This window comes from Jeotgalibacillus sp. 10bf12 (assembly GCF_055597105.1).
On record NZ_CP200276.1, the window covers coordinates 3,165,784 to 3,281,126 of the forward strand.

At 42.9% G+C, this 115,343-nt stretch carries 114 protein-coding genes, 1 tRNA gene, 1 other RNA gene, 2 pseudogenes and 2 riboswitches (1 of these 120 running past the window's edge); of the genes and pseudogenes, 21 read left to right on the plus strand and 97 right to left on the minus strand.

Translation table 11 applies throughout. The annotated features are described in order from the left end of the window. Positions 1–20 precede the first annotated feature (20 nt). The gene (locus DH10bf12_RS16550; protein ID WP_471736321.1) at positions 21–710 is read left to right on the plus strand and encodes a DUF2225 domain-containing protein; all 690 of its coding nucleotides are present in this window, start codon (positions 21–23) and stop codon (positions 708–710) included. Positions 711–734: 24 nt separating this feature from the next. On the opposite strand, the gene DH10bf12_RS16555 is transcribed toward DH10bf12_RS16550, so the two are convergent. Further along, the gene (locus tag DH10bf12_RS16555) at positions 735–971 is read right to left on the minus strand and encodes a YuzB family protein (protein WP_471736322.1); all 237 of its coding nucleotides are present in this window, start codon (positions 969–971) and stop codon (positions 735–737) included. 234 nt (positions 972–1,205) lie between these two features. Between DH10bf12_RS16555 and DH10bf12_RS16560 the strand changes: the two genes are divergently transcribed. After that, on the plus strand, positions 1,206–2,273 hold the full coding sequence (locus DH10bf12_RS16560; RefSeq protein ID WP_471736323.1) for an NAD(P)/FAD-dependent oxidoreductase: 1,068 nt from the start codon (positions 1,206–1,208) through the stop codon (positions 2,271–2,273). A gap of 228 nt (positions 2,274–2,501) precedes the next feature. On the opposite strand, the gene DH10bf12_RS16565 is transcribed toward DH10bf12_RS16560, so the two are convergent. Then, the gene (locus tag DH10bf12_RS16565; RefSeq protein WP_471736324.1) at positions 2,502–3,176 is read right to left on the minus strand and encodes a peptidoglycan-binding protein; all 675 of its coding nucleotides are present in this window, start codon (positions 3,174–3,176) and stop codon (positions 2,502–2,504) included. A gap of 312 nt (positions 3,177–3,488) precedes the next feature. Between DH10bf12_RS16565 and DH10bf12_RS16570 the strand changes: the two genes are divergently transcribed. After that, entirely contained in the window at positions 3,489–3,656 is a 168-nt protein-coding gene (locus DH10bf12_RS16570; protein WP_471736325.1) for a hypothetical protein, read from the plus strand. A gap of 50 nt (positions 3,657–3,706) precedes the next feature. On the opposite strand, the gene DH10bf12_RS16575 is transcribed toward DH10bf12_RS16570, so the two are convergent. Next, positions 3,707–4,036 (minus strand): YuzD family protein, encoded by a 330-nt coding sequence (locus DH10bf12_RS16575; RefSeq protein WP_471736326.1) that lies wholly within the window; start codon positions 4,034–4,036, stop codon positions 3,707–3,709. 371 nt (positions 4,037–4,407) lie between these two features. On the opposite strand from DH10bf12_RS16575, the pseudogene DH10bf12_RS16580 reads away from it, so the two are divergent. Further along, positions 4,408–4,700 (plus strand): annotated as a pseudogene (locus DH10bf12_RS16580) (NifU family protein). Positions 4,701–4,769: 69 nt separating this feature from the next. Here DH10bf12_RS16580 and DH10bf12_RS16585 read toward each other — a convergent pair. From DH10bf12_RS16585 to DH10bf12_RS16595, 3 genes are all read right to left on the minus strand, one after another. Continuing rightward, positions 4,770–5,732 carry a 2-hydroxyacid dehydrogenase gene (locus tag DH10bf12_RS16585; protein WP_471736327.1) on the minus strand — a complete coding sequence of 321 codons (963 nt, stop codon included), beginning with the start codon at positions 5,730–5,732 and terminating at the stop codon, positions 4,770–4,772. 188 nt (positions 5,733–5,920) lie between these two features. After that, the gene (locus tag DH10bf12_RS16590) at positions 5,921–6,685 is read right to left on the minus strand and encodes a TIGR01457 family HAD-type hydrolase (protein ID WP_471736328.1); all 765 of its coding nucleotides are present in this window, start codon (positions 6,683–6,685) and stop codon (positions 5,921–5,923) included. 21 nt (positions 6,686–6,706) lie between these two features. Beyond that, positions 6,707–7,144, minus strand: a complete 438-nt coding sequence (locus tag DH10bf12_RS16595; protein ID WP_471736329.1) for a DUF86 domain-containing protein — start codon at positions 7,142–7,144, stop codon at positions 6,707–6,709. A gap of 112 nt (positions 7,145–7,256) precedes the next feature. Between DH10bf12_RS16595 and DH10bf12_RS16600 the strand changes: the two genes are divergently transcribed. Both DH10bf12_RS16600 and DH10bf12_RS16605 read left to right on the plus strand, forming a co-directional pair. After that, a complete protein-coding gene (locus DH10bf12_RS16600; RefSeq protein WP_471736330.1) occupies positions 7,257–7,526 on the plus strand; it encodes a DUF3055 domain-containing protein in 270 nt (89 codons plus the stop codon). A 48-nt stretch (positions 7,527–7,574) separates the two neighbouring features. Continuing rightward, a complete protein-coding gene (locus DH10bf12_RS16605) occupies positions 7,575–7,802 on the plus strand; it encodes a cytosolic protein (RefSeq protein WP_471736331.1) in 228 nt (75 codons plus the stop codon). Positions 7,803–8,080: 278 nt separating this feature from the next. On the opposite strand, the gene DH10bf12_RS16610 is transcribed toward DH10bf12_RS16605, so the two are convergent. Continuing rightward, positions 8,081–8,365 carry a YutD family protein gene (locus DH10bf12_RS16610; protein WP_404404593.1) on the minus strand — a complete coding sequence of 95 codons (285 nt, stop codon included), beginning with the start codon at positions 8,363–8,365 and terminating at the stop codon, positions 8,081–8,083. Positions 8,366–8,476: 111 nt separating this feature from the next. Between DH10bf12_RS16610 and DH10bf12_RS16615 the strand changes: the two genes are divergently transcribed. Beyond that, entirely contained in the window at positions 8,477–8,641 is a 165-nt protein-coding gene (locus DH10bf12_RS16615) for a hypothetical protein (protein ID WP_471736332.1), read from the plus strand. An 18-nt stretch (positions 8,642–8,659) separates the two neighbouring features. Here DH10bf12_RS16615 and DH10bf12_RS16620 read toward each other — a convergent pair whose 3' ends face one another. From DH10bf12_RS16620 to DH10bf12_RS16655, 8 genes are all read right to left on the minus strand, one after another. After that, entirely contained in the window at positions 8,660–8,770 is a 111-nt protein-coding gene (locus tag DH10bf12_RS16620) for a methionine/alanine import family NSS transporter small subunit (protein ID WP_471736333.1), read from the minus strand. A gap of 14 nt (positions 8,771–8,784) precedes the next feature. Next, positions 8,785–10,308 carry a sodium-dependent transporter gene (locus DH10bf12_RS16625; RefSeq protein ID WP_471736334.1) on the minus strand — a complete coding sequence of 508 codons (1,524 nt, stop codon included), beginning with the start codon at positions 10,306–10,308 and terminating at the stop codon, positions 8,785–8,787. Positions 10,309–10,608: 300 nt separating this feature from the next. Beyond that, positions 10,609–12,228: a Na+/H+ antiporter NhaC family protein gene (locus DH10bf12_RS16630; protein ID WP_471736335.1), complete on the minus strand. Its 1,620-nt coding sequence runs from the start codon at positions 12,226–12,228 to the stop codon at positions 10,609–10,611. A 120-nt stretch (positions 12,229–12,348) separates the two neighbouring features. Beyond that, positions 12,349–12,532: riboswitch (Lysine riboswitch) on the minus strand. Between the two features lie 66 nt (positions 12,533–12,598). After that, positions 12,599–13,354 (minus strand): sporulation protein YunB, encoded by a 756-nt coding sequence (gene yunB, locus DH10bf12_RS16635; protein ID WP_471736336.1) that lies wholly within the window; start codon positions 13,352–13,354, stop codon positions 12,599–12,601. Positions 13,355–13,409: 55 nt separating this feature from the next. Then, positions 13,410–14,507 (minus strand): HD-GYP domain-containing protein, encoded by a 1,098-nt coding sequence (locus DH10bf12_RS16640; RefSeq protein WP_471736337.1) that lies wholly within the window; start codon positions 14,505–14,507, stop codon positions 13,410–13,412. A gap of 32 nt (positions 14,508–14,539) precedes the next feature. Continuing rightward, positions 14,540–15,895 carry a bifunctional metallophosphatase/5'-nucleotidase gene (locus DH10bf12_RS16645; protein WP_471736338.1) on the minus strand — a complete coding sequence of 452 codons (1,356 nt, stop codon included), beginning with the start codon at positions 15,893–15,895 and terminating at the stop codon, positions 14,540–14,542. Positions 15,896–15,918: 23 nt separating this feature from the next. Continuing rightward, the gene (locus tag DH10bf12_RS16650; protein WP_471736339.1) at positions 15,919–16,740 is read right to left on the minus strand and encodes a sulfite exporter TauE/SafE family protein; all 822 of its coding nucleotides are present in this window, start codon (positions 16,738–16,740) and stop codon (positions 15,919–15,921) included. 17 nt (positions 16,741–16,757) lie between these two features. Then, positions 16,758–17,606: a DUF72 domain-containing protein gene (locus tag DH10bf12_RS16655; protein WP_471736340.1), complete on the minus strand. Its 849-nt coding sequence runs from the start codon at positions 17,604–17,606 to the stop codon at positions 16,758–16,760. Positions 17,607–17,860: 254 nt separating this feature from the next. Here DH10bf12_RS16655 and brnQ point away from each other — a divergent pair, with 254 nt between their 5' ends. Beyond that, the gene (brnQ, locus tag DH10bf12_RS16660; RefSeq protein WP_471736341.1) at positions 17,861–19,225 is read left to right on the plus strand and encodes a branched-chain amino acid transport system II carrier protein; all 1,365 of its coding nucleotides are present in this window, start codon (positions 17,861–17,863) and stop codon (positions 19,223–19,225) included. Between the two features lie 704 nt (positions 19,226–19,929). On the opposite strand, the gene DH10bf12_RS16665 is transcribed toward brnQ, so the two are convergent. From DH10bf12_RS16665 to DH10bf12_RS16765, 21 genes are all read right to left on the minus strand, one after another. Beyond that, positions 19,930–22,956 carry a type III restriction-modification system endonuclease gene (locus tag DH10bf12_RS16665; protein WP_471736342.1) on the minus strand — a complete coding sequence of 1,009 codons (3,027 nt, stop codon included), beginning with the start codon at positions 22,954–22,956 and terminating at the stop codon, positions 19,930–19,932. Between the two features lie 7 nt (positions 22,957–22,963). Next, positions 22,964–25,036 carry a DNA methyltransferase gene (locus tag DH10bf12_RS16670; protein ID WP_471736343.1) on the minus strand — a complete coding sequence of 691 codons (2,073 nt, stop codon included), beginning with the start codon at positions 25,034–25,036 and terminating at the stop codon, positions 22,964–22,966. 582 nt (positions 25,037–25,618) lie between these two features. Continuing rightward, entirely contained in the window at positions 25,619–27,016 is a 1,398-nt protein-coding gene (sufB, locus tag DH10bf12_RS16675) for a Fe-S cluster assembly protein SufB (protein WP_471736344.1), read from the minus strand. Positions 27,017–27,042: 26 nt separating this feature from the next. Beyond that, positions 27,043–27,477: a Fe-S cluster assembly sulfur transfer protein SufU gene (sufU, locus tag DH10bf12_RS16680; RefSeq protein WP_204730859.1), complete on the minus strand. Its 435-nt coding sequence runs from the start codon at positions 27,475–27,477 to the stop codon at positions 27,043–27,045. Beyond that, positions 27,467–28,696 (minus strand): cysteine desulfurase, encoded by a 1,230-nt coding sequence (locus tag DH10bf12_RS16685; protein WP_471736345.1) that lies wholly within the window; start codon positions 28,694–28,696, stop codon positions 27,467–27,469. The genes sufU and DH10bf12_RS16685 overlap by 11 nt, the downstream gene beginning before the upstream one ends. Next, positions 28,693–30,003 carry a Fe-S cluster assembly protein SufD gene (gene sufD / locus DH10bf12_RS16690; RefSeq protein ID WP_471736346.1) on the minus strand — a complete coding sequence of 437 codons (1,311 nt, stop codon included), beginning with the start codon at positions 30,001–30,003 and terminating at the stop codon, positions 28,693–28,695. Before sufD ends, DH10bf12_RS16685 begins: the two co-directional genes overlap by 4 nt. A gap of 17 nt (positions 30,004–30,020) precedes the next feature. After that, a complete protein-coding gene (sufC, locus tag DH10bf12_RS16695; RefSeq protein ID WP_404404623.1) occupies positions 30,021–30,803 on the minus strand; it encodes a Fe-S cluster assembly ATPase SufC in 783 nt (260 codons plus the stop codon). Positions 30,804–30,972: 169 nt separating this feature from the next. Then, positions 30,973–31,119, minus strand: coding sequence for a YuzK family famiily protein (locus DH10bf12_RS16700; protein WP_204730883.1), 147 nt, complete (start codon positions 31,117–31,119; stop codon positions 30,973–30,975). Between the two features lie 707 nt (positions 31,120–31,826). Then, positions 31,827–32,672, minus strand: a complete 846-nt coding sequence (locus DH10bf12_RS16705) for a MetQ/NlpA family ABC transporter substrate-binding protein (protein ID WP_471736347.1) — start codon at positions 32,670–32,672, stop codon at positions 31,827–31,829. 41 nt (positions 32,673–32,713) lie between these two features. After that, a complete protein-coding gene (locus tag DH10bf12_RS16710) occupies positions 32,714–33,382 on the minus strand; it encodes a methionine ABC transporter permease (protein ID WP_471736348.1) in 669 nt (222 codons plus the stop codon). Continuing rightward, a complete protein-coding gene (locus DH10bf12_RS16715; RefSeq protein ID WP_471736349.1) occupies positions 33,375–34,400 on the minus strand; it encodes a methionine ABC transporter ATP-binding protein in 1,026 nt (341 codons plus the stop codon). Before DH10bf12_RS16715 ends, DH10bf12_RS16710 begins: the two co-directional genes overlap by 8 nt. A gap of 139 nt (positions 34,401–34,539) precedes the next feature. Then, a riboswitch (SAM riboswitch) is annotated at positions 34,540–34,642 on the minus strand. Positions 34,643–34,737: 95 nt separating this feature from the next. Further along, entirely contained in the window at positions 34,738–35,067 is a 330-nt protein-coding gene (locus DH10bf12_RS16720) for a thioredoxin family protein (protein WP_471736350.1), read from the minus strand. Next, complete coding sequence (locus tag DH10bf12_RS16725) at positions 35,067–35,423, minus strand: toprim domain-containing protein (RefSeq protein WP_404404635.1); 357 nt, start codon at positions 35,421–35,423, stop codon at positions 35,067–35,069. Before DH10bf12_RS16725 ends, DH10bf12_RS16720 begins: the two co-directional genes overlap by 1 nt. Positions 35,424–35,923: 500 nt before the next feature. After that, positions 35,924–36,307 carry a glycine cleavage system protein GcvH gene (gcvH, locus tag DH10bf12_RS16730; RefSeq protein WP_039810781.1) on the minus strand — a complete coding sequence of 128 codons (384 nt, stop codon included), beginning with the start codon at positions 36,305–36,307 and terminating at the stop codon, positions 35,924–35,926. Positions 36,308–36,389: 82 nt separating this feature from the next. Next, positions 36,390–36,749 (minus strand): arsenate reductase family protein, encoded by a 360-nt coding sequence (locus DH10bf12_RS16735; RefSeq protein WP_471736351.1) that lies wholly within the window; start codon positions 36,747–36,749, stop codon positions 36,390–36,392. Positions 36,750–36,764: 15 nt separating this feature from the next. Next, the gene (locus DH10bf12_RS16740; protein WP_471736352.1) at positions 36,765–37,067 is read right to left on the minus strand and encodes an ArsR/SmtB family transcription factor; all 303 of its coding nucleotides are present in this window, start codon (positions 37,065–37,067) and stop codon (positions 36,765–36,767) included. A 13-nt stretch (positions 37,068–37,080) separates the two neighbouring features. After that, positions 37,081–37,851 (minus strand): SDR family NAD(P)-dependent oxidoreductase, encoded by a 771-nt coding sequence (locus DH10bf12_RS16745; protein WP_471736353.1) that lies wholly within the window; start codon positions 37,849–37,851, stop codon positions 37,081–37,083. A 231-nt stretch (positions 37,852–38,082) separates the two neighbouring features. Continuing rightward, positions 38,083–39,867: an acyl-CoA dehydrogenase family protein gene (locus DH10bf12_RS16750; RefSeq protein ID WP_471736354.1), complete on the minus strand. Its 1,785-nt coding sequence runs from the start codon at positions 39,865–39,867 to the stop codon at positions 38,083–38,085. A gap of 208 nt (positions 39,868–40,075) precedes the next feature. Next, entirely contained in the window at positions 40,076–41,254 is a 1,179-nt protein-coding gene (locus DH10bf12_RS16755; protein WP_471736355.1) for an acetyl-CoA C-acetyltransferase, read from the minus strand. A 341-nt stretch (positions 41,255–41,595) separates the two neighbouring features. Next, a complete protein-coding gene (locus DH10bf12_RS16760; RefSeq protein ID WP_471736356.1) occupies positions 41,596–43,974 on the minus strand; it encodes a 3-hydroxyacyl-CoA dehydrogenase/enoyl-CoA hydratase family protein in 2,379 nt (792 codons plus the stop codon). Positions 43,975–44,327: 353 nt separating this feature from the next. After that, positions 44,328–45,245: a proline dehydrogenase family protein gene (locus tag DH10bf12_RS16765; RefSeq protein ID WP_471736357.1), complete on the minus strand. Its 918-nt coding sequence runs from the start codon at positions 45,243–45,245 to the stop codon at positions 44,328–44,330. Positions 45,246–45,422: 177 nt separating this feature from the next. On the opposite strand from DH10bf12_RS16765, the gene DH10bf12_RS16770 reads away from it, so the two are divergent. Together DH10bf12_RS16770 and DH10bf12_RS16775 are read left to right on the plus strand one after the other, a co-directional pair. After that, positions 45,423–45,629 (plus strand): hypothetical protein, encoded by a 207-nt coding sequence (locus tag DH10bf12_RS16770; protein ID WP_471736358.1) that lies wholly within the window; start codon positions 45,423–45,425, stop codon positions 45,627–45,629. A 24-nt stretch (positions 45,630–45,653) separates the two neighbouring features. Continuing rightward, positions 45,654–45,947 carry a spore coat protein gene (locus tag DH10bf12_RS16775; RefSeq protein ID WP_471736359.1) on the plus strand — a complete coding sequence of 98 codons (294 nt, stop codon included), beginning with the start codon at positions 45,654–45,656 and terminating at the stop codon, positions 45,945–45,947. Positions 45,948–46,002: 55 nt separating this feature from the next. Here the strand turns inward: DH10bf12_RS16775 and DH10bf12_RS16780 are convergent, their stop codons facing one another. Continuing rightward, positions 46,003–46,254: a DUF2573 family protein gene (locus tag DH10bf12_RS16780; protein WP_471736360.1), complete on the minus strand. Its 252-nt coding sequence runs from the start codon at positions 46,252–46,254 to the stop codon at positions 46,003–46,005. Between the two features lie 234 nt (positions 46,255–46,488). Further along, positions 46,489–47,310, minus strand: a complete 822-nt coding sequence (locus tag DH10bf12_RS16785; RefSeq protein WP_471736361.1) for an ABC transporter ATP-binding protein — start codon at positions 47,308–47,310, stop codon at positions 46,489–46,491. 351 nt (positions 47,311–47,661) lie between these two features. On the opposite strand from DH10bf12_RS16785, the gene DH10bf12_RS16790 reads away from it, so the two are divergent. The 5 genes from DH10bf12_RS16790 (at position 47,662) to DH10bf12_RS16810 (ending at position 55,295) form a co-directional block, all read left to right on the plus strand. Beyond that, positions 47,662–47,979: a thioredoxin family protein gene (locus DH10bf12_RS16790; RefSeq protein ID WP_471736362.1), complete on the plus strand. Its 318-nt coding sequence runs from the start codon at positions 47,662–47,664 to the stop codon at positions 47,977–47,979. A gap of 18 nt (positions 47,980–47,997) precedes the next feature. Further along, complete coding sequence (locus tag DH10bf12_RS16795) at positions 47,998–48,747, plus strand: HAD family hydrolase (RefSeq protein WP_471736363.1); 750 nt, start codon at positions 47,998–48,000, stop codon at positions 48,745–48,747. Between the two features lie 538 nt (positions 48,748–49,285). Next, a complete protein-coding gene (locus DH10bf12_RS16800; protein WP_471736364.1) occupies positions 49,286–52,360 on the plus strand; it encodes an efflux RND transporter permease subunit in 3,075 nt (1,024 codons plus the stop codon). A gap of 122 nt (positions 52,361–52,482) precedes the next feature. Then, complete coding sequence (locus DH10bf12_RS16805; RefSeq protein ID WP_471736365.1) at positions 52,483–53,523, plus strand: SDR family NAD(P)-dependent oxidoreductase; 1,041 nt, start codon at positions 52,483–52,485, stop codon at positions 53,521–53,523. A gap of 344 nt (positions 53,524–53,867) precedes the next feature. Beyond that, positions 53,868–55,295, plus strand: a complete 1,428-nt coding sequence (locus tag DH10bf12_RS16810; RefSeq protein WP_471736366.1) for an alanine/glycine:cation symporter family protein — start codon at positions 53,868–53,870, stop codon at positions 55,293–55,295. Positions 55,296–55,369: 74 nt separating this feature from the next. Here the strand turns inward: DH10bf12_RS16810 and DH10bf12_RS16815 are convergent, their stop codons facing one another. Both DH10bf12_RS16815 and ilvD read right to left on the minus strand, forming a co-directional pair. Then, positions 55,370–56,071: a DsbA family oxidoreductase gene (locus tag DH10bf12_RS16815; protein WP_471736367.1), complete on the minus strand. Its 702-nt coding sequence runs from the start codon at positions 56,069–56,071 to the stop codon at positions 55,370–55,372. A 521-nt stretch (positions 56,072–56,592) separates the two neighbouring features. After that, complete coding sequence (gene ilvD, locus DH10bf12_RS16820) at positions 56,593–58,290, minus strand: dihydroxy-acid dehydratase (protein WP_471736368.1); 1,698 nt, start codon at positions 58,288–58,290, stop codon at positions 56,593–56,595. Between the two features lie 231 nt (positions 58,291–58,521). On the opposite strand from ilvD, the gene DH10bf12_RS16825 reads away from it, so the two are divergent. Continuing rightward, positions 58,522–58,923: a secondary thiamine-phosphate synthase enzyme YjbQ gene (locus tag DH10bf12_RS16825; protein WP_471736369.1), complete on the plus strand. Its 402-nt coding sequence runs from the start codon at positions 58,522–58,524 to the stop codon at positions 58,921–58,923. A gap of 12 nt (positions 58,924–58,935) precedes the next feature. Continuing rightward, positions 58,936–59,832 (plus strand): DMT family transporter, encoded by an 897-nt coding sequence (locus tag DH10bf12_RS16830; RefSeq protein WP_471736370.1) that lies wholly within the window; start codon positions 58,936–58,938, stop codon positions 59,830–59,832. 32 nt (positions 59,833–59,864) lie between these two features. On the opposite strand, the gene DH10bf12_RS16835 is transcribed toward DH10bf12_RS16830, so the two are convergent. The 4 genes from DH10bf12_RS16835 to DH10bf12_RS16850 all read right to left on the minus strand — a co-directional run bounded on the left by DH10bf12_RS16835 (position 59,865) and on the right by DH10bf12_RS16850 (position 66,782). After that, positions 59,865–60,230, minus strand: coding sequence for a PilZ domain-containing protein (locus tag DH10bf12_RS16835; protein WP_471736371.1), 366 nt, complete (start codon positions 60,228–60,230; stop codon positions 59,865–59,867). 705 nt (positions 60,231–60,935) lie between these two features. Further along, a complete protein-coding gene (locus DH10bf12_RS16840) occupies positions 60,936–61,952 on the minus strand; it encodes a CNNM domain-containing protein (protein ID WP_471736372.1) in 1,017 nt (338 codons plus the stop codon). Next, complete coding sequence (locus DH10bf12_RS16845; protein WP_471736373.1) at positions 61,945–63,339, minus strand: hemolysin family protein; 1,395 nt, start codon at positions 63,337–63,339, stop codon at positions 61,945–61,947. The genes DH10bf12_RS16840 and DH10bf12_RS16845 overlap by 8 nt, the downstream gene beginning before the upstream one ends. Before the next feature lie 341 nt (positions 63,340–63,680). Beyond that, positions 63,681–66,782, minus strand: coding sequence for an efflux RND transporter permease subunit (locus DH10bf12_RS16850; protein ID WP_471736374.1), 3,102 nt, complete (start codon positions 66,780–66,782; stop codon positions 63,681–63,683). Positions 66,783–66,879: 97 nt separating this feature from the next. Here DH10bf12_RS16850 and DH10bf12_RS16855 point away from each other — a divergent pair, with 97 nt between their 5' ends. Beyond that, positions 66,880–67,710 carry a TetR/AcrR family transcriptional regulator gene (locus DH10bf12_RS16855; protein ID WP_471736375.1) on the plus strand — a complete coding sequence of 277 codons (831 nt, stop codon included), beginning with the start codon at positions 66,880–66,882 and terminating at the stop codon, positions 67,708–67,710. Positions 67,711–68,147: 437 nt separating this feature from the next. On the opposite strand, the gene ssrA is transcribed toward DH10bf12_RS16855, so the two are convergent. From ssrA to secG, 5 genes are all read right to left on the minus strand, one after another. Continuing rightward, positions 68,148–68,505: a transfer-messenger RNA gene (ssrA, locus tag DH10bf12_RS16860) on the minus strand. Between the two features lie 126 nt (positions 68,506–68,631). Next, entirely contained in the window at positions 68,632–69,096 is a 465-nt protein-coding gene (gene smpB, locus DH10bf12_RS16865) for an SsrA-binding protein SmpB (protein ID WP_471736376.1), read from the minus strand. Positions 69,097–69,395: 299 nt separating this feature from the next. After that, entirely contained in the window at positions 69,396–71,705 is a 2,310-nt protein-coding gene (gene rnr, locus DH10bf12_RS16870) for a ribonuclease R (RefSeq protein ID WP_471736377.1), read from the minus strand. Between the two features lie 25 nt (positions 71,706–71,730). Continuing rightward, on the minus strand, positions 71,731–72,483 hold the full coding sequence (locus DH10bf12_RS16875) for an alpha/beta hydrolase (RefSeq protein ID WP_471736378.1): 753 nt from the start codon (positions 72,481–72,483) through the stop codon (positions 71,731–71,733). A 683-nt stretch (positions 72,484–73,166) separates the two neighbouring features. After that, on the minus strand, positions 73,167–73,400 hold the full coding sequence (secG, locus tag DH10bf12_RS16880) for a preprotein translocase subunit SecG (protein ID WP_471736379.1): 234 nt from the start codon (positions 73,398–73,400) through the stop codon (positions 73,167–73,169). A gap of 166 nt (positions 73,401–73,566) precedes the next feature. On the opposite strand from secG, the gene DH10bf12_RS16885 reads away from it, so the two are divergent. Together DH10bf12_RS16885 and DH10bf12_RS16890 are read left to right on the plus strand one after the other, a co-directional pair. Next, on the plus strand, positions 73,567–74,520 hold the full coding sequence (locus DH10bf12_RS16885; protein WP_471736380.1) for an ATP-binding cassette domain-containing protein: 954 nt from the start codon (positions 73,567–73,569) through the stop codon (positions 74,518–74,520). Further along, entirely contained in the window at positions 74,513–75,304 is a 792-nt protein-coding gene (locus tag DH10bf12_RS16890) for an ABC transporter permease (protein ID WP_471736381.1), read from the plus strand. Before DH10bf12_RS16885 ends, DH10bf12_RS16890 begins: the two co-directional genes overlap by 8 nt. A 41-nt stretch (positions 75,305–75,345) precedes the next feature. Here the strand turns inward: DH10bf12_RS16890 and DH10bf12_RS16895 are convergent, their stop codons facing one another. The 10 genes and pseudogenes from DH10bf12_RS16895 to clpP form a co-directional block, all read right to left on the minus strand. Beyond that, a complete protein-coding gene (locus DH10bf12_RS16895; RefSeq protein ID WP_471736382.1) occupies positions 75,346–75,495 on the minus strand; it encodes a DUF1540 domain-containing protein in 150 nt (49 codons plus the stop codon). Between the two features lie 353 nt (positions 75,496–75,848). Then, positions 75,849–76,286, minus strand: a complete 438-nt coding sequence (locus DH10bf12_RS16900; RefSeq protein ID WP_471736383.1) for a cell wall hydrolase — start codon at positions 76,284–76,286, stop codon at positions 75,849–75,851. A gap of 178 nt (positions 76,287–76,464) precedes the next feature. After that, positions 76,465–77,757, minus strand: a complete 1,293-nt coding sequence (gene eno, locus DH10bf12_RS16905) for a phosphopyruvate hydratase (protein WP_471736384.1) — start codon at positions 77,755–77,757, stop codon at positions 76,465–76,467. A 451-nt stretch (positions 77,758–78,208) separates the two neighbouring features. Further along, positions 78,209–79,741, minus strand: coding sequence for a 2,3-bisphosphoglycerate-independent phosphoglycerate mutase (gene gpmI / locus DH10bf12_RS16910; protein ID WP_471736385.1), 1,533 nt, complete (start codon positions 79,739–79,741; stop codon positions 78,209–78,211). Further along, positions 79,734–80,495, minus strand: coding sequence for a triose-phosphate isomerase (gene tpiA, locus DH10bf12_RS16915; protein ID WP_471736386.1), 762 nt, complete (start codon positions 80,493–80,495; stop codon positions 79,734–79,736). Before tpiA ends, gpmI begins: the two co-directional genes overlap by 8 nt. 21 nt (positions 80,496–80,516) lie before the next feature. Then, on the minus strand, positions 80,517–81,701 hold the full coding sequence (locus tag DH10bf12_RS16920) for a phosphoglycerate kinase (RefSeq protein ID WP_471736387.1): 1,185 nt from the start codon (positions 81,699–81,701) through the stop codon (positions 80,517–80,519). Positions 81,702–81,842: 141 nt separating this feature from the next. After that, positions 81,843–82,853, minus strand: coding sequence for a type I glyceraldehyde-3-phosphate dehydrogenase (gene gap, locus DH10bf12_RS16925; RefSeq protein ID WP_471736388.1), 1,011 nt, complete (start codon positions 82,851–82,853; stop codon positions 81,843–81,845). Positions 82,854–82,909: 56 nt separating this feature from the next. Beyond that, complete coding sequence (locus DH10bf12_RS16930) at positions 82,910–83,935, minus strand: sugar-binding transcriptional regulator (RefSeq protein WP_471736389.1); 1,026 nt, start codon at positions 83,933–83,935, stop codon at positions 82,910–82,912. Positions 83,936–84,112: 177 nt separating this feature from the next. Beyond that, positions 84,113–84,352 (minus strand): glutaredoxin family protein, encoded by a 240-nt coding sequence (locus DH10bf12_RS16935; RefSeq protein ID WP_471736390.1) that lies wholly within the window; start codon positions 84,350–84,352, stop codon positions 84,113–84,115. A 255-nt stretch (positions 84,353–84,607) separates the two neighbouring features. Beyond that, positions 84,608–85,213 (minus strand): annotated as a pseudogene (gene clpP, locus DH10bf12_RS16940) (ATP-dependent Clp endopeptidase proteolytic subunit ClpP); the annotation flags it as partial. A 220-nt stretch (positions 85,214–85,433) separates the two neighbouring features. Between clpP and DH10bf12_RS16945 the strand changes: the two are divergent. After that, positions 85,434–85,505, plus strand: a tRNA-Arg gene (locus DH10bf12_RS16945). Positions 85,506–85,642: 137 nt separating this feature from the next. Here the strand turns inward: DH10bf12_RS16945 and DH10bf12_RS16950 are convergent. The 38 genes from DH10bf12_RS16950 to DH10bf12_RS17135 all read right to left on the minus strand — a co-directional run. Further along, positions 85,643–85,900: an HPr family phosphocarrier protein gene (locus tag DH10bf12_RS16950; protein ID WP_471736391.1), complete on the minus strand. Its 258-nt coding sequence runs from the start codon at positions 85,898–85,900 to the stop codon at positions 85,643–85,645. Positions 85,901–85,917: 17 nt separating this feature from the next. Beyond that, positions 85,918–86,865: a DNA-binding protein WhiA gene (whiA, locus tag DH10bf12_RS16955; RefSeq protein ID WP_471736392.1), complete on the minus strand. Its 948-nt coding sequence runs from the start codon at positions 86,863–86,865 to the stop codon at positions 85,918–85,920. A gap of 29 nt (positions 86,866–86,894) precedes the next feature. Next, the gene (locus DH10bf12_RS16960; protein WP_471736393.1) at positions 86,895–87,866 is read right to left on the minus strand and encodes a gluconeogenesis factor YvcK family protein; all 972 of its coding nucleotides are present in this window, start codon (positions 87,864–87,866) and stop codon (positions 86,895–86,897) included. Then, a complete protein-coding gene (gene rapZ / locus DH10bf12_RS16965; protein ID WP_471736394.1) occupies positions 87,863–88,747 on the minus strand; it encodes an RNase adapter RapZ in 885 nt (294 codons plus the stop codon). Before rapZ ends, DH10bf12_RS16960 begins: the two co-directional genes overlap by 4 nt. 15 nt (positions 88,748–88,762) lie before the next feature. Further along, positions 88,763–89,221 (minus strand): NUDIX hydrolase, encoded by a 459-nt coding sequence (locus DH10bf12_RS16970; protein WP_471736395.1) that lies wholly within the window; start codon positions 89,219–89,221, stop codon positions 88,763–88,765. A gap of 692 nt (positions 89,222–89,913) precedes the next feature. Further along, positions 89,914–90,885, minus strand: a complete 972-nt coding sequence (gene trxB, locus DH10bf12_RS16975) for a thioredoxin-disulfide reductase (protein ID WP_471738261.1) — start codon at positions 90,883–90,885, stop codon at positions 89,914–89,916. Positions 90,886–90,947: 62 nt separating this feature from the next. Continuing rightward, positions 90,948–92,396: a tetratricopeptide repeat protein gene (locus DH10bf12_RS16980; protein WP_471736396.1), complete on the minus strand. Its 1,449-nt coding sequence runs from the start codon at positions 92,394–92,396 to the stop codon at positions 90,948–90,950. Positions 92,397–92,863: 467 nt separating this feature from the next. Beyond that, a complete protein-coding gene (locus DH10bf12_RS16985; RefSeq protein WP_471736397.1) occupies positions 92,864–94,114 on the minus strand; it encodes a LysM peptidoglycan-binding domain-containing protein in 1,251 nt (416 codons plus the stop codon). Then, positions 94,114–94,332, minus strand: a complete 219-nt coding sequence (locus tag DH10bf12_RS16990) for a phage holin (RefSeq protein WP_471736398.1) — start codon at positions 94,330–94,332, stop codon at positions 94,114–94,116. Before DH10bf12_RS16990 ends, DH10bf12_RS16985 begins: the two co-directional genes overlap by 1 nt. A 12-nt stretch (positions 94,333–94,344) precedes the next feature. Beyond that, a complete protein-coding gene (locus tag DH10bf12_RS16995) occupies positions 94,345–94,764 on the minus strand; it encodes a hypothetical protein (protein WP_471736399.1) in 420 nt (139 codons plus the stop codon). Continuing rightward, positions 94,716–95,144: a hypothetical protein gene (locus tag DH10bf12_RS17000; RefSeq protein WP_471736400.1), complete on the minus strand. Its 429-nt coding sequence runs from the start codon at positions 95,142–95,144 to the stop codon at positions 94,716–94,718. Before DH10bf12_RS17000 ends, DH10bf12_RS16995 begins: the two co-directional genes overlap by 49 nt. A gap of 120 nt (positions 95,145–95,264) precedes the next feature. Further along, positions 95,265–96,386: an acyltransferase family protein gene (locus tag DH10bf12_RS17005; protein WP_471736401.1), complete on the minus strand. Its 1,122-nt coding sequence runs from the start codon at positions 96,384–96,386 to the stop codon at positions 95,265–95,267. Positions 96,387–96,460: 74 nt separating this feature from the next. Then, the gene (locus DH10bf12_RS17010; protein WP_471736402.1) at positions 96,461–98,764 is read right to left on the minus strand and encodes a hypothetical protein; all 2,304 of its coding nucleotides are present in this window, start codon (positions 98,762–98,764) and stop codon (positions 96,461–96,463) included. Then, a complete protein-coding gene (locus DH10bf12_RS17015; protein WP_471736403.1) occupies positions 98,764–98,964 on the minus strand; it encodes a hypothetical protein in 201 nt (66 codons plus the stop codon). Before DH10bf12_RS17015 ends, DH10bf12_RS17010 begins: the two co-directional genes overlap by 1 nt. Before the next feature lies 1 nt (position 98,965). Beyond that, positions 98,966–100,834, minus strand: coding sequence for a phage tail spike protein (locus DH10bf12_RS17020; protein ID WP_471736404.1), 1,869 nt, complete (start codon positions 100,832–100,834; stop codon positions 98,966–98,968). A 12-nt stretch (positions 100,835–100,846) separates the two neighbouring features. Further along, entirely contained in the window at positions 100,847–101,665 is an 819-nt protein-coding gene (locus tag DH10bf12_RS17025) for a phage distal tail protein (RefSeq protein WP_471736405.1), read from the minus strand. Next, positions 101,662–103,824 (minus strand): phage tail protein, encoded by a 2,163-nt coding sequence (locus DH10bf12_RS17030; protein ID WP_471736406.1) that lies wholly within the window; start codon positions 103,822–103,824, stop codon positions 101,662–101,664. Before DH10bf12_RS17030 ends, DH10bf12_RS17025 begins: the two co-directional genes overlap by 4 nt. Before the next feature lie 323 nt (positions 103,825–104,147). Next, positions 104,148–104,453, minus strand: a complete 306-nt coding sequence (locus tag DH10bf12_RS17035; RefSeq protein ID WP_471736407.1) for a hypothetical protein — start codon at positions 104,451–104,453, stop codon at positions 104,148–104,150. 62 nt (positions 104,454–104,515) lie between these two features. Then, positions 104,516–105,112, minus strand: a complete 597-nt coding sequence (locus tag DH10bf12_RS17040) for a hypothetical protein (protein WP_471736408.1) — start codon at positions 105,110–105,112, stop codon at positions 104,516–104,518. Next, positions 105,112–105,486, minus strand: coding sequence for a hypothetical protein (locus DH10bf12_RS17045; RefSeq protein ID WP_471736409.1), 375 nt, complete (start codon positions 105,484–105,486; stop codon positions 105,112–105,114). The genes DH10bf12_RS17040 and DH10bf12_RS17045 overlap by 1 nt, the downstream gene beginning before the upstream one ends. Continuing rightward, entirely contained in the window at positions 105,483–105,812 is a 330-nt protein-coding gene (locus tag DH10bf12_RS17050; RefSeq protein ID WP_471736410.1) for an HK97-gp10 family putative phage morphogenesis protein, read from the minus strand. The genes DH10bf12_RS17045 and DH10bf12_RS17050 overlap by 4 nt, the downstream gene beginning before the upstream one ends. Then, complete coding sequence (locus DH10bf12_RS17055; RefSeq protein WP_471736411.1) at positions 105,805–106,116, minus strand: phage head closure protein; 312 nt, start codon at positions 106,114–106,116, stop codon at positions 105,805–105,807. The genes DH10bf12_RS17050 and DH10bf12_RS17055 overlap by 8 nt, the downstream gene beginning before the upstream one ends. Beyond that, positions 106,110–106,424: a head-tail connector protein gene (locus tag DH10bf12_RS17060; protein WP_471736412.1), complete on the minus strand. Its 315-nt coding sequence runs from the start codon at positions 106,422–106,424 to the stop codon at positions 106,110–106,112. The genes DH10bf12_RS17055 and DH10bf12_RS17060 overlap by 7 nt, the downstream gene beginning before the upstream one ends. 1 nt (position 106,425) lies before the next feature. Next, positions 106,426–106,686 carry a hypothetical protein gene (locus tag DH10bf12_RS17065; protein WP_471736413.1) on the minus strand — a complete coding sequence of 87 codons (261 nt, stop codon included), beginning with the start codon at positions 106,684–106,686 and terminating at the stop codon, positions 106,426–106,428. Positions 106,687–106,728: 42 nt separating this feature from the next. Next, positions 106,729–107,541: a N4-gp56 family major capsid protein gene (locus DH10bf12_RS17070; RefSeq protein WP_471736414.1), complete on the minus strand. Its 813-nt coding sequence runs from the start codon at positions 107,539–107,541 to the stop codon at positions 106,729–106,731. 17 nt (positions 107,542–107,558) lie between these two features. Continuing rightward, complete coding sequence (locus tag DH10bf12_RS17075; protein ID WP_471736415.1) at positions 107,559–108,179, minus strand: phage scaffolding protein; 621 nt, start codon at positions 108,177–108,179, stop codon at positions 107,559–107,561. Positions 108,180–108,462: 283 nt separating this feature from the next. After that, entirely contained in the window at positions 108,463–108,618 is a 156-nt protein-coding gene (locus DH10bf12_RS17080; RefSeq protein WP_471736416.1) for a hypothetical protein, read from the minus strand. After that, on the minus strand, positions 108,618–109,040 hold the full coding sequence (locus tag DH10bf12_RS17085) for a hypothetical protein (protein ID WP_471736417.1): 423 nt from the start codon (positions 109,038–109,040) through the stop codon (positions 108,618–108,620). Before DH10bf12_RS17085 ends, DH10bf12_RS17080 begins: the two co-directional genes overlap by 1 nt. Continuing rightward, positions 109,037–109,942 (minus strand): phage minor head protein, encoded by a 906-nt coding sequence (locus tag DH10bf12_RS17090; protein ID WP_471736418.1) that lies wholly within the window; start codon positions 109,940–109,942, stop codon positions 109,037–109,039. The genes DH10bf12_RS17085 and DH10bf12_RS17090 overlap by 4 nt, the downstream gene beginning before the upstream one ends. Next, on the minus strand, positions 109,920–111,326 hold the full coding sequence (locus DH10bf12_RS17095) for a phage portal protein (protein WP_471736419.1): 1,407 nt from the start codon (positions 111,324–111,326) through the stop codon (positions 109,920–109,922). The genes DH10bf12_RS17090 and DH10bf12_RS17095 overlap by 23 nt, the downstream gene beginning before the upstream one ends. A 13-nt stretch (positions 111,327–111,339) precedes the next feature. Then, positions 111,340–112,746 carry a DEAD/DEAH box helicase family protein gene (locus tag DH10bf12_RS17100; RefSeq protein ID WP_471738262.1) on the minus strand — a complete coding sequence of 469 codons (1,407 nt, stop codon included), beginning with the start codon at positions 112,744–112,746 and terminating at the stop codon, positions 111,340–111,342. Then, the gene (locus DH10bf12_RS17105) at positions 112,733–113,236 is read right to left on the minus strand and encodes a terminase small subunit (protein ID WP_471736420.1); all 504 of its coding nucleotides are present in this window, start codon (positions 113,234–113,236) and stop codon (positions 112,733–112,735) included. The genes DH10bf12_RS17100 and DH10bf12_RS17105 overlap by 14 nt, the downstream gene beginning before the upstream one ends. 200 nt (positions 113,237–113,436) lie before the next feature. Then, on the minus strand, positions 113,437–113,640 hold the full coding sequence (locus tag DH10bf12_RS17110; RefSeq protein WP_471736421.1) for a hypothetical protein: 204 nt from the start codon (positions 113,638–113,640) through the stop codon (positions 113,437–113,439). A 270-nt stretch (positions 113,641–113,910) separates the two neighbouring features. Further along, positions 113,911–114,339, minus strand: a complete 429-nt coding sequence (locus DH10bf12_RS17115) for a helix-turn-helix transcriptional regulator (protein WP_471736422.1) — start codon at positions 114,337–114,339, stop codon at positions 113,911–113,913. Between the two features lie 96 nt (positions 114,340–114,435). Further along, a complete protein-coding gene (locus DH10bf12_RS17120) occupies positions 114,436–114,594 on the minus strand; it encodes a hypothetical protein (protein WP_471736423.1) in 159 nt (52 codons plus the stop codon). Next, entirely contained in the window at positions 114,581–114,778 is a 198-nt protein-coding gene (locus DH10bf12_RS17125) for a hypothetical protein (protein ID WP_471736424.1), read from the minus strand. The genes DH10bf12_RS17120 and DH10bf12_RS17125 overlap by 14 nt, the downstream gene beginning before the upstream one ends. A gap of 4 nt (positions 114,779–114,782) precedes the next feature. Then, on the minus strand, positions 114,783–114,953 hold the full coding sequence (locus DH10bf12_RS17130) for an XtrA/YqaO family protein (protein ID WP_471736425.1): 171 nt from the start codon (positions 114,951–114,953) through the stop codon (positions 114,783–114,785). Between the two features lie 262 nt (positions 114,954–115,215). Then, on the minus strand, positions 115,216–115,343 hold the 3' portion of the coding sequence (locus tag DH10bf12_RS17135; RefSeq protein WP_471736426.1) for a hypothetical protein. Its footprint extends 124 nt past the window's final position; 128 of the gene's 252 nt are visible here — the last part of the coding sequence; its start codon lies beyond the right edge, outside the window; it ends in the stop codon at positions 115,216–115,218.

The following is a 115,343-nucleotide window of genomic DNA, read 5'->3' on the forward strand; positions in this document are numbered from 1 at the left end:
ACTATTTGGAGGTGTTTCAAATGGAGTTGACCCCTCTTTATCAGAAAAATATCACCTGCACGCTATGCAAACATTCATTTAAAACGACTAAAATCAGAGGACGTTTTGTCCGTGCAAAAGAACATAGCACAGATTTAATGCCGGTATATGAAGATATTTCTTTAAACCCGAACCTGTACCATGTACATGTCTGTCCGGAGTGCGGCTACTCTTTTACTGAGGATTTTGCGCCTTACTTCCCGCCCGGGGGTAAAGAAGAAATTGAAGAAAAGATTTCAAAGCACTGGCAGCACCTCGATTTCTCAGGTGAACGTACAACTGAGGATGCCATTAAAGTGTTTAAACTGGCGATTTATATTGCTGTGATGAAGCGCGAAAAGAGTATTACACTTGCAGGACTATACCTTAGACTTTCCTGGCTGTTCCGTGGAGTGGATGCCAAGCAGGAGCAGCGATTCCAGCGGCTTGCTGTCGAAGCTTATAAAGAAGCCTATTCCAAAGAGGACTATAAAGGCTCACAAATCACCACAGAGCGAGTACTGTATCTAATTGCAGAACTTTCACTGCGCCTTGGTGAGGACGATGAAGCGACAAGACATTTTTCAAAAATCATCGAAAGACAGCACAGCTCCACTGACCGGAAAATGGTTCATATGGCAAAAGAAAGATGGCAGCTGTACCGAGAAGAACGCCCAATAAAAAGAAGCTGAATCAGATCAGCTTCTTTTTTGTGATTAGAACATCGGGTTTTCTTCAAGAAACTCATAGACAGCTTCCACAAGCTCTTTCGGTGTATCTGCCTCTACAAGCTCCCCATTCACAATGGCAAACATGGCTGCTGCACAAACTCCACAGTGACTTGTACAGCCATATTCAATCACATCGAGGTTCGGGTCGCGCTCGAGCGTCTCAAATGCCTCCTGTGATCCACTTGCTATATTACTAATACAAAATTCTATAATTGGTTTCATTTTTATCACCTCATACTTACCTCAAATGTAACGTCTTGCAGAAATTTCGTCAATGATCCTGCTTTTGTTCATGACAAGTTTGTGAAAGAAATCTCTTATTATGATTGTACTAAGACCTTTATTCCGATATACTTTTTAATGAATGTAAACGTAATGATCAAACACATTGTGTATGTATGATCATATTGAAAGTGCTTACTTACTAATATGCTTACTGTAAAGAGAGGGCTATCCATGAAACACTTAGTATTATTAGGTGGAGGCTACGGCAATATGCGCGTATTACTGCGACTGCTGCCGGATAAGCTGCCTGAAGATGTAAAAATTACATTAATCGACCGTACGCCTTATCACTGTCTGAAAACAGAATATTATGCGCTTGCAGCAGGTACAGCTTCCGATCAGGAGGTCCGTGTAAGCTTTCCTGAACATGAGCGTCTGGAACTGAAATATGGCACAGTAGCAAAAATTGATACGGAACAGAGCCTTGTTATTCTTGAAGATAATACAGAAGTTCCTTACGACGACCTGGTTGTCGGTCTCGGCTGTGAGGATAAGTATCATAACGTTCCCGGTGCTGACGAACATACGTACAGCATCCAGTCGATTCAGCGCTCAAGAGCGACCTATGAACGCCTGTCGAATCTACCCTCCGGATCAGTTGTCGGAGTTGTAGGAGCCGGACTGAGCGGGATTGAACTGGCAAGTGAGCTGCGTGAAAGCCGCGAAGACCTTAACATTAAGCTATTTGACCGCGGAGAGCGTATTCTTCCAGCCTTCCCTCAGCGCCTGAGTAACTATGTACAAAAGTGGTTTGATGCTAACAATGTTGACGTTGTCAGCAACTCGAATATTACTAAAGTTGAACCTACGATGCTGTATAACCACGAAGAACAGATTCCTGTTGATGTATGCGTATGGACAGCAGGCATCCAGCCGGTTAAAGTCGTACGCGACCTGCCAGGCGAAAAGGATTCTTCAAACCGCGTTGTTCTTTCGCAGTATCATAATCTTCCGGATAACGAGCACGTCTATGTCGTTGGTGACTGCGCAAGTCTGCCGTTCGCACCAAGCGCGCAGCTTGCAGAGGAACAGGCCGAACAGATCGTCAAAGTACTGCTTGCACGTTGGAAAAATGAAGACCTGCCGGAGCAAATGCCTAAAATCAAGCTGAAAGGCTTTATGGGCTCTCTTGGAAAGAAACAGGGCTTCGCTTACCTTGCTGATCGTACAGTCACAGGCCGGATTGCACGACTCTTGAAGTCAGGTGTGCTTTGGATGTATAAATATCATAATGGATAAGGTATCCCAAACTTTGGTAAATTTTTTATCTCTTGTTTAAGACCTTCATTTCTATAACTTACTTCACGCCCAATTATCTGGGCGTGTTTTTTTATTTGGTTATTAAAAAATCTGATATCCAGTGTCGTTATAAAGATGATTAAGTCCATTCATAAGGCCGACAAGCTTAGCAGATAAGAAATTTGCCGATGACCCTGGTTTTAAATCAGCAACTGGCTTTAATGTATTCTATCCTTCCAGAGCAGCTTTAGACTTAACGCCATACACACCATCTACAATTAAGCCATTCTGATACTGGAAGCTTCTCAGGGCACGCTCGGTCTTCGGCCCAAAGATACCATCAATGGCAAGATCATATCCGTGTCCATTAAGCAGCTTCTGCATTGCCTTTACTCCCGCACCTTCATCACCAAATTCCAGCCATGTCTTTTCAACTGCAGGAACATGATGAAATGACGGTCGTCTTCCTGACTGTAGATCTTTCAAGGTTAATCCCTTTGTGTATTCAAGGTGAGAAGCATCCGGAAAGCTTGCCCAGTCTCCTCCCCATGTAAAACCCATTGACTTTGCAATGACTGCCACTCTTTTCCACTGAGCGTTAATAGCCCACACTGCTTCAGTGCCATTGTGATTCGTTAAAAAATAATCGACTGCCAGACCATAATTGTGCGCGGACTGCCCGGCTCTGGCATTGGTCACAATATTGCCTGGTGCCGTTCTCCCTTTGGCATATAATCGGTTTTGTTCATCATTTGTGCGGAGACCTGAACTGATCTGTACGTTAATACCTTCATGATAAGCACGCTTGATCATCTCTATCGTCATATCCCTGATTCGTGAGTCAATATCCCCCATGTTTCGGACGCTGCGATTAATTAATGTATCAAGTGCTACTCTGCTCATTTGGATCCATCCTTTCTAGGTGTTTTATAATCCATATCCTGGCACTTCCATTAAGACCCTTCGTTGTATTTTCTGAATCTGATATTAAAGAGATTCAATGTAAATGGTAACCACTTTCTGGATGTTACTAAAAAATCAATTCAATGAACTATTCTGAATGTTAATATAAAATGATTTTATATGTATTATAATGGAATATCCATAGGGATTGAGCAAATCAATACTATTTTACACATTGAAAACTTCCCAGAATGTTGATTTTATCCATAATCAATTATACTGAAAGAAATATTTCCAGGTGGTGAAAGCTGTATGTCACTATTACCATTCCATGAACGCTATAACCTTGTAGAAGTTCCTAAAGACTATGATAACAAGAATCCTGATTTCATTGTCATGAGAGATGAGCATGATAAGTGCTACCTCTGTGATAAATCAGATGCTGACGTGTTAAAAGGTCTTAACTTTACAGAAATCTGAATAAATGTAAAAGCGTCCAGAAGTGAAATCACTTCTGGACGCTTTTACATTTATTCAGCAGTTTGAAAACCATACTTTTCAAGTTCTTTATATACAGCCTTTAAACGCGGGTTACCTTCCCCCACGATCTCATCTTCAACAAGTACAACAGGATAAAACAGATCCTCTTCCCACACACGCTCTACAAATGCAGCCTTTTTCGGATCTTCCTGCTCAGTATTAATATCTACATAATCCATCACAAACGTACGATCCGGAAATTTACGGCCAATTGCTGCTTCAAGCCATTCATACGTCTCCTTTGAAGAAGGTGCCCCCACACAACTCGCACAAATCGTCTCAGCGCCATACACCGTAATCGTCACAGCCTCATTTGCCATATCAAACAACCCCTTTTTTAAGTCTTTTACAGGTTGGCAGATAATTTCCGCTTCAGGGGGACGCTTTCCGCGGCCGGGCGGTGAGCCCGCAGGAGTCGCCCCCCTTACGCTACAATCATCTGCTGTACAATTAACATTGTAGATCTAAATAAAAAATCTATCACTTCTTTAACCAAAAACACTCAGCTGGCACTTGGAGTGGAGGACGGAGACTCCCGCCCCGGGAAAGGGCCGGTGAGATCCCGCAAGGCCAAGCCTGAGGAAGCTCACTGCCCGGGGGCAGGAAAGCGCAGTCCTCCACGGAAAGTGACAGCGGTTACTAATGACTCATTTCACAAATACGTAAACAATAATAATTTCAAATAACATGGATGGATTTTTTTCGTTATACTCATTATAATAGAACACAGGAAGGGAGTCGATTCGAATGACAGAAGTAGAAATGAAAGATTCAGTTCAGGAAGTACTTGATAAACTTCGTCCATTCCTTCTTCGTGACGGCGGAGACTGCGAACTAGTTGACGTTGAAGATGGAATCGTAAAATTAAGACTTCTTGGCGCATGTGGTACATGCCCAAGTTCAACTATTACACTTAAAGCAGGTATTGAACGTGCACTACTTGAAGAAGTACCAGGCGTTGTGGAAGTTGAACAGGTATTTTAATTTACATCATCCTCTTGCTAAAATCAGCAAGAGGATTTTTTATTGAGAAATTTTTTATTTAAATGAGAATTAAACGGTAACCCCCGTTAATGGTTTTTCACCATTCAATACTGCTTTGATATTATCAGCAGCGAGCTTCATCATCGTAAAACGGGTTTCATTTGATGCACTGCCAATGTGAGGTACAGCCACCACATTTTTCATGGTCAGCAATGGATGATCTTTTGAGATCGGTTCCTTTTCAAACACATCAAGGCCCGCTCCAGCAATCTCACCATTTTTCAGTGCATCAACCAGTGCTTCCTCATCTACTACAGGACCTCTTCCGACATTAATAAAAATCGCTGACTCTTTCATTTTTTGGAACTGCTCCGCTCCAATCATTCCCCGCGTTTCATCTGTTAACGGTGCCAGCACCAATACGAAATCTGCTTTCTCAAGAAGATCATTTAAGTTCTTATACTGTGCACCAAACTGCTCTTCCGCTTCAGTTTTTCTGCTTCTTGTATGATACACGATATTCATATCAAACCCGGCAGCGCGTTTGGCGACAGCCTGTCCAATTTTCCCCATCCCAATGATACCGAGCGTTTTGTGATGAACATCACGGCCGGCAAGTAAATACGGAGACCATGACGTCCACTCTCCTTCTTTAATATACTCCGCCGCTTCAGGAATTCTTCTGGCTGCAGCAAGTATCAGTGAAAAGGCGAGATCAGCCGTTGTGTCTGTTAACACATCAGGCGTATTAGTCACGATGATCCCAGCCTTTTCAGCAGCCTGAGCATCAATGTTGTCATAACCCACAGCCATATTCGCAACGACTTTCAAATGAGGTGCGTCAGATAACAGTTCTTCATCAATCTGATCAGACAGCATTGTTAAGAGCGCATGGCTTTCCTTAGCCTGCTTTAGCAATACATCTCTCGGTACCGCCTGATCCTCAGAATCCCACACTTCAACGTCAAAACTCTTCTTGAGTTCATCAATCACAGCATCATCTATTTTACGGGTAATAAAAATTTTAGACACGACCAGCATCCCCCTTTGAAAGTGATAAAAACTTAATATGTATGTCTCAGCTGCCCCTTGTAGTGGAGGACGGAGACTCCCGCCCCAGGAAGCGACAGCTGAGACCATGGCGAAGCCTGCGGGCTCACCGTACGGGGGGCAGAAAAGTGCAGTCCCCCATAGAAAGGATTAGCGTTCTAAAAGATAATTTAAATCTCCCACTCAGCCAATGAATCAATCGAATAAGTCGGCTGCAGCTCTTTTTCAGCAAGCAGACTTTTCGGTGACACACCTGTATGCACCATTAACGTATCCATTCCTGTATTAAACCCTGCCTTAATATCTGTATCATAGTTATCGCCGACCATTACAACATCTTCTTTCGGCAATCCCAGCACATTTAATGCCTGCTCCATAATCACTGCTTCAGGCTTACCGATAAATAGTGGCTGTGTCTGCGTTGAGACAGTAATAACTGACGTTAGAGAACCATTTCCAGGCAGTAGCCCCCGCTCAGTTGGAATGGCAATATCACCGTTTGTGGAAATGAATTTCGCTCCGTTTCTTACAGCCAGACACCCAAGCGCAAGTTTTTCATACGTAATCTCCCGGTCAAGACCGACAATCACATAGTCAGGATTTTCATCTTTAATTGTGATTCCTTTTTCAGTCAAAGCCTGACGAATGCCGTCGCCTCCGATCACATAAGCGGATGCTTCAGGCATTTCCCGGGAAATAACTGCTGCTGTTGCAAGAGATGTCGTAAATACCTGTTCTGGTTCTGCAGGAACATCAAAGTTCTGCAGGTGTGCAGCGACCTGCTCCTGCGTTTTTGAAGAGTTGTTTGTCACAAATAAATACGGAGTACCTTTCGCCTTCAGCTTTTTAACAAATTCCACCGCTTCAGGAATCGGCTCGGTCCCTCTATACATTGTTCCATCTAAATCAATTAAATAACCTTTATAAGCTTTCATACTGAACGTCCTCTCTTTTCCTTACCGTCTGAATGCTGAAACCGGTCCCAGTTCGTCTTCAAGGTAGGTTCTTACTGCAGGTGCGAATGCTTTTAGTGCACCTTCTGATTTTGTGAAAGTATCAAGGCACACCTGGTGATTGACTTCAGTGAACTCCTGCACTAGGTGTTTTCTGAGTTTTACAACCTGAACCAGCTCATTATGCACGTCTTTCCCGATCACTTTTTCGTCCTCTAAAATATCGATAATATCTTCATAGCTGCCGGGATCGCGCATGATAAAACCATCAATCATTGAATTCCCCACATCAATCATTGATTCTATAATAGTGTGCAGGCTGCGTTCAAGCGCCAGCTGTTCAATTTTAGATTTCCATGAGGTGTGCTCATTTAAAAACTTGAGCTGCCCTTCCATAAACGTTAATGTCTTTTCAATTGTTTCTCTATCCACGAAGTACATGTCTTCACACTCCATCAAAATGTCTGCTTTTAGTGTACCATAAGCCTTCAGATTTTTTGGCATAGCGTGCGTTAATCGTTATAATTGAAATAGCGTAAGGAGGATTTTAATAATGAGTGAAAGATTTTTTCTTTATGATGATACAGAGGAAACAAAAACGAGGTTTGTCAGCTTTATGGGTGAGTATCAGCGCTTTGACCTGGCGATCATGTATTCAGACCGTTATTTCGGTAAAGCAATGGTGATGGATATTCAGGGAAGCCGATTTGCCATCATCGGACAGGATGACCTTGAAGAAGAAGGCTACATTGAACATGCATTCAAGTTGTCTGAACAGGATGCATCTGAACTGCGTGAATTTCTAAATGAAGTGATTTTGTGAATCAGCTGAAGTCTGTCTGCTCATACTAATTCAAAAAGGAGCAGTCTGATGGAACGATACAGTGATTTTTCAAACGTTGAAGTACAAAAGGAATACCTGATACCGGAAACCCTCCCCGAAGGTCCATACGGCTCACCAAGAGGGAAATATTCACTGGTCCGGAACAAATCCGGTCCGTGGCAGGAAGGCCAGCGTTACTACAGCGCATTCAATTATGAAAACAAAGGCGACCATGAAGACATCCCAAGACTCGATCCCGGTGCGCATAAGCCTTAGATGGGTTGATGACAAAATAAAAAAAGGATGTCTCATACTTAATCGAGACACCCTTTTTTTAATCAAGTGTATTTAAAGAAATGGTTATGATCTTTGAGCAGATTCATTCACACAAAATATAAGCCGCTATCTCAGTGCAGCGAAGCGTAAGGCGGCGACTCCGGGACGATTAGTTGGAAGCTGAGACCCCACAGCCGAAGGCGAGGAGGCTCAGCAACAACCGTCCGGAAAGCGTCCGCCTGAAGCGTAGCGAAACGTTTTCATGTGAAAAACAGGGTTTACTTCTTCGCCCCGGCAACCTTCTTCACAATAAAATAAGGACACCCAAAATTGCAGTGTTCGTATAAATAATCTTTCACCGTAGAAATTTTCGTATCAAACGAAGCCTTCTGATTCGTATCCTCAAAAAATCCCTTCAGTCTGAGCTGACCATATCCCCAGTCACCTACAATGTAATCATACTTATGCAGAATCTCACTGTATCTCGCTTCAAAAGCCTCTTCATTATAGCCTTCTCTAAATTCTTCTATGATTTCATATTGTTGATTGTGCATTGTAATCATCAGATTCTCACTCCTGCTTTGTGAACTACTTCCTATTATACATGACCACACACTTTTTTCTATGCATGATTACCATTCAAAACGGACAAACTTGCGAAAAGGAGTGTTGTTTTGATGAAGCTTATTCTCGCTGCTCTTCTGATCTTAATGATCGGCGGATGTACAAAAGAACCCGAACCCCCTGAAGTTTCCCCGGCAGTCGACTGGCTCCCATCTGTCATGAATGAGTATGACCTGGCTCCGGAGTATGAATTAAAAAAGCTGCCTGTACTTTAAGCACAGGCAGCCCTCATATTAAACTGTTTTATTCTTGGATTTTCTTACTGCGTTTGTAATACTTGCAGCAAGGCCGCCCCATAAAAGAACGATCCCAATTACCATCATCACAATTGCACTGGTTGTCATTGTGAATCCCTCCTTTAGTCCTTATCCGGAAGCTCAACCGGAGTTGAACGGCTCCATTTAAGTGTTGAAACTACAACTCCAATTACAAATGCTGCACCGGCTGAAGCAAGGAACATCGTCAATGCAAATCCATTTGAATATCCTTCATAGTTACCCGTATCATTATCAAACTGCTGTAACAGGTTATCTGTTACCAGTCCAAACATCATGTATCCAAGTACGATTGGTGTAATAATCGAAAGACAAACTTTCCACCAGCTGCCAAGGTGAATATCAGATGTAAGGTTTGCGTGGTTCTGAAGCATACCTGTCTTACGAAGAACCCATGCAATCATGATAACTTCAACAAGACCAATTGCTGCTACACCAAACTGGTTAATGTAGTAATCGGCTGCATCCAGGAAGAATAGTCCGCCCTGAGTAGCAAACAGAACTGAAATCAGCGCTGCAAGTCCTCCACCAAAAGCAACTGCTTTTCTGCGTGAGATTCCTAGCTTCTCAGTCAGACCGGCAACATACGTTTCAGTGATTGACATCAGTGAAGTTAATCCCGCCAGTGTTAATGAGAAGAAGAATAATGCACCAAAGATGCCATTTAAGCCTGGCAGCTGATTAATGATCTGAGGGAATACAACAAAGGCAAGCCCTACCCCTGCAGATGCAACTTCTGAAACCGGCACATCCAGCTGTGAAGCCATGAAGCCCAGCGCTGCGAATACACCGATACCAGCTAAAAGCTCGAAACCTGAGTTTGCAAAACCTGTAATAAACGCATTATTTGTGATATCTGATTTCTTCGGAAGATAACTTGAATAAGTAATCATAATTGCAAACGCAATAGATAAACTGAAGAAAATATGACCGTAGGCTGCTACCCAGACTGACGGTTCAAGTATGTTATCAAAATTCGGCTGGAAGAATGCATTCAGACCCTCAGCTGCCCCTTCAAGCGTTACTGCTCTGACTACAATAATAAGGAACAAAATAACAAGTGTTGGAATGAAGATACGGTTTGCATATTCAATCCCTTTCTTAACACCAGCAAGAAGGATACCAAGTGTAATGACCCATACAAGGACAAGTGGAATAAATATTCCCCACACAATACCACCTGTTTCGCCAGGTGCTACATCAAGCTGTAAAAACTCAGTGAATAAAAACCCTTCTGTGTCCTCTCCCCATGCCTGCCCAAATGAGAATATTGTATACCGCATTGCCCAGGCAATAATGACAGCATAATAGGTGGAAATAACAAATGACACAAATACTGCCCACCAGCCAAGCCACTCTGCTTTTCTACCGCTCATGCGGAAGAATGACAGCGGCGCTGATCCTCTGTACTTATGACCGATGGTGAATTCCATGATAAGAATTGGAATACCGGCTGTTAAGAGTGCAAATAAATATGGAATAAAGAATGCTCCCCCACCGTTTTCATAAGCGACATACGGAAAACGCCAAATGTTTCCGAGTCCGACTGCGGAACCGACTGCTGCAAGAATAAATCCGGCACGTGTTCCCCACTGTTGACGATTCATCTAATTACCCCCCTGTAAGTTCTTCCTGAATATATGGAAGTTTTTATATATTCAGATTATTTCACATAATCTAAAATCAGTATAGCACTTGCTTCCTAATTGTAAAAGTACTATTTTAAAAAATTCTGAAATTATATTAATATAATCTATACAAAAAAATAAACCCTGTCATATCAAGGTTTATTTTTGTAGTGTGCAAATTTTTTCACACTTTATATAATTCATACATTTTCTCAGTCATACAATAGTCCTTATAAAAAAGCGCCTGAATCGCAAACACGATTCAGGCGCTTTTTATCATTATTCGAGTCCTTCTTTAGCTGAAACGGTTCTCGCTTTCTCTGGATTCCTGCCCATTATTACTGCAAATAATAAAAGCAGTACAATGACAAGCCCAAGTGAAAGTAACGTACTTCCTGAGAATCCAAGAAGAATATATCCGGCTGATGCAATCGCAGCGCCAGTTACGGCATAAGGAATCTGCGTTGCAACGTGATCAATATGATTACTTCCGGCTCCCGTTGAAGAAAGGATCGTAGTATCAGAAATTGGTGAACAGTGGTCACCGAATACAGCTCCTGCAAGGACAGCTGCAAGTGATGGAAGCAGCAGTGAAATATCTGTGCTTGCTGCAATTTCCCCTGCGATTGGAAGCAGGATACCGAATGAACCCCATGATGTTCCTGTAGAAAATGCCATAACACCAGCTACAAGGAATAACAGAACCGGCAGCCAGCCAAGCGGCAGGTTAGATGATTCCACGATGCCTGCAAGGTATTCTCCAGTACCAAGATCCCCGATTAACCCAACAATCATCCATGCGAATACAAGAATATAGATTGCCGGAAGCATTGATTTCACGCCTTCTTTAAGTGCAAGGAAGAATTCAGCTCCACCGATTTTTTCAGAACGGCCAATCTGCCTGATAAAGAATGCAATGGCAACTGCAAGTCCTACAAGCGCACCATATACAAGTGATTTCGCAACATCTGTGTATTCAAACATTTGAAGAATCGTTGCAGATTCTCCTGTATCAGCTGTGTAAGCCTGGGCACCTGTCCACATCATCGACGCCACTGTACCAATGACAAGGGCGATAATCGGCCAGATCAGATCCCCAACTGTACCATGCTTAGATGTTGGAAGATCATTTTTTAACTCACCAGGGATATCTTTATTAGGGTCATATACTTCCCCTGTTTCAATTGCACGGTTTTCATGAATTCTCATTTGACCAAAGTCTACACCGCGCAGTGCAACGATGAAGACAATTCCAAGTGCTGCCCATACATAAAGATTCATCGGTACCATCTGCATAAATGCAGAGAAGGCTGTGTATTCAGTAATTGAATGTGTAGCCAGAATTCCGCCGATGACTGCAATGATATATGCTCCCCAGCTTGAGACCGGTGAAACAACACAAATCGGTGCTGCAGTTGAATCAATCAGATAAGCAAGCTTTGCACGCGATACGCGGTGGCGGTCAGTCAACGGACGCGCAACCTGTCCGACTGCAAGACTGTTAAAGTAATCATCAATAAAAATAATAACACCAAGGCATGCAGTTACTACCTGGGCACCTGCACGTGTCTTTACACGTTTCATTGCCCATTCACCAAATGCTCTTGCACCTCCGGATATATTGATGAACGCTGTAATAACGCCAAGAATAACCAGGAATAACATGATGAAAATATTCCATAAGTTCAGACCGCCAGGCTCTCCATCTGAACCGTACTCCCAGAATACGCCGCTAAATGACATCCAAAGTGTCTCAAGCGTCGCAACCGGTCCAAAGCTTGTAATTAAGAGTGCTGCTGTGACGATACCTGCTCCGAGTGAAAGCAGTACGCGTCTTGTAAGTAAAACCATCGCAATGGCAACGATAGGTGGTAAAAGTGATAACCATGTTCCTTCCATAATGTTCCCTCCTTTATTTGTATGATAGGGCAGTGAGGCATAATCGTAAAAAAACGCAAAAAAGGGCAATGATAGAGGACTCTACCATTACCCTTGTCGTTAGTAATGTTATGCTCCATCACGATCTGTAGCTCCTCAACCCGCAAAAATACTGCGGAAAGAGAGTGTTATCCTTATTAAAGATAACCCCAATGGTAATATCCTGACTGATGATTACCATTTCGGCAGTGATCCCCTTTCATCTGTGATCGCAGTTATCATCCTCACACAGATTACTCTTAAATCCTGCTCCTCTACCCCATCGGATTATGATGTGGTGATTATTCATTTTACTGAACTATTATAACAAGGGACTCTCTTCAATTCAAGACTAATTTGTCGGAATCGGGACTTCAAGAGAAGGTGACATACCATCACCAACATTGTAAATTTCAGGTACCTGCCCCTGGATGAGCCCCATTGCAACCGGGATGTCCTGTTCAATTGTAGTCACTTCTGTAGCAAAAGGTACAATAATCTGTACGTTGACCACCAGATGAATATTAATCACGACGAATGCGTTATTAATGCCAAACTCATCGATTTCCGATTTAATATTCGACGTGACATTACCGACTGCATGAAAGCGGATTGGCACTTTGGGACCCAAGTTCCCAAGAAGTGCATTCCCGGTTGCCTGACCAAGCGGAACTGTATAGACAATTCCTTCAAGATTTCCGGCGTCCTCCACTTCAAGATCCAGCTCAGTCAGTGATTTTAATATAGCTGTGTCTCCTCTTTCGATGGCCCGCAGCTGTTCCTGTACAAGTTCAGTCGTCTCTGCCAATACCCTGTTAATAATTTCTGTATTAAACTTCGTTGTGACCATTTCTGCTGAATCGGTCGGGACATTCTCAATAATTTCATTAATATCCATGACATTTGCAATCTCCCGGTTTACTGCCTTACTAATGACAAGTGCCCCAATTTTTTTCGTCTGAGATTCTGCGTACAGCATCAGCGTCGGTTTCACACCTGTATTGATCACAGCAAGTCCGAGGACTGTCATCAGTAGAAACAGAAGCAAAGACAACAGCCAGACAGAGCGGGCTGTGAGCGGCTTGATCATTAACCTTTTTCTGCGCATAAAAAGCCCTCCTATAACGCAGTGTATGCGTTCAGCAGAGCTTTTTTACAAAGAATTATTCAGTGACAAATGCAATATCAGTCTGAGCGATTGTACAGTTCAATTGAGTTGCGAGATCGATTTCATATGTAGCATGAACAATCGCGCCATTCTCTTCCACAATCCTGACAACAGGACGCATGGATACAGCTTTATTCTGTCTGGCTACAATCCCTTTTCTTCCATCGCTTAACTGTACTGTCAGCCCGTTAGGATAAATCGCAACGCCTCTCTGAAAAGCTTTAATCACGGTCGGGTCAAATAATGTGCCGGAGCCTGAGAGCAGAATTTCCACTGCATCAGCAGGCAGCATTTTATCCCGGTATATCCGGTTGGACGTACACGCATCAAACACATCCGCGACAGCAATAATTTTTGCGTATGGATGAATATTCTCAGCTGTTAAGCCTCTTGGGTACCCTGAGCCGTTAAGTCTTTCATGATGCTGAAAAGCACAGTGCGCAGTCAGTAGCGAGACATTGTGAAGGTTTTTGAGTACTTCAAAGCCATGAACCGTATGCGTTTTAATTTCTTCAAATTCCTCCTGCGTCAGTCGGCCTTCCTTCATTAAGACCGACTCATCAACCATGGTCTTCCCGATATCATGCAGCATGGCACCAATTCCAAGCTGCTCAAGCTGCTTAACCGGAAGCTTCAGTTCTTTCCCTATGGCTAGCGTATAAAGTGTGACGTTATAGGAATGATCAAAAATATAGGAATCATACAGGTGAGCATCAGATAAAATCATCAATAGATCCTGATTCGCATCCATCTCACTCATGATATTTTTCAGGATATGCTGAATTTTCGTTGCCTTCTGTTCCAGCATATTTGCCATATTTTTTTGCTTACAGCCTTCAATTGATGAGAAAGCCTGTCTGATTTCCCTGATTGATTCCTGCCTGACAAAAACCGGTACACTTTCCTTTACTTCGATACCTTTTGACTGCTCATCGGCAATATACACATACTGTACTTTCAGGTGACGCAACCGCTCAATCATTCCTTCTGTCAGTTTGACACCTGCCTGTAATAAAGGCTTTTCATTCACGTTATATATTGTATGGCCCAGCACCATGCCTGCGCGAACAACCTTTGTGGCTATTAATCTCATTGACTGATCACCCTTCTCTAACTGTTTCTTTTTTAACGGGCTGTATGACTCAGCTTATCTTTTAAAATATCACGCAGAAATTCAGGCATGAAATACTGTTTTTTTGCCCGCTGCATTTCCGGGAAAAAGAAACCGAACGTAAACATATCAACAGTAGCAATTTTATAGATCTGCTCTGCATGGACTATTTTCCCATTTATATAAAATTGATGATCTCTTTCTTCAAGTCCTTTATAGATAAACTCGCCAAGAATCGTTCCTCTGAACCCAAGGCCCCTGATGACAGTCGTTGGCCAGTTCTGGTGCCTGGACTCTCTAATCACTTCTTTCAGTTCACTCCCGGTCAGTTCAACAAGGCACGGGTTGATCGGATGAGGCAGGATTTTATGAAGGTCGTATTCTGTGACCGGACCTGCATCGAGCGGATGAAGCAGCAGTCCGCCGGTTACAATTGACAGATCAGCATCACACCACTCAAGAATCGCTTCGGCAAGTAACATCGACAGCGGTGACGCAGCCTGGAGCGGGTTGTGCAGGATTGGCTGATCAAGCACTGTGATTTCATTAGATAAAAGCTGCTTACCCTCTTCAAGCCAATGTTCATTCTGATCTTCAGCTTCAGGAAGTTCACTCGTTTCATAGAGTGTAGCTGTTTTACCTGATACTTCTCTGCTGACATGATCAAATTCAATTTCCACTTTACCTGTATACATTCCGTATTTTCCTGCGGCTGCTAACAGCACCTGATTATGCAGCCTGCCATTTTCAAGCACATGATGTGTGTGACCACCCATGATCACATCAATATCAGGACACTCCTCTGCCACCCACTCATCCTCTCTGATTCCAAGGTGTGATAGCAGAATCACAACATCCACTTTATCCTTCATCGCCCTGACCTGCGCCTTCAACTCGTCTTTTGCTGACGTAATATGCCATCCGAGCTTTTCATAAAAAACGGGGTATTCAGCTGTTACAGCGGTAATTCCGATTTTTATTCCACTTTTGGTGGTTTTGATCAGATATGGCCGTGCCCAGTCCGGACGATTCCCTTCTGTCGTAAAAAGATTAGCCAGGATGACTTCAAAATCTGCATGCTGGTACATCTCATTCAACTCGTCATATGAGAACGTAATCCCTTCATTATTTCCGATTGTCACCGCGTCATATCTGGCCTCATTCAGCAGATCAACATTCCGTTTACCGGCTGACCCCTCTGTTAATGGATGAAAACGGTCAGCGTGATCTCCTATATCAAATAGATATACATCTTCCCCATCCTGCCTGAGCATATTTCGCTCCTGGTCCAGGAACTGATGAATGCGGGGCCAATTCTCAAAATGACTATGTAAATCATTTGTATGAAAAATTGTAATTCTTTCTTTCACAATACATCACCTCTCAAATCCAATTAACCTAACCCCTCAATAATTGATCTGATCCCGATCAGTACGAGTATGATTCTAAGTACAAATACCAGCTTGTCTGATTGAAGCTTCTGATTCATCCAGGCACCAAGCTTCGCACCAAACCACGCGCCTGGTGCAAGCAGTGCCACATAAAGCCAGTTCACATTACCAAACGCAATATGTGAAGCAGAACCGAGTATTGCTGAAAGGAAGACCATCATCATCGAAGTGCCCACCGCTACATGAGGCGGGAATAAAAATGCTATGATCATAATCGGCACCATCACAGATCCGCCACCGATACCAAATAATCCTGAAGCAAATCCGACAGCAAATGCTGCAAGAACCCCTGCAACCGGTGGAAATCCGTATTTCCATTGTACGCCCTGCGGATCGGTAAAATGCCGCTGGTAGGAAGCCGACTTGAATTGTTCAATCGGTTTGATCTTATTTCTAATCAGTAGAATAAAAGATAAAAAGATCATAAACAGGCCAAAATACAGATGAAACGATCCTAATGTTAAATACTGATTTGTATAAGACCCTACGATTGCACCGGGACCGCTCCCTGCAAAAAAGATCAGTCCGCTTTTTACATCAACGGTTTTCGTTTTTAAATAGGCAAGTGTCGATGATAATCCTGTAAAAATCATCACGACTAAAGAAATCCCGACAGCAGTCTGCGGCGTTATGCCATCGATCCACATGAGTGCCGGCCCAAAGAAGAGCAGCGCAGGCACAACAATCACGCCGCCTCCAAGTCCGATCAGCGAGCCGATCGCACCGGCTGCAAGCCCGATTAAAGGCAGTAAAAACCATTCCATTCATCCTTCATTCCAATCTAAAATAAATCGAGCTGTCTAGGGGCAAGACCTCCATAATCCAGTCCAAGCAGATCGATCATTGTTTTCGCATTGGCAGCTGCATGGCCGCCTGAATTATTATTAAACAGTACATACACTTTATCGGACGAACGGTTCAGCTTTTGAAGAACCGGCACAAGATCTTTAAGTTCCGCCTCGTTATAGTCATAAAGATAGCGAACTTCCCGCCAGCTGTTTTCATTTCCCTTCTTCGTCCAGCCGGCTACATTCCTGCCGTGCAGTCTGAAAATCGTTACGCCTTTGTGCGTACTTTCAGCAATCAGCGGGATCGACCCTTCTCCTGCCTGAGGTTCATCACATACGCTGTGAATCAGCTCTTCATCCTTTAAAAATTGAAGTGTCCTGTCACGGAATTCATCTGTATACCAGGTCTGGTTTCTGAATTCAATCGCAAGCGGAAGTCCTTCGAGCTGCTGCTTGCAATATCTTATGTAATCAACATTCTGCTTTTGACAGTCAAACCAGGGTGGATACTGCAAAAGTACAACACCCAGCTTATCCGCTTCTATAAAGGAAGTAAGTGATAGTCGAAATGCTTTAAACATGTCCTCTTTCGTTTCAAAAGGAATCTCTCCCCGCTGGTGTCCGGTCATCCCCTGATAAGCTTTTACAATAAACTTGAATGAATCAGGCGTTTCAGTTATCCACTTTTTCATATTCCGTTCCGGCTGAACTGCATAAAAAGATGCATCCAGCTCAACAATTGGAAAATGACCCGAGTAATCCTTCAGCTTATCCTGCTTTGATGAATGCTCATCATATACATCCGGATGATCTCCCCATCCGGTTAAACCGATATAAATCACACAATCACCTTCTTACGGCCAATTTTATATGGTTATTGTATCATAGTTGAGCTGATACCGTAGCAAACAGATGATCTGATGTTGACTGGAATAAAATAGACTTTAAATCAGCTTTTGTAAAAAGGAAACGCTACCATAGAAAGTGTTTGTAAAAATAAGATTATTGCTATTGTAACCCCTGTGGATTCTTGTTAGGATTACCTTTATTACATCACAGCGTTGCACTTAAAAAGGCACAGGAAAGGAACAATATTATGCAACAAAAGATCCCATTTTCAACTTATCTCATTATCGGCACAATGTTATTCGGGCTATTCTTCGGAGCCGGAAATCTCATTTTCCCGATCCAGCTCGGCCAGCTTGCCGGTACATCATTCTGGCCTGCATTGGCAGGATTTCTCGTTACTGCCATTGGACTTCCGCTGCTGGGTATCCTTGCGATCGGATTATCAGGCAGTAAAGGGCTGCACGATTTAGCAAGCAGGGTTCATCCGCTATTCGGTACAGTCTTTGCACTTATCCTTTACTTAACAATCGGACCATTTTTCGCAATTCCGCGTACTGCAACTGTCCCGTTTACAGTCGGATTTGAACCGTTTGTCAGTCCCGCACAAAGTCAGCTATGGCTTGCAGTCTTCAGTTTTATTTTCTTTGCGATTGTCTATGTCTTTTCGCTAAAAGCTGAAAAAGTAATGGACATTGTCGGTAAATATTTAACACCTGTCTTTTTATTCTTTTTATCAATCTTAATTATTACGGCAATCGTCAAACCGATGGGCAGCTTCCAGTCACCAGCTCCGGGTTATGAGACACTTCCATTTATGAGCGGATTCCGTGAAGGCTACAATACAATGGATGCACTTGGCGCACTGGCGTTTGGCATTATTGTTATTCATGCAATTAAAAACCTTGGGATTACTGATAAAAAAGCCATTGCCAGCACGACATTGAAGTCAGGTCTCATTGCGACCGGCCTGATGATGCTGATCTACGGATTACTGACCTATATGGGCGCTTCAAGTCCTTCAGCTGTCGGCACATTTGAAAACGGCGGACTGACTTTCGCTGCCGTGGCCCAGCATTATTTCGGACCATTGGGCGCGATATTACTTGCACTGATTATTGTGCTTGCATGTGTGAAGACAAGTATCGGTCTGATTATCGCGTGTAGTGAATTTTTTCATCAGCTTTACCCTAAAGTCAGCTACAAAACGTTTGTATTAATCCTGACACTGATGTCACTGGTTATTGCAAACTTCGGCTTAACGAATATAATTCAGTATGCGATTCCTGTATTGATGTTCTTATATCCGCTTGCAATTGTACTGATTTTACTTGGCATGACTTCAAATCTGTTTGGTCATAAACGAAGCATCTATGCAGGTGCGATGTTCCTGACGTTCTTTGTCAGTCTGATTGACGGCTACAATGCGCTGGTTGGCACTTTGCCTGGTATTGCAAACGGGGCACTTGATGCTGTAACAGATTTTTATATGACTTACCTGCCTTTATATGAAATTGGACTCGGTTGGATGCTGCCTGCACTGGTTGGTGCAGCGATTGGGTTTATGTGGAGACCTGCTTCTACAGGGAAGGTTTCGGAGGATTTGTCTTACTAATATTGTGAGAGAGACTGCTGCGGCAGTCTTTTTTTTGGCTGCTGATAACGGCTTTGGTGAATGTTGCTGTTTCTGCTGGTGCTGTCGCAATTCGTGCTGGATTTGTAGCAGTATGTCTGGTGATTTGTCGCAATTGACGGCTGAGTTGTGGCATTCCACCTCTCTACATGTCGAGTTCCACCTATAACCTGTATACACCACACCCTCTTAATGGCCTTAAGAAATATAAGCCTGTTTCTTAAAGGCATGCAGGGCAGATGCTGCAGGATGTTGCTGTAATTGCCGGTGCTGTCGCAGTTTGTGCTGGATTTGTAACGATACGCCCGGGAACTTGTAGCAATCGCCGGCTGATTTGTCGCAATTAATTCAGAACTTGTCCCCATCCCAGTCCAATTAAAAAACCCGCACTCCAAAAAGTACGGGTTTTTGTCATATTAACCGATAGAACCTTCCATCTCGAACTTGATCAATGGTGCTTGAAATGCCAAGCCCTGATTTATAATAAATAGGGACAAACCTTTGATACAATGCCATTTCTTCAAGTTGTTTAAAATAGATTATAATTTGGCACGGATTTGGCAATGTTTTGGCAAAAAAATTTATGATCTATAAACCCATGTATAAAACGGTAAAACTCTATACCATCTAGTTTGTGCTGTGGGTTCTTATCATATATAACTAGCATTAATCCTCTATTCCACTTTCTATTCTTCCTCATTCCAAATGTTTTCTAAAACCCTTTGAATTTTATCATTATGAAGTTGAGATCTATAAGTGACCTTAAACTTTTCATCTTTTATTTCATTCTGTAATTCTTCAAAGAATTTCTGACTAGCTCTAATTTTAGATTTTTCGATTTCCCTTAAATCATACAAGTTTTTCACATCTTTAGTTTCTATGATTAGGTTCATTACTTCTGATCCATCCGTCTTCTTTGCAATGTAAATAAAGTCTGGGCTTGAAGTCCCACCAAAATACATTGGAACACGAATACTTCTTCTTGGAATTTTACCATAGACTTCAACTGCCTCAGTTTCTCCATCAATTATATTTGTTTCTTCAAAAGGACTATCAAAAGCAATTTTGTCATACAAGAAGGTCTCTGGTACTTTGTTTTCTTTACTACTTTTCATTAGTCCTATCATAGATTGGGGAATGCTTTTTTTAGGATTACCTTCATAGTCTGTTAATTGTGTTTCCTTTATTTGATTCGGAATTCTCCGGTAACTATATTTTCCTTCAAATTGGTTTATAAACCAGCCTTCAAAATTTGAAACAAAAGTTTCAACACTGTAATTTGTTGGATAAATATCCACATCAGGATATTTGTTGTGAAACTTCTTGATACCGTTGTGTATTAATCCCACTGGAATGTTAAGACGATTACACAATTTCTTTAAAAACTCACCATAGCCAACCTTATCGCCATCAAGGTAGTAACTTTCTTTAGTCTTTTCCCTTACAATTTCAACTCGGTTGCTTTCATCATCTTTTGTCATCGTATGAACGACAAAGCTAGATTTCTGACGGTCAAAAATATCTGAAGTCAAACTTTCTTCAATACCCTTTTCTAGTACTTCATCACTAATTGGCTCTAATTGAACGATGTAGTTTTGGTTTATTTTTTCCCATATTTTTTTTATTTTAATGTAGTTTTCCTTACGGATTCCTACTTTTTCAGGATTCCCCTTAAGTACTTTACCACTTTTAATACCTACACGGAAAAGAGGATAGTCTTTGTAGAACTGCTCTCGTTTTTCAAGATTTATATTCCCATCCATATCAATATAATTTTTACCACCTAATTCAAAGAACAAGGCATTCCGATCTTTATCCATCTTTTCAGCAATTTCATCAATTATTGATAAGATGTTAGTTACATTTGGTTCTCCTTCATTAATTTCATCTTGGAGCTTTTCTGCAAAATTATTTTCAGTATGGTCAATAAGATAATTAAGACGGAATTCTTCATCCCCGATTTCTGCTCGATTACCGTTTTCATCAACTGGTAATCGTAGCCCCCGCCCAACTTCCTGTATTTTAGAATTTTCGCTACCAGAAGATCGCAATTTCGCAATAGTAAATACATTCGGATTATCCCAACCCTCACGTAGAGTCCATTTGGAGAAAAGAAACCGACGAACATTCCAATTGCCATTCTTGTCTTTGAAAGAAAGCAGACTTTCTTTATCACGTAAAATTTCGTCTACTTCTTTTTGAATCGCTTCATCCGAAGTGTCATTATCCTTAGAGAAGTAACCTCCGTTTGTAAGTGAAATGTTATTACTACTTGCTTTTAAAAACTCAACATATTCTTTGTCTTTTTCGGTTAGTGTAGCCTTGGATTCTATATCCTCTATTTCCTTTTTAATACGTTTGTTTAATTTGTCCTCAAAATATAAACGTAACACTCCTGACTTATCACTTTCTGTACGATAGGAAAGCGGATTATCAATGAAAAATAAAGATAGTGTTTTATAACGTGGCGAACGATAGAAGTTCTCTTGTTCCTTTTGAAAATGTAGTTCTATTGCTTGCTCAATCATCATTTCTTGATAAGAATGACTGAATACGCCAGCATATAAACTATCACCAACAGCTAGCATTCTATCGTTAGAAAGTTTGATACCATTCATTCCATTTAGTTCATCAAATTTATTAATATCTACAATACTAATATTTGAGAAATCTTCACTCATTCTATTTAGACTATCACCAAGTACAAAGTCGTAATTAACTTTCGTATCTTCATTTCTAAAACGAATTTCTTTATTTGCTTTTACGCCTTTGTTTTCAATTCTAACTAAACGATAACGAGTACTTGAAACTCCTTCTACTTCAGGATTGAATATAGATACACCTTTTACTAAATCACGGTTAAAGGCTTGTGCTGATGTTAGGTTGTATACTAAATTGTTATAGTCCCTTGTATCATCATCTTTCTTTGATGTAATTTTAGGGAACGTAGCCCCAAAACGAATAATCGCAAGTGGGTTTAAATTTTCAGTAATGTACTGATATGTATTTTGTTCCCTAGGAAAACGGTGTGCTTCATCAAGTATAACTATGGGTCTTGTTTCTCCCATTCCCTCTATAGGACGTGTTGTACCAGTAAAGAGCGATTCGTCATAATCTTTACGGTCTAGCGTTGAGTTTTTCCCTTTTTTAAGCATTGCCATACCAGTTAAGAACATATAAACAGTATTCTTTGCAAATCTATCTCCCTCAGAAAAATTACGTACTTCTGTGGGTATATATCTACGTCCTTTTTTATTGCTTTTTTGTTTATTTAATACTTCCAAGGAAATGTCAAGGTCCTTATAGTCTTCATACAAGCTATAATGCCGTTTGAACATATCAGATTCTAAAAACGCCTTTGTACCTTCTTTAATTGGTGTAGTTGGCGTTACAACAATAAATTTATTGAAATTGTATTTTGCTTTTAATTCTAACATTAAACGTGAATACACATAAGTTTTACCTGTGCCTGTTTCCATCTTTACATCAATTCCCAAGATACCGTCATTAATTGATGTACGCAAATCGCTATTAATCCTATTTTTCTTTTGAATAGTAGTAATATTAGCTTTTAATTTCTCTTGAACAAACATGTCAGTAAGATTAAAAACAGGATTTGCTTTATTAGAAATATAATTTAATGGCACGCCATTAAATACATCTGTAACAGCTTCTATCGCTTCAACTTGATAATCAAGCTCCTTCAGTTCCATCGTCCTCTTAATACCTCCTTTCTAGGGTCAACCCATTTATAGTTTTCACAGCTAAATCTAACTCACGAAGTAAAACTGATGATAAAGAGTGGACATATACAGTAATGTTCGAAATATTGATTTCTTTCTCATGAATTTTTCTAAGTAATTCAACCATATCGTCAGTGGTCATGCCTTCATTTAAAATGTATAGCCTTGAACCAGATAAATAACCATTTGCTTGTCCGAATTCTATTTCCTCTACCTTTGCACTAAAACCAAACCCATCATTAATCAGCCAAGTTGTAAGTAGTGTGGACTCTCCACTAGCTTCTTTGTATTGGTAAATATCAATGTGGTTTTCAGTACCTATACCTAAAGTTTCCTGAACAACAGGATTGTCGGTGAATTCTTCGATACTTTCTATCGATGGAATAGGTCTTTCATGCACATAGTATGTCTTAAAACCATAATCTATACTTTCACCTGTTTCTTCATTAATCCTTTTAGCAGCACGTCTTATTCGCTCTCTCCCTACTTCGTCAATAGTTGAAAAACCAAACTTCTCTCGAGCTGGATTATTCTCTTTGAGTTCTTCAGGTAATTGAACTAATATATATTTATAATTTCCTTTATCACTTGTATTAAGCCTCATAACAGCATCAGCTGTTGTTGCTGAACCTGAAAAGAAATCTAAAACTAAAATCTCTTCTTTTTTGGGAATCAAACTTAACAAGTAATACAACAAATCAACATTTTTAGGATTAGTGAATATATCAGCTGAACCCATCAGCTCATTAAAATAAGTAGTACCATCATTAGTTGAAAAATCCAAAATGCTTCTTGAATTTGATGATACATCCCTTTCAATATAATACTTTCCATTTTCTTCAAAAACGGTTGAACTATCAACGAAAGTTCGCTTCTTTATATTGTAATTCGGCTCTGTACCTGTAACCATTACCTCTTTTTTATCCCTAACAAATTTATCAATTTCCCATGTCCAAACTCCAAATTGATTTCTAACTTTTGGAGGACGAATAGGGAAATATCCATTTAAAATTAAATCTTCATCATCTGTATACAATTCTTCATACGTTTTAGCGGTCCCAATCATTTCTTTGTCATAATCCATTTTGGGAATCATACAATTCGTCTCTTTGTTGTAATAAACGGTGTATCCAAGATTGTTCCTGTTGGCTAACGTACCACCTTCACCCCGAGTAGTAATGTAATCATTAAAGTAATAATATTCTTCATTTTCTTCATAGACCTCTTGTTTTTGATGTGAAATTACTCGAATATTTTCTTTCTCTTTTCCATTTTCAAAAACAGTACTTTTACGATATACCAAAACATATTCATGATTTTTTTGGATGTTTTTTGAATCGTTTTTCGAATTTTGTTTATTTTGTATAATTGGTCCTAATCTGTTACTTTCACCGAAGATTTCATCACATAAAAGTATCATATTAGATGCTTCGTTATCATCAAGGCTTACAAACATTACTCCCTCCTTTTTCAAGAGTTTATGTGCAATTGCAATTCTGGGCAGCATAAACGTCAACCAAGCGGAATGACTTGACTTACCTGATAGGTTATAAATTCGTTCAGCTTTTTCTTCATCACCAAATATTTCAGTAAGCCTTTCTACACTAAACTGAAATGTATCAGGATAAGTGAAGTCATCACTCCCCGTATTATATGGTGGATCAATGTAGATAACATCTACTGCATTCGTATATGACTTCCTTAGATGCTTTAAAACGTCAATATTATCACCGATTATGTAGATATTTTCACTATCTTTGTTTACACCATTATTGTTCTCTAATTCATCAGGAGAAACTAGAGTATCAGTTGGTGTATCAATCAATAATTTTGCATATTCTTTTCCAACAAAATTTAAAGAAAAACCTTCTGTGTTTACACCAATATCACTGTCTGTCAAATAGCCTTTGAACTTTTCAAATTCAAATTCTCCTTTTTTATTAAAGAATTGAGGGAAATATTCTCTTAGCTCTTCAAAACGTTTATTTCGAGCTTCTTCTTGAAGTTCCTCAAATGACTTTACATTTTGTTCTTCATTATGATCTAACACGTTATACCACCCCTGGAATTATATGTGTAAACTACTTTGTATTTATAGAATGAAAACTAATACACATTCTCTATTTTAAGGTCACTTCATAAACTTTAGATTTCTATTAATTTTATCCATAAGTTATTTTGATAATAATAGAAATAATTATATAGAATGATTCACCTTATGGATTGCAATTACTATTATACATTACGATTATTCGTGAGAAAATGAATTCAGCAAAATCAAAACCAAATGATGAGAATCATAGTACGCTGAATACTTGCTATTTCGTGCGATTAAAAACTTATAAAGAAGCTTCACCAACCTCCTGACACACGATTCATGCCCATATTATGAATTAAAACAACAGCGGTTATTTATCATGATGTACCTAAAATATAGAAAAGACGAACTAAAAATTTCGCCTCCCACACTTAAAGTTAATTTAAACTTGGCAGGGAATGAACGCTATCAAACATTTGATATAGGTTATTCAATAGAACCTTTCATCTCTACTGCATATTTCATAGGAATCTATTTCCCAGTCCCAGTCCAATTAAAAAACCCGCACTCCAAAAAGTACGGGTTTTAGTCATATTAACCGATAGAACCTTCCATCTCAAACTTGATCAGGCGGTTCATTTCTACTGCATATTCCATCGGAAGCTCTTTCGTGAATGGCTCGATGAAGCCCATTACGATCATTTCAGTTGCTTCCTCTTCAGAAATTCCGCGGCTCATCAGATAGAATAGCTGCTCTTCAGAAACCTTAGACACTTTCGCTTCGTGCTCAAGTGAAATGTTGTCATTCAGAATTTCGTTGTATGGAATTGTATCAGATGTTGATTCGTTATCCATAATCAACGTATCGCACTCAATGTTAGAACGTGCACCGTGTGCTTTACGTCCGAAGTGTACGATACCGCGGTAGGTTACTTTACCGCCCTGTTTAGAGATCGATTTAGATACGATTGTTGAAGATGTGTTAGGCGCTAAGTGGTGCATTTTAGCTCCTGCATCCTGGTGCTGACCCTTACCTGCAAGTGCGATTGACAGTGTCATACCACGTGCACCTTCACCGCGAAGGATAACTGCAGGATATTTCATTGTCAGCTTAGAGCCGATGTTTCCATCTACCCATTCCATTGTTGCATTTGCATCACATACTGCACGCTTCGTTACCAGGTTGAATACGTTGTTCGCCCAGTTCTGAATCGTTGTGTAACGGCAGTAAGCGTCTTTTTTGATAATGATTTCAACTACGGCACTATGAAGTGAGTTCGTTGTATAGACCGGTGCTGTACAACCCTCAACGTAGTGTACGCTTGAACCTTCATCCGCAATGATCAGTGTACGCTCGAACTGACCCATGTTTTCAGAGTTGATTCGGAAGTACGCCTGTAGTGGTGTATCAACTTTTATGCCTTTAGGGACATAGATGAATGATCCACCTGACCATACTGCTGAGTTCAGTGCAGAGAACTTGTTATCACTTGATGGAATAACAGTTCCCCAGTGCTTTTTGAAAAGCTCTTCATTTTCTTTAAGTGCTGAATCAGTGTCCTTGAAGACGATACCCATATCTTCAAGATCCTCTTTCATGTTGTGGTATACAACTTCTGATTCATACTGTGCAGATACACCTGCAAGGTACTTCTGCTCAGCTTCAGGAATACCGAGCTTGTCAAATGTACGCTTGATTTCCTCAGGAACCTCGTCCCAGCTGCGCTCGCTTCGCTCTGACGGCTTAACGTAATACGTAATTTCATCAAAGTTCAGTCCGCTTAAGTCGCCGCCCCACTGAGGCATTGGCATGTTGTAAAACTGTTCAAGAGCCTTCAGACGATAGTTCAGCATCCACTCCGGCTCTTCTTTCATACGTGAAATTTCTTCCACGATTTCACGCGTCAGACCACGCTTCGAACGGAAAATCGATACGTCTTTATCATGAAAGCCATATTTATAATCGCCAACATCGGGCATTTTTTTCGCCATGATGATTCCTCCTTCTTTTTTTGCAGTTATTCAGACTGCTGGTCAATCCCTTTCTCCATTGCTTTCCAGGAAAGTGTTGCACATTTGATACGGGCAGGGAATTTTGCCACACCCTGCAGTGCTTCAATATCACCAAGGTCTACTGAATCATCGTATTCTTTTCCAAGCATCATATCTGAAAAGATTTGAGAATATTTAAGTGCTTCATCAACGGGCTTTCCTTTGATCACCTGAGTCATCATAGAAGCAGACGCCATTGAGATTGAGCAACCTTCACCATCGAATTTTGCTTCTTTGACAATTCCATCCTGTACATCAAGTGTTAAATGGATTCTGTCACCACATGTAGGGTTATTCATATCAACAGTTACACTGTCTTCGATTTCCCCTTTGTTACGCGGGTTCTTATAGTGATCCATAATCACCTGACGATACAGCTGGTCTAAGTTATTAAAAGACATCGCTGAAATACTCCTTTGTTTTAACGAGTCCACTTACTAAGCGGTCAATATCTTCTTCTGTGTTATACAGATAGAAGCTTGCACGGGCTGTTGAAGAAACATTAAGCCATTTCATCAGCGGCTGTGCACAGTGATGACCTGCACGAATCGCAATACCGTCTGCATCAAGTACAGTGGCTAAATCATGTGGATGAACGTCATCAAGATTAAAAGTCACAAGGCCTGCGCGCTTAGATGGATCTTTAGGTCCGTAGATGGTAATGCCATCGATTTCAGACATTTTCTCCATCGCATATGCTGCGAGGTGGTGCTCATATTTCTCAATTTCATCGAGACCGATTTCATTTAAGAAATCTATCGCAGCCCCAAGACCGATTGCACCGGCGATGATTGGTGTGCCGCCTTCAAATTTCCACGGAAGCTCTTTCCATGTGGATTCCTGAAGACCGACAAAGTCAATCATTTCCCCGCCGAATTCTACAGGCTCCATTGCGTTCAAGTGTTTCTTCTTACCATATAGAACGCCAATACCAGTCGGGCCAGCCATCTTGTGGCCTGAGAATGCAAAGAAGTCACAGTCAAGATCCTGCACATCCACCTTCATATGAGGTGCAGACTGTGCACCGTCCACCACCATGACTGCGCCATTTTCATGTGCAATCTGTGTGATTTCTTTAATCGGGTTGATTGTGCCGAGTACGTTTGAAACCATCATAATCGAAACAATTTTCGTGTTTGATGTGATCGTTTCACGCACATCATCAAGTGACAGCGTGCCGTCTTCCTGAAGCGGTACATACTTCAGTGTTGCACCGGTTCTTTTCGCCAGCTGCTGCCAAGGGATGATGTTACTGTGGTGCTCCATGTGTGTAATGACGATTTCGTCGCCTTCTTTCACATTTTCCTGACCATAGCTTTGTGCGATGGTATTAATCGCTGTTGTTGTACCGCGCATGAAGATAACTTCTTCAGAAGATGCGGCATTAATGAATTTACGAACTTTTTCGCGAGCTCCTTCATACCCGTCTGTCGCCCGGGTTCCAAGCGTGTGTACACCGCGGTGCACGTTTGAGTTGTACCCTTTATAGTACTCGTCAATCGCCTGGATCACAGACAGCGGTTTTTGAGAAGTAGCTGCGCTGTCAAGATAGACAAGCGGCGAACCGTTTACTTCCTGGTCCAATATTGGAAACTGTCTGCGGATCTCTTCGACATTCATACATTCACTTTCCTTTCAATCACTTCTGTGAGCTGCTGCTTCACGCCTTCAATTGGAAGCTTAGTCACTACCGGTGCTAGGAAACCGTGGATAACAAGACGCTCTGCTTCTCTTTGAGAAATACCACGGCTCATCAGATAGAACAGCTGCATAGGATCTACGCGGCCTACTGAAGCTGCGTGACCTGCAGTTACATCATCTTCATCAATCAGAAGGATCGGGTTTGCATCACCGCGTGCTTTTTCGCTTAACATCAGTACGCGTGATTCCTGCTCAGCGTTCGCTTTTGTCGCGCCGTGCTCGATCTTACCGATTCCGTTAAAGATAGAAGAAGCTGCGTCCTTCATAACGCCGTGCTTCAGAATATATCCTTCTGAGTTTTTACCCCAGTGTCTGATATTCGTTGTAAAGTTCTGCTTTTGATTTCCACGTCCGACTACAACCATTTTCGTGTCACCGTGTGAATTATCGCCAATCAGGTGCGTGATGTTTTCTGAGATTGTATTCCCATCATTCATCATGCCAAGCGCCCACTCGATTTTTGCATCGCGTGAAGCTATTCCGCGGCGGTTTACGTAAGTTGTTGTACCTTCAGACAGGTTATCAACTGCTCCGTATACAACACGCGCATTGTCTTTTGCTACAACTTCAGTAATGATGTTCGCAAGCGACTCACCGGCACCTTCAGTTGCAAGATAAGATTCAACATAAGTGACTGCAGAATTTTCTTCAGCCACAACAAGTACGTGGTTGAAAAGAGCTGCATCAGCATTATCGTGTACGTATACAGCCTGGATTGGCTCTTCAAGTTCAACGTTTTTAGGAACATAAAGAAATGCTCCGCCATTTACAAGTGCTGCGTGAAGTGCAGTCAGCTTATGCTCGTCCATCTGCACTGCATCCTTCATGAAGTACTGCTCTACAAGCTCAGGGTGCTCCTTCGCTGCAGTTAAAATATCTGTGAAAATAACACCTTTACTCTTCAGGCTGTCAGACAGCTTCAGGTATGCTGGTGTATTGTTGCGCTGAATATACAGGTTTTCCTGCTTCTCAGCGTCTACTAGAGACTTCACTGATTCAGGAAGCTCTTCTAATGAAGCATAAGCTTCACTTTCTACAGTATGGCTAGCAAACTGTGTGAAATTCCATTTATCTATTTTCGTTTTATCCGGCTTCGGCAATGGCAGCTCTTCTGCTTTCGCAAGTGCGTCCAATCGAAGGGACGACAGCCAGCCAGGCTCGCCGTTCTTTTCTGAGAAAGCCTGCACCGCTTGCTGATCAACCGGCAATTTCATTTGTGTCGTCATATTCATCCTCCTATCAGTTACGCTTCTTGTCCTACAGTTTCGTCTTCAATACCAAGTTCCTGTTTGATCCAGTCATAACCTTCACTTTCAAGGCGCTGAGCCAGTTCAGGTCCACCCGATTTAACAACGCGGCCCTGCATCATAACGTGTACGAAATCAGGCTCGATGTAGTTAAGAAGACGCTGATAGTGAGTGATAATCAGGCAGCCGAAATCTTCACTGCGCATCTGGTTAATTCCTTTAGATACAACTTTCAGTGCATCAATATCAAGACCAGAGTCAATCTCGTCAAGGATACCGAATTCAGGTCTGATCATCATCAGCTGAAGAATTTCATTACGCTTCTTCTCTCCGCCTGAGAAACCTTCATTCAGGTAACGCTGTGCCATGTTCTGATCCATTTCGAGGAAGTCCATGTTTTTATCTAATTCTTTAATGAATTTCATTAAAGAGATTTCCTGGCCCTCTTCACGGCGTGCATTGATTGCAGAACGAAGGAAGTCTGCATTTGTTACGCCAGTGATTTCACTTGGATACTGCATTGCAAGGAATAATCCTGCAAGTGCACGCTCGTCCACTTCCATTTCAAGAACGTTTTCACCGTTCAGCAGTACTTCACCTTTTGTTACTTCGAACTTAGGGTGTCCCATAATTGCTGAAGCAAGCGTTGATTTACCTGTTCCGTTTGGTCCCATAATAACGTGAATCTTACCGCTATCCAATTCAAGGTTTACACCTTTTAAAATTTCTTTGCCTTCGATCTCCACATGAAGATCTTTAATTACTAAAGTTGAAGCCATTGTCTAATTACCTCCGTTTGTATATGAATTTGAAATGGAAGAACCATTCTCAATTTATTCTCATTCTAATCTTATAACAAATTAAAACTAGAATCAAATCACACTGACCCTTACCTTTACAATCAAAAAAGTCAGTGTAGGATACACTGACTTTTTCTCTTCTCTACTATTATAAATGATTGATGACTTTACCTTCAAGTTCCTGGACTAAGTCCTGTGACTTTTTATACTCTTCTTCACGTTTCATTTCCACATTCATACGCACATTGTGATCTCTCATATACGTTTCGTAACCAACTCCGTGCGAACTTAGCATTTGCTTCTCCATGTCAGTTGTAAAATCAACTTTAATAGGATGGATAATGAATCATTCCTTTTCGGTTTTTTTGTCCGTGACTTCGTTTCCATATTTTTTCTAAATCTGTTTGCTAGTGGTGTATTACCCGCTAGAAAACTTAATAAACACACTAGCATTATTTTTTGACTATTACAAATATTTATTCAATATATGTAAGGGTTTCCATTGTTTTTAAATCAATAGATGAAGGCGAAACAAAAATTTTTTTGCCACCTGTTGAAATTCCCTCGCGGCGGTTTTGTTACAAGCTGTGAATGAAAAGATGCAACTCGATCCGGGATCAATACAAATTCTCCACATAAAGGTACAACTTCCCGGGTGTATCGCGACAACCTGAGGAGAAATAGCAGCAACTCTGACTTAAATGACAACATTTCAGTTCGTGCACCCGCTCTGCTCTGAATGCCTTTAAGAAACAGGTCTTTAGTGTCTTAAGAGCATCAAGCGGGATCGGTGCAAAACAAGTATTCAGATGGGATACAGACATTTGAAGAGAAAATAGAAGCAATTCTGGCACGGATAGGAACAACTTCCCGGGTGTATCACGACAACCTGAGCAGGGATTGCAACAACTTCAGCACAAATTAATACAAACTCACCTTCCCTTGCCCCGCGCAAAAATATAAAAAAACTGCCCAGTCATAGACTGAGCAGTTACCAAACAATTATTCAGCGTCAACCGGTACGACTGCGCCGCCCCATTCTTCAAGAATGAAGTCCTGGATTTCTTCAGAAGTTAAAACTTCTACAAGCTTCTGAACTGCTTCGTTATCCTCTTCACCACTGTTAACTGCAATGACGTTAACATATGGTGAATCAGAATCCTCAAGGGCAATTGAATCTTCAAGCGGGTTGATTCCTGCATCAATTGCATAGTTAGAGTTGATTAGAACTGCGTCACCTTCTCCATTTTCATAAAGCTGTACAAGAAGTGCTGCTTCATAATCCGCTTCGAACTGAAGGTTTTTAGGGTTTTCTACAATATCAGATACTTCTGCTGCTGTTTTTTCAACTTCAGGATCCAGTGTGATCAGACCCTGTGCTTCAAGCATAGTAAGAATACGGCCGTGATCAGCTACAGAATTACTCATTAGAATTTCAGCACCATCCGGAAGCTCATCAAGTGATGCATAATCCTGAGAATATACGCCGATTGGCTCAATGTGAATGCCGCCAGCATTTGCAAAGTCATAATCATGTTCTGCAATTTGTGACTCAAGGTAAGGTACGTGCTGGAAGTAGTTTGCATCAATTTCACCTGAATCAAGATCCTGGTTAGGAAGAATGTAGTCCTGATACGTTTCGATCTGAAGGTCTACGCCTTCTTCTTCAAGTAAAGGCTGTGCCTGCTCAAGGATTACAGCGTGTGGTACGTTAGATGCGCCGACTCTCAGTTCAACCGGCTCACCATCTTCACTTGAGCCGATACCTTCCTCTGCGTTATCTGAACCGCAAGCGGCTAATGCAAAAATACTTGTTACTGCGAATGTTCCTGCTACGAATTTTTTCATGTGTGATTCTCTCCCTTAGTGTGTTTTTATAATAAGCTAAATTAGCGTTTATCCAGTTTGTTGGTGAAGAAGTCTCCAAAGAATTGAATGATGAAGACGATTGCTAAGATAATGATGGTTGCTGCGAGCACTACGTCATCCCTGCTTCGCTGGAATCCGTCAAGGAATGCAAGGTTACCAAGTCCGCCTGCTCCGATGACACCTGCCATCGCTGTATAACCGACCAGCGCAATGGCTGTAACGGTAATACCTGAGATGAGAGCTGGCATTGATTCCGGAATTAATACTTTAAAAATAATCGTACTGATTTTGGCTCCCATTGATCTTGCCGCTTCAATGACGCCCTTATCAATCTCACGCAATGCAATCTCAACCATACGTGCGTAGAATGGTGCGGCACCAATTATCAATGCCGGCAAGGCTGCATCTGCTCCCCTGATCGTCCCAAGCAGAAAACGAGTAAATGGGATGAGCAGAATAATCAGGATAATAAATGGAATTGACCTGAATATATTAACGAGTGCTGTCGTAATGCCATAAGCGATTTTATTTTCCAGTAAGTTTCCTTTTGAAGTAAGAAATAAAAGCAACCCGAGTGCCAGTCCTAAGATAAATGTAATGATGACTGAAATGACTGTCATATAAATCGTTTCGTAGGTCGCCTCCCACATGACCGGCCACTCAACGTTCGGAAAAATCTGCTCAATCATGTGTGATCACCTCCACTCCGACACTTGCCGCTTCTAGAAATTCAATCGCTCGCGCTAACTCATCCGGCTGCCCGTGTAAATGAATAAACAATGAGCCGTATGCGCCGTTTTGCGTCTGCGAAATTTTCCCCTGCAGAATATTGACCTGCAGCTCGAATGAACGGATCAGATTTGTAACGACCGGCTGCTCAGCTGATTCACCTACAAAAGTCAGCTTGATCACTTTGCCGTCCTGGTACTCTTTCAGCAGATGCTCAATCGTATCTTTTGTTTCTTCAGGTTCTGTTACCTGCTGAACGAAACGTTTTGTGATGTTTTCTTTCGGCTGCTTAAATACGTCAAGGACATCTCCAAGTTCAACTACTTTACCGCCTTCCATCACAGCAACACGGTGGCAGATTTTTCTGATGACGTGCATTTCATGTGTGATCAGCACGATTGTCAGACCGAGGCGCTTATTAATATCCACCAGCAGTTCAAGAATTGAATCGGTCGTCTGAGGGTCAAGCGCCGATGTTGCTTCATCACAAAGCAGTACTTCAGGGTCATTCGCAAGTGCCCGTGCAATCCCGACTCTCTGCTTTTGACCGCCACTCAGTTGAGAAGGATAGGCATCTCCACGGCCATCAAGTCCTACAAGTTCGATTAACTCATCCACTCTTTTTAATCGTTCCTGTTTAGGAACACCTGCTATTTCAAGCGGAAAAGAAATATTTTCTCTTACAGACCTTGACCATAGAAGATTGAAATGCTGGAAAATCATACTGATTTTTTGTCTTGCTTTCCGCAAGTCTCCTCCTTTGATAGAGGAAATCAGCTTACCATTTATATCAACCTTACCTTCTGACGGCTGTTCAAGACCGTTCAGCATACGGATTAATGTACTTTTACCGGCACCACTGTATCCAATGACGCCAAAGATTTCGCCTTCGTGAATGTTCAGGTTAACTTTGTCAACTGCAGTCAGTGAACCGCTTTTTGTTTTAAATACTTTTTTTACATCTGAGATGGTTATCATACCATCACCCACTTTCGTAAATTAACTTATTATCCCGTTAAAGCAGGAAATTAAAATACTGCCTTCAAATAGTCCTGTTATATATAAAAAACGCCTCTCTGCGTGATGAGCAGAAAGGCGTCAAAAATTAAACGGCTTTCTCTCATCTACCAGGTATAAACCTGTGTGACTTGGCACCTTTCCAGTAAACTGTCGGTTGCCGGGCTTCATAGGGCACTTCCCTCCGCCGCTCTTGATAAGAGTTACGCGTATTCAGTTAAGATTCATTAAGAGTACGAGACAAATCGTATCATGTTCTTAAATTTACTGTCAACGAATTTTTTTCAAAATTGCACATTTACTGATTTGCCGGCTGTCCGGACAGTTCTCTGAATGCCTCAAAGATCGTTGGCACTGATTCAAACTTATAGATTTTCTGCACCATCTGACCATCTTTAAATAACAGCAGGCATGGGACACTTTCAATCTGATAACGCTCAGCAAGCGGTTCAACATAGTTTAGATCTGCTTTTCCGACCTCAGTATCCTGAATCGCAGCGGCTGTCACTTCAAGCATTTTCCCCGCAAGCTTACACGTCCCGCACATTGGCGTGTATAAATACATCGCTGACTGCTTTTTTTCCTGCAAACGCTGGTCCAGCGCTTCTATTGTCCATTCTTTTATCATTAAAGATTCATCCTTTTTTCTAAAAACTCAGTGTAAATATCAATATTTGCACCGGCTAAAATAACAGCCAGATGCTGCTCAGGAGCTGTTGCAACCTCACGATAGGCTTTGTCGATATAAAGATGATCCGCTTCAGGCATCTCTCTTTTAAACTGTTTTCGCAGCTTCTCACCTGCATCATCCGCATCCACAAGCACATAGACATCTTTTTCATACAACTCATCAATCAGCTCATCCATTTTCGTCAGGCTGATTGTGCCATTTGTACAAATAATATCAACCGGCTCTCTGATAATCGGCTGAACCTTACGCTTATCAGACTTACCCTCAACAATAATAACCTTTTTGCACTGCATTTCCCATCACACCTTCACCTAAGGATCGCACGGCTTTCTAACATGGTATGCTGCTGATTTAATTGTCGCCTGTACTGTTGAGAAATGCAAGTAAATGAGATGGGTGAAAATCTCTTGAAGTTAGTGTTGCTATATAGTGGCAGGTGTTTTCCGCTTCAGGGGGACTTCACGGCCGGGCGGTGAACCAGCAGGCTTCACCATAAGCCTCACCTGTCCCTTCCTGACGAGCCCCTTACGCTCCAATCACCTGCTGCGCAAATATGGATTCTTTCCCCATAAACTAATAACTGAAAAATTAGATACCGTTTATATTTCACATAGACAGGATGAGGTGAACGGAGCAGAAGGCGGCGACTCCAGCGGGATGTGACGGACAGGTGAGACCCCGCAGGCAAAGCCGAGGAGGCTCAGCGCCGTCCCCGCGGAAAGCGTCCGCCTGGCGCGCAGTGAGCCGGTTTCATAAAAAAACCGCCCACCCAACCAGGTGAACGGCACATCAATTAGTCTTCGTCTGTCATTTTGTCATATGCTTCAGCATCCATCAGTGCGTCAACTTCTGAGTCATCAGAAAGTTCAACTACGACCATCCATGCTTTTTCATATGGAGATTCGTTAACGTATTCAGGGCTGTCTTCAAGGTCTTCGTTCACCTCAACGACTTTACCGCTGACTGGTGCGTAAAGTTCTGACACTGTTTTAACAGACTCAACGCTGCCAAATGGCTCGTCTGCCTGCAGCTCGTCGCCTACTTCCGGAAGCTCAACAAATACGATATCGCCAAGCTCTGACTGTGCGAATTCAGTAATACCGATTCGTGCTTTACCGTCTTCAACTTTTACCCATTCGTGTTCTTCTGAATAACGTAATTCTTTTGGTGAACTCATGTGTTTTCCCTCCGCATATGAATGATTTCTATACTACTTCATATTGGCATAACAGGTGCCCGAAAACAAGAATTGTTTCTGATTAACCCTGCCATTTTTCTTCAAATTCCGGTTCTTTAAATCCAACTGTTACCTGATTGCCGTCAGTCGTCAGCGGACGCTTGATCAGTTTGCCGTCTGAAGCAAGCAGTTCAAGCTTTTCCTCATCTGACATGTCGGCAAGCTTATCTTTTAAACCAAGCTCGCGATACTTTACACCGCTTGTATTGAAAAACTTCTTCAGCTCAAGCCCGCTTTTCTTATGTAGCTCAGAAAGTTCTTCTTTTGAAGGAGGTGAATCGATTAAATGAATTTCTTCGTATGACACCTCATTTTGATCCAGCCATTTTTTCGCTTTACGGCACGTGCCACATTTTGGGTAAGTGTAAAAAGTAATCGTCATGTTCATTCCTCCTTGTTAATAACACCGGTCTTCCACGGTAATAATCAGATGCTTTAACGTTTCCAGCGCTCCCTCAAGAGCAAGAGAGTAATTGCGCTGCGTTCCATGCTGTTTCATTTTTAAAATACCCTGTTCACGCAGAATTTTCAAATGATGAGAAACAGCAGGACGGGAAAGCGGAAGTCTATCTGTTAATTCATTCACTGTCATTGAGTCTGTATCTGAGAGCATTAATACAATATCCTGACGATAAGGATCACTCAATGCCTGAAATAATGGAATACAGTCCCGAAATGCTTTTTCTGCCTGCTCCCCCATTTATGTCACCTCACTACTCTCTTTCCTGTGTCTTTCTAACGATGCTTGCTGCAGCTGACCTGGAGATCAGACGGCTCGCTCTGGACTGAAGTTTGTTCATGCCTCCAGGTATAATCTGCTTTTTACCATTCATAAATTCGATAAACGTGATTTTCGCTACCGCCTGCGGTTTCATCGTGCCATTGTTAAATAGCTTTGAATCATTCAATTCTGCTGTGTCTTTGCACCCTGTACTTGTAGGTCCTGGATACAATCCTGACACCTGCACGCCATGCTCAGCCCATTCATTATCGAGTGCTTCAGTAAATGATTTCACATATGCTTTAGATGCATAATACACCGCCATTAACGGTCCAGGGAAAAACGCAGCTGTTGAAGCGACATTCAGAATTTTTCCTGACTTCGCATTCACCATCTCACGGCCAAACAACTTTGTCAGTTCAGTTAGTGAAGTAATATTCAGCTGAATCATTTCCTGTTCTTTTTGCAGATCAGTCTGATGGAATTCCCCAAATAGGCCGACGCCTGCGTTATTAATCAGAATATCGACTGTCAGTTTCTGTGACTGCACCTGATCAAATAAGGTTTGAGCAGCTCCGGCTTTTGATAAGTCACTTTGAAAAACATGCGTTTCGATCGTATATTTCTCTGCCAGTTCATTTGCCAATTCATTCAGCTTATCTACACTTCTTGCAGCAAGAATCAGCGTATGCCCCTTCTCCGCATAAAGCTTCGCAAGCTCTTTCCCAATCCCACCGGATGCACCCGTAATTAAAACATTCATCCAACCACTCTCCTTATGTCTATATGTTTAAAAGTTTAAACAAATCGTAAGGATTTATTCAGTGGAAGTCAATTAAAGATGCTTTCCATAAGAAAAACCGCCTAGTTGTATAGGCGGTTTCTCACTATTTGATCGGTATTAATCGTTTATTTCATCAACCAGCTACAGGTTAGAGGGGGACGCGGAAAGCGCAGTCGCCACGTAAATCATTAGCGGTTTATAAAGTTAAAATCATACTACAAATTTCTCAGCATCAATCAGCTTCGCAGCCGCTTCACGCTTTACCGGAATCAGGTTCACTGGTGTGAAACGCGTGAACTTGCGAAGTGCAGAAAGCATCATGCGAAGTGAATCTCCGCTTTCAGCAGCAATCAGTGTTTCCTTTGCGTGCTGTTCGATCTCATTGAACGCTTCCTGACAGAAGATCTGTGTATAAAGAACCTTCTGCTGGTTCTTTTCAAGACCGGACTTTTCAACAGCCTTCTGTGTACGAAGAAGTGAAGACTCCATTGCGTATGCAAGTGATACGATATCAGCAATATTCACTAGAACTTCCTGTTCTGCTTCAAGCGCTTTGCCGTACTTCTGTGCAGCAAGACCTGCAGCCAGCAGACCAATCTTCTTCGCATTTTTCACAAGATACTCTTCCTGCTTTAGCGGCTCATCGCTGATTTCTTCAGGCATCATGCTCATCAGTTCTTCCTGAAGCGCCTGTGCTTTTTGAAGTAATGGCAGTTCTCCCTTCATAGCTTTACGAAGGTATGTTCCTGGAACCAATAAGCGGTTAATTTCGTTTGTTCCTTCAAAGATACGGTTGATACGTGAGTCGCGGTAGATACGCTCTACTTCGTACTCCTGCATAAAGCCATAACCGCCGTGAAGCTGAACTGCTTCATCCGCAATATAATCAAGTGATTCAGTGCCAAATACTTTATTTAATGAACACTCAATTGCATATTCAGCGATTGATTTCGCTACTTCTTTACCGTCCTTGATTTCTTCATCAGACAGCTGGCTCATACGATCTTCAAACAGACCTACTGTACGGTATACTGAGCTCTCTGTTGCATAAAGCTTCGCACCCATTGTCGCAAGCTTTTCCTTCGTCAGGTTGAAGCTTGAGATCGGAGTATTGAACTGCTTACGCTCGTTTGTATATTTTACAGCAAGCTCAAGCGCACGCTTAGAAGCTCCCACTGTACCTACGCCAAGCTTATAACGGCCAATATTCAGGATGTTGAATGCAATCACGTGACCTTTTCCAGCTTCACCAAGAAGGTTTTCTACTGGTACTTGTGCATCTTCAAGGATCAGTGTACGAGTTGAAGAACTCTTGATCCCCATCTTCTTCTCTTCAGCACCAACTGATACGCCGGAGAAGTCGCGCTCTACGATAAATGTAGAGAAGTGCTCGCCATCGATTTTCGCATACACAACAAATACATCAGCAAATCCAGCGTTTGTGATCCACTGCTTTTCACCGTTCAATACGTAGTGAGTGCCTGCTTCATTCAGCTTAGCAGTTGTTTTTGCGCCCAGTGCATCAGAACCAGAACCTGGCTCAGTCAGTGCGTAAGCAGCAATTTTCTCACCTGTAGCAAGTAATGGCAGATACTTCTGCTTCTGATCTTCGTTACCGAAAAGAACGATTGGCAGTGAACCGATTCCTACGTGTGCACCGTGAGTGATTGAGAAACCGCCCGCGCGTGACATTTTTTCTGCGATTAAAGCTGAGCTGACCTTATCAAGTCCAAGACCGCCGTACTCTTCAGGTACATCAGCACCTAAAAGACCAAGGTCTCCTGCTTTTTTCAGAAGCTTTACTGAACGGTCGAACTCATGGTTTTCGATGTGCTCTACTTCAGGAACAACTTCATTGATCACATAATCCTCAGTTGTTTTAGCAATCATTTTCTGTTCGTCTGTGTAATCCTCAGGTGTGAATACGCTTGAAGCTTCAACATCCTCAATCAGAAAGCTGCCGCCTTTAACCAATGCTTTTGTTTCGTTTGTCATGAAAAATTCCTCCCTTGTTTTTATGCTTTATTAACGCTGCTCATTTCGCTTCAGGCGGACGCTTTCCAAGCGGCCGGCGGTGAGCCTCCTCAACACTTCGTGTCTGCGGGGTCTCACCTGTCCGGCTTCTCGCTTAGGAGTCGCCGCCTTACGCTCCAATCGCTGCTAAGTTTTCAGTTGAACATTTCAATTCTTATTAAAAGTATGTTTAGTTAATCATTTCAAAGACGCCTGCTGCGCCCATTCCGCCGCCGATACACATTGTGACGACGCCAAATTGCTGCTGTCTGCGCTTCAGTTCATGAAGCAGTGACAGTGTGAGCTTAGTTCCTGTACAGCCAAGCGGATGACCAAGTGCGATTGCACCGCCATTAACATTGACAATCTCTTCATTCAGCCCGAGCTGTCTGATGACCTGGATTGACTGAGAAGCAAAAGCTTCATTCAGCTCAAACAGGTCAATGTCAGATAGAGAAAGTCCTGCAAGCTTCAATGCTTTTGGAATTGCTTCAACCGGTCCGACACCCATGATTTCAGGTGGCACGCCGCCTACTGCGAATGAGCGGAACTTAGCGATTGGCTTCAGACCAAGTGATTCTGCTTTTTCACGATCCATGACCATCACGGCTGCTGCGCCGTCACTTGTCTGTGAAGCATTACCTGCTGTTACAGATCCGGTCATTGAGAATGCCGGACGAAGTTTACCCAGGGATTCTACTGAAGAGTCGGGGCGTACGCCTTCGTCTCTTGAGAATGTGAATGTTTCTTCTTTCAGCTTATGGTCTCTTCCAACTGTACGTCGCGTTACTTCCACAGGTACAATTTCTTCGTCAAATATGCCGCCATGAACAGCTTTTGCTGCTTTCTGATGACTTCTGACTGCAAATGCATCCTGGTCTTCACGGGAAATACCGAATTTTTTCGCTACTTCCTCTGCTGTATGACCCATGCTCATATAGTATTCAGGCATTTCTTCTGCGATTTTTGAATTCGGTCGAACCGTATGACCCATCATAGGCACAAGGCTCATTGACTCTGCCCCGCCTGCGATGATTGTATCTGCCTGCCCGATCATAATGCGCTCTGCGCCGTATGCGATTGACTGAAGGCCAGATGAGCAGTAGCGGTTAATTGTGATCGCAGGAACCGTGTAATTCAGTCCTGCCAGTGCACCGATATTCCGCGCCATGTTCATACCCTGTTCTGCTTCAGGCATTGCACAGCCGAAAATCAGATCATCAATTTCACCGTCATAGTTTCCTGCACGCTTCAATGTTTCTCTGACAGCAAGTGCGCCCAAATCATCCGGACGTACATGAGCCAGTGATCCCTTTTTTGCTTTACCGACCGGAGTTCTCGCTCCGGCAACGATTACTGCTTCACGCATAATGCTCCCCCTTAAATGCTGGTGTGGTATTCTGGAACCGTCGATTTCCGCTTCAGGGGGACGCTTTCCGCGGCCGGGCGATGAGGCAGCAGGCTGCGCCATGCTTTGTCTCACCTGTCCCTTCCTGCCGCAGGAGTCGCCCCCTTACGCTGCAATCGACTAAATGATTTATCCAAATAAGCTTGTTATTCGTAATCTGTATACTGAATCGTAAAGTTATTTCACTCTATAAGCTGTTGATCTTCGTTACGGACGGAGACTCCTGCGTCAGAAGGGGCTCACCGCGCGGACGCGGAAACCGTAGTCCTCCACGGAAATCAACAGCGGTTATTAAATGCAGATTAGTTACGCAGCGGCTTTCCTTTTACAAGCATGTGCTGCATGCGCTGTTGTGACTTTGGTTTTTCGATCAGGCTTAGGAATGCTTCTCGTTCAAGCTGAAGCAGATACTCTTCATCTACTTCCGTTCCATAAGGTACTTTTCCGCCTGCAATCACGTATGCCAGTTTCTTTGCGATTTTCAGGTCATGCTCTGAGATGAACCCTGACTGATACATAGATTGTGCGCCAAGGAGCAGAGTTGCATAGCCCGGCTCTCCGACCACAGGTACTTTCTTCTTCACTGGCGCTGTATAGTTTTCAGCTAAATGAAGGACTGCCTGCTTCGCGTCATAGATCAGATGATCACCGTTGACACTGATGCCATCTGACTGACTTAGGAAGTTGTAGTCTCTCGCTTCAGCAGCAGATGTGGATACTTTCGCCATAGCGATCATTTCAAACACTCTGTTTGCAACTTTCTGAAGGTCAAAGTCTACCCCTTTTGGCAGGCTGTTGTAGTAATTCAGGTAAAGTTCTTTGTTGCCTCCTCCACCTGGGATAAGTCCAACGCCAACTTCTACAAGACCCATATACGTTTCTGCAGATGCCTGAATGTGGTCAGCCGGCAGACAAACTTCTGTTCCGCCACCTAATGTCATACCAAATGGTGCTGCCACAACCGGGAATGAACTGTATTTCAGCTTCATCATCGCCTGCTGGAAGTGCTTAACGACCATATCGATTTCAAAAACATTATCGTCCTGTGCTTCCATCAGGATCATCGCAAGGTTAGCACCGACACAGAAATTTTTCCCCTGGTTACCGATGACAAGCCCTTTATAGTTTTTCGATACTTCATCTACTGCGTAATTGATCATCTGAGTGATATCCATACCAATCGCATTGTTAGGTGAAGTGAATTCAAGAAGTGCTACGCCATCTCCAAGGTCAATCAGGCTTGCACCTGAGTTTTTCTTAATAACACCATTCTTTTTCTTCAGACGCTTCAGGTTAATTACTTTTTCATTTTCTTCAACCGGAAGATAAGAACCATTATGATAGAAGAAAAGGTCTCCATTTTCTTCTTTATAGAATGACTCATGACCCTCTGCGATCATGTTTTCTACCCATTCAGGTACGTTCAGCCCTTCAGCCTTCATGCGCTCAACTGACTTTGCAACGCCGATTGCATCCCATGTTTCAAATGGTCCTTTATCCCAGCCAAAGCCCCATTTCATTGCCTGATCAATACCTGTAATATCGTCAGCAATTTCACCATTTAGCTCAGCTGAATAAACGAGCACCGGTGGAAGGATCGACCAGAGAAGTTCTGACGCACGGTCTTTTCCGTATACAAGGGTCTTCATTTTTCCTGAGAATCCTTTTTCCTGCTTAGCCATCTCAACTGAAGCTGCTTTTAGCTTACCTCGCGCTTCATATTCAAGTGTCTCAGGGTTTAACTGGAGAATCTCTTTTCCTTCTTTCTTGAAGAAGCCCTGACCTGATTTACTTCCCAGCCAGCCGTTATCACGCATTTTCAGCATAAAGTCCGGCACTTCGAATACTTCCTTTTCCTGACCTTCCACCTGATCGTAGACGTTTTTCGCTACGTGGATAAATGTATCAAGTCCAACAACATCAAGCGTTCTGAAAGTGGCACTCTTCGGACGGCCGATTAATGGGCCTGTTACTGAATCAACTTCACCGACGCTGTAACCGCCTTTCAGCATCTCTTTTACCGTCACCAGTAAGCCGTATGTTCCAATTCTGTTGGCAATAAAGTTAGGTGTATCCTTTGCAAATACAACCCCTTTACCAAGCGTGTCTTCTCCAAAAGTCTTCATAAACTGAACAACTTCCGGGTCTGTTGACTGAGCCGGAATCACTTCAAGAAGCTTCAGATAGCGCGGAGGGTTGAAAAAGTGTGTGCCAAGGAAATGCTTACTGAAATCCTCTGACCTTCCTTCAACCATTGCTTCTATTGAAATACCTGATGTATTTGAACTTACAATACTGCCAGGTTTTCTATACTGATCTACTTTTTCAAATACTTTCTTTTTCACGTCAAGATTTTCAACAACCACTTCAATGATCCAGTCGGCTTCACTAAGCTGCCCCATATGGTCTTCAAGGTTACCTGCTGTAATAAGTGCTGCATTTGACTTTGAAGCAAGTGGTGCAGGTTTTTGTTTAAATAGTTTCTGTACAGCTCCCTGACTCAGGCGGTTTCTGACCTGTGGACTTTCGAGCGTCAGCCCTTTTGCCTGTTCCGCTTCAGTTAATTCCTTTGGAACGATGTCCAGCAGAAGCGATGGAATACCGATATTTGCAAGGTGGGCAGCAATGCCTGACCCCATGACACCCGAGCCGATTACTACTGCTTTTTGAATGTGTCTCATCTGTTAAAGATCCCCCTTTGAACTGAATCCGCATTTTTTGAATGAATGCTCATTCATTTTACGGCAAAAAAATATAAGAAAATTCTCTACATTTCTATTTTAATCAAGTTTTCAGAATAAAGCAACAGGAAATTAGAAGCGCTTTCATTATGAAGTGGAAAATTTTTATAAGGTGCGTTTTAGCTCTTGTACGGTCCGAATTGTTGCAGTTATGGCCCAGGATGTAGCAGTCTGCTCAAAAGTTGCCTTGATACACCAGGGAAGTTGTCTCTTTTCGCTGCCAGGTTGCACAGAACGGCTATAAAGTCTGCACCATACGAAAAAAGACTGCCCAAAACTGGACAGTCTCACGTTTATTTACTAATAATCCCTTTCGCCACAAATGCCACGTTCTGCGGGCGTTCTGCCAGGCGGCGCATAAAGTAGCCATACCAGTCAGTACCAAATGGCGTGTACACGCGCATTTTATAGCCCTGCTGGTGAAGCTCTCTCTGACGTTCTTCACGGATGCCGTAAAGCATTTGGAATTCAAATTGATCCTTTGAGATCCCATGCTTTTCGACAAGCTCTAATGTATAGTCAATGATTGCATCATCATGAGTGGCAACCGCTGTATAGTTACCATTTAATAGATGCATGTTAATGATCTTTTTGAAATTCTCGTCCACATCTCTTTTTTCAGGAAATGCAACTTCAGGTGATTCTTTGTAAGCTCCTTTTACAAGTCGAAGGTTTGGAGAGAATTCATTTAGCATCTTCATATCCTCTTCCGTTCGATAAAGGTACGCCTGGATCACTGTGCCGATGTTATCATATTCTGATTTCAGCTGTGTGAATACGCCTAACGTTTTACCGCATCGCTCGTAGTCTTCCATATCAATTGTGACAAAAACGCCGTGCTCAGTTGCCGCATCAAGGATTCTTCTCATATTTTCAAGGACAATCTCCTCTGATAGATCAAGTCCTAAAGATGTCAGTTTCAGTGAAAGCTCTGAGCCAAGATTGTTTGTACCAATTGCACGGACGGCTTCAATACAAAGCTCTGTGATTTCTTCTGCCTCCTGCTCATTGTCTACAAATTCGCCGAGACAATCGAGGGTTACACATAGACCTTCTTCGTTCAGTTCTTTAATTGTTTTTACTGCCTGTTCAACTGTTTCTCCTGCAACGAATCTGTTAGCACCAAATTTTAAGCCGTATTGCTTAGCCGCCTTCGTCATCGGCTTGTTAGAAGATAAGAATAAAAAGAAATCACGCATCACTTTTTCCATGATGACAAACCCCCTGAATCATAAATTTTGCAACCGCTTTCTATTTTTCTAAAATAAAGAATCCTTTAGCGGACTAGCATAATCTTATCATGCCATTCAGCATTTGAATACAAAAATCGACGCATATATTTCCATTACCTGCACATCCTATTCATGATGAAAAAGGAGGCGAAAAATATGACGCAGCAACAACTGTCAACAAAAGATCTTCTGTACTTAAAAGATGTACTTGAATGGAATCTGCTGGCTTCAAAGAAAGCACATTTTGCCGCTTCACAGTGCACAACGCCACAGTTAAAAACAATGCTTGAAGCATGCTGCACGATGCATAAGAATCACTATGAGAAAACGTCTGCTTTTCTGTCCGGTCAGCCGCTTCAATAAACTAAGTACTCAGGAGGAATTTCAATGCAGGACATTCAACAGACTGCCACAATGTCTGAAAAAGACTGGGCAACTGATCTTCTTATTTTAGAAAAACATCTTGCTGTCAGTTACAGTGTCGCTTCTAATGAAGCAAGTACAAATCAGCTTTTTCAACATCTTCAGTCAATCCTGAACGAAACGTCAAAACAGCAGCACACGCTCTACAGTTATATGGAGCAGCAAAACTGGTACAACCCTGCTCAGGAAACACCGGTTAATATTCAGAATGCTGCCAGTCAGGCGCAGTCAGATAAAAGTCAGCTGCCAGTTCATTAAAAGTCTGAAAAGCCGAAAAGTGTGTGAGCACTTTCCGGCTTTTTTTTATGGAATTTTAATCTTCTTGATCTTTATTTTCAGCGCGCACAGCTTTATTCTTTTGTTGAATGTCTCTTACAATTCTTTTCATTTCTTCTTTTCCTTCAGGATAGAGGCTATTCCAGTGTCTTGCGAGTGCCGGCATGGTTTTTGCAATATGGTTGTAGAGCACATACATTTTAATTTCTTCTATTGATTGTTCAGATGTGTCACCTGTTAACAATTCAGCATATTTTTCTACCATTGCATCCATTTTTTCATTCATCATTGTACTTACATCCCTTCCCTGTTTAGGTTTTTTTAATCTTATTATGGTAAATTTATGTGTTTTCAAATCACCTTATATAAAAGGGCAGCTGATTTCCGTTTCAGGGGGACGCTTTCCGCGGCCGGGCGTGTGAGCCGCCCCCCTCCACTACAATCACCTGCTGTGCAATTAAATTGATGAATGATTTGTAATGATCATAAAACAAAAACCGTCTAAGGGTAGACGGTTTTCGGGTTATGAAACTGCACCTGCAGTAGTTTTTGTTTCCTGAACAATGCATCGGCCTCTGCCGTGCGGGATGCATAACGGTGTACCGAACAGCGGGTCTTTTGTGACCTGGCAGTTCATCTCAAATACGTGACTGACAAGATCACAGCTGATGACTTCTTCAGGTTTCCCCTGGCTGTATACTTTACGGTCTTTTACTGCGATCAGATTGTGTGCGTATCTGCACGCAAGATTCAGGTCATGAAGCACCATTACGATTGTGCGGTTTTCACGTTCATTTAATTCAAAAAGTAAATCCAGAATTTCGATCTGGTGGGTCATATCTAAGTAAGTTGTTGGTTCATCCAGCAGAATCAGATCTGTGTCCTGTGCAAGTGTCATAGCAATCCACGCACGCTGGCGCTGGCCGCCTGACAGTTCATCCACAAAGCGGTCCTGAAGCTCAGTCATACCGGTTGCTCCAAGTGCACTGTTCACAGCTTCTTCATCCTTTTTGGACCATTGCTGTAGAAACCCCTGATAAGGATATCTTCCCTGCTTCACAAGCTGCAGGACAGTCAGACCTTCAGGTGCAACAGGTGATTGTGGCAAGATCGCCATTTCCTGAGCTACTTTACGGGATGAATAGCGATTGATTTCTTTTCCATTCAGTAAGACGTCACCGTCCTGAGGCTTTAGCAGGCGTGCCATTGAACGCAGCAGCGTCGACTTGCCACAGCCATTTCCCCCGATCAAAACAGATATTTCTCCTTTTGGAATAGTCAGATCAAGCTCTTCTATTATAATGGAATCTCCGTAACCTAATGTTAACGACTGTGTCTTTAGCATCTCATCCGAACTCCTTTAGTTTCCTTCGCGGGCTTCAGCAATTTCTCTTCTATTCAGTCTAGCTTCTTTTAAAGATTCAGTCAATGAATTTGAGAATCATTATCAGTAAATTTATAGAGTTTTATAAATGACAATATTAGTTTTCCTTAGATGGTGATTGGAGTGGAAGGGGGCGACTCCGGGACGATTAGTTGGAAGCTGAGACCCCGCAGCCAAAGGCGAGGAGGCTCAGCAACAACCGTCCGGAAAGCGTCCCCCTGAAACGTAAATCACCAGCCAGCTTATATAAAACATATTATTTTTGCCTTTTCATTAAAAAACTCTTATGATTCCTTTATGGAGGGATGAACAATGCAAGGAATTAAAAATAACGATCAATTTAGAGAAACAGTAAATCAGGATGAACCTGTCATTGTAAAGTTTACAGCAGACTGGTGCCCTGACTGCCGCAGAATGGATATGTTCATTGATGAGATCATGGACACTTATAATGAATACGGCTGGTATGAGCTGAATCGTGATGAACTGCCTGAGATTGCAGATGAACAGGACGTCATGGGGATCCCAAGCCTGCTCCTATTCAAAAACGGTGAAAAGAAAGCACACCTACATTCAGCTAATGCGAAAAGTCCTGAACAGGTAAAAGAATTTCTGGACGCGCAAAAGTAATCAGAGGAGAGATCAGCTATGACATCCAGAACGATTCAGGTCGGTGACACCCCTGTTTCAGCTTCAGTCGTCGCTTTCGACAAGGATGGCACGCTGTTCCAGGCAGAACCTTTTTGGAAAGCTTTAAATAAAGAACGAAAAAAGCGGTTCGTCTCCATGACTGGTCTTCACCACGGTGAAGAGTGGGACCGGATTATGGGTGTAAATGAAAGTGGTGTAGATCATAGCGGTCTTTTAGCAATCGCAAGTGAGGCTGAAGAAAAAACAGTCATTGCTGCTCTGCTCTATCAGTATACCGGCAAGCCCTGGATCGAATCTCGGGCGCTCGCTGACAAGCTGCTGGATGAGAGTAATCAGGCTTTAAATATCAAAGAAGCCTTTATCCCTGTAAATGGGGCAACTGAGCTTTTACAGGATTTGAAACAGGCAGGATACTTAGTCGGAATTGCCACTTCTGATAACAAAGAACGGACTGCTGCCTGTATGAAATTACTTGATTTTCATGATGCCGATTTTATCGTGACACCTGAAAATGTGTCTCACGGTAAACCCGCTCCTGATATGCTTGAGAAAATCTGCCGTGATTTTACTGTCCCGCCTGAAGAAGTATTAATGGTCGGTGACAGTATTGTCGACTGCATGATGGCAAGAGCCGCCGGCTGTAAATCAATTGCTGTGAATGAAAACCCTGAACTGCTTGAGGAGCTGTCACAAACAGCTGATTTCAGTCTTACGAGCGTAGCAGATATTTTAATAAAATGGGAATAATTATCTTTTTAATGGGGAGCATATTCTAATGAATATGCTCTTTTTTTGTGCAAAAATCTGATGATATGAATATGGTGCTCAGATGTCATTTTACCAGCTTCATATGGCGAGGTCGCTGCTTCAGATGAGGGCAATTCCTACCTCAGTCTGTGGAATACCTGCTTCAGCTGGAGGCAATTCCTACCTCAGCCGGTGAAACACCTACTTCAACTGGGGGCAACACCTACCTCAACCGGTGGAATACCTACTTCAGCTGGGGGCATACCTACCTCAGTCTGTGGAATACCTACTTCAGCTGGGGGCAATACCTACCTCAGCCGGTGAAACACCTGCTTCAGCTCACAGTATTCCTCCCTCAATCAGCAGAACAACTACTTCAGCTAAATTTATACTTGTACCAGTCGCCGGCATACCCATCTCATCCTCCTCCACACCTGCCCTGAATATTCTTTTACACATCCAAGCACCTTCATTCTTGACACAACTGTCGGTTTTGTGAAAAAGTTAGCTTATTGATAGAACAAATGGAGGTGCAACCATGTTTGAATGGGTGCTGAAAAGATCAAAAATATTTATGATTTTATTTGTATTATTCTTCATTGTTGGTGTGCTGACTTTCCTTCAGCTCCCACAGCGTGAAATTCCCGAGACGTCCATTAACATTTCGACGATCTCTACACCGTATCCTGGTGCAACACCGGAAACGGTTGAACGGACGGTTACAAACCCGATTGAGAGAAACCTTGATGGACTTGATGGGATCGACAGTATTTCCTCATCCTCTGCTGCAGGGTTTTCCCAGATCATTGTAACCCTGGCAGATGGAGCAGATCAGCAGGAAACTTTATCTGCCATCAGACAGGAAGTTTCAGATGCCGGCGCTTCTTTCCCGGAAGAAGTCATTGAGCCAACCGTCAGTGAAGCGGCTGCCAATTTCCCGGTTACTTCCTATATGCTGACTGCTGAGAGCCGCGAAGATTTTGAAGGGCTCAGAAGCTTAATGAATACCTGGGAAGAAGAGCTGTCAGCTGTTCCCGGTATTTCAGGTGTGACAGTAAAAGGGGTTCAGGAAGAAGAAATTATACTTACTTTAAATAGTGAAGACCTCGGTGAAAACGGCCTTGCTTTCCCGCAGGTGCTCACAGCAATTGAAGAAGAATTCAACCCGGTGCCGCTTGGCAAACAGGAAGCGGACGGAACCATTTATCAGCTTGCGATAGAATCATACAGTTCAGTTGATGAAATGGAACAGGTTGTCATCGGTCAAAATCCACAGGGTGAATCAGTCATGCTCTCTGATGTCGGAACGGTTGAAATTCAGCCGAAACAGACGGAGGATCTGATTACATTTGATGGACAGCCTGCCGTTTCAGTCACCACTTACTTAGAATCAGGTGAAGATATCCCTTCAGTCAACGAAGCAGTTGATGAGAAAATCGCTGAACTTGAACCGCTTTTACCTGAAGAAATTACTTTCGAATCATATTACTCTCAGGCAAACCTGGTAAATGACATTTTCCAGGGACTATTCTTCTCGCTTGGGATTGCAGTTCTCGCAGTTATTGTGACAAGCTCACTTGGCCTTACTGCCGGCGGAGCGATTGTTGTTGCGATCGCTGTACCGATGTCTGTATTAATGGGCATTATCCCGCTCCCGGGGGCAGGTGTTGACCTGAACCAGATCTCAGTGATCGGGGTAATCATCGCACTAGGTATTCTGGTCGATGACTCAATTGTTGTAAATGATAATATCCAGCGCAGATTCAAGCTTGGTGATAAAGCACTTCCGGGAGTTGTCACCGGTGTGAAGGAAGTTTGGGTATCCATTTTGACTTCCTCACTTGCGATTGTATTTACCTTCCTCCCTCTTGTCTTTTTATCAGGCGGGAATGGAGACTTTATCAGAGCATTACCAACAGTATTGATTACAACCATTATTGCATCAACGATCGTAGCATTGCTGCTCGTACCAATGCTCAGATACAGCTTTTACAGAAACACAACTAAAAAAATGTCCGATTCACCTGGACTGCTTGGGAAACCTTTAAATTTCATAGCTGATTTCTATGCAGATAAAGTGTTAAAGAGAACTGCTAAAAAACCTTTATTAACAGGCGCAATCGGCCTGCTCGTAACGACTTTATTATTTGGTCTGGTAGTATTCACACCATTTGAATTCTTCCCGGCTGCTGACCGTGAAGAAGTAACAGTGGATGTTACACTTCCAATCGGAACACCTCTTGAGGAAACAGAGAGTACATTACTTGAAATGGCAGATATACTTGAGCAGGACGAAGGCGTGTATGAAACGTCAGTCTTTGCGGGTACCGGACTGCCAAACCTTTTCAACAGTTCACTGAATACAACCGGGGATTATACCGGTCAGATCGTTGCCAGAGTGGACCGGGAAAATCAAACGTCCAAGGGTCTGATTGAAGATTATACGGATGAGTTAAGAAGCCAGTATCCTGAGGCCATCATTTTTATGGAGACCATTGAACAGGGACCTCCTTCAGGTGCGCCGGTTACGGTTACTGTCAAAGGACCTGAGCTTGATGAAATTGTATCTATTCGTGATGAGGTCATGACTCAGATTGAAGATCTTGGTGTTGACCTTGTTATAGACAACATTGGTGAAGAAGAACCGGTCATTTCATATGTACCGGACCGCGAAGCCCTTGAGGAAAATGACATTAGCATTCAGGCAATCAGCCAGCAGATCCGTCTTGTTACTGAAGGCATTCCAATGGCCGCATTTGATGATGGTGTCACACAGCGTGATATGAAACTGCTTGTTGACCCGGTTGAACAGGGCGAGGAAATTCCGCTCGATGAAATTGAGGTGGCTGCTTCACAACAGGAAGGACCGCCTCAGCTGATTCCACTTTCTGACCTGGTCACGGCTGAAGAAACTTCCCAGCTGCAGCGTATTCAGCATGAAGATGGTGAACGCGCCATAACGATTCGCGCATTCCCTGGTGAAGTAGAAGACCTTGAAGCAAAAACGACTGACATTGTAGAAGATGTACGCTCGTCGTTAAATGAAGATTATACACTGACAATCGGCGGGGAAAACGAATCACAGGATGATTTCTTCTCAGAGATTATCTTATTGTTCACGATTGTAATCTTCCTTGTATACCTGCTGATTGCATTCCAGTTCAATTCACTGTCACTGCCATTCCTGGTACTGACAGCTGTATATCTGGCGATTGCAGGTGCGATACTCGGACTATTTGTAACGCAGACGCCGATCAGCTTCCTTGCTGTCATGGGTATGGTTTCACTGACCGGTATCGTCGTCCGGAACTCTGTGGTGTTGATTGACTTTATTGAACAGGGTGTCGCAAACGGAATGAACGTAATGGATGCCGTCATTGAGTCCGGACGTGTCAGAATCCGACCAATCATTCTGACTGCTGTTACTTCAATTGTGGCACTGGTTCCTGTTGCCGTAAGCGGTGATGCTCTATTTACACCGCTCGCAGTTACGATTATTGCCGGAATTGCGTTCTCGACACTATTAACACTGATTATTGTACCAATGCTTTATCTTGTATTCCTGCGTTTTAGACGTAAAGGAAAAGAACTGAAAAGAAGCGGTCAATATTAATTGATTTCAGAGTCGTCCTATATGGGCGGCTCTTTTTAATACTTATAATCCTGTACAGAGTTCAAATCTTCTCCCTTCTTTTGATATAATAAGGTTCTAATGCTTTTCCAAAGGAGATCACAATGAATATTATGATAACCGGTGCTACAGGCTTTGTAGGATCCAAGCTTGTACGTTCCCTTTTAGATAACGGTCACACACTTTACCCTGTCGTTCGAAGCGAACAGAAAATCAACCAGCTGATTGAACAGCTCCCTGCAGATCAGGGTGAAAGAATTCATCCTGTTTCAGGTGATATTACACAAACTGATTTTGGAATCAGCGATGCCGATGCGCTGGCAGGCAAGATTGATACCCTTTACCATACAGCTGCTTTTTTATCGTTTGATCCGGCTGACCGTGAGAAGACGTTCCTGGCAAATGTGGATGGTACTGCACATGCGCTTGAACTCGCTGAAAAATTACAGATCCCCACCTTTTATCATGTCAGTACTGCCTATACAGCAGGGATTGAGAATATCTCTGATGAAGAAATTCATTCAAAGGATAGAGCTTTTGTTAATGACTATGAGGAAAGTAAAAATCATGCTGAGCACCTTGTGTGGAATAAACGTCATGATTTGAACGTGAGTATTTTCAGACCTTCGATTATTATCGGTGATACGAATACCGGTGAAGCTGATACAACTTTTGCACTCTATGGACTGCTGAAGGCCGTAGCATTACTGAAAAAGCTGATCAGACGCGGTCGTATCGATGAGAACAGAATCATCAGGCTGCTTTGTGATCCTGAAGCCTCTAATAATGTGGTTCCGGTTAATTATGTGGTAGATGTTCTGACAGCTGCTGCTACACATGCAAAAGCAGACCATATTTATCACATTTCCAATAATGAAGCACCGGATAATGCGGATGTGATGAAGTGGATTAAAGAACAAAGCGGTGTAGAAAACCTCTCAGTCACTGCAGATGCGATGGATTTGTCTGATGAAGATGCAGTGATTAATGCACCGATGAGCGTTTTTCACTCTTATCTTTCTCGTACAGTGATTTTTAGAGATGAAAATACACAGAGATTATTGAAGGATGCCGGGTATCCTGCATTTACATTAACAAGCCGTCAATATCAGTCATTAATTAAAGCTTATTTTATGCATTCTTAACGACTAACCCCTCTAAAAGGTGTAAACAGCAAATCGCTGTTTACACCTTTTTTTGAGATAAATATTAAATTTTTTTTACGCTCCCTCCATTTTTTTATTTCGATTATCTAATGGAAATCACTTTATCGCGCTGACGCATATATACGCTAAAGTAAAGGGTTTTTCCTATAAACAACTGGTAATGAATATGCATGTAATGTATATAAGTTACCATAAAAACCCATTTAAACCTCACATAACGTTGTCATATCAACGTTTTTTAGAAAAATAACCTATTTACATTGAATGAATATTCGTATATATTATTCAACATTCAGAACATTAAAATTAATGGAGTGAGGAAAATGCAGGGAATAATCGATTCAGTCAATAACATTTTATGGGCATATGTCTTAATTGCAGTATTACTTGGAGCAGGCGTTTACTTTACAATTGCTACAAACTTTGTTCAGTTTAGGTACTTAAAGGAAATGATACGTGTGCTTGGCGATAAATCTGTGGTACCAAAAGGAATGAAGAGTATCAGTTCATTTAAATCTTTTTCGATTGGTGCTGCTACCAGAATAGGTACCGGAAATCTTGCCGGGGTTGCTGTTGCAATTGTGATTGGTGGACCCGGTGCAGTATTTTGGATGTGGATCGTTGCGCTGCTTGGAGGTGCAACCAGCTTTATTGAAAGTACGCTCGCACAAGTTTATAAAGTCCGGGACGGCAATGCTTACCGGGGAGGACCTGCTTACTACATTGAACGAGGCCTGAAAAAAAGATGGCTCGGAATTGTCTTCGCAGTATTGATTGCCATTACGTTTGGATTAATTTTCAACTCCGTTCAAAGTAATACGATTGCGTTAGCTTTTGAAAATGCTTTTGGCATTGACCGCCTTATTGTTGGAGGGATCATTACAGCTTTAACAGGCTTAATCATCTTCGGTGGTGTACATCGGATTGCAAGCTTTTCAAGTATCATTGTTCCACTGATGGCTGTGTTGTATATTGCCATCGCACTGGTCGTGATCGTGATGAATTTCACGCAGATTCCTGCTGTATTTATGACAATTATCAGTAGCGCACTCGGTTTTGAACAGGCTCTTGGCGGCGGTATCGGTGCTGCAATCATGCAGGGTGTAAGACGTGGATTATTCTCAAACGAAGCAGGTATGGGTAGTGCACCTAATGCTGCAGCAACTGCAAACGTCAGTCACCCTGCGAAACAGGGCTTTATTCAGACACTTGGTGTTTATGTGGATACGCTGATCGTTTGTTCTGCGACAGCATTTATTATCCTGGTCAACACAGATTATCAGGCAACTGGGCTTCAGGGCATAGAATTACTTCAAAGCTCACTAAGCGCACAGGTTGGCGACTGGGCTGGCATCTTTATTGCAGCTGCCATCTTTATGTTTGCTTTCAGTTCAATAATCGGAAGCTACTATTATGGAGAAACGAATATTGAATTTATCAGAAAAAATAAAACGGCTCTAAATATTTACCGTGTACTGACAATGGGACTTGTGATGTTCGGTTCATATGCAAGCCTGGGAATGGTATGGAGTATGGCTGATGTATTTATGGGACTGATGACATTGATCAATATCATAGGGATTGTCCTGTTAAGCGGTGTAGCGATTAAAGTATTAAAAGACTATGAGGCACAGCGTTTGGCTGGCTTTGATCCCGTGTTCAAACCAAAAGAACTCGGCATTGACAATACAGAGTGCTGGGATGAAGTGCATGAAACGATTACAAAAGAGAAAGAAGAGAAAGCTTCCTGATCAAAAAACGCCTGCAGACTTTGCAGGCGTTTTTAACTTTTTCATTTGCAGTATCCCCTGCTATTCATTTGAATTTACACATCACAAGAATCGTCTGAACAAGTACTTCCCTGTCCACCAACATTCACAAGCGGTGACTGATTCGTTTCTTCCCATACCTTTTCGAGTGCCTGCGTGAATACTTCATCAGGCTGTGCACCTGAAATCGCATATTTGTTTTCGAGTACGAAGAACGGTACGCCTGATACGCCGATTTGTGCAGCTTTTTGAATATCAGCAGTCATTTCTTCAGTGTATTGATCTGATGCGAGAACCTCACGCGCTTTTTCAGCATCAAGGCCGACTTCTTCAGCGATCGCTACAAGTTGATCATGATCCCCGATATGCTTTGTCTCCAGGAAGTACGCACTTAACAGCTTCTCAGTGATCTCCTGGTCTTTTCCGTGATCAGCTGCAAAATGAGTCAGTCTGTGCGCATCCTGCGTATTTGTACGCTTCATTTTTGAAAAGTCGTAATCAAGCCCGACTTCTTTTGCCTGCGCGACAACATTGTTTGTCATTTCAACGGCTTGATCATAAGACATGCCGTATTTCTTTGCAAGCGCTGAGATTGTATCTTCCACTGCGTTTTTCGGTGCATCCGGATCAAGCTGGAAGCTGCGGTAGACGACTTCTACCTGATCTTTATGCTCAAATTTATTCAATGCGTGTTCAAGCTTTCTTTTGCCGATATAGCAAAATGGGCATACGTAATCTGACCATACTTCAATTTTCATCGGTGAATCCCTCCTGAAATGTTCATAGTCTTATCTTACAATGGATCATTTTGTTTATCGAAAGATCTGCCTGCAATGAGTTTAAAGCTGGGTTGGTATAAATAAGACCGGTTGACTTACGCTGCAGGCGGAGGCTTTCCGGGCGGCGGTCGCCGAGCCTCCTCAGACTTCGTCTTCCGGGGTCTCGGCTATCCCGCTTTATCGCCCCGGAGTCCCCGCCTTCCGCTCCAGTCAACCTCTTCTACTATAGTTCAAAACTGCAGAACGCTTATTTTTCTATTGAAGTAAAAAATAAAAATAGATTGTAAGATAAAGGTCTTCTCTATTGATCAAAAGGGTTTTTATACAAATATCTGAGTGCAGCGAAGCGTAAGGCGGCGACTCCAGCAGGAGAAGCTGGACAGGTGAGACACCGCAAGCGAAGCTGAGGAGGCTCACCGCCAGCCCTGCGGAAAGCGTCCGCCTGGAGCGTAGCGAAACGATTAAAAGGCCGAGACAACAAATGTCCCGGCCTTAGTGAATTACTCTTCAAATAAATCCGTTACTGCACCTTTAGATGATGAAGAAACTGAGTTTGCATATTTCGCAAGGATTCCGCGTTTGAACTTAGGTTCAGGCTTGACCCATTCGTGTGCTCGTTTTTCGAATTCTTCCTGTGAGATCTGCAGGTTAATTTCCTGCGTGTCGCTGTCGATTGCGACGATGTCTCCATTTTGGAGAAGGCCAATTGGTCCGCCGACTGCTGCTTCCGGTGCGATATGACCGATTACGAAGCCGTGTGAGCCACCTGAGAAGCGCCCATCAGTTAAGAGGGCTACTTTACCGTTTAGTCCCCGTCCGACGATCATGGCTGTAATAGAAAGCATCTCAGGCATACCCGGTCCGCCTTTTGGCCCTACATTGCGAATTACGACGACGTCGCCTTCTTTGATCTGGTTATCTTCGATTGCTACTGTACATTCAGCTTCACTATCATACACTTTTGCAGGGCCTTCAAAGCGGCTGATTTTCTGCCCGCTCATTTTCGCAACTGCGCCTTCAGGAGCCAGATTTCCTTTTAACACAACCAGTGGTCCTGTTTTCTTAAGCGGCTCGCTGATTGGTGTAATGACCTTCTGACCTTCTTTTAATGAAGGAACTTCTGCAAGGTTTTCAGCGATCGTTTTACCTGTTACTGTGATGCAGTCGCCGTGAAGCAGTCCTTCTTCTAATAGAAGCTTCATGACTGCCGGTACGCCGCCTGCTTCATATAGATCCTGCATGACGTATTTACCGCTCGGCTTCAGGTCTGCAATGTGTGGAACATTTTGACGGACACGTTCGAAGTCATCCATTGTCAAATCCACTTCAGCTGCGTGCGCCATTGCCAGCAGGTGTAGGAATGCATTCGTCGATCCGCCAAGTGCCATGACAACTGTAATCGCATTTTCAAACGCTTCTTTCGTCATAATGTCACGCGGGTAGATGTCCTGCTCAAGCAGCTTGACGACAAGCTCTCCGGCCTGTTCGCATTCCTGCTCTTTATAGTCATTGATGGCAGGCGTTGAAGAAGATCCGGGAATACTCATTCCAAGCGCTTCAACTGCTGATGCCATTGTGTTTGCTGTGTACATACCACCACATGCACCAGCTCCCGGACAGGCACTGCATTCCACTTTGTACAGCTGTTCTTCATCAATCAGACCTTCCTGATACTGGCCGACTGCTTCAAATGAAGACACGATATCGATATCTTTCCCGTCAAGTTTACCCGGCTGAATTGTTCCCCCGTAAATATAAACAGAAGGAATATTCATACGTGCAATCGCCATGACACACGCAGGCGTCGTTTTGTCACAGCCACCGATTGCCACAACGCCATCAAGACGCTCAGCATTCGTTACTGTTTCAATAGAATCTGCGATCACTTCACGGCTAGGGAGTGAATAAAACATGCCTTCATGCCCCATCGCAATCCCGTCGGACACGGTAATCGTATTAAAAATCATCGGTGCACCGCCGCCAGCTTTTGCACCGCTTTTCGCACGCTGGGCAAGCTTATCGATATGTACATTACACGGCGTAACCTCACTCCAGGTACTTGCTACACCAATCATCGGTTTTTTAAAATCTTCATCAGTAAAACCGACAGCACGAAGCATCGACCGGTTTGGCACTCTGTTAACTCCCTCACTGATTACTTTACTTCTGATTCTCAGATCTTTTTTTGTCGAATCCATTGTGTAACCCTCCTGATGATTTCCCGCTTTACATCACTGCAGTGAAACCTTTATATAAAGACCATCATACATAGAGATGTGAGGTTCCGCAATAAGATTTCTGAATTTATTAATATTTCTCTATATTTAAACGCTTTCATTATACAATCAGGTTCCTTTTGACAGTATGTGTATGTTCTAATAGAAAACGTTTCTTTCGTGCGGTACACTATCACTGAAGGAGATGATCGAATGTTTCATACGTTTACAGTGAAAACGCACAGCCGTGATGAAATGATTGAGATTACACATGAAGTGCAGCAGTGGATCAACGATCAGTCATTTAAAAATGGGATTGCTGTCGTATCATCTAAACATACAACAGCAGGCATTACAGTAAATGAAAACGCAGATCCGGATGTGAAGACTGATTTTTTGAGAAGGCTGGATGAAGTATTTCCATGGGATCACCCGAAAGACCGGCACATGGAGGGCAATACTGCCTCACATATGAAGGTAAGTACAGTTGGACATGCACAGACGATACCTGTTCAGCATGGCGAGCTGGTGCTCGGTACATGGCAGGGCATTTATTTCTGTGAATTTGACGGACCGCGCTCGCGCCAGTATACTGTCACACTGATTTCAGGGTAAAAGGAGAACAACATGAGAGCATATGCAGCACTCGGAGGTCTCAGCCTGATCTGGGGCCTTTCGTTTGTCTTTATCAAAATCCTCGCAGAATCAGCAGGCGTATGGGGAACCGTATTTATCAGATGTGCTGCAGGCGCGCTGATTCTAATGCCCATTCTGATTGCACAATGGCGTAAAATTGAGCGCCCGATTCCGTGGAAGCATCTGATCCTGATCGGGGTTATGAACGCCGCACTTCCATGGGCTCTGATTGCACTCAGTGAAACGAGAATTGCGTCAAATACAGCATCTGTTCTAAATGCCACCACACCTGTCTTTGCAGGATTAATCGGCTTTTTTCTATTTAAACAGCGTCTAAAGCTGCAACAGTGGATCGGTATTCTGATCGGTTTTACAGGTGTGCTTGTATTAATTGAATTCAAAATAGGCGGGATTTTTGGTTCACAGTTTATCGGGGTAGGTACGATGATGCTTGGGGCGATGTGCTATGGTTTCGGATCTCATTATGTCAGACGATTCACACCGGCAACAGGTGTCGTCCTCTTGTCTGCCACATCACTGATCACAGGGGCATCGGTCGGTCTGGTCATGATGACTGTAAACGGATATAGTGTAATGAGCTTTACATACGATACGTCATTCTGGCTCTCTGCAATCGGGCTTGGCTGCTTTGGTTCAGGGATTGCTTACCTGCTGTTTTATTATATGATCAGGCAGAAATCTCCTGAGTTTGCGACGACAGTTACATATCTTGCACCGGTTTCAGCAATGATCTGGGGCAGCGTGCTACTGGATGAGCCGGTTACGCCATCGCTGGTTGGCGGGATGATCATTATTTTTGCGGGGATTTATTATGCAAACCGTAAGTCCTGGAAGACTGCGTCAAGACCACACAGAGTTTCTGCATGAATGTAAAATGAGCGGCATCCTCAGCCGCTCACTTATACTTTTTTCACATACTGCTTCAGCTGCTTCACAATATCCTCTTTCACATCATCTGAAGCATAAAAATGAACACCATAATGAAAATCACTTCCGCTTACCTTCTTCCACACCAGTTCAGCCTTCATTTCATATACAACCTCATTCAGCATAAATTGCAAATGGATTTTAACAGGCTCATCATAATTACTTACCGGCAGATTCAGTTGAGAACTCATCTTGGTTCCATTTGGACTTAAATCATGCATGAGTGCTTTCCCAGGATGGGAATTCACCTCACGACCATGAAGCTCATAAATTTTAAACACTGCCTCTAACGGCTTTTTAAATGCAAACCTGAAGCCTTCTTTTCGATTGTACCTCAAAGCCCTCACCTCACATAGAGAATGGAATGGTATAACTTTTGTACTAGTTATATCGGTTATTTTTTACTGTTATGTATGGTTAAAATGAATTTTTGCAAATGTAAATGTGATCCTTTCGTTTTGCTTAGTTAAAGTTAGCTGGTGATTATCGGTTTACTGGGACGCTTTCCGTGCCCTGGCATTTATCACACAGGCTTCAACAAGGTCTCACACGTCCTTTCCTGCCACTAGAGTCGCCCCCTTACCTATCCAATCACCAGCTGTGCATAATCATCTATAGACTATAAGAAACCAATTGTTTTATATCATTCAATCAATCTCCATTTTCTCGCTTTAATGATGTTAACACCTGGATTATGTCGAATAAAATATGAAATTCATCCAACGATTCGTCAGCTTTCACGTATACGATCTGGCACAATTTGATTAATCGCTTATGAAGGAGCTGACAGACAACATGTATATTTTACACAGAAGAAACAATGGTACTCATGAAGTTTTAAAGGATTCACTCAATAGAGCGTTTAAGTTTTTTGTGAATCAGCATGAGGCCAGCCAATTTTCAAGAAAGCTGAACCGGTATACGCAGAAGGAGAAGCAGTGGAGAGTGAAGAAGATCAATTTATAGATATAATAAAATTGAGGTGTATCAAAGGGGAAGTTTCCATTCCTTTGATACACCTCTAATGTTTGCAAGTCTATTTTCTACTGCTCATTCATTCGTGGTAATACATGGTGAAAAATATCATTCATCGTAATGATGCCGAGAAACTCAGAATCATTCATGACGACTGCTAACTGTTCACTCGATTGTCGCATATTGGTGAGCGCTTCATGCAGAAGTGTGTCCGGCTGTAATACGTATGATGGCCGTGCAAGTTCCCATGCTGAGCGGCCTTCCGGCTCAAGTAGTGTATCCCGGACATGAAGAACTCTTGGGGGATTGCCGTCCTCTGCCATTACGAGAATTCGTTTGTGGCCTGAACGCTGTGTTGCTTCTTGAACATCATATACAGTCGCATCGGATTCCACTGTTGTCAGAGGTGCTTTATCCGACAGCACTTCTCCCACTTTTAGCGTTTCAAGATCCAGTGCACCTGAGATTGGTCTTCGGATCGACGCGTCCAGTGCGCCGACATTTGCCGAATATTCCACCAGCTGCCTGATCGTATCAGCATTTTGTCCACCCACTGCCGCGGTCTCAACCGGCTCCACACCGGAAGCCTTCACTAGCCGGTTCGCAATACTATTGACCCATCCAAGCAGCGGTCGGAAAATCCCGATAAAGATACGGGCCGGCATACCAATCATAATTGCAGAAGCTTCAGGATGTGCAATTGCCCATGATTTCGGCGCCATTTCCCCAATGACCAGATGCAGGAACGTGACAATCATCAGCGATAAGAAGAAAGCAGTTCCATCAGCCAGCCAATATGGGAGCCCCGTAGCAACAAACAACGGTGAAAACCAGTCGTCTACAGCAGGCTTAGTGATCGCTCCCAGTGCAAAAGTACATACTGTTATACCAAGCTGCGCACCTGCAAGCATCACTGTAAGTTCATTAACGGATTTTAAAGCAGCCCTGGCTCCACGGCTTGAACGTGCCGCTTCTTCCAGGCGGTGACGTCTCGCGCCGAGCAGTGAAAATTCAATGATTACGAAAAATGCACTAAGCGCTATAATGGCTATTGTGACGACGATTACTACGAAGGGATTACTCATGATCATCCCTCCTTATCTGTTCAGATTCATCTTCATTCTCCCGCTGTTCAATTGTCAGAGAAATCATGGTTGGTACCCATTTATCCACTTCAATGATCTGTGCGATCAAATATCGTTTGACAGGTTCATCTTCTACCAGATCAGCCGGGTCCTCCGGAAGTTTAACTGTTACTTTTTCATTGACGGCAGGAAGTTTCCCGCTGTGTGCAATAAGTAATCCTGCGATTGTTTCAAAATCACCACGTGGCAGCTGATAACCAATTTCCCGCTCAGCTTCGTCTATATGAACATCCCCGGTCATCTGCCAGGAGTCCTCTCCTTCAGATTCAACTACTTCAACCTCTTCGCTATCGTGCTCATCTGAGATCTCGCCAACAATTTCCTCAGCAAGATCTTCAATGGTCAGGATGCCAGTAAAGCCGCCATATTCATCGATCACACAGGCAAGATCGTTTTTCGACTCACTCATCTGCTCCTGTGCTTCAGGTAAAGCCATCAGTGTTGGAACAACCAATGGAGGCCTCATAATTGTCGTAACCTGATCATCTTTATTCAAAGACGAGGACAGGATATCAACAAGGTGGACCACGCCAATTGGCTCGTCATCTGAATTAACGACCGGATAACGCGTATGCTCCTTTGCCATCAATGACCTGACCTCACCAATGGTGATGTCAGGCTCAACAATATTTGCACGTGATCGTGGAGTCATTGCATGTTCAACGTTACGTTGCGGAAAGTCGAGAATACGGTCAAGGAACATAGACAGCTCCTTCGGCAGATCACCACTGTCACGGGAGTCAGCTACGATATATTCCAGATCCCGTGCATTGGCACTGCTGTCAAGATCATGCACAGGCTCAATTCTGAGAAGTTTTAAAAACTTATTCGCAGACTGGTCGAAAAACTTAATCAGCCATCCGAAAATCATCAGATAAATGTTAGTTGATCTGGCAAGTGCACGTGCCAGTGGTTCAGGTTTTGCAATGGCAAGGTTTTTAGGATACAGCTCCCCAAAAATCATCTGTACAATCGTAGAAACAGCTAAAGCAAGGACTGTCCCGACAGAGATACTCACCGCTGCAGGAACTCCTGCGCCATCAAGTAAAATACTTAAGCTTTCCCCAACAAGCGGTTCAGCTACATAACCAATCAACAGTCCTGTCACAGTGATCCCGAGCTGTGCACCTGAAAGCATAAATGAAGTCCGCTCCGTTACACTTAATGCACGTTTAGCTGCTGAATCACCCTGTTCAGCCATTGCACGCAGCCGTGAACGGTCTACAGACATATACGCAAATTCCTGGGCAACAAAATAGCCATTTGCTGCAATAATGGCCAGAATGACGATAACACCAAGCAATAAAGTAAGGGTTGCAATTAACATATACGACCCACCACCTTATTTAGGCAGAACCTATGAGTACAACGCTTCTTATTCTGAGTGTATGATTTGTCACTACCCGAGTCAGGCTCATCAGGTTCGTTATTTGACATGATCAATTTTATATTCATCTCTTCACTTCCTCCAGCATCGTATAATATTTTTGAGCATACAAACCCCCCCCCGATTACATTCAATCGGACAGCTCATTCAATGTACTGACACTCTTTACCCGGAATCGATTAAAACTAATCAAATGCATTCACTGTAGGGTTTACCAACGTAAAAAGAATGAAGCTCATTAACCAGTAAAAGTGAGCTGGTTAATGAGCTTCGAACATTATCTATTCTTCTTTATCTACTAAAGACTTATTTTTTTGCAGTTTTCTTAATATCTCATACACAACCGGAACAACAACCAGTGTCAGTATTGTGGATGAGAGTAGTCCTCCGATAACTGTTATAGCCAGATCTTGAGAAACAAGACCGCCTCCACCACTTGAGAGCGCCATAGGAATCATAGCCCCTATTGTCGCAATGGCTGTCATTAAGATTGGACGTAATCTTGTTGCACCCGCCTCCAACATAGCGTTTCGCACTGACATACCACCACGTTCCATCTGAATGACACGATCGATCAATACGATCGCATTAGTGACAACGATACCAATCAACATTAAAAGTCCCATCATTACAGAAACTGAAATAGTTTGACCAGTTACGAACAGACCACCAAACGCTCCTATCACTGCAAACGGTAATGAGAAAAGAATAGCAAGTGGTGCTAACCCTCCACCAAACGTGACTACTAAGATGAAATATACAATCGCTATTGCTGCAACCATAGCGATCCCCAACTGAGTAAATGTTTCATTTATATCTGCTGAAACACCACCTGTTTCCAAGGTTACCCCAGCAGGCAGATCCAATTTATCGATCTGTTCTTCTGCTTCCGCGCTCGGTCCTGATACATCATTTTCTCCTGTGATCGTCCCTGAAACGGTAGCATAATATTGTCCTTCAGATCGACTTAAAGTGGTCAATGTTGTGCCTTCTTCAACAGATACTAATTCACTTAGTTTCATTGTTGAACCCATAGCAGTAGGAACAGGTGTCTCAAGTAATTCTTCAAAAGACTCGTATGCCCCGTTTTCTTCTCTTTGAATGATAACTTCTAATTCCCTATCTTCCGTAGTGACGGTGGTAAGTACCTCGTCAGCTCCACTAGATGTTAATGCCATCAACACCTGACCCGCAGTCAATCCATACTGCAGTACTTCCTGCTGTTCAATGATCAGTCTATTTTCTAAATAAGGGTTTTCAACATCTGATGTGATCTCTTCCAGTCCGTCTACTTCGCTCATCGCTCTTTCGACTTGAGAGACACTTTCCAATAAATCATCTACATTTTCACTGTATAATGTATAAGACACGGTATTTGATGCCATCATACCAGCGCCGCCCATCATATCTTGTTCTGCCCATTCACCTGAATGATCCGCCCGATCCAATAAACCGGTAATATCCTCTTTCTCTTCGTTGAACTCTTCAATTGAAATCGATTCATCAAAAGTTAAATAGAGAAGAGCACCATCTCCTGAACCGGTCATCATAGCGGATAAGTCATTAGATGAAGCATCCGATATAGACAATTGTATAGTTTCTATCTCTTTTCTATCTAGTAATAATTGTTCAATTTCTTCCACGTTTTTTAGTATATCTTCTTCAAGTTCCCCCGCTGCTGGAGTATAAGTAACGTTCATTACTTTTTCCGTTTGTGATCCCAAGAAGGAGAATCCGATTAATGGAGTCAGCGCGATCGATCCAACTAGTAAGGCGATCGCCACAGCCGATGTGATCCATTTATGGTTAAGTGCCTTCTCTAAAAAGCCTCGGAACGCTATAGCAAGTTTTCCTACCTCTTTATGAGATGAAGAAGTTTTCTCTCCATAAAGCTTCTTTCGGAACAAACTATGAGACATTGCTGGAACAATTGTAATAGCCACTATCAGAGATGCAATCAATGCGAATGACATTGTTAAAGCAAATGGCAAGAACAACTCTCCCACCATTCCTCCTACGAAAATAAGTGGAGCAAATACAGCAATGGTTACCAGCGTGGAAGAAAGAATCGGCTTAAACATTTCAATCGTGGCTGATTGAATTAATATACGACCTGATAACTTTTCTTCTTTTAAATGCATCCGTCTATATATATTCTCAACAACGACGATTGAATCATCAATGACTCGCCCTATTGATACAGTTATTGCTCCGAGCGTCATAATATTCAACGTGATATCTAACCAGTTAAGTAATAACAGTGCAATGAATATAGAAACAGGGATTGAAACGATTGAGATCAATGTAGATCTGAAATCACGTAAAAAGATTAATATGATCGCAACTGCAATCAATCCACCAATTAAGGCTTTTTCAATCATAGCGAAAACTGATTCTTCAATAGGTTCTCCCTGGTCAAGGGTGATATCAACCACTAATCCATTAATATCTGTCTCAAACTCTTTCATAAGCTCTTTTACTGCATTCACAACTGTGACTGTATTAGCCTCTTGTCCTTTCACAATTTGAATTGCAATAGCTTCTTCACCATTTGTCCTGGAGATGGACTCCACCTTTCCTACCTTCTCTATATTTGCAATTTCTGAAAGCGGAACAAAAGGTTCAGAATTCGTTTCAGTTAGTGTAACAGGAATCAATATGTCTCTAAATTCTTCAACAGTTGTTATTGATCCGTCTAAAAATACTGCCTCTTCACCTTCTTCAAATTCATATAAACCAAGTGAAAGTGCAATGTTGCTAGCTTCAATCATCTGTGTCACATCGTCCTCAGATATGCTGTAAGATTCTAAAGCAAGCTGGTCATAAGTCATTTGAATTTCTTCTATATGCTGCCCTGTAACAGTTGCCGAGGCAACCCCCTCAATATTTTTAATTTCCGGGAGAATTGCCGTCTCAACACGCTCTGTTAATTCTGTAATTGACTCTGTTTCACTACTGATTGATAATGCAGTAACAGGAAACATATTTAAACTGATTTCCATGACAGAAGGAGTTTCAACCTCTTCAGGGTAGTTTACGCCATCAAGCGCAGATTCTAATTCTCTTTTTTTCTCGTCCATGTCAACGCCATAATCATACTCGATTTGAATCTGCGATACATTTGAAGAAGAGTTGGAAAACACAGCTTTTACATCTTCCAATCCTTCAATAGCCTGTTCCAATGGAATAGAAACTTCATCCATAACCTGCTCAGGAGTCGCTCCAGGGTACACACCTGCAACGATCAAATAAGGTATTGATATATCTGGCAAAGATTCCATTTTCATTTGAGTAGTTGAATAGATTCCGGTGAAGGTTACAATTAGAGTTAGTAACCAAACAGCCAGTTTATTTTTTAGAACAAAACGTACTAAATTTTGCATAAGGCTTTTCCTCTCTATCATTGTTTTGAATTACAATATAATCATAATGACCGATCGGTCAATAGTCAATCAATCGAATAAAATAGGAGTGTGAATTATGTCTAAAAAGCAACAAATTCTAGATTCTGCAATTCAACTTTTTGCTGAAAACGGCATTGAAAAGACCTCTGTTCAAGATATAACTAAAAAAACTAATGTCTCAAAAGGAGCTTTCTATTTATCTTTTTCTTCAAAAGAAGATTTAATTAAAGAGATAATTGATTACTTCATGAGGAACATGCTAATACATATTGACCAATCAGTCAGAGGTGACTTGTCTTCTGATGAAAAGTTAAAAAACTATTTCTTTTCTCATCTCTCATTTATGGAGCAACACGCCGATTTTGCTAAAATGTATGTACAGGATTCTATGAATACAATTAATGAAGGCGTTATTGAAAAGATGATGTATTACAATGAGAAAATTGATAAAATCATTCTCGCTGTTTTAGAAGAGGAGTTTGAAGGGATAGAAGTAAATAAAAAGTATGATTTACTTATTTCTATCAAAGCTTTTATACAAATTTATGCCCAAATTATTTTATTTCTTCCTCATACACACGATATTAAGCAAATTGCTGAAGTTCTAAATGAAAAGGTTCGAATCATATTTTTATATTCACATAAAACTTATGTAACACAAGAAATGTTATCTATAAAATTTAAAACAAAATTGGAAGATCAACTACTTTTGAAGCCATCTGAAATAATTGAAGATCTGTTGAAGGATGAACATCCGAAGATAATACAGGAAACGCTAGAATTGCTTTTAGAGGAAATCCAGCGGGTTCCCCCCCGCTCGGCAATTATAATTGGACTGAAGCACAACCTCAAAGATTATAAACAGGCAAAGTGGTTATTATATAGAATGGAGAATGAAGATAAGTAAAATTTTTCAGTGGAACAGAATATAGCAAATGCGCGGACAAAATGGTTAGAACACCATTAATAGTGCTGAGGAAGGAATATACTTACAATTTAAAACATTAGATGATTAATGATTTAACATGACTATAGTTCAGGTGATCAAATCTTCTTTGCAACCAAAACTATTTATTGATAATCCTCTCAAACAAGCTTTGATCACCTCATTTTTATTAATAACATTGCTCAAGAATAAGGGGGTCTAAAGTCTTTTAATTACCCCCTAAAAAATGAATAAAAATCCACATTATGCATGGATAGTGAATAACATTCTATCAATGATAAGAATTAGTGATAGAATGTTAATTTACATATAAAAAAACTTTTCTGTCATCAAAAGAATGATACTCATGTAGATTTTTAAAAATCTGCTGAAATTAAAAAAACCACCAAATAATAATTTGGTGGAGACGGTGGGAGTCGAACCCACGTCCAGAAACTTCAATACTTAAGCTTCTACGAGCGTAGTCAGCCTATTCGCATTTCACCGTAACTTATGCCAACTGACAGGCGTCCGAACGGCTATCCTGATTAGTCTCTTCAGGCTGCTTCAGGTGGCAGCAGACTGCGTATCCCACTATAAGTGAACCTCAGGCAGGTCTACATGGGTGATAGACAAGTGAGGCCTCAAGTGCTTATTAGGCAGCTAGAGCGTAATCTTGTTTGTTGTTAACTATTTTTGGTGACGTTGATGACGGAGACGATCCCTCCGACTCGCAACTCAAGCTCGAACCATTCCTGTCGAATCCGTAACGTCCCCATGATAAGGATGAATCAGGTGTTAGCCTGGTTCAGTACGGGATCCGGAAATCAATCCGGTTGTCCTGCCGCTGTTAACGGCATAATCAATTATAACATAGTACCGTCTTTTTTCAACTGGTAAGCCTTACCGCTGGCGCTCTTTCAGTGCACGCGCCACTTCGCGCTTCGCATCCTTCTTCTTCAGCGTCTCACGCTTATCATATTTCTTCTTACCTTTACCAATGCCAATGAGTACTTTTGCATAGCCATTTTTGATATAAAGCTTCAGCGGTACGATTGAATAGCCCTGCTGTTTCGTTAAGCCTATCAACTTATTAATCTGCTGTTTATGCAATAGCAGCTTTCTCTCACGCAGCGGGTCGTGATTATAACGGTTACCTTCCTCATAAGTGCTGATGTGCGCATTATTGAGAAACACTTCGCCATTACTGATTCTAGCAAAAGAATCCTTCAGGTTCACTCGTCCCCTGCGGATTGATTTGATCTCCGTTCCCTGAAGCACAATACCTGCTTCGAACGTTTCTTCTATAAAATAGTCATGACGCGCTTTTTTATTTTGCGCGAGTAATTTACCTTCTCCTTTAGGCATTTGTAGTATTCCCCCCTATCTGAAATGCTGAAGGCGCTTGGTCAGATCCGACAGGCATAAGACGCGGAGCGGAAAACGGGTGGTTTTCCTGTTTACCGCTCCGTGGCTTATGACCCGAGGAGCTAGCGCCTGAAGCTGGACAACTTGAAATGCTGAAGCGGGCGTTCAGACCCGACAAGCATAAGACGCACTGAGAGAAACGGGTGATCTCCCCGTTTTCTAAGTGTGACTTATGACTCGAGGGTTTGCCCGCTGAAGCTGGACAGCTAACAAAGATTTGTCAGCTGATCCCCTGCACCTTACTTTCTCTTCTTCTTTTTATTCTTCTTATTTCTCGGAGCACCTTTATAAAATTTCTTTTTGTCTCCCTTACCGCCATCATCACGTACACGCTTTTTCTTATCACGGCCATCTTTTTTGCCGCGGCTGTCCACAACACGAGCTGTTTCTCTGCGCACGCGTGGCGTACCCTTCATACCGACAATTTCAAAATCAATTGCGCGCTCGTCTTTATTCACGTTTACAACACGGATTGAAATTTCATCACCGATTCTGTACACATTACCCGTACGCTCACCGATCATCGCCATATGACGCTCATCAAAGCGGTAATAATCATCAGTCATATAGCTGACGTGTACAAGACCCTCAATTGTGTTGGACAATTCCACAAAGATACCGAAGTTTGTTACTGAAGAAATAACACCGTCAAATTCTTCACCGATCTTATCCATCATATACTCAGCTTTTTTCAGCTCATCTGTTTCACGCTCAGCGTCCACTGCACGTCTCTCACGTCCTGACGTATGAGCTGCAATTTCAGGCAGCTGTTCAGACAGGCGCTTCTGCGTCTTTTCATCGACCTTTTTGTTGATCAAATATGTTCTGATCAAACGGTGGACAATCAAATCAGGATAACGTCTGATTGGTGAGGTGAAATGTGTATAAAAATCAGTCGCAAGTCCAAAGTGGCCCAGGCTATTTTCATCATACTTTGCCTGCTGCATTGAGCGAAGCATCATCGTTGAAATCACCATTTCTTCAGGTGTGCCCTGAATATCATCAATGATTTCCTGCAGTGCTCTCGGGTGAATTTCATTGCCTGTACCTTTTACTGTAATCCCGAAGTTTGTAATAAACTCAAAGAATCTTTCCAGCTTCTCAGCCTTTGGATCCTCGTGGATACGGTAAATAAACGGAAGGTTCATCCAGTGGAAATGTTCAGCAACCGTTTCATTTGCTGCAAGCATAAATTCTTCAATCAGCTTTTCACCGACAGATCGCTCACGAATCCCGATATCAGTCGGGTTCCCTTCTTCGTCCACGAGTACTTTTGCTTCTTTAAAATCAAAGTCAATCGCACCGCGGCCAAATCGTTTGCCGCGCAGAATCGCTGCAAGCTTCTCCATTTCACGGAACATTGGCACAAGCGGCTCATACTTTTCAATCAGTGCTTCGTCTTCTTCAACGAGAATCTTATTCACATCGGAATACGTCATCCGCTCATTTGTACGGATCACACTCTGGAAAATGTCATGTTTAATCACGCCGCCATTCTGGTCAATTTCCATTTCACAAGAAAGTGTCAGACGGTCCACTTTTGGATTCAGTGAACAGATGCCATTTGACAGGCGGTGCGGAATCATAGGAATCACGCGATCTACAAGATAGACACTTGTCCCACGCTCATAAGCCTCTTCGTCAATTGGCGAGCCTTCTGTCACATAGTGGCTGACATCCGCAATATGAACGCCGAGCTTATAGTTACCGTTATCCAGTTTACTTAACGAAATTGCATCGTCCAGATCCTTTGCGTCCGCGCCATCAATCGTCACAGTTGTCACGTCACGCAGATCACGGCGGTCATTCAGGTCTGCCGGATCAATTTCATCAGGCACGTTATTCGCCTGCTCGATGACTTCATTCGGGAATTCAATTGTAATGCCGTGTTTATGAATAATTGACAGGATATCCACACCCGGGTCATTTTTATGACCGAGAATCTGGATGACTTCACCCTCAGCACTGTTGCGCCCGTCCGGATATGCTGTAATTTCAACGATCACCTTATGACCTTCCACTGCACCTTTGCTCGCATTTTTCGGAACAAAAATATCGCTGGTCATTTTTTTATCGTCAGGCATCACAAATCCAAAGTTTTTACTTTCCGTATATGTTCCGACAACCTGCTTCGTCCCGCGCTCAAGAATACGGACAACCGTACCTTCTTCACGGTCTCCTCTTGATTCACGTGATACACGTACCATTACTTTGTCTCCGTGCATTGCATGTGCAGATTCATTCGGCGGAATAAAGATATCTTTTCTGCCCTGCTCATCCGGAATCAGGAATGCAAATCCTTTCGCATGTCCTGACAGCGTTCCGCGTACGAGATTCATTTTCTCAGGAAGCCCGTAACGGTTACTTCTCGTTCTGACAATTTCACCTTTTTCTTCTAAAATCACTAGCGATTTTACAAGATCCTTGAAATCTGCAGAATCATGAATTCCGAACGACTCTTCAAGCTCCTGCACAGTCAGCGGTTTATAAGCCTCTTCCCGCATATACGTGAGCAGTTTTTCTTTCATTACGATCACCGATTCTTCCATCAGCGGTCCCTCCATTTTTCAGCTGTTATTTGTCAACTGACCAGTCAAGGGAATCAAGAAACTCAAGCACGTCTTCATGCAGCTGTTCCTTCTCTTTATCAAGCGTAATCACGTGGCCTGACTCCTCATACCATTTCAGCTTCTTCTGATCAGTTTCGATGCCTTCAAAGATAATATTTGCTGAATCTGTATTAATCATGTGATCATGTCTACCCTGCACAACAAATGTTGGCGTATAGATCATATCAACAGAATTTCTCACATCACCAATCAGCTCCTGAAGTCCCTTCAGCGTCTGCATTGGTGTCTTTTCAAATTCCTTCATTTCAGCTTCAATCTGATCTTCATCTTTTTTCTCATATTTCTTAAATTCGCGGGCGTACTCTAAAACTCCTTTGTACATGACTTCCTCACTCTTGATGTACATCGGCGCACACATTGTCACGATACCCTTTACAGGAGCAGTGTAACCTAACTTCAATGAAAATACACCACCCAGGGAAAGACCGGCAACCGCTATTTCCTCATAACCAAGGCTCTTCAGATGCTCAAACCCTTCCTCAACATCCTTCCACCAGTCCTCAGGTCCTGTTTCCACAAGCTCTTCAGGTGGTACACCATGCCCTTTATAATGAGGCGCATGCGATGTATATCCATTTTTCTCTAAAAAGCGGCCAAGCATTCTCACATCAGAAGAATTACCTGTAAAACCGTGCAACAGTAATACAGCACGCTTCCCGCCTTCAAATGTAAATGGTTTTGGTAAATTCAGTTTCATATATTGTCACTCCAATTGCAAATTCGTCTTGTTCTATTTTAGTAGAAAACGCAGTGGAAAGCTATTTGTGCGCATTGTGGATGTGGTACTTAGAAACCGTCGATTTCCGCAGAAGGCACTCGCTTTCCGCGGCCGGTCTCGCCAAGCCCTTCCTGCAGCAGGAGTCTCGCACCTTCTGCTCCAATCAACTAAGTGGTCACTTTTATACCACGAACGCTCATTCATAAGGCAAGTCAGACTCACCTTACTAAATACACAATAATTCCCCGGTTGAATGACGTATGGTGTCAATCGACGTAGTAATAAACCCCAATTGAGTGACGTATCGTGAAGATCGACGTAGCAACACACCCGGGTTGATTGCTGTATAGCCTTTGTTGAGTGCAGTGACACTTTTATTGAATGCACTCTAGTGCTCAATAACGTTAGTGGCACACAACCTTCACTCTAATTACATATAGAAATCTCAGTAGAGCGAAGCGGAAGGGGGCGACTCCGGGACGATTAGTTGGAAGCTGAGACCCCGCAGCGCGAAGCGCGAGGAGGCTCAGCAACAACCGTCCGGAAAGCGTCCCCCTGAAGCGCAGCGAGACGATTCATCTCATTGCATTTAAATCTGAATATAACCATTCCATTTAAAAAGAAAAAATAAAAACCCGACCATCCGATCGGGTTTTAAACATTTATTGTAGCACAAAGGCAACTGCAATCGTCAGGACGAAAAACAGTACCGAAAGAACGATTGTAATACGGTTTAAAACAAGGTCAATCCCACGTGCTTTCTGCTTGCCGAAAAGCTGTTCAGCACCACCGGAAATGGCGCCTGAAAGACCAGCACTTTTACCTGACTGCAGAAGAACCACGACGATCAACGAGATACATACAATGACTAATAGGACAGTTAATATTGTTTCCATATGTTCCACCTCCTGAACCGACCTTACACTCGTTTCATTTTATCATACGCCCATAACCCATACAATCTTTGTTTTTGACAATGTTTAAAAACACTCAAATTTGTCAGAAAACTAAATTAGGAATAGAATAAAACCAAAACTGACACTAATGTCGGGAGGTAAAATTATGAACGGTACGATCCATGTGGAAAACATTGAAAAAACCTTTAAAGGCGATGTAAAAGCAGTAAGAGGCGTGTCCTTCGATATAGCAGAAGGTGAATTTTTTGCATTTTTAGGACCCAATGGAGCAGGTAAATCCACAACTGTTCAACTGCTGACAACTTTACTTAAACCAACTGCCGGAAAACTTGAAGTAGCCGGCTATGACGTAAGTAAAGATCCTGAAAAAGTGAGGCTATCTATCGGCGTTGCCCTTCAGGAAACCGGTATTGACCCTGACTTAAAAGGAAGAGAATTGCTTGAATTTCAGGCAAGGCTATTCGGATTTTCAAAAAAAGAAGCGAAGAAACGGGCTGAGGAATTGCTTGAGCTGGTTGGACTCACTGACGATGCGGACCGTCTCAGCGGTAAATATTCAGGCGGGATGAGAAGAAGACTGGACCTTGCTATGACATTAGTACACCAGCCGAAAATCCTGTTTCTTGATGAACCGACAACCGGCCTTGACCCTGCAAATCGTAAAGCCATCTGGCGGGAGATCAAGCGGCTGAACAAAGAAGAAGGCACGACGATTTTTCTCACGACTCAATACTTAGAAGAAGCAGATCAGCTGGCTGACCGAATTTCTATCATTAATAAAGGTCAGATTGTTGCAACCGGAACCCCTGCTGAGCTGAAGCGGACACTTGGCCTTGATGCGATTGTGCTTCAGTTTGAAGAGGAAGAAGAAGCAATCAGTGCTTATGAAGCCGTTTCTTCCGATGAATACCAAACAGAGCGTGTTAAAAATGATGTAACAATTCTTTCTGAAAACGGCACTTCGATTGTAGCTGACATCATCAGAAAACTGGATGAACGAAATCTTCATCCAGCCCAGCTGAACGTAAAGCCGCCTTCTCTTGATGACGTCTTTATTCAGGTAACAAAAGACCAGAAAGAAGGTGGGTTAAATGAATAAGCAGCAGGGAAACTTTTTCTCAGATACGCTGGTCATGACAAAAAGAAGTATTGTGACCATTCTTAGAAACCCGCTCATTTTTATTCCGAACCTTGCAATCAGTATGTTCTTTCTTTTCGTCTATGAAGCGGGTCTGAGCGGGATTGCAAACCTCCCTGAATTTGAAGGTGCAAATTATCTGGCATTTATTCTTCCTGTATCAATTGTATCCGCAGCAATCGGGGGAGCCGGCGGTGCTGGTCAGGCACTTGTGAAGGATCTGGATAATGGATTCTTCTCCAGACTGTTATTAACACCAAGCTCAAGGCTTGCGATTGTTCTTGGACCCATTATCGCAGGGATGCTCCAGCTTGTCATTCAGGCCGGACTGATTATTTGTGTAGGATTTATTTTAGGACTTGAGGTTGCAGGCGGTGCACTCGGCGTAGTGGTTGTATTACTATTAACGCTTGGCTGGGGACTTGCGTTCGCCGGCTATTCTGTCGGTGTTGCGCTCCGTGCCAAAAATGCACAGTCTGCGCAGGCAGGCACATTTATCTTCTTCCCGCTGATCTTTCTCAGCACGACATTTGTTCCATACGAATTGATTGATGCTGCCTGGTTAAAGGTCGCGGCTTCCATCAATCCGGTTACTTATTTATTTGAAGCGATGAGGACTGTTCTGATTGATGGCTTTACAGACCCCTGGCCAATTGTATTAGGATTTTTAGTCATTGCCGGGTTATGTGCCATCACAATCACCTTTTCTGCTGTTTCAGCTAAAAAAGCTGTCAGTACGGATTAAATCAGAAAAAAGCGGCTGCTTCGCACGGCAGCCGCTTTTTCTTATACATGCTCATAGGTTTTGCAATCTGTCTCATCACTGGATTCAGCACGACCTTTATGAGGTCCAACATGGATTTTCTCTGCACCGCACCTCGTACCATCTCTGTTGAATTTGCAGCTATTCACTTCGCACATAATGATTTGTTCCATCAAAAGCCCCTCCTTCTTTTGTAGAATCAAAAACAGCCTGCACTTTATGTCTTTATTATATCTGATAAAAACAAAACAATAAACTAAATATTCTATTTATTCAGATAATAAAGCGTATTAATATTATATCCCTTTTAACTTTATCTAAACGCGGTAACATTTTTAGGTTTGGTGTTAATGGATATTTTGCAATTGCTTTTATAGATGACAAAATTAATTCTGATGTTCATACACTTCACTTCGTACCTTAACCTAAAGCGTAAAAGCCTTCTCAGCTAACTCAACAAAAAATCCCCTCTGCCTTTTTGGGCGGAGAGGGCTGTTCAGCGTATAATCGTTGACTGCTATGTTCACTATCTATAAACACTCTCACACGTATTAGCCTGTGGTTCATAATAGCAGTGAAGTTTGAATTGACCTGAGAATGGCTGATTGTACCAGGTGGGTGGACATGGCGCATATGGATTAAAGTACCATAGCGCATATTTGGAAGGGTGCTGCCTCCAGGATTTAATCACCTGACGTGCTAAGTCCCTCTCTAAATCTCTTGCCGGACTATAAAATAAATTACCTTTTTGTACTGCCTCAAAAGAATAATTATTACCCTGAATCTGAAAAATCACATCATTGATCGTCCTCACATCCCTGAAATCCAGACAGTCGGCTACAGCACGATTCACGATCACATTTCCAACCATCAGCATGCCAAGCTTCCCCTCACCTTCAGCTTCAGCCCGTATCATCCTTGCAATCAGATCAATGTCCTTACTCGTATGTTTTACTCTTGTCACGTTTTTCACCTCAAAGTTATTGTATGAAAAAGGCTTTGAAAGATGTCAGCCGGAACACCGGGGACGGAGCGCGCCACATTTAGAATCATTACAAAAACGGCACAATAAGCTCCGTCCCCACACTGCGCCGCCACAAAAAAATCCCCCCTGCCATTAAAGGCAGAGAGGATTTTTATCATTAACCTAAGTTATAAAACGTTTTAGCACCAAGGTACTGTGCTGTTGCACCAAGCTGATCTTCGATACGAAGAAGCTGGTTGTACTTCGCAACGCGGTCAGTACGTGATGGAGCACCAGTTTTGATCTGACCTGCATTTGTAGCAACTGCGATGTCAGCGATTGTTGCATCTTCAGTTTCACCAGAACGGTGAGAGATCACTGCAGTGTAACCTGCGCGCTTCGCCATTTCGATTGCATCAAATGTTTCAGTCAATGTACCAATCTGGTTCACTTTGATCAGGATTGAGTTACCAATCCCCTGCTCAATACCGCGTGAAAGTTTTTCAGTGTTTGTAACGAATAGATCGTCACCTACTAGCTGAACTTTATCACCGATCTTTTCAGTTAACAGCTTGAAGCCGTCCCAGTCGTTTTCATCAAGGCCATCCTCGATTGATACGATTGGATACTTGTCTGCCATTTCAGCATACCAGTTCACCATTTCTTCAGAAGACTTCACAACGCCTTCTCCAGAAAGGTGATACTTGCCGTCTTCTTTATTGAAGATTTCAGAAGCAGCTACGTCCATTGCAAGAAGAACCTGTTCACCTGGCTTGTAGCCGGCTTTTTCGATTGCTTCAATAATTGTTGAAAGTGCTTCTTCGTTTGAACCAAGGTTCGGAGCGAATCCACCTTCATCACCAACAGCTGTGTTAAGACCTTTGTCTTTAAGAACTGATTTAAGTGAATGGAAGATTTCTGCACCCATACGAAGTCCTTCACGGAAAGTTTCAGCGCCTACAGGCATTACCATGAATTCCTGGATGTCTACGTTGTTATCAGCGTGCTCTCCGCCGTTAAGGATGTTCATCATTGGCACTGGAAGCTGCTTCGCGTTGAATCCGCCAAGGTACTGATAAAGTGGTACATCAAGGTAATCTGCTGCTGCATGAGCAACGGCCATAGATACACCAAGGATTGCGTTAGCACCTAATTTACCTTTGTTTTCAGTACCATCAAGCTCGATCATTGCATGGTCGATTGATACCTGGTCAAGTACTGAATAGCTGTCGATTAGTTCTGGCGCGATTACGTTATTTACGTTTTCGATTGCTTTAAGAACACCTTTACCTAGGTAACGGTCTTTGTCACCGTCACGAAGTTCTACTGCTTCATATTCACCTGTTGAAGCTCCTGATGGTACTAGTGCACGGCCAAATGCGCCGCTTTCAGTGTAAACTTCAACTTCTACTGTTGGGTTACCGCGTGAATCGATTACTTCACGTGCGTATACATCTACGATAAATGGCATGTTAAAATCTCTCCTCTTTTTTAAGTGATTTTCGGGATATTTTACTTTTATACTTTGTCCGTTGATTTCCGCTCCAGGGGGGACGCTTTCCGCGGCCGGGCGGTGAGCCCCTCCGGCTTCGCCGTATGGTCTCACCTGTCCCTTTCCGCGAGCCGCCCCCTTGCGCTTCAATCAACTAGGTGCAAATTCATTTGATAGCAAAATTCATTCTGCAGGCCGGAAGTGCACTACATCATGAATTACTACCTTACATTTTATTGTGTACGAAACAAAATCCGGAAGTTCTCTTGTTTCTTTTTATTAAAAAGCATCCAGCAGACCGGAGCGTAAGGCGGCGACTCCGGGACGAGCAGCGGGATAGCTGAGACCCCGCAACCGAAGGTGAGGAGGCTCAGCAACCGCCGTCCGGAAAGCGTCCGCCTGAAGCGCAGGTCTGCGTTTAAAGGAAACCTTACTTCTTAATAAGTGACTCACCAGTCATTTCTTCAGGCTTTTCAACCTTCAGCAAATCAAGCATAGTCGGTGCAAGGTCGCCGAGAATTCCGCCTTCGCGTAGCTCTGCGCCTTCCTTTGTTACAATCACCGGTACCGGATTTGTTGTATGCGCAGTCATCGGCTTGTCATCAGTCGTAATGACTTCATCAGAGTTACCGTGGTCTGCTGTGATAATGGCATGTCCACCTTTTTCATGAATCAGATCAACAATTTTACCAAGACATTCGTCTACAGTTTCAATCGCTTTTACAGTCGGCTCCAGCATCCCGCTGTGTCCAACCATATCCGGATTCGCAAAGTTCAGCAGAATCGCATCAAATCGGTCTTCATTAATTGCATCAAGTAACGCGTACGTCACTTCGTATGCACTCATTTCAGGCTTCAGATCATACGTTGCCACCTTTGGTGAATCAATCAGGATACGTTCTTCGCCAGGGAATTTCTCTTCACGACCGCCGCTCATAAAGAACGTCACGTGAGGATACTTTTCCGTTTCAGCAATACGCAGCTGAGTAAGGCCTTCAGATGAAAGCACTTCACCAATTGTGTTTTTTAAGTCTTTTGCTTTAAATGCTACGTCAGCACGCACTTTATCACTATAGTGTGTAAAGCTGACGAACTGCAGATTCTCAGGCTTGTTCTGACCCAGTTCAAACCCTTGGAAGTCAGGGTTTGTAAGGGCTGTTGACATCTGAATTGCACGGTCAGGACGGAAGTTGAAGAAGATCACTGAATCCTGATTTTCAATTCTGCCAACAGGCTCACCATTCTTTTCAATGACAAAAGGAATGACAAATTCATCGTACACTTCTTCATCGTAAGAAGCCTGAACACCTTCTTCAGCTGAACTGAATGTAGTGCCCATACCGTCAACCATCACACGGTACGCTTTTTCAACGCGTTCCCAGCGATTGTCACGGTCCATTGCATAATAACGGCCGGAAATGGTTGCGAATTCCCCGACGCCGATCTCTTTCATTCTTGCTTCAGCATCCGCAATATACTGAAGACCTGATGAAGGAGCAACGTCGCGTCCATCTAAAAATCCGTGAACGTACACTTTTGTCAGTCCGGCATCTTTTGCAATCTCAAGTAGTGCAAAAAGATGCTCATAATGACTGTGTACGCCGCCGTCAGAAAGCAGCCCCATGATATGAAGTGCTTTGTTGTGACGCTTTGCATTATCAACCGCACGAAGAAATTCCGGGATAGAATGAAATTCTTTGTCACGGATTGAAATGTTAATACGCGTCAGGTTCTGATATACCGTGCGTCCTGCTCCGATATTCAGGTGACCAACCTCTGAGTTACCCATTTGCCCATCCGGAAGTCCGACAGCTTCACCGCTTGCTGTCAGTGTATTATGGGGATAGGTTTCCCAGTATCGGTCAAAGTTAGGCTTGTTTGCTTTTGCAACTGCGTTTCCTTTTGTTTCGTCGCGCAGCGCAAAACCGTCAAGAATAATTAATGCAACAGGGGCTTTACGCATTCGCGCCAGCCTCCACTAGTTCTAGGAATGAATCTGCTTCAAGGCTTGCACCGCCAACAAGTGCACCGTCAATATCGCTTTGTGCCATATATTCTGCGATGTTAGCAGGCTTTACGCTGCCGCCATACTGAATACGTACTGCTTCTGCAGCAGCTTCTGACACAGTTGAAGCTACAACTGAGCGGATGTGTGCACATACTTCATTTGCATCTTCTGCAGTTGAAGATTTACCCGTGCCGATTGCCCAGATAGGCTCATATGCAATCACTGTCTGTTTTACCTGTTCTTCAGATAATCCTTCAAGTGCAGCCTTCACCTGGCCACCGACAAAGTCTTTTGTTTCGTTGTTTTCGCGCTGCTCAAGAGATTCACCTACACATACGATCGGTGTAAGGCTGTACTTAAATGCAGCATGTGTCTTCTTGTTTACTGACTCATCCGTTTCATTGAACATGTCACGACGTTCAGAGTGTCCAAGAATCACATATTGCACGCCAAGGTCCTGAAGTGCCACAGGGCTTGTTTCGCCTGTGAAAGCTCCATTTTCCTCAAAGTGCATGTTCTGTGCACCTACAGCGGCATCTGAGTTTTTAGTTAAATCCACAAGATTTGCTAAAAATAGTGCCGGTGAACAGATTACAGCATCCACCTTCTCATTTGAAGGTACTTTTGAAGCAACTTCTTCAGTAAAAGCTTTCGCCTCAGATGCTGTTTTATTCATTTTCCAGTTTCCTGCAATAATTGGTTTACGCATTGATAATCATCCTTTCCCGGTTTATTTATCGTTTAGTGCGACAACGCCTGGAAGATCTTTACCTTCCATAAACTCAAGAGAGGCACCGCCACCTGTTGAGATATGACTCATTTTATCTGCCATGCCGAACTTCTCGACTGCTGCAGCTGAGTCTCCTCCACCAATGACAGAATATGTATCCTGTGCATCAGCAAGGGCCTGTCCTACCGCTTTTGTACCATTTGCAAATGAATCAAGTTCAAATACTCCCATTGGTCCATTCCAGATCACTAGCTTGGACTGAAGGATCACATCACGGTACAATTCGCGTGTTTTCGGTCCGATATCAAGACCTTCCCAGTCAGATGGAATGTCATCGACAGAAACTTCTTTAATATTCGCATCGTTTGAGAAATCATCCGCTACGACGATATCGACCGGCATATAGAACTTCACGCCTTTGTCTTCTGCTTTTTTCATGAATTGTTTTGCAAGATCAATCTTATCTTCTTCTAAAAGAGATTTTCCGACTTCATGACCCTGTGCTTTTACGAATGTATAAGCAAGGCCGCCACCGATAATCAGGTTATCCACTTTATCAAGCAGATGATCGATCACACCGATCTTATCTTTTACTTTTGCTCCGCCAATAATTGCTGTGAACGGACGCTCCGGATTAGATAATGCCTGACCAAGTACTTCAAGCTCTTTTTCCATCAGCAGACCTGATACAGCCGGGATGTGTTCTGCAATACCTGCAGTTGAAGCGTGTGCACGGTGTGCCGCTCCGAATGCATCATTAACATAAACGTCAGCAAGGCTTGCAAAATGCTTTGCAAGATCAGCATCGTTCTTTTCCTCACCAGGATAGAAGCGCACATTTTCAAGAACGAGAATGTCTCCTTCTTCAAGAGAAGAAACAGCTTCTTCAGCTTTCTCACCGTATGCTTCCTCAACTGTTTTCACGTCTTTTCCAATCAGTGAAGACAGGTGCGCTGCAACAGGTGCAAGACGAAGTTCTTCAACAACCTCACCTTTTGGACGTCCAAGGTGGCTCGCTAAAATCACCTTCGCTCCAGCTTCTGTTAAATACTTGATCGTAGGAAGAGCTGCACGCACGCGTGTATCATCTGTCACTTCTCCGTCCTTCATCGGTACGTTAAAGTCTACGCGGCAAAATACCCGTTTCCCTTTAAGATCAACATCTTTCATGCTTTTCTTGTTCATTGAATACAGGCCTCCTTCAATATATTGGCAAGCGGATGAAAAAGAGGGAGTGGGGATCATTCCCCGCTCCCCGTTTCACCCTCTTATTATAAGGGATGACCGGCCGAAAGACCAATCATACTCTATTTAAATCCAGACTTCTTACAGTCCTTTTTCAGCCATGTAAGCAGCTAAGTCTACACAACGGTTTGAGTAACCAGTTTCGTTATCGTACCAAGAAAGTACTTTTACCATGTTATCTTCAAGAACCATTGTAGAAAGACCATCTACGATTGAAGAGTTTGTGTTGCCATTGTAGTCAGTTGATACAAGTGGCTCATCGCTGTATGCAAGGATTCCTTTAAGGTCGCCTTCTGCAGCTTCTTTAAGTGCAGAGTTGATTTCGTCAGCAGTTACGTTCTGACCAAGTTCAACTACAAGGTCAACAAGTGATACGTTTGGCGTTGGTACACGCATAGCCATACCATTCAGCTTGCCTTCAAGTTCTGGAAGTACAAGAGATACTGCTTTTGCAGCTCCAGTTGAAGTTGGGATGATGTTTTCAGCAGCTGCACGCGCACGACGGTAGTCTTTGTGTGGCAGGTCAAGAATCTGCTGATCATTTGTGTATGAGTGAACTGTCGTCATCATACCGCGCTTGATACCGAACTTGTCGTTAAGAACCTTCGCATATGGTGCAAGGCAGTTCGTTGTACAAGAAGCGTTAGAAATTACGTTGTGGCTAGCTGGGTCATACTTGTCTTCGTTAACACCCATAACTACTGTAAGGTCTTCACCGTTAGCTGGTGCAGAGATGATTACTTTCTTCGCTCCGCCTTCAAGGTGCTTAGCAGCAGCTTCACCTTTAGTGAAGATACCAGTTGATTCGATTACGATCTCAACGCCAAGCTCGCCCCATGGAAGGTTTGCAGGATCACGTTCAGCAAGTACTTTTACTTTGTGACCGTCAACAAGAAGGTTGTCGTCTCCATCTACTTCTACTTTCTGATCAAGCTTTCCGTGCACTGAGTCATACTGTAGAAGGTGTGCAAGCATGTTAGCATCAGTAAGGTCGTTTACTGCTACAACCTCTACTTCCGGGTTGTTAAGTGCTGCACGGTATACGTTACGTCCGATACGTCCAAATCCGTTAATTCCAATTTTCACTGTCATGAATAATTCCTCCTTAGAATGTTTGGGGATGGTGCTTTAATATATTTTAAAAGGTCTTACCCTTTCAAAAGCTCTTTTGCTGCTCCTTCGTCTGTAATCAGTGTCGAAGAAGTCTGTGGTGCGCCTTTAAAATAAGCGCGGATTGCCTGTGCCTTGGAATGTCCTCCGGCTACGGCAAATACGTTAGGTACATTGCCCAGGTCCTTCAGCTGAAGACCGATCGTTTTTACTTTGTGGACAATATTGCCTTCAACATCAAAGTAGTAACCGAACGCTTCGCCTACTGCCTGTCCTTCAGCAATCATTTTATAGTGATCCTCTGAAGTATTGCGTCGTTTAGCCATTGTATGAGCGTCACCGATTCCATGAAGAACGATATCTGCAGAAGTAATCAGAGACATCACTTCTTTAATAGCAGGTTCTTTCATAATCGATTCATACACTTCACGGCTGACCTGATCCGGCACATATAATACCCTGTGCTTAGCACGTGATTTAAGTGCCATTGTCGAGCAGATGGTATTCGCCTGATTCTGAACATCCTCACCAATACCGCCACGCGCCGGGACAAATAATGTTTCCGGTGTGGCAAAGTCAGGCGTCAGCATGCCCGCTACTGCAGACATTGTTGTACCACCGGTCACTGCAATCACTGTGTCAGTGCCGACATAAGGCTTCATACTCTGGATCGCTGCACGGCCAAGTTCTTCCTTCACCCATGGCGAGTCGTCACTGTCACCGGGTACAATCATTACCTCTTTGACTTTCAGCATGTCTTTTAATGAATGCTCCATTAAGGTTATACCCGATATCTCGTTGATCATGCGTTCAAGTGGAATAAGGATTTCCATTCCATCCTTCGTCAGGCTCATACCTGAAGAATGAATGTGGATCAGATCCTGTGCTTTTAACTGCTCAACCTCTTTCCTTAAAACCCGCTCCGTCATGCCAAGAGACTGTGCAAGACTTCTTCTGCCGACAGGCTGTAAAAACCTGACTGACCTCAAAACCTGGTACTTCAGTTGAATCTTATCAAGCAGGTCAGGCACCAGACGCTTTTGGATGTCAATTATATTTGCCATATCAAAGCTCCTTTTCAGTGAAACATCACTTCAAGGCCCGGCAATATCCTGACATCGAAGTGTTCCTGGTCATTTTTTGTCCCGCGTAGACATATTATGTCCCGTTCAGTCCAAAAAAAAGATCCCTGCTACATCTCTAATCATAGCAAGGTTCTTATAACGTTTCAAGAAATAAAGTCAAGACATTTTTTGAAAACGTTTACTTATTGTCACAAAATCAATATTACCGGCCTGAATTATTTCTCCCTCTACTTCCACAACAGGGATCATCAGCCCATACTTCTCCGTCCATTCATCAGACGTATCAATATCACGTTCAACAATTTCAAAGCCGTAATCTTCCCTGGCAAGATTGAGCATTAACTTTCCTTCTTCACACAAGCCGCAATCTTTGCGCGTGTAGTAGTGGACGAGCAATTAAATTACCCCCTGTTTAATTTTTGTACAGATAATATGATTGAAGAATTGTGAGAGTCCATCTTTATACCTGCACAGCCGGGATTGGAGTGGAAAAGGGCGGCTAGCAGAAAGGAACAGGTGAAACAAAGCATGGCGAAGCCTGATGGTTCACCGCCCGGTCCCGGAAAGCGTTCCTCTGAAACGTAAATCCCAGCCAATCTTGAAGGAATGAAAAACCGGTCCCTCACAAAGAGAGACCGGCTGGTTTAAAACTTATTTACCTTCTTTATCAAGCTTGTTGCGGTCCATGATCTGATCAACCAGACCATATTCTTTCGCACGCTCAGCTGTCATAAAGTTATCACGGTCAGTATCTTTTGCAATTGTTTCGAAATCCTGACCAGTACGTTCAGCAAGAATTTTGTTCAGCTTCTCACGCAGGAACAGGATACGTTTTGCAGCGATATCAATTTCTGTAGCCTGACCCTGGGCACCGCCAAGTGGCTGGTGAATCATGACTTCAGCGTTAGGTAGCGCATAGCGGTGACCTTTTTCACCTGCAGCTAATAGGAATGCACCCATTGATGCTGCCATACCAATACAGATTGTGTGTACTTTCGGCTTAATGAACTGCATTGTATCATAGATAGCCATACCCGCTGTGATGCTTCCGCCCGGGCTGTTGATATAAAGGTAGATATCTTTATCCGGATTGTCAGCTTCAAGGAATAGCAGCTGAGATACGATTGAATTTGCAACGTTATCGTCAATTCCGCTTCCTAGCATGACAATACGGTCTTTCAGTAAACGTGAATAAATGTCGTATGCACGCTCACCGCGGTTAGTCTGTTCAATAACTGTAGGAATTAAATTCATTTGAAAATCCTCCTTTAACGATCTAGTGGTGGTGTTGCAACAATATGTACTGTCATCTTACAACGAAGGTCAAACAAGGTCAAACAATATGACTTTTCTTTCTTCCCTTCATCATACCCATCTGAGCATGTGATGTACAAGTCTGAACCATCCCGCTAACTGTAAAACTTCTCTTGCATTCGTAAAATCCATTTATTATAATAGAAAAGCATCGTTAAAACGTGCCCTCGTAGTTTAATGGATATGACGCAAGATTCCGGTTCTTGAGATAGGGGTTCGATTCCCTTCGAGGGCGTACCCTGCCGATCACTCTGATGAGTGATCGGCTATTTTATTGTCTTCTTTATATTTCGCCGTTACTTCTGTGATTCCCTTTAAACGACTGATATATTTTAAAAATCCCCTTTCGGCCTAACCGAAAAGGGATTTTGCTTATTTCTCTTCTTCCACGTAAGCTGCAAGCGTTTGCATCGCAGCTTCTTCATCAGTACCATCAGTGATTAATGTAAAGCTTTCACCTGAACCGAGCGCAAGACTCATTAAGCCCATGATGCTTTTAGCGTTTACCTTTTTATTTTCTTTTTGAATATACACATCTGAAGAAAACTTTGTAGCTTCCTGAACAAACATGGATGCAGGACGTGCCTGCAATCCACTTTTCAACCTGACTGTAACTTCTTTTTGCTGCATCTGATCTCCTCCTGAACTTAGTTTCCTACCATTTCACCCTTGCGCATTTTCTCAGCAATCTGATCAATTTTTCTTAAACGGTGATTAATCCCGGACTTGCTGACAGCGCCGCCGGAGACCATTTCGCCAAGTTCTTTTAACGTGACATCCTGATAGGCAACTCTGAGCTCAGCAATTTCCCTGAGCTTATCTGGCAGGATACCAAGCCCCGCTGTCCTCTCGATAAAACGGATATTTTCAACCTGTCTGAGCGCTGCACCAATTGTTTTATTCAGGTTAGCCGTTTCACAGTTTACAAGGCGATTGACAGAGTTTCTCATATCTCTTACAATCCGCACGTCCTCGAAGCGGAGAAGCGCCTGATGCGCACCGATAATACTGAAGAATTCAGTGATTTTTTCGGCTTCTTTCAGGTAAGTGATAAAGCCCTTTTTACGTTCAATCGTCTTACCGTTCAGATCAAACTGGTTCATGAGATTAGCCAGAGAATCGTTATGCTCTTCATACATTGTGAAGATTTCGAGGTGGTACGATGAGGTTTCCGGGTTATTGACTGAACCGCCAGCTAAAAATGCGCCTCTTAAGTAAGCGCGCTGACAGCATTTTTTGCCAATTAATGCAGGAGTAACTTCATGATTCAGCTGAAAGCCTTCACCTAAAATATTCAGATCCTCTAAAATATCCCGCGCTTTCTCTGCAATTCTGACAATGTAGACATTGTTTTTCTTCAATCTCATTTTCTTTCGCACAAGCAGTTCCACCTGCACGATATAGTTCTTTTTGATAAGTGTATAAATTCTGCGGGCAATTGCCGCATTTTCTGTTTGAATATTAACAATCAGCACCCTGTTTGAAAAAGACAGTGATCCATTCATCCGGATGAGCGCAGACAATTCTGCTTTTGAGCAGCAATCATTTGCTTCTATCTGGGTGAGTTCTTTCTTCGTTTCTGACGCAAACGACATGTGTCTTTTCCGCCTCCCTCTTTCACTAACTACGCAAGCTGATCCTTTGTTTCAGCCATTAAGCGGACAACAATCTTTGCGACACGATCAGTATCATGACGGATGAGCCCTTCGCGATTAATGATTATTTTATCATAAACCACCTGAAGTCCGAGTCCTTTTAGACGATCTACATCAAATTTTACGGGTTCCGCCATTTCTTTATCATAAAGTGAGCGGATCTCCGCAGGAACGTTTTCATTATTTACAAGTACATAATCCATAAACCTTGCACCCAGATGCTTGTAAATCGCTTCTACGTGCTGAGAAGCTGTGTAGTTCAGCGTTTCACCGGCCTGAGTCATCAGGTTACAAATATATACTTTAGGAGCAGTACTTTTTAAGACAGCCTGACCAATTTCTTTTACAAGAAGATTAGGCAGAATACTCGTATAAAGCGAGCCCGGTCCGATAATGATCATATCGGCTTCCTCAATCGCTTCTATAGCCTGCGGCAGTGCTTTCACATGCTTTGGTGATAAAAACACACGGTCAATCTTTTTTCCGCTAAACGGGATTTTCGATTCACCTTTAATAATTGTACCGTCTTCCATCCGAGCGGACAGGACAATACTCTGGTTAGCTGAAGGCAGTACGCGCCCTCTGACATTCAATACTTTACTCATTTCTTCTACCCCGTGCGCGAAGTCGCCGGTAATCGATGTCATCGCTGCTATAATTAAGTTCCCCAGCGAATGGCCGCTTAATTCGTTCTTACTCGCAAATCTGTATTGGAACATCTCTTCTACAAGCGGCTCAACGTCAGATAATGCAGCAATCACATTTCTGATATCACCCGGAGGCGGAATCTTCAGGTCATCTCTGATTCTGCCCGAGCTTCCTCCGTCGTCTGCCACCGTGACAATGGCTGTCAGATCAAGCGGGTGCTGTTTCAGCCCTCGGAGCAGAACAGACAGGCCTGTCCCGCCCCCAATCACAACAATTTTACCTTTTTGACTCATTTTTTCGGTGCACCCTGCTTTTTATGAATATCACGGTGCGTAATCTGAGTGTGATAATCTTTGGCAAATGCACGGGCAATCTCTTCAGTCAGTGCCACTGAGCGGTGTTGTCCGCCAGTACACCCGATTGCGATCACAAGCTGACTTTTGCCTTCACGTTTATAATGAGGAAGCATGAACTGAAGCAGATCAATCGTTTTCTCCAGAAACTTCTTTGTCTCATTCCACTTCATTACATACTCAGAAACTTCTTCATCCAGGCCTGTCTGGGGTCTCATATGATCAATATAATGCGGATTCGGCAGGAATCTTACATCAAATACAAGGTCTGCATCAATCGGCAGCCCGTGCTTGAATCCAAACGACATCACATTCACTGTAAATAAAGACTGCTTATTCACTGAGAACTCATGAAGAATTTTCTCACGCAGCTCTCTCGGTTTTAAACTTGAAGTATTATAAATTGTCTGCGCGCGTCCCTTTAATTCAGTTAACAGAATCCTCTCCTGCTTAATGCCTTCCATAGGAAGTCCGGCAGGTGCAAGCGGATGTGAACGTCTTGTTTCTTTGTACCGTCTCACAAGTGCTTCGTCATCTGCTTCAAGAAATAAAATACGCGGCTTTAATCTTTCTTCATGATCAAACTGATCAAGTGCTTCAAAAAGAGAATCAAAAAACTCTCTTCCTCTTAAATCCATAACGACCGCCACACGATTCATCTTATCCCCTGATTCCTTCATCAGTTCAAGAAACTTCGGTAAAAGCGTCGGAGGCAGATTATCTACACAGAAAAAACCAAGATCCTCAAAGCTTTGAACCGCCACAGTTTTCCCTGCTCCCGACATTCCAGTTATAATCACTAATTCCATATCTGTTGACATGACGACACTCCCCCCTCAGCTAGGATCCAGACGATAGGATAAAAGCTCAAAATCTTTTGTATAAGTGAACGTTCCATAAATGACGCCCTGCCCGTGAACGACATACTCAAGAATATGACGGTCACCTTCAGCCATATCAAGTGACTGAATCGCTTCGACTGGCTGCCACTGCAAAATACCTTCAGGTGACTCATCCAGAATCAGACCATCACCCTCTGTTGCAAGAAACGTAAACATCATCCACTCTGAAATGACTTCATTTCCTTCTTTTATAATAAAAGTAAAAATCCCTTTGATTTCAGGATTTTTCACATAAATCCCTGTTTCTTCACGGTATTCTCTGATGCAGGCATCCCTGATAGATTCACCCGGCTCCATTTTACCGCCCGGCGCAACCCACCAGTCTCTTCTCGGCTTTTGGAGAAGCAGCGCCTGGTTATCTTTTATATATACACAATTCGTTATCCTCTGCACAATATCACCTGCTCATTTTTGCTCATTCATTTTATTATACATGGTTTCACAGCCTCTCACAATGAAGCCGTACTGTCTCCTTCTCTATGCATATGAGAATCTCCTTTTTGTTATGAGCACAAAAAAAGGGCACGGACATGTTCGGTGTCCGTGCCAAAAATATATATACTAAAGGGGGTCAATTACTTATGGTCTTACTATACCCATTAATTGTTGCATGGCGGTTACAGTTTGGTAACGATTAGATAAAGATTTGGTTATTGATAAAAAGTTATTTGTTATATAGTTTGGCAGGTGATTTCCGCTTCAGGGGGACGCTTTCCGCGGCCTGGCGGTTAGCCACTTCCGTGCCATTACAGTGTCTCACCTGTCCCTTTCCGCTGCAGGAGTCGCCCCCTTACGCTCCAATCACCTGCAGTGCGAATAGGTTGATGGACTTTGTTAAAAGCACACAAAGTTTCGGAATCCGCTTATGCTCACAATAACGATCAGTTTTAATCTAAATAATATCTTTATTTAGATGATTTTTAAACACAAAAAGCTGGTGATTGGAGCGGAGGACGGAGACTCCCGCCCCAGGAAAGGGACAGGTGAGACCGTGCATGCGAAGCGTGCAGGGGCTCACCGCCCGGGGGCAGGAAAGCGCAGTCCTCCGCGGAAATCACCAGCGGTTGTTATAGACTATCATTTAATTAAGACTGAACCTTCAAAGACTCAGCAAGTTCTTCTACATAGTGCTGGATTGCCTGAGAAGCGACACTGCCGTCGCCTGTTGCAGTAACAATCTGACGAAGCGTCTTATCGCGGACGTCACCAGCTGCGAAGATACCAGGTACATTTGTCTGCATTTTTTCATCCGTCTCAATATACCCTTCATCATTCAGGATACCAAGACCTTGAAACGGCTTAGTCAGTGGCACCATACCGATATAGATAAACGCACCATCTGCAGCAAATTCAGTTTCAGAGCCGTCTTCAGTTGATACAAGCGTAACTGAACCGACTTTACCGTCTTTGTCATTGATTTCTTTTATCGTTGAATTCCAGATGAAATCAATTTTTTCGTTATCAAATGCACGCTGCTGAAGAATCTTCTGTGCGCGCAGTTCATCTCTGCGGTGAACAATTGTCACTTTGTTTGCAAACCGTGTCAGGTAAACGCCCTCTTCAACAGCAGAGTCTCCGCCGCCGACAACAACAAGGTCTTTACCTTTGAAAAATGCACCATCACATACTGCACAATAAGATACGCCGCGTCCGCCAAGTTCTCTTTCACCCGGCACGCCTAGCTTCTTATATTCAGCACCGGTTGTGATCAGTACTGAACGTGCTTTATATTCTTTTGAACCAGCTTTAATTGTTTTGTAATCTGTGCCGTCCTCAATGCTCTTCACATCACCATATGCATATTCAGCACCGAATTTTTTTGCGTGCTCAAACATTTTGTTTGAAAGATCAGGTCCAAGAATGTGGTCAAATCCAGGATAGTTTTCAACGTCCTCTGTATTTGCCATCTGGCCACCCGGTACACCGCGCTCAAGCATCAGTGTTGAAAGGTTCGCTCTTGAAGTATATACAGCAGCCGTCATCCCTGCAGGTCCAGCGCCAATAATAATTACGTCATAAATTTTTTCTTCCGTCATGAAATGACACTCCTTTTTGATGAGTTCATAATTTATCTACAATATATCGTAATCCAAGGTGTATAAATCGTCCAATCATCTGCTTACGGCAAGTATAATTCAAGCTCGCGCTTATATCTGGCAAGCGTTCCGGGCGCAATCCCGTATCTGGCAGCGATCTCTTTTTGCGTCAGCTTTGATCCTCTGACCTTCCGCCACAGATACTCTACAGCAGCTGACAGACCCTCTATATTTTGGAATGCATACCCGTTTTCAGATCCGTGGTAAACAATATGAAACCACATATAGAATAATCCCTGATGTGCCTTTTCGTGCAGATCAAAGTGTTTTAAAAGCTCACATGCTACCATATGCGCTCTGCTGATCGGTGTATCCTGAGGTTCATCGGCTCGCAGCATATCATAGTATGATTTTTCAATCTCTGTAAAGTATTCAGGTGCATCTTCTTTTAAATAGCTGTCCGACTCCTGAATATCTTTAAATAGAATAAACATCCGCTCTTCCGGATAAAAAGTTTTTAGTTTTTCATCATTACGGGTCGTTGCACGGTTCCATGGCTCCTGACCCGCTTTTTCAGGCTGCTCTTCAAGCACTCGTTTCCAAGCTTCTTCAGCTGCTTTCTTATGACCTGAATGCCAGGCTGAATGCGACAGCCAGTAATGAAAACCGCTGTCACCCTCGAACCCTTTTTTTGCAAGGCTCTTAAGCCAGCCATACGCCTGCTCATGCTTTCCGAGTAAAGCAAACGTTGCCCCCAGCTTAAAGCGGTGTTCAATCAGAAACGGTCTCACCGTCTCAAGCGCTTTTACAAGTGCCTCTAATTCCATTTTGTGTCCCTGGTAATGATAAAATACGGCTAAATTACATAATGCATGCAGGTTGCCGGGATTTTTGTTCAGTACTTCAGTCAAAATTGCTGAAGCCTGTTCCGTTTCCCCCTGATAAAAGTAGGCAAGTGCAAGGTTATTATAGGCTGACCAGTAATCCGGATAGCGGTCAACCACATCTTCAAGCACTTCAATCGCTTCCTTGAACTTTCCATCAGCAAGCAGCTTCCCCGCTTTTTCCTGATGAATAATCAGGTCATCCTGCTCGAATTCATCATCAAAGCCGTCTTCATCCTCAAACTGTAAAAGATCAAGCAGATCTTCTGCATCCTCTGAGAATTCACCATCCGGCTGATCCTCTAAATACGTATTTACATGGCGATACGCTTCCTGAAATAAGCCAAGGTGTGCATAATTGTTTGCCATAAAATAATGAATTTCTATCATAGACGGATCGGTTGATTCACTTATACGCTTCAGACGATCATTTGACTCCTGAAAATGCCCAAGCTCTGTTTCAATCATCGCAATCTGAAGTGCAATCATTGGCTCTTCCGGCTCAAGCTCGGCCGCTTTTCCTAAATATTTTACAGCCTTCTCAAGCTGACCTTTTTGATAAATGGCCATCCCTCTTTTATACAGGCTCTCACCTGTCTGGGTAAATGGCACAAGCTTTCCTTTTTGATGGTCCGATCCTTTTTTCATGTATAGCCTCCATAACTCGCTGTGGTTTTTGATGGTATTCAGCGGTGTGTACAGTGAGTTTTTTCAATAAGAATTATAGCATCTATTTTAAAATGATATGTATCGGTATGCAGAAGTTTTTCAGTCTGTGATATTTGTGTGATAAATAAAAAAGCCCTCACTCTGCAAAGTGGGGGCTTCAACTTATTTTTAATTAATAATAAAACTAAGGACAACCTCATTATAACACATAAAATAAAAGGCCGGCAATCGCAATGCGAAATCCGGCATTCTGTTTCTGCAGCTTGGCAGATCAGCTAAATTAAATTATACAATACTCAACGAAGTAACAGGTGTCCGTCGCCAGTTCCCCTTGTCGATGAGAGAGTATAATCACAGCAGAGGCTTGTACTTACATTTCGTAGTCGTGTCCATCTGCCGTTTGGACAGTCACACCAAAAGATGTGCTGTAAATACATTATATCACATCACTTCAATAATTGGTTAACCCTCGCACGCACCTTTTCATAAGTAGCGCTGTCAACACCTAACCACTTCTGCCGGGCAGCATGTCCAGTTGGCACGTTGCGACCATTGATAATATCATTCGCCATTTGACTGACTGTTTTACGCGGCGCTGCAGGTGCTCCTGAAATTCTGTTGACTTCTGCCCGGACCTTTTCGTATTCAGCCACACTGATACCTAATGAGCGTCTGCGGTTATCGTGACCTGATCCACGTTTGCCGTCAATAACTTCCTGAGCCATCTGAGCGATTGATTTAACTGTACTTGCTGTGGAAACGCCAACGTCTGAACGTTTAACCCATGACAGGATCTCTTTCAGCAGCACACGATCTGAATTAATTTGCATGACAGTGTATTGCTTGCCTTTCACTGACGCAGGAATACTTTCACCTGTTGCATATGTCCGGGCGCTTGCAGAGAGCGTTATGCGCTGTCCTACGACAATTGATGGTGTTTGCGGTTTGTCTGCAGCTGTAGATTGTGCTGGTTTGCTCACTGGCTTTGCTGCCTGACCTTTTGCTGCGCCTAATTTAATCACCTGGCCGATCTTCAAGTTACTTGGATAAATGCCAGGGTTAGCAGCTAATAGATCCGCAACGGTAATACCATCATCATTATTGGCGATATTCCACAATGTATCACCTTGCTGGATCGTGTATGTGTCAGGTGCTTTCTCAACTGGTTTATGGTCAAGAAACTTAAAAATTTGATTGTAGTCAAATACACAGCAAGACTTCCAAGCGTATCCGGCCATTTCATGATGCGATTTATCATCTTTTCCGATATTGTCAGCTACAAGTGCAGCCTGCAGCTCATCAATAGATGCTTTTGTAGCATCGTCAAGCTCATCATATCTGTAATCGCCAGCTACACAGATACCAATCGAAAACGGATTGCTGTTGCCTACATGATAAGTCATCAGTGTAAGATCGTTCGCATATACAATTCTTGCGCGTGGTCCTTTAGGTGTCTGGATGATGTTTTTAGGCTCAATCACAAGATGATAGCCGATGCCCGGCCAACCTAAAGTACCTGAATGATATTTGGCAAAAGAAATAGCATCAGATCCCCCTAAGTGCTTTCTTGTGAGGGAATGATGCCATGTTCTTGTACATTCTAATAGAGAGACACTACGCTTACTGTATGACCCTTTAGATGGAAGTTTCCCGCGCTGATCTGTGAGCTGCGGGAGATTTTCAAATTGATATGACATTATACTTCACCTTCCTTTTCCTTACCCTTTTTAGTAGTGGGGTTGTTGTACCACCATGCAACTAATGAAGACACTCCTGTGAAAACGGTTGATAGAAATAGCTCAACATCAGCATCACTGAATGGTAGAGGGCTATACCCAGCAACTACTAATGCCTGATTGATAATCGCAAATAAGAGCACACCTAATCGGATGTGCCCGGCTGTTGATTTTTTCATTTTGTCGTCCTCCTAAAATAATAAATTTACAGCAAGAGTGATAAGACCCCCACTACCGATAAGTCCGGTAACCACAAGCGCAACAAGGTTGTTTTTCCCTTTTTCCTTTTCAACTTTCAAACCTTCTTTGTTTTTAAGTCGATCGATCTCGATAAAATGGTTGTCCAGTCGTTCATCATGGCTTTTAAGATCAGTCGACACATCCTTAAAGCTGTCCTTCATTTCGGATATGTTCTTGTCTATCGACTGAAGTGTGGGTACAATCATCGCAACTGACTCTTTCAATCCATTCACAGATTCATTCGTTTTTTCAATCGCTTCTCGCCATTCGGCCTTGTCCTTTTCGCGATACTCATTAAATTCCTTCCACTTCACATATTCCTTTAATTGCGGTTCTGCTCTTGTTTGCGCTCCCTGACCTTCGCCTGCCACGACAACACCCCCAGACTACACATCGCAATAAACCAGCCTGACACATAGAGATAACGATAACTGGTAATGGATGATTTCGTATTTTCAAATCCTGCAGCTGCATAGACGATCATCAAGCATGCAGAAAGTAAAGCACCTCCACAGTAATAGAAGTACTGAGCATTTGTTTCACTGACCATGCCAAGAAACAGCAGCACCCCGGCAACACAAAAGGCAATCCCGTAAAACTCGAAAGGAGCAAGCTTTGCCATTGACTGGTATACTTCAGCCTCCATGCTGATCCGATCTGCGTTGATAATAAAAAACAGCCCGGTCATGATAAGCAGACCCGACTGGTAAAGCGCTAATACATCCATATAGTTTTCATAACGTGCCTTCATGTCTTTTCCTCCACTCTTTTTTAAAAGCATAAAGACCCCCTAAAATATAATAGAAAAAGGACTGCACAAATGCGTGCAATCCTTAGTTACTTTTATTTATTTTTACCGACCTGTTTGTTCCTAAACAACATTTGTGCTTTCTTTTAATTGTGATTTTCTTGTCGCCTTTTCACTTACTGATCTCCCGCGGTTTACAAAAGGCACCTCAGCGTATTTGTATATGACGCTGGATGCAATCAATGTGAGTGATGCGGAAAGTAAAATTAGTAAAATAGGATTCGTAATACTCGTAAATTCGAAAATTACTTTTAGCACAATGTATACTAATGGATGAACCAAATATATTGAGTAAGAAGTATCTCCTAAGAATTTAAAGATTTTTGTAAATACATTTTTTTTAGTTTCGCCCCAAAAAGTTGCAAATAAACAGAAGGAGAAAACAGATATTGAAAACAAAATCTTGTGATAACCAGTTACATAACTTATCCGGTTCGCATCATCCGCTGGTAGAAAGACAAACACTGATATTGAAATAACTAGCAACAAAAGTAAATATTTTTTTCTAATTTGAACTCCGTGCTTCAGCAAAGTTCCGATTATAAAACCGGCGGTGAACAAGTAAAGCAAATGAATTGGGTTTATATATGTCGCCCACTGACTTTCGAGACTTTGCGTAGGATCAATTAGGTGTAAGCTGAAATAAGCAGACGCCAGTATTGTTCCGACAAAGAAAACGTAAAGATACTTTGTAGACTTATTCAGCAAAAAAAGCATAAATGGAAGTATTGAATAAAACACCATCTCATTACCTATTGACCAGGCACCAGTAGTTATATAGCTATCCGGAGATAACCAGCCGAATGTTAGAGTGTAATTCAAAACTAATTCTCTTACGCTCGGTAGTTTTGAATAGTCACCGCTGATAAATCCTTCTATAAAAATAAGGGTTACCATGCCTGTGGTTGCAATATAAAAAAGAGGAGCAAGCCTGAAAAAACGTTTAATTGAAAAATCAATTAAAAAGCTCTTTTTCATGGTTTTTTGTGAATAAACAATGCCCATACTCGCTCCGCTTAACACATAAAAAGCTAGTACTCCATAGAGTCCCAATCTTGAAATAACATTGTCAAGTAGTGGGAAATACTGAATTCCAATCCATGCTGAATAATGGTATACCAATATCGAGAGGGCCATAAATCCTCTTAAATAATCTAGTAATTCAACTCTTTGTCTTTTTTGCATTCAAAAACCTCTTTCCAACCACTTGATAACTTTTTATAGTTTACCAATATTTCGAATGGTTGGAAAGTTCTTTTTTAACCTAGCCCTATCAACTCTAAGGTTGCAAATTTATTACTACCCCATAGAGTGCCGTCAGTAAGTGTGATTGTGAAAGTAGTTGTCGTCTTAGTCACCGAATAACCTAGAATTTCAAAATTACTTTCTAGCAAGTTCACGGTATATGACAATTGAGATGATGCAGGGCTGGGTAATCCAAGATCAGCGATTGTAAATGTATTCGTTTTTGAATTCAATAATACCCTTGCCATTGAGCTGACTCTCTCGATTGATGTATTCGCAACTTCCGGGATCGTCTCCCCAAAACCACAAGTGACCCAATCAACATAATAATTAATAGAATCGCCCACCCCTGTGGAAAATTGAAAGATGATTGTGTCGTCTTTCGTACCGTTGGTGGCAGACGAATGCCCCGTTGCGTGTTTAATTTGTAAGGTGATTGTTTCCCAGCCTGTGCCGTTGTGATAAACAGATGTGACCTGAGTGCCAAAAGTGATAAGCAACCTCACCCGGTTCTTTGATTTACAGTAAATTCTAGCTGCTGCTACAATCGGTTGCTTTTCGAATAACCTACTTAAAGACATTTTTAATCTCTGTGTCACCTGACCCCCGCTTGTAGTTACTTTGGCGTATCCAGAACCCGGACCGTCTGCTTCCAAGCCGTCTGACTTACCTATTGTTGTCCCTGACCAGTAAGGCGCATTACCTAAACCAAAAGGTATATGCAGTGTCGGGTTATTTAGCAAATTAAAACTTCTTGCGGCTGTAAAACCCAAATGGACATCTGAAGATAATCTTTCAGCGCCTATAACTTTTTTGATAGGAAAAGCGGACTCGTTTTCTCTCACTTTTTTATTCTTAATCATTGCAACTGAAAAAGTAAAACACTGTATCGTTCTACCTGTTTCCGTAAAAAAAGTACCAAGATATTCTTCTTCGCTTAACTTCATAAATTCCATATATCCACTTTCATCTGACGGAATCTGATTAGTGTGTACAACACCTGAAAGTTTCAAAGATACGGGTTCTGCTGCTGATCCGTTAGTAGTTAGTATAGCCACACCCGGATAATTACCCTTCAGTCTTATACCAGTAAAATAGGTTCCGTCAGATAGGACTTCCAAACCTTTAGCATGAGCAGAACCTTCGTAAATCGTAACCGGAGCGCTCCACGTTCCGTTAATTGTAGCGCAGTCAAAACGAACAATCTCAATAAAACCTTGACCTTCTTTTCGAGTCTGAATAAAGTATCCGCCACCCGGTCTCTCTCTCAAGATAGGTTCTGTGTATAAGTAAGAACCATGTTCAAAGAAAGGCGTTCCGACAATTGACCAATTTAAGGGATCGTTTAAAGGCGCTTGAATCACATAACCCTTATAAGTGCTATCAGGTTTCCCTGTCCAGTTCCCTTCGTAGGTTGCTGAATATATAAAACTACCGCTGATAATAGGTTTTCCGTATGCCATTAACCCTGCGCGATTTAACAATAGAGTTGGTGAAGTCCAGTCGATAGTTCGAAACGTACTGTTAAAAGTACCAAGCATTGCATAAGTCTCCATCTGTGTTCTATCATCATTTTCTGCAAAATTCAAAGCAAAGAAAGTAAGAAGAATTTGACCGTTTGGCAATTGAAGCAAGTTTGGATCACGGAAATCATTTGGTGTTGCTATCCCACCTCTGCCGATATTTGAGTAATCAGCAGGTGCGGCGATTGTAAAAGGTTCACTCATTGCCTCTGCTCTATCTGATACAATCACACCCTTTATAATTCCATTGCTTTGATGTGAAGTTCCGCTTCGATAAACAAGTAAATTTCTATTAGGCAAACTCACATCTTTTAATGTTGCAAGTCTGCAAATAGAACCAAATGCAATATGACGACCATTTTCTCTTGCAACTATTGATGGATCAAATACTTCCGAAAAAGAATAAGTATCATTAAGTTCTTCTTCTGTCTCTGCCAACAGGTCGGTAAGTCTAGTGTCAACTTCATTCACCGGACCTGCATCAATCTGCTGGATCTCTCCCCAATCAGCACCATCATATCTGTAAACTTTTCCTGTGTCACGGGTCATTGAAGCATCACCTGCAGCTGCAGTTGGATAAGTCGTAGCCAGATCCGCAACTGTCGCAACCGGTTCTTTCCAGTTCAATTTAGCAGCATCCACAACCTGATTAAAGGCTGCGGTGGAAACTTCCTCAATAGCGTTATCTACTTTCCCGCCCAAACTATCAATATCAGCGCTAATAGCCTTATAGTTTCTATTGTGCTTCTTTAAATCTTCACTTAATAACCCAGGACCAACCTCTTCATATCTCATCATTCACCCTCCTTAATCAATTGCGGTTTCATATACTCGTCAACTTCTACCCTGCCGCGGTCAATTGCAGCCGCTTCTTCAGCCGGCATGTAGAAAAAGTAATCATATGGAGCATCAGCTACGATCATCTTCCCGCTGATTAATTGCTTTATATTGCCTTGATTATCTACATTGACATATACCTGCACATAATCTTCCATGCTATCCCTCCAGCCATTTTCTGCTCACCATTGCGAACGCATCTTCTCCGGCAACTGATGATCTAATACGAATCTGAAATGTGCCCGGATTGCCTGTTGGGACACCTAAATCAACGGTTAATGTCGATCCATTTATAACACTTGGATCATATTCATTAGAAACGTCTGTCATGGCCCCCACTTGCAATGCGCCATCCTTCCAGATTTCGAACCTTGCAACATTAGATCCACTTGCTAATACTCTGAAACGCACTTTCAAATATCTCGCTTTGTGTTCAAAACTGTATTGATTAAAATCTACTGAATCAGTACTGCGCGTACTAAGCCACTGAGCATATGCTTTCTGTACAAGAGTCACACCCGGGCCATGAAATGCAGGTTCCACTCCCTGAATATTTACATCAAATACACTCATGCCGTTATCAATGCTTTTATAGCCGTCTGGTCGCTCAATAGTGACTGCGCCTTTAGCGATATATAAACCATTTGAATCCAATTTGACGTATTTAGTATTATCATTCGGATTAATCGCCCACAGTCCAGTTCCATCCCAGAAGAACAGATCATCCTCACCGACTATTGCAACGTTATTAGCTCTCAATATGCCTGTGACAATTTCATCAGCAACAATACCGACACCTGTCATTGCTGTGCGGTACGTTACTCCTCCGTCATCTGATATTCCGATCCCTGCACTGGTCAGTCTAATCAATCTATTCGGGTTGTTAGGGTCCTGCAGCACAATTCCTTGACCAGGCGGGTACTGTATTTCAGTTAAACTATTGTTAATGGCTTCAGAAGCAATCCTGACGGCTTCAGGAAGCACGTTATAAGGTAATGACTCTCTACCTTCAAACAGCCTGTCCACACGCTTTGATGCCTGAGCAAATCGAGTGTTCTGATCTGTGAGCTTTTCTTTTAGATTGGATAATGTCACATTTGTATTCACGACTTTCCATTGTTTATCAATGTACTCATACGTTTCCTGCACTTCCACAACCCTGGCGCTGACCTTGATCTTCATAGGTTCATAGATGATATAGCCGCGATCACCCTCATTACGGAACCTGTCACGATCGGTGATGTCCACGGTGATTGAAAGTTGAGGTTCATCAATTAGAACCTTTTCCAAATGCGCCTTCATGCCAGGGGAAGTAGATAGGCTTTCGTTATAAATTGCCTCCGCTATCTTTTCTCCAAAGATCGCAATATTATCAGATGTGTGCGTTTCTTGAATCGGATATACGTCATCCTCATCCGGTGTGCCTCCGAAACCTTTTATTACGGTGGCTAAACTTTTCGTATCAACGCTTTTATCAATCGCCTTAACATTATGCTTCCAACGGAATTGAAAGCCTGTATCGGCTCCAATTTGACGTTTTAAGCGCACTGTATTGCCGATCAATTCAAACTCTGAACCGTAACGCTGCAAGACAGTTTGAAAAAGTGACAAACAATTCTCTCGCCCGAAGTTTTCAAATGTCTCAGCACCAAATGAGTCAATAATGGAGAAGTTATATGGTGTAGGGTCAAACACTCTTGTGAGTGCAGCAAAGAACGTCTGTGAGCCACTGTGCAGGTCGTACTGAAAGCAGTTGATCATGACATCAAAAAAAGAGTGAACGGCTTCAATCTGTTTGATAGATTGATTGCCGACACCCTTTTCATTGTTTTGTTTGATGATAAACTCATCACCTAAGAAATTCACTTTTGATTCAGTATCTACATAAGCCCAGGCTTCTTCATCCCGACTGTCAGGTAGCGCAACGAATGCAAGTGTTTTCTCACCATTCACCCTGCGTGTACGCACTACCTGTTTAATATGTCTGAGGAGCTTTGTTTTCCCTGCTAGATTGGTTACTGGTAGCAATGTCGCACCTCCTTACGCATACAAAAACCGGAACTCGAATGAGATTTCGAACGCTCCGGTTATGCCTGTAATCTGTATTTGATTTTCTCCCGGTGCAAGGCTGATCACATCGAGATCCGTATCACCGACAATATTCATGGCGTTCTTTTCCATCTGAACACCATCAATGATAATTTGGTCACCAGCATTCAGATTGCCGTTATACTTCCACGTTTCGTTAGTTGTATTGTTGCGAATGATGAACCCTGCTGCAGTTGCTGTAGACGATGTCAGCGTGATGACTAATTCACTCTCGCGCGGATCCACTTCCTGATTGCCTGCGTTGTAAATCATGAATGAGCTCGTATTATGGATATAATCCTGTGTAGCAGCATCATATTTCAGGCCCATACCATAACCCCACAACTCAGAGTCATAAGTGAAATCATCCATCGTGGTCCCTCTGCTGATGGCGTATGAACCAGGGGAATATAATTCAAGCGTCACTTCTGCAACACTTCCATTAATACGATCAATAGAATGACCATCCACATAAATACCCCACATCTTACCTGAGACACTGAAATCCACAGCCCACATGAATTTAGTAGGATCTAAGAGATCAAAGTGTTCATCTCTCATAAGCTTGTAATAGATAAATCCTGATGAATCAGACTTGAACCTCGCATTAATCCTGCGAGGTCCTTTGCTTTGACTTATGACTATCTCACCATTTCCGGACTCTTCAGTCTTTCTTCTGGCTGTCTGAGGGAGAGGTGTAAACTCAAGCCATTTGACGCCCGGTAATTCTATTTCATTGAAATTCCTATCATAGAGCTTTACATTTGTCATCCTCTCACCCCTTTCATAAAGCTATCTGCATTAGATGCCTGACCAAACAATCTGTTCATGCTTTCAAAAGCAGCTTCCGCAATCACAGTGCCGTCAGATAGAACTGTCTGAAGGACAATAGGTCTGTCACTACCTCTAACACTTGAATTGCTTTGTGCATTGCTCATTGTACTGCCAGCACTCTGCACGAGACTACGCGCTGCTGATGTCTCAACATTCGGCATCGGCATTGCTGCATTCGCTAACGATTGAGCCGCCTGTGATGCTTTACGGATCATTCCGTCCATACCGATGACAAGACCCTCACCAACGTTTGTACCAATCTCTGTCGTGACCTTGGAAGGTGATGCGGTCTTAAAGATGCCCTTCACAGCACCAACAACACCCTCAGCAACCTCTATCGCTTTGTTCTTTGCAGCATTAACCATTGAACCAATACCATTCACGAGCCCTAAAATAACGTCCTTACCAGTCTGATATAGGTTAATTCCATCAAAGAATGATTGAACCTGACCCCAAATTTCAGAAATCTTATTCTTCGCATCTGTCATTTTTTCGCGCACAGCTGCAACTAAACGAGTAAACCGGGTCGTCACGAATCTGACCACGGTTTCAAGCGCAGTAGAAGTAAGTGATTTGACCGACTCCCAAATTTCAGACACCTTATTTTTCGCTTCGGTCATCTTATTCCGGACATTTGTCACGACTGATGTGAATTTCTCAATGACTGCAGAAACTAAATTTGCCAACTTTTGAGCAGCTGCAGATCGCGCTTCCTCGAATTTATTTTGAACCCAGTTCTTCGCCGCCTGCATCTTTTCTGAGATGTTGCTGACCATATTCACAAGGTAAGAAACGACTGAGGCGACCAAATTAGCCCAGATTTCTTTCGTTTTATTCCACATCCACTGAAGCGCTGCGCCTATTAAATCCTTCGCTACTTCATAGGCCAATTTAATATTTGAAGTAAGCAAATCAAGCGCTGCAGATAGCACGTTTTGGATATTAGTCCATGCGTTAGACAGTAATGTTTTGACTGCCTCCCACAAGCCTGTCCAATCTCCACGAAAAAGCGCTGCGAAAACGTTGAAAATATCGACAATGAGATCAAAAGCAGTTTTGAAAACCGCCTTAATGACAGACCACGTTGATTCTAGTACAGAAGTAATCTGTGGACCCCACGCTTGCCAAATCGCAATCAGTAACTCCACAAATCCAGTCACTAAATTAATCACGGTATCAACAAAATTTTGGAATTGCTCTTTAATATTGTTGATCTGCCCCTCGTTATTGGACACCCACTCCCGGACTTTCTCGCTGATCTGCTGGATCACATCTATCGCTTTGAGAATCCATTCAACGATTTTCTCACCAAATGACATAATGACCGGGATCATGTTTTCAAACGCCGGTAACAGAACGTCTGTAAGAATAGGAGCTACTGCAGCACCGATCTGATTGGCGAAACCGCCCATCATTGTCTTCAGGTTCTCCATCCCGATCCGGAAGTTATTAGCATCATTCAGTGAGTCTTCACTCATGACAGCGCCAAGATCATGAGCAGCTGCTTTGGCTTCGTCCATGCCATCAGCACCCATTGATACGATCGGTGCAAGGTCTTTCCAAGCTCCGCCGAGCAGATCAGTTCCAAGTCTTGCGCGTTCGGCCGGATCTTCTACTCCTGCTAGAGCTTTAGCGACCATATCCATACGTTCATCAGGCGATGCGTTGTTTATGTCGTCATAGCTCATGCCGAGTCCAGCAAGTGCTTCAGACTGCTTTCCTGTGCCACTCTCTAGGATGTCCATCTGCTTAGTTAACTTCTCGGATGCTCGTGTCATCGTTTCAGTATCAACCCCGGCAACCTTTGCAGCGTTCTGCCACTCCTGGATTGAGTCTGTGCTCATACCTGTGATTGCGTTCAGATCAAGAATACGGTCAGCGTTGTCACCAGCTCTTGTTGCTAGTCCGAATAACGCAGCACCAGCACCAACTGCCGCAGCACCGACAGCAGCACCACCGACAGCGACAGCTTTACCCATCTTGCCAAATTTACTGCCAGCTTTCTCGGCTTTGCCTTCTACGCCGTCAAGTCCTTTAGATGCTTCATCCTTAAGCGATATCTCCCCAAACAATTCGAATAATTTTATGATGTCCACCTCCTTCTTGAGCAAAATAAAAAGAGCACCCTATTGAGCGCTCCTGCGTTTGCGTAATGACTTCAGTATGTTTTCGCTATCCTTGATGATTTCCTCTTCAGATCGCTTCATTTGGCTTGATCTGGTGGCGTTAATCTTGAACTGTTCAAAGCTGACGAAATTTTCTTTGGTCATATTCGGATAAACAGCCAGCCACATATCCCACAAGCGTTCATCCTGATACTTTTTATTCGCCTCTATAAAGAGGTTAGAGGCTTGTTCAAACGGTAGGTTTAACACGTAATCGCTGTTTGGATAACGTGTGAGGATAAAGTCTAGTGCGGTTACTTCATCAACTTGGAAACTGAAGTAAAAAAACTTTTTAATTCCGGCATATTCTTAAATTCTTCGATCAGTTCAACCACTTCATCAAATGGCAGGTTCTCGATCTCTTTCTTGCTTACACCTTTCATATCAGCCAGCAGATCCACAACCTCTTTCTCTGCTTCATGGAGGTTCTCCATAATGCCCTGGATCAGTGCGATACCCATCTGGTCCTGCGTCATTGCTTCAACAAACTCCACGCGGATCTTCATCTTGCCAAGAATGCGCGATACCTTAAATGCGTCAGTAAATTTTAGTGTTCTCATGTATGTGAATCCTCCTCAGTTATAAGTAAAAACGACCCCGGTTAAGAGGTCGTTAAGTGTTATTATTCTGCTGCTGCTTCTGTCGGCCAATAGATTGTATAAGGGCTTTCAGCAACGCCTGTTTCGTCCTCATCGTAGTGAGCGCCAAGATTTAGCGCAACAACAGCTTCGTTGTCGTCCTCAGTCGTCAGCGTGAGCCCTTCCATTGACAGGACATTTTCAAGCACAACGATGATCGGCTTCTGGTTGCCCGATAAGCGAGCTACAAGTGCAACGTTCCCTGTATAGTCCTCAATATCAATGCGGCCTTTACCCTTGATCTCGTCATACCCTTCAATGTCTGACGCTGTTTTACTAGCACCAGCAATCGCCATTGTGATGTTATCGGCAGTCAATTCCTTTAGGTTTACTGTCAGGTTTGCATCCTCGCGCACAAGGATTGTTCCGCCTTTTGTGCGGGATTTAACACCATCGACCTCTACCTCTCGCGTCTCCTGCTCAATTACAAGCTCATTACCTCCACTTGTAGCACCAAGCAGATCACCTGTTGCTTCTCCTGTTAACTCATCAAATGTGAGGTTCTTATATACAGCGCCTGCATCCATTAAATAGCGCTCTGATGTCTTGCTCGTGTAGCCTGTTGTTTTAACTGGTGGCATCAATAATCATTCCTTTCTTCTCGTTTAATTAAGTAGCGCAACTCCCTGCGCCTTACATTGTCATCTGGATCTGGAATCATGCCCTGGCTGATCTTCTCGAATTTCATAAAGTTGTGCTCATCGAGATGTACATAGTGTTTCAATTGCTTATCAATGTCTGACCACTTCTGATCAAGGTGAGCAGTGTCACGATCTCCAAGCCTCGACCACAGCGTCACTTCTAATATGAGGTTGTCGCGATACTTCTCAGCATCAGCAGGAGGTAGTTTAAAGACGATATAATCATCAGGGATCAATGTTCCGTCTGCTTCCTCGAAATAGACTTTCCAGCCAGTGTTCAGGCGCTGAAAGATTGTTTTGAATACCTCAATCACATCTTCCACGCTCCTCTGACCAATTCTTGTATGCGTGAGGTGTTGGATTCGACTGCAGGTGTTAGGAATGGTTGAGCAGATGAACGAGAGCTTCCCTTTTCAACCCATTGAGCGTATTCAGCGTTAGTCCCTATAGCAACATTCTTCTCACCCTCATTGACTCGATAAGTAATAGAGTCACGCAGGTTCCCGGTATCAACAGGCGTTCTCACCTTCGCCTCTGATTCCACGAATGCACCAATAGCTGTTAGCGCTGCCTTCTCGCTCGCCTTCAGCTTCACGTCTACTTCCTTACGATAAGACTTATAGCCGCCTTTCTTAGCCATCCTCACTCACCTCTTTCTCCCACAGCAGATTAACCTCGAGCTGCCTGTCAAGATTCATCGGATTGTCAACATACGTGACCCGGTACTGATCGCCATTATCCAGCACCCGGTCACCCCTCTTGATGTCCACAATCTCAAATAAAATGAGGATGTGACTGGATGTCCGGGAGAGCGCATCTTGAGCGATCACTTCATTCCCGGACAACATATCAATCACACCCTCAACATCTAAATGATCGGCCCATGTCTGTGTACTGCCACCATATCCGTTATCAGTGGACGTAAAGCGCTGTACCTTCACCATTTGAGCGACCTCTTTAAGCCGAGCAATACATCAGCAGGGTATTCTTGCGCAAACCCTTCTGAGTGCCTTGAGAGACCTTCTGAGGTGTACCCTGCTTTCCGGTTGATATCAAACTCAACCATCTTCACGATGTTGCGACGATAAGATAAAGGGAGTCCGTTAATATAAGCGTTGTTGCAATACTCACGGATGAAATACTCAGCCTCTGTGATCTTATCTTCAATGACAGCATCGTCGGGTATTTTGCCCGGCTCCACATTCATGTTCCGTTTTGCATATTCCACATCTACAATCGGCGCGTATGGCATATCACTCACCGCCTAACAGTTTGACTAATTCGCCCTTATCCATTGTTGAGTAGCCTGTATGACCTTTATCTTTGGCCTGTGCTTTCAACTCAGGCACAGTGTAATCACTCAGCGATTTCTCTTGATTCTCTTGTCCTTCGGTCTGCCTGGTGTCGGCTGCCCCTTGAGTTTGCGGTTGCGCTTCAACCTCATGTCCTTCGTACCGCCCGGCTTGACTCTTCCTTTTGTCGCCATTGCGATGCCTCCTCAGTAACATATTCATTCCTCCTCATAATAAAAAAGAGAGAGCGTTATGCTCCCTCATTTAAGGTGTTTCAGTAACAGTAATTTTGATTGCTTTCGACTCATCATACAGGTGTACACCGTAATGCTGATCAGCAGTCATCACTGTAGTTTTAGTTGTGATATCACGATCAGTTTCTACCTCAACATCACGCTTTAGGTACATACCAAGAGCACCCGGCTTAACAAGGTATGCAGTGCCTTCTGTAATCTTACGAGATCGAATAACCTGTGCGCCCAGAACCTCACCGAATGCGCCAGATACAATCAGGTTGTCTCCAAGCTCTGAAGCACGTGCCCAGTTGTCAGCAACAGCTACACGTAGCTTACCCGCATCTTGAGGATGCATCAGAAGTACAGCGCCTTCCTGATCCTCATCGTTAAAGATCGCCATAGCAGCATCAATTGTAGCAAGATCCCAAGCTGTTCCGTCAGTGTACGCAAGTGTTGTAGAATCAAGCGCCTCAAGAGCGTCGCTGTCTGCTTTAGCTGCAATTGAAAGACGTAGTTGGCGTGCAGCCTCACCGATCGGGTCACCATATCCAGATAACACTGACTCATCTGTCAGTTCTACCCCTTTTGCTACCTTTTTGATGGTAAATTCATCAGTAGCAGTCTGAAGCAGCTCAAGATCGATCGGTGCTCCCTCAGCCACCGTTTTTGCATCACCAATATATTGGAATCTAGGTACTGTCACCGTAGATCCAGGACGCCCCACGAGTGTGCGGTCTACATTAGCAAGAGGCGCGAATCGAATTGCATCCTCAAGTCCTGCAGAAATCATCTGTGCCATTACCTCTGGATCCACCATGTGTTGTAGTTGTGTTTGTGCCATTGTTCATCATTCTCCTTTTATTCTGATTTAGTAAGTGCTTCGTATTGCTGCGGGTGTTCTGTCTTGAATTGCACCAGCTCTTTATAGGACATCGTTTTCAGCTTGTCCTTGCTCACCCCTGCTGGCGGTGTCTTGCTCGGATTCGGGTCACGCCCACCCAGTTTAGGTGGCTCCGGATCCTTTTCCGCGGCAAATAAATAAGCGTCACTCTCTTTGAGCGCGCTTAGTTGGTCATCAAGTCCGAGCAGCTTCTCGCCATCCAGTTTGATGTTCTCGCTATTCAGTAGTGCTTTTACTGCTTTAGGATTGCGTACCTGCGCTGATCTTAAAGCGTCTGTTAATGCTGCATCAAAAGCCTGCTGTTGCAACTTACCCTGATACTCTTTTTCAGTCTCAGCATTTGCCTGCTTCAGCTTCTCGATCTCAGCCTCAAGTTCTTCGCTGCCCTTTGCCTTTTTGCCGAGTTCCTCAAGCTGAGCGTCACGGTCTTTCATCTGCTGCTGCAGTTCTTTGATCTCATCGATCTTGTCATTCAGGCGTGAGCGTGGAACTTTCTCTTTATCAGCTTCATCAATTGCTTTTAACACTTCATCAACGGTTGTTTCACCTTTAGATAATTGTTCTAGTAGTTCTTTCATTGTTTTTCCTCCTATATACGTTTATTACGGACAACGCTCCGATATAGTGTTTACTGCCTTTTAACGACATGCGGATCAGGTCGAGTGCTATTTAAGCCATAGTTGGCAGATAGAGTAGACCACCTTACCTTTCTCGAATTTGACTTAACGAGTAGTGCAAGTGATCACCTCCTTGATAATTTGCGAATAAATTGACCAAATCTATAAAATTTTGAATGCTCAAAGCTACCTGTTGGACTATGGATATTTAATAATCCGAGTAAAAATCTCACATCATCCACCCCTATCCGATCTTATCCAGTAAAAACTCCATCTGTTTCAGCATCTCCTGTCGGGCATCATCTGGAATCTGCGGATCATCTAGCTTTTCGAGTATCAGGTTCAGTTTGCCGATGAAGGTCAGCGCGTCTTTGAATGCGAATTCTAGTGATTGGCTCATTACTCAACACCATCAATCTCGACAACGCGCTCTTTTTCCCCTCTGCTTACTGCGAGCAATCCATCAGTGATCATGTTGATTGCGTTTTCTTCATACCGACTGTAAAAGCTCTCAAAGTCTGCTGTATCAATATATTTGTCTGTGATAGGAGCAAAGTGAAGGTGTAACAATTCATGAACTAAAATAAACTCATGATCAAAAGTGTGAACACCATCATCTCTCGATTCTCCTGTATCAGATATTTCGATTTTTGCCTCTTTGGTGAATAAAGACCAGTTACACTCCCCGCCTAAAGAGTCGCTGGACAGTTTGTGATCTGGAACTAATTCAAGTTTCACTTTCCAGTCTCCGAGCCTTAGCTTCTCCTGCCAGTATTTAAGTTTCTGTTGTATTTCTTTATCATTTAAGATGATTGCGCTCATCCCCTCGACTCCTTCCACTTATCGAATGTCGTGTAATCAACAATACCTTCATCACGTATGCGGCGTTGTTGCGGCTCAAATCCTTCGATGATGGTTAGCAGGGTGCATCTGCAGTTGATATCATCTTCCGGGCTGTTCATCTGCCCTGGGCCCTGCCCGGTTGCGCCTGTATCGCTCACAAAATCCTCATCAAGCTCAACCGTCACACCGTCAAGCGATTGGTGCGAGTCTCTTGTTGTGCCGTCAATCGTTGCCAGCCATTGTTTCTTCATCTTCACGCCAGCTTCTGCAGCTTCATTCATCGTGTCGATCTGAGCCTGACCACGAACGCGCTTTGTTTCTGTGCGAGTAATCGTGATTGCCTTGCTTGCTCCTATCTCCATACGCTTTCTGAGATCCCTTGCAGTCGCTTGAAATGATTTGCCCTGAATCAATCCCTGTGCAATCTCATCCTTCACCTGACGAATGAGCAGTGCCTGATTGTCTCGGTTGCGCTGAATGAAGCCTATGCGGTCATATGGATTCTTGACAGCCTCTTCAACCGCCTTAGCATCCATGCCAGCAAAACGAATCGTTGATTGCACCTTGCCATCTGTCTCAATGCCAAACATGGTCCATTCTCTAGCCTGCGTATATGTGCCTTTCACGCCTTTATTCAGAGTCTTAGCTGTTAACCCTGTCAGCGCTTTGATCTCATCTGATATCTGCGCCTCAAGCTTTGTCAGGCGGTTACGCTTCTGTGCTTCGGCAAAAGATCCGTTTGATTTCTCGTATAACTCAGCGAGATCCCCTCTGATCTTCTTGAGAGAGGCGTTATAGCTGCGTAAGAGGTCTTTCTCTACTGATGAGACATAACGATCAACCGCCTTTTCGCCTTGTTTAAATTTCTTCATCTTCCTCATCCTCTAATGAGACAGTTGGTGTAGCCTGCGCTTCTGCTTCCATACGCATCTGTTCTTGTGATACGTCTTGGACCCACGGATGATTTGTGATGACCGTTTCACGACTGATCACACCGAGCGAATTCTGCGCAATCGTAGCCGTCTCAAGATCATTCCTGATGCGGCGCTTCTTAAACACATAATCCACACTCTTATAGTCGTAATCACCCTCACCCTTCATGCTCAGGTACTCGCACAGGAACCAGATCAGATCCTGCAATGCCGGGCGCCACTTTCTTTCCAGCGCTGATGCTTTCAGATCAAGCAGACTGTATAGAAACTCAAGCGCCACGCCTGAAGGTGACTGACCGAACTTGTCTGTGCTGACATCTACACCCTGCCCCTGCGTGAACAGAGACTCTCTAAGGTTCTTCATGTGCATGTCGATGCTATTCATCGGAATCTCAGCTGAAAGCGTCTCAACACCACCTGAACCCTCTACATTGATTGCCTTGTATTGCTTGAGGTTGTTCATGAACTCGCCCAGGTCCTGACCCTCATAATCTTTCAGCACGAATATAAGCTCCTGGATCTCATCAAAGTTATTCTGATTGTCAGATACTCTGCGGTCCCATGCGTCAATGATCGCTTTGTAGTATGTGAGGTCATTCAAGCCTCTGCTGTTGTTCAGGAACTGAATGAATGGAACCTTACCCCATCCGTAATCAAACCGTTCATCCTTTGTGTATAAAGAAAAATGCCCGATTGGATTATCTTCCACTAATCCATCGAGCGCATATTCACCATTAAAGGCGCGGTAGTATGTGACATCTTTATCCGTGTGATACTCAGCAACCATTGTGTCACCGTCTGGATAGTAGCGTATAAATGCGTGTAGCTCTTTCTCCTGGTCATCCTTCCAGATCGGGATTGATTGCTCTGCAGGGATGATCATGAAGTCGAATTCACCTTGCTCATTGATGTAAGGGTGCAGCCACTCTTTCCCTTTGTTTGATACAGCGACACCAATATCAATTGCAGCATCATCCCACTGTTCACCTAAATAAGTATTGATATGCTCAGTCAGGTCCTCATCATCTGCCACAAAGTTAATCGGATTGCCAAGCAGATAGTTCACCTTCTGATCAACCAGCAGCTTGTGCCATGCGTGAGGGATCTTGTTGTTCGGCTTGTCGAGATCCTCGACCTTCTGACCGTTCAGATATTTATACTGGATGCGTCGCTTGATGTCGTTATCATTGTTGTAATAGCGCTCACCCTCGTCCATCTGCGTGATGTCGTGATGCTCGATCAGTTTTTTAATCAGCTGCGACACATTGAGCTGTGCATCTTCTATGATCTTTTGATTGATCTCTTCTGTGTGGGTTGGTGTTAGTGGATACATGGATTCAACTCCTTTACTTTAGAATAGAAACGCCACTCTTCGGTCTGTAAAACGCCAAAACGACCGCATCCGCCCTATCTGGGGATTGCAGTCCGCGTTTCTTCATCTCTTCTTTTCGCTCAAGTGCGATCTTGCCCTTGCTCGTCATTCTGTATTTACGTGTAGTCAACTGAGATATGAGTTTATCATCGTTCGGCAGGTCAATCGTAGGCTGCTCACCCTGCAGATGCTTTGACATACTTTCATCGAGTGCATCGCGTAACACGCCCCATTGTTCAGTCCCGACATTCTCATAATGCTCATAATCATCAGCTTTACCGTTATTGATCACTGGATAGATACGATATGGAAGCTTCTGCTCTCTGACAGCCTCCTTGAGTTGGTCAGTAACACCGCCACCGACACCACTATCATCCACTTTGATATATATCTGCTTAATATGCTTATTAGCTCGCATGATCTCTCTTGCTTGCTTCAACACATGTCCAGTCGTTGCGGTTGTGTCCTGTTTGCGATAGAAGGTTAACGGAAGCACCTTATCACCAATGCGTGGCGCAATAATTGTTTCATCATCCCCGAACCTGGCAACATCGACACCGAGATCTGCAATCGTTGCGTCTTTATCAATCTTGAGGTTCGCATCTTTCGCAATGTCCACGATCTCAAGAGGGATGAAGGTATCTGACTCAGCTCTCGGAAAGTCTCCGAATATCCTCACTCTAGCAACGTCACTGTCATGGCCGTATTTTTTCAGCAGCATGTCAATGTTCTTCTTACTGGTTCTCGTGCTGTCCATACTTGAGACTTTATGCGTGCGGTAATACTCACGATCTTTATTGTGAGAGTCATAGAACGTGCCTGATGTTCTCGTAGGGTTACCACACATCAATAGCTTATTGTGAGGACCTGACAATGTACCGAGAATAGCCTCCATGATGTCATCAGCCAAACCAGATGCCTCATCTACAATGAACAGCATGTAATCCTCGTGAAACCCCTGCATGTTCTCAGGCTTGGTTGCTGTCCTTGCAGTAGCGAACCAGCGTTCCTCGTGCTTTCTCATATATATCTTTGTCTTTGTCCACTTCAGCACTCGCTTGAGTAATGGACTTTTACTCTGCCACTTGCTAATCTCGGCCCATAATACATCATGCAGTTGTTGCCTTGTCGGTGCAGTTGCAATTACTTTCGGATAAGGGAAGCATGACAGATACCATAATGTCACGACTGCCTCTAATCCAGTCTTACCTACACCCTGTCCTGATCTGACACTGACATGTGTGTGATCAACTAAATCCTCTAACACTGCCAGTTGCCATGTATCAGGTTCAAAATCCATCACTTCTCTGGCGAATGTCCACGGTTCTTTGCGATAAGTTGGGATCTTCTTTTTGAATGCTTCAAGTTTACTCATCGTCAGTCACCGCGCTTATCCAGTCATCTATAATGTCATCTTCACCTTCACTGGAATCACGTTCGATTCGCGCTGTCTCTGCGTGAGTTTTAGATACCTGAGCTTCAAGCAATCGTTCTTTTAACTCATCAGTACGATTCATAGGATAGCGCTTCAGGATCTCTTTAGCAGCATCTTTACGCTGATTGATATCTGGTGGTTTCTCTATAATTTCATATCCCCATCCACCACTAACAACCACTGAATCACCTAATTCACCTCTGGCTATCTTCGTGAGCAATTCGAGCGCTTCATCTGCTTTCATCACACGCTTCTCATCCATTTCAGCAAGACGAGTGTCAATGTATGCCTTTATGGCAGGTTTAAGCAGGTTTTCTTGCCCGATAACCCTAGCGGTCTTCTTGCTATATCCTGCCTCAATAGCAGCCTTTGTACCATTCCCCAGCTCTATATATTTATCAGCAAAGCGTTTCTGCTTCTCTGTCAATTTAGTCATCACATCACGCCCTCATCTCCCATCATGGATTTATGTACTACTTCAACTTCCCTGTAAAACACCTGCTATAAGGACACACGCCTCTGATCCCCTGCTTTAATCATCCAGATACAAGTCTTGCAGCTGGCTTCATATTGCTTGTCTGTGATTTTCATATCGCACCTCATTTGTGCATAATAAAAAGCATCCCTAAGGATGCTTTAGTCTTTCTCTATATACCATTCGTGTCTAATTACTGATATTTTGCTAATATTATAGGATTTAGCCATACTACCTAACATGAAATTACGATCCAGTATTACACCATCGGATTTATACAGTGACATGATCGTTTTATCATGCTCCACCCAAGCTCTAAAAGCTGTGTAGAAATCCACCGGACCTTCCCAATTGTATTCTTCCACGACATCACCGCCTTGATATTATTATACAAGAAATCTAGTGGTGAATGTTTATAAAAGAGCCAAGACGCATCCCGGCTCTTTGGACTGAGCAACGAAGTGACCAGCCGATCATATTAGCTATGGCTTACCAACCAAAGTATTCATAGCATCTCCCCTTAACAGTTGTTATACATACAGTAGCTAAGGGATTTATACCGGGAAGTGACTTGTCGCTTTCGCTCCATTAAATTCGACTCCCCGTCCTGCCTTCCATTTTACAGGTGCGGAATATCAGTTAGCGACCTTCTGGGAATTGTGGGATTCATGGGCATTATGTAGCGCTTTAACGATACGCCTTTTGCACCCTCTGACCTCATCCACGCTCATATTAAGTCTGACCGATATTTCAGTGTAGCTCTGACCCTGCAGCATATAGGCAAGCACCGATCTGTCCTTATCGTTGTGAATATGATCAATCCTATTTTGAATAAACAGCACCTTCTGCCTGATCTTGTCATAGTGCTTCTGCTCTTTCTCCATGCGGATCACTTCGTTATAGATCGGATCTGAATGATTTCCCTGACCTTTAGGCATTGCTGATTCAATACCGCCTTGAGCAACCATTCCGAGACTGGACAGCAGCTGCTTGCGCTCATCTACTAATAAAGCAACCATCCAATGGTAATCATGAATCAATTTGCTAATCTGCTCTTTATTCATCAACAATTCCCCCTTAAAATGAGAAAAGGAGCCAAAAGCAAAGAGCGCCTCTCTCACAAGGTCTTTGCTTCAAGCTCCTCTGGTTTTCCAGTAGGATTATTTAATTCTGTAACGTTCCTTTAAGTCATTTACATCTTCAGTGACTTCATCAAGCAATCGTTTCTCAGTTGCTATGTCTTTAGGTTCAGCATCCGGTCTTTCGATATAATGCCGTAAAGCATGTTTGATAATCTGGAGCTTTTTATATTCCTTCATGATTTAACCTGCCATTGCTATTTTTATAAGGAACTAAAACCGCTGATATATCTTCAGCTCTGATAAAACTTTCTCCGATCCCTACGAAATCCGAACCTGCCAGAATAGAATCTCTGATTTCTTTTACAGACTTATCGTTCAAAACGTTGATTTCATAACCACATTTAAGAATAATCCGCACCACGCTTTCACCGCCCCTTAAACTTAATACTCACATTACTCTCAATCCTGTCCACCTTACCCTGATGCGTGATGATCGTGGTCTTGCTGTGCGGCTCAAGCGTATGTATCTCACGCCTGCCATCACTGCACACAATCACGTAAGGAATCCCCTTTTCCACAAGCTCTTTTTCAGTCATGATGACACCTCTCAGATCTCGATTATCTCAATACGCCACGCCTCTAATCCGTCATACTTCATTGCGTTATAAATTCGCTGCCAGTGGCTGTTGAGATTGATCAATGATTCTATCTCTTTTGCTTTTAATCTATCGTTCTCAAAGAATATGACGTTTGAGTCACCTCTGTTGCAGTACCACCCTGATCCTGGTCGTGGAGTTGGAGTTGTATCTTCATGTTCGCCAGCATAGTATGAGTCGTTCACTTTGATTAAGAATGATTTCATAGACTCTTATCATTCCATTCGCTTACTGGACACTCCAAGCTATCACGAACAGTCGAACGCACTTCTTTCCTGAAACGATTTACAAGCTCGTTAGTTTCGTAATCATTCAAATGTGTTAAATGAC

Bases quoted from the DNA above. Each gene is read 5' to 3' on its own strand.
- DH10bf12_RS16550 (WP_471736321.1), top strand. From the start codon at position 21: ATGGAGTTGACCCCTCTTTATCAGAAAAATATCACCTGCACGCTATGC.
- DH10bf12_RS16555 (WP_471736322.1), bottom strand. From the start codon at position 971: ATGAAACCAATTATAGAATTTTGTATTAGTAATATAGCAAGTGGATCA.
- DH10bf12_RS16560 (WP_471736323.1), top strand. From the start codon at position 1,206: ATGAAACACTTAGTATTATTAGGTGGAGGCTACGGCAATATGCGCGTA.
- DH10bf12_RS16565 (WP_471736324.1), bottom strand. From the start codon at position 3,176: ATGAGCAGAGTAGCACTTGATACATTAATTAATCGCAGCGTCCGAAAC.
- DH10bf12_RS16570 (WP_471736325.1), top strand. From the start codon at position 3,489: ATGTCACTATTACCATTCCATGAACGCTATAACCTTGTAGAAGTTCCT.
- DH10bf12_RS16575 (WP_471736326.1), bottom strand. From the start codon at position 4,036: ATGGCAAATGAGGCTGTGACGATTACGGTGTATGGCGCTGAGACGATT.
- DH10bf12_RS16590 (WP_471736328.1), bottom strand. From the start codon at position 6,685: ATGAAAGCTTATAAAGGTTATTTAATTGATTTAGATGGAACAATGTAT.
- DH10bf12_RS16595 (WP_471736329.1), bottom strand. From the start codon at position 7,144: ATGTACTTCGTGGATAGAGAAACAATTGAAAAGACATTAACGTTTATG.
- DH10bf12_RS16600 (WP_471736330.1), top strand. From the start codon at position 7,257: ATGAGTGAAAGATTTTTTCTTTATGATGATACAGAGGAAACAAAAACG.
- DH10bf12_RS16605 (WP_471736331.1), top strand. From the start codon at position 7,575: ATGGAACGATACAGTGATTTTTCAAACGTTGAAGTACAAAAGGAATAC.
- DH10bf12_RS16610 (WP_404404593.1), bottom strand. From the start codon at position 8,365: ATGATTACAATGCACAATCAACAATATGAAATCATAGAAGAATTTAGA.
- DH10bf12_RS16620 (WP_471736333.1), bottom strand. From the start codon at position 8,770: ATGACAACCAGTGCAATTGTGATGATGGTAATTGGGATCGTTCTTTTA.
- DH10bf12_RS16625 (WP_471736334.1), bottom strand. From the start codon at position 10,308: ATGAATCGTCAACAGTGGGGAACACGTGCCGGATTTATTCTTGCAGCA.
- DH10bf12_RS16630 (WP_471736335.1), bottom strand. From the start codon at position 12,228: ATGGAAGGAACATGGTTATCACTTTTACCACCTATCGTTGCCATTGCG.
- yunB (WP_471736336.1), bottom strand. From the start codon at position 13,354: ATGCGCAGAAAAAGGTTAATGATCAAGCCGCTCACAGCCCGCTCTGTC.
- DH10bf12_RS16640 (WP_471736337.1), bottom strand. From the start codon at position 14,507: ATGAGATTAATAGCCACAAAGGTTGTTCGCGCAGGCATGGTGCTGGGC.
- DH10bf12_RS16650 (WP_471736339.1), bottom strand. From the start codon at position 16,740: ATGGAATGGTTTTTACTGCCTTTAATCGGGCTTGCAGCCGGTGCGATC.
- brnQ (WP_471736341.1), top strand. From the start codon at position 17,861: ATGCAACAAAAGATCCCATTTTCAACTTATCTCATTATCGGCACAATG.
- DH10bf12_RS16665 (WP_471736342.1), bottom strand. From the start codon at position 22,956: ATGGAACTGAAGGAGCTTGATTATCAAGTTGAAGCGATAGAAGCTGTT.
- sufB (WP_471736344.1), bottom strand. From the start codon at position 27,016: ATGGCGAAAAAAATGCCCGATGTTGGCGATTATAAATATGGCTTTCAT.
- sufU (WP_204730859.1), bottom strand. From the start codon at position 27,477: ATGTCTTTTAATAACTTAGACCAGCTGTATCGTCAGGTGATTATGGAT.
- DH10bf12_RS16685 (WP_471736345.1), bottom strand. From the start codon at position 28,696: ATGAATGTCGAAGAGATCCGCAGACAGTTTCCAATATTGGACCAGGAA.
- sufD (WP_471736346.1), bottom strand. From the start codon at position 30,003: ATGACGACACAAATGAAATTGCCGGTTGATCAGCAAGCGGTGCAGGCT.
- sufC (WP_404404623.1), bottom strand. From the start codon at position 30,803: ATGGCTTCAACTTTAGTAATTAAAGATCTTCATGTGGAGATCGAAGGC.
- DH10bf12_RS16700 (WP_204730883.1), bottom strand. From the start codon at position 31,119: ATGCTAAGTTCGCACGGAGTTGGTTACGAAACGTATATGAGAGATCAC.
- DH10bf12_RS16705 (WP_471736347.1), bottom strand. From the start codon at position 32,672: ATGAAAAAATTCGTAGCAGGAACATTCGCAGTAACAAGTATTTTTGCA.
- DH10bf12_RS16710 (WP_471736348.1), bottom strand. From the start codon at position 33,382: ATGATTGAGCAGATTTTTCCGAACGTTGAGTGGCCGGTCATGTGGGAG.
- DH10bf12_RS16715 (WP_471736349.1), bottom strand. From the start codon at position 34,400: ATGATAACCATCTCAGATGTAAAAAAAGTATTTAAAACAAAAAGCGGT.
- DH10bf12_RS16720 (WP_471736350.1), bottom strand. From the start codon at position 35,067: ATGATAAAAGAATGGACAATAGAAGCGCTGGACCAGCGTTTGCAGGAA.
- DH10bf12_RS16725 (WP_404404635.1), bottom strand. From the start codon at position 35,423: ATGCAGTGCAAAAAGGTTATTATTGTTGAGGGTAAGTCTGATAAGCGT.
- gcvH (WP_039810781.1), bottom strand. From the start codon at position 36,307: ATGAGTTCACCAAAAGAATTACGTTATTCAGAAGAACACGAATGGGTA.
- DH10bf12_RS16735 (WP_471736351.1), bottom strand. From the start codon at position 36,749: ATGACGATTACTTTTTACACTTACCCAAAATGTGGCACGTGCCGTAAA.
- DH10bf12_RS16740 (WP_471736352.1), bottom strand. From the start codon at position 37,067: ATGGGGGAGCAGGCAGAAAAAGCATTTCGGGACTGTATTCCATTATTT.
- DH10bf12_RS16745 (WP_471736353.1), bottom strand. From the start codon at position 37,851: ATGAATGTTTTAATTACGGGTGCATCCGGTGGGATTGGGAAAGAGCTT.
- DH10bf12_RS16750 (WP_471736354.1), bottom strand. From the start codon at position 39,867: ATGACAAACGAAACAAAAGCATTGGTTAAAGGCGGCAGCTTTCTGATT.
- DH10bf12_RS16755 (WP_471736355.1), bottom strand. From the start codon at position 41,254: ATGCGTGAAGCAGTAATCGTTGCCGGAGCGAGAACTCCGGTCGGTAAA.
- DH10bf12_RS16760 (WP_471736356.1), bottom strand. From the start codon at position 43,974: ATGAGACACATTCAAAAAGCAGTAGTAATCGGCTCGGGTGTCATGGGG.
- DH10bf12_RS16765 (WP_471736357.1), bottom strand. From the start codon at position 45,245: ATGGAAAAAGTGATGCGTGATTTCTTTTTATTCTTATCTTCTAACAAG.
- DH10bf12_RS16770 (WP_471736358.1), top strand. From the start codon at position 45,423: ATGACGCAGCAACAACTGTCAACAAAAGATCTTCTGTACTTAAAAGAT.
- DH10bf12_RS16775 (WP_471736359.1), top strand. From the start codon at position 45,654: ATGCAGGACATTCAACAGACTGCCACAATGTCTGAAAAAGACTGGGCA.
- DH10bf12_RS16780 (WP_471736360.1), bottom strand. From the start codon at position 46,254: ATGATGAATGAAAAAATGGATGCAATGGTAGAAAAATATGCTGAATTG.
- DH10bf12_RS16785 (WP_471736361.1), bottom strand. From the start codon at position 47,310: ATGCTAAAGACACAGTCGTTAACATTAGGTTACGGAGATTCCATTATA.
- DH10bf12_RS16790 (WP_471736362.1), top strand. From the start codon at position 47,662: ATGCAAGGAATTAAAAATAACGATCAATTTAGAGAAACAGTAAATCAG.
- DH10bf12_RS16795 (WP_471736363.1), top strand. From the start codon at position 47,998: ATGACATCCAGAACGATTCAGGTCGGTGACACCCCTGTTTCAGCTTCA.
- DH10bf12_RS16800 (WP_471736364.1), top strand. From the start codon at position 49,286: ATGTTTGAATGGGTGCTGAAAAGATCAAAAATATTTATGATTTTATTT.
- DH10bf12_RS16805 (WP_471736365.1), top strand. From the start codon at position 52,483: ATGAATATTATGATAACCGGTGCTACAGGCTTTGTAGGATCCAAGCTT.
- DH10bf12_RS16810 (WP_471736366.1), top strand. From the start codon at position 53,868: ATGCAGGGAATAATCGATTCAGTCAATAACATTTTATGGGCATATGTC.
- DH10bf12_RS16815 (WP_471736367.1), bottom strand. From the start codon at position 56,071: ATGAAAATTGAAGTATGGTCAGATTACGTATGCCCATTTTGCTATATC.
- ilvD (WP_471736368.1), bottom strand. From the start codon at position 58,290: ATGGATTCGACAAAAAAAGATCTGAGAATCAGAAGTAAAGTAATCAGT.
- DH10bf12_RS16825 (WP_471736369.1), top strand. From the start codon at position 58,522: ATGTTTCATACGTTTACAGTGAAAACGCACAGCCGTGATGAAATGATT.
- DH10bf12_RS16830 (WP_471736370.1), top strand. From the start codon at position 58,936: ATGAGAGCATATGCAGCACTCGGAGGTCTCAGCCTGATCTGGGGCCTT.
- DH10bf12_RS16840 (WP_471736372.1), bottom strand. From the start codon at position 61,952: ATGAGTAATCCCTTCGTAGTAATCGTCGTCACAATAGCCATTATAGCG.
- DH10bf12_RS16845 (WP_471736373.1), bottom strand. From the start codon at position 63,339: ATGTTAATTGCAACCCTTACTTTATTGCTTGGTGTTATCGTCATTCTG.
- DH10bf12_RS16850 (WP_471736374.1), bottom strand. From the start codon at position 66,782: ATGCAAAATTTAGTACGTTTTGTTCTAAAAAATAAACTGGCTGTTTGG.
- DH10bf12_RS16855 (WP_471736375.1), top strand. From the start codon at position 66,880: ATGTCTAAAAAGCAACAAATTCTAGATTCTGCAATTCAACTTTTTGCT.
- smpB (WP_471736376.1), bottom strand. From the start codon at position 69,096: ATGCCTAAAGGAGAAGGTAAATTACTCGCGCAAAATAAAAAAGCGCGT.
- rnr (WP_471736377.1), bottom strand. From the start codon at position 71,705: ATGGAAGAATCGGTGATCGTAATGAAAGAAAAACTGCTCACGTATATG.
- DH10bf12_RS16875 (WP_471736378.1), bottom strand. From the start codon at position 72,483: ATGAAACTGAATTTACCAAAACCATTTACATTTGAAGGCGGGAAGCGT.
- secG (WP_471736379.1), bottom strand. From the start codon at position 73,400: ATGGAAACAATATTAACTGTCCTATTAGTCATTGTATGTATCTCGTTG.
- DH10bf12_RS16885 (WP_471736380.1), top strand. From the start codon at position 73,567: ATGAACGGTACGATCCATGTGGAAAACATTGAAAAAACCTTTAAAGGC.
- DH10bf12_RS16890 (WP_471736381.1), top strand. From the start codon at position 74,513: ATGAATAAGCAGCAGGGAAACTTTTTCTCAGATACGCTGGTCATGACA.
- DH10bf12_RS16895 (WP_471736382.1), bottom strand. From the start codon at position 75,495: ATGGAACAAATCATTATGTGCGAAGTGAATAGCTGCAAATTCAACAGA.
- eno (WP_471736384.1), bottom strand. From the start codon at position 77,757: ATGCCATTTATCGTAGATGTATACGCACGTGAAGTAATCGATTCACGC.
- gpmI (WP_471736385.1), bottom strand. From the start codon at position 79,741: ATGCGTAAAGCCCCTGTTGCATTAATTATTCTTGACGGTTTTGCGCTG.
- tpiA (WP_471736386.1), bottom strand. From the start codon at position 80,495: ATGCGTAAACCAATTATTGCAGGAAACTGGAAAATGAATAAAACAGCA.
- DH10bf12_RS16920 (WP_471736387.1), bottom strand. From the start codon at position 81,701: ATGAACAAGAAAAGCATGAAAGATGTTGATCTTAAAGGGAAACGGGTA.
- gap (WP_471736388.1), bottom strand. From the start codon at position 82,853: ATGACAGTGAAAATTGGAATTAACGGATTTGGACGTATCGGACGTAAC.
- DH10bf12_RS16930 (WP_471736389.1), bottom strand. From the start codon at position 83,935: ATGGCAAATATAATTGACATCCAAAAGCGTCTGGTGCCTGACCTGCTT.
- DH10bf12_RS16950 (WP_471736391.1), bottom strand. From the start codon at position 85,900: ATGCAGCAAAAAGAAGTTACAGTCAGGTTGAAAAGTGGATTGCAGGCA.
- whiA (WP_471736392.1), bottom strand. From the start codon at position 86,865: ATGTCGTTTGCGTCAGAAACGAAGAAAGAACTCACCCAGATAGAAGCA.
- DH10bf12_RS16960 (WP_471736393.1), bottom strand. From the start codon at position 87,866: ATGAGTCAAAAAGGTAAAATTGTTGTGATTGGGGGCGGGACAGGCCTG.
- rapZ (WP_471736394.1), bottom strand. From the start codon at position 88,747: ATGTCAACAGATATGGAATTAGTGATTATAACTGGAATGTCGGGAGCA.
- DH10bf12_RS16980 (WP_471736396.1), bottom strand. From the start codon at position 92,396: ATGAAAAAAGGATCGGACCATCAAAAAGGAAAGCTTGTGCCATTTACC.
- DH10bf12_RS16985 (WP_471736397.1), bottom strand. From the start codon at position 94,114: ATGTCATATCAATTTGAAAATCTCCCGCAGCTCACAGATCAGCGCGGG.
- DH10bf12_RS16990 (WP_471736398.1), bottom strand. From the start codon at position 94,332: ATGAAAAAATCAACAGCCGGGCACATCCGATTAGGTGTGCTCTTATTT.
- DH10bf12_RS17000 (WP_471736400.1), bottom strand. From the start codon at position 95,144: ATGAAGGCACGTTATGAAAACTATATGGATGTATTAGCGCTTTACCAG.
- DH10bf12_RS17005 (WP_471736401.1), bottom strand. From the start codon at position 96,386: ATGCAAAAAAGACAAAGAGTTGAATTACTAGATTATTTAAGAGGATTT.
- DH10bf12_RS17010 (WP_471736402.1), bottom strand. From the start codon at position 98,764: ATGAGATATGAAGAGGTTGGTCCTGGGTTATTAAGTGAAGATTTAAAG.
- DH10bf12_RS17015 (WP_471736403.1), bottom strand. From the start codon at position 98,964: ATGGAAGATTATGTGCAGGTATATGTCAATGTAGATAATCAAGGCAAT.
- DH10bf12_RS17025 (WP_471736405.1), bottom strand. From the start codon at position 101,665: ATGACAAATGTAAAGCTCTATGATAGGAATTTCAATGAAATAGAATTA.
- DH10bf12_RS17035 (WP_471736407.1), bottom strand. From the start codon at position 104,453: ATGAGAACACTAAAATTTACTGACGCATTTAAGGTATCGCGCATTCTT.
- DH10bf12_RS17040 (WP_471736408.1), bottom strand. From the start codon at position 105,112: ATGCCACCAGTTAAAACAACAGGCTACACGAGCAAGACATCAGAGCGC.
- DH10bf12_RS17050 (WP_471736410.1), bottom strand. From the start codon at position 105,812: ATGGCTAAGAAAGGCGGCTATAAGTCTTATCGTAAGGAAGTAGACGTG.
- DH10bf12_RS17055 (WP_471736411.1), bottom strand. From the start codon at position 106,116: ATGGTGAAGGTACAGCGCTTTACGTCCACTGATAACGGATATGGTGGC.
- DH10bf12_RS17060 (WP_471736412.1), bottom strand. From the start codon at position 106,424: ATGCCATACGCGCCGATTGTAGATGTGGAATATGCAAAACGGAACATG.
- DH10bf12_RS17065 (WP_471736413.1), bottom strand. From the start codon at position 106,686: ATGAATATGTTACTGAGGAGGCATCGCAATGGCGACAAAAGGAAGAGT.
- DH10bf12_RS17070 (WP_471736414.1), bottom strand. From the start codon at position 107,541: ATGGCACAAACACAACTACAACACATGGTGGATCCAGAGGTAATGGCA.
- DH10bf12_RS17075 (WP_471736415.1), bottom strand. From the start codon at position 108,179: ATGAAAGAACTACTAGAACAATTATCTAAAGGTGAAACAACCGTTGAT.
- DH10bf12_RS17080 (WP_471736416.1), bottom strand. From the start codon at position 108,618: ATGAGCCAATCACTAGAATTCGCATTCAAAGACGCGCTGACCTTCATC.
- DH10bf12_RS17085 (WP_471736417.1), bottom strand. From the start codon at position 109,040: ATGAGCGCAATCATCTTAAATGATAAAGAAATACAACAGAAACTTAAA.
- DH10bf12_RS17090 (WP_471736418.1), bottom strand. From the start codon at position 109,942: ATGAGGAAGATGAAGAAATTTAAACAAGGCGAAAAGGCGGTTGATCGT.
- DH10bf12_RS17095 (WP_471736419.1), bottom strand. From the start codon at position 111,326: ATGTATCCACTAACACCAACCCACACAGAAGAGATCAATCAAAAGATC.
- DH10bf12_RS17105 (WP_471736420.1), bottom strand. From the start codon at position 113,236: ATGACTAAATTGACAGAGAAGCAGAAACGCTTTGCTGATAAATATATA.
- DH10bf12_RS17115 (WP_471736422.1), bottom strand. From the start codon at position 114,339: ATGAATAAAGAGCAGATTAGCAAATTGATTCATGATTACCATTGGATG.
- DH10bf12_RS17120 (WP_471736423.1), bottom strand. From the start codon at position 114,594: ATGAAGGAATATAAAAAGCTCCAGATTATCAAACATGCTTTACGGCAT.
- DH10bf12_RS17130 (WP_471736425.1), bottom strand. From the start codon at position 114,953: ATGACTGAAAAAGAGCTTGTGGAAAAGGGGATTCCTTACGTGATTGTG.